Source organism: Oceaniradius stylonematis (genome assembly GCF_965223445.1).
GTDB classification, from domain to species: domain Bacteria; phylum Pseudomonadota; class Alphaproteobacteria; order Rhizobiales; family Rhizobiaceae; genus Roseitalea; species Roseitalea stylonematis.
The window spans coordinates 2957655-3069442 of sequence record NZ_OZ244994.1 but is presented as its reverse complement, the minus strand read 5'-3'; the positions used below and the strand labels follow the sequence as shown (position 1 = coordinate 3069442).

At 64.4% G+C, this 111788-nt stretch carries 112 protein-coding genes and 2 tRNA genes (1 of these 114 only partly in view); 43 read left to right on the top strand and 71 right to left on the bottom strand.

All coding sequences use genetic code 11. The features are described 5' to 3' along the window. The 3 genes from ACOQOU_RS15130 to ACOQOU_RS15120 all read left to right on the top strand — a co-directional run. A protein-coding gene (locus ACOQOU_RS15130) for an ABC transporter substrate-binding protein (protein WP_109767250.1) crosses the window boundary here: on the top strand, positions 1 to 797 show its 3' portion. It extends 712 nt beyond the left edge of the window; 797 of the gene's 1509 nt are visible here — the last part of the coding sequence; the start codon falls outside the window, past its left edge; the stop codon is at positions 795 to 797. Positions 798 to 877: 80 nt separating this feature from the next. Then, positions 878 to 1831 carry an ABC transporter permease gene (locus tag ACOQOU_RS15125; RefSeq protein ID WP_245412872.1) on the top strand — a complete coding sequence of 318 codons (954 nt, stop codon included), beginning with the start codon at positions 878 to 880 and terminating at the stop codon, positions 1829 to 1831. Next, entirely contained in the window at positions 1828 to 2709 is an 882-nt protein-coding gene (locus ACOQOU_RS15120) for an ABC transporter permease (RefSeq protein ID WP_306024581.1), read from the top strand. The genes ACOQOU_RS15125 and ACOQOU_RS15120 overlap by 4 nt, the downstream gene beginning before the upstream one ends. A 52-nt stretch (positions 2710 to 2761) precedes the next feature. On the opposite strand, the gene ACOQOU_RS15115 is transcribed toward ACOQOU_RS15120, so the two are convergent. Then, positions 2762 to 3889 carry an anhydro-N-acetylmuramic acid kinase gene (locus ACOQOU_RS15115; RefSeq protein ID WP_306024580.1) on the bottom strand — a complete coding sequence of 376 codons (1128 nt, stop codon included), beginning with the start codon at positions 3887 to 3889 and terminating at the stop codon, positions 2762 to 2764. A 17-nt stretch (positions 3890 to 3906) separates the two neighbouring features. After that, positions 3907 to 4113, bottom strand: coding sequence for a hypothetical protein (locus ACOQOU_RS15110; RefSeq protein WP_109767253.1), 207 nt, complete (start codon positions 4111 to 4113; stop codon positions 3907 to 3909). A gap of 815 nt (positions 4114 to 4928) precedes the next feature. Between ACOQOU_RS15110 and ACOQOU_RS15105 the strand changes: the two genes are divergently transcribed. Continuing rightward, the gene (locus tag ACOQOU_RS15105; RefSeq protein WP_306024579.1) at positions 4929 to 7361 is read left to right on the top strand and encodes an SIR2 family NAD-dependent protein deacylase; all 2433 of its coding nucleotides are present in this window, start codon (positions 4929 to 4931) and stop codon (positions 7359 to 7361) included. Positions 7362 to 7548: 187 nt separating this feature from the next. Here the strand turns inward: ACOQOU_RS15105 and ACOQOU_RS15100 are convergent, their stop codons facing one another. The 3 genes from ACOQOU_RS15100 to ACOQOU_RS15090 all read right to left on the bottom strand — a co-directional run bounded on the left by ACOQOU_RS15100 (position 7549) and on the right by ACOQOU_RS15090 (position 11865). Further along, the gene (locus ACOQOU_RS15100) at positions 7549 to 9687 is read right to left on the bottom strand and encodes a DUF3363 domain-containing protein (protein ID WP_306024578.1); all 2139 of its coding nucleotides are present in this window, start codon (positions 9685 to 9687) and stop codon (positions 7549 to 7551) included. Positions 9688 to 10363: 676 nt separating this feature from the next. After that, complete coding sequence (locus tag ACOQOU_RS15095) at positions 10364 to 11632, bottom strand: DUF6538 domain-containing protein (protein WP_306024577.1); 1269 nt, start codon at positions 11630 to 11632, stop codon at positions 10364 to 10366. 142 nt (positions 11633 to 11774) lie between these two features. Then, positions 11775 to 11865, bottom strand: a tRNA-Ser gene (locus tag ACOQOU_RS15090). Between the two features lie 273 nt (positions 11866 to 12138). On the opposite strand from ACOQOU_RS15090, the gene ACOQOU_RS15085 reads away from it, so the two are divergent. Then, positions 12139 to 13251, top strand: coding sequence for a pyridoxal phosphate-dependent aminotransferase (locus ACOQOU_RS15085; RefSeq protein WP_306024576.1), 1113 nt, complete (start codon positions 12139 to 12141; stop codon positions 13249 to 13251). A 57-nt stretch (positions 13252 to 13308) separates the two neighbouring features. Next, positions 13309 to 13995, top strand: a complete 687-nt coding sequence (locus ACOQOU_RS15080; protein WP_306024575.1) for a YitT family protein — start codon at positions 13309 to 13311, stop codon at positions 13993 to 13995. A 165-nt stretch (positions 13996 to 14160) separates the two neighbouring features. On the opposite strand, the gene ACOQOU_RS15075 is transcribed toward ACOQOU_RS15080, so the two are convergent. After that, positions 14161 to 14427: a sel1 repeat family protein gene (locus ACOQOU_RS15075; protein WP_109767258.1), complete on the bottom strand. Its 267-nt coding sequence runs from the start codon at positions 14425 to 14427 to the stop codon at positions 14161 to 14163. Positions 14428 to 14841: 414 nt separating this feature from the next. Between ACOQOU_RS15075 and ACOQOU_RS15070 the strand changes: the two genes are divergently transcribed. Continuing rightward, positions 14842 to 15186: a DUF2147 domain-containing protein gene (locus tag ACOQOU_RS15070; RefSeq protein WP_306024574.1), complete on the top strand. Its 345-nt coding sequence runs from the start codon at positions 14842 to 14844 to the stop codon at positions 15184 to 15186. A gap of 45 nt (positions 15187 to 15231) precedes the next feature. On the opposite strand, the gene ACOQOU_RS15065 is transcribed toward ACOQOU_RS15070, so the two are convergent. Continuing rightward, a complete protein-coding gene (locus ACOQOU_RS15065) occupies positions 15232 to 15939 on the bottom strand; it encodes a glutathione S-transferase N-terminal domain-containing protein (protein ID WP_306024573.1) in 708 nt (235 codons plus the stop codon). Between the two features lie 150 nt (positions 15940 to 16089). Between ACOQOU_RS15065 and ACOQOU_RS15060 the strand changes: the two genes are divergently transcribed. From ACOQOU_RS15060 to ACOQOU_RS15050, 3 genes are all read left to right on the top strand, one after another. Next, positions 16090 to 16257, top strand: coding sequence for a hypothetical protein (locus ACOQOU_RS15060; protein ID WP_196780352.1), 168 nt, complete (start codon positions 16090 to 16092; stop codon positions 16255 to 16257). 17 nt (positions 16258 to 16274) lie between these two features. Next, on the top strand, positions 16275 to 16457 hold the full coding sequence (locus ACOQOU_RS15055; protein ID WP_109767261.1) for a hypothetical protein: 183 nt from the start codon (positions 16275 to 16277) through the stop codon (positions 16455 to 16457). Between the two features lie 98 nt (positions 16458 to 16555). Continuing rightward, on the top strand, positions 16556 to 18046 hold the full coding sequence (locus ACOQOU_RS15050) for an AMP nucleosidase (RefSeq protein ID WP_306024867.1): 1491 nt from the start codon (positions 16556 to 16558) through the stop codon (positions 18044 to 18046). Positions 18047 to 18121: 75 nt separating this feature from the next. On the opposite strand, the gene ACOQOU_RS15045 is transcribed toward ACOQOU_RS15050, so the two are convergent. Then, positions 18122 to 18691 (bottom strand): hypothetical protein, encoded by a 570-nt coding sequence (locus tag ACOQOU_RS15045; RefSeq protein WP_306024572.1) that lies wholly within the window; start codon positions 18689 to 18691, stop codon positions 18122 to 18124. 376 nt (positions 18692 to 19067) lie between these two features. Between ACOQOU_RS15045 and ACOQOU_RS15040 the strand changes: the two genes are divergently transcribed. Then, positions 19068 to 20321, top strand: coding sequence for an MFS transporter (locus ACOQOU_RS15040; RefSeq protein WP_109767264.1), 1254 nt, complete (start codon positions 19068 to 19070; stop codon positions 20319 to 20321). Here ACOQOU_RS15040 and ACOQOU_RS15035 read toward each other — a convergent pair. Next, complete coding sequence (locus tag ACOQOU_RS15035; RefSeq protein ID WP_306024571.1) at positions 20318 to 20911, bottom strand: LysE family translocator; 594 nt, start codon at positions 20909 to 20911, stop codon at positions 20318 to 20320. The two genes, ACOQOU_RS15040 and ACOQOU_RS15035, sit on opposite strands and share 4 nt — an antisense overlap. 73 nt (positions 20912 to 20984) lie before the next feature. On the opposite strand from ACOQOU_RS15035, the gene ACOQOU_RS15030 reads away from it, so the two are divergent. Continuing rightward, positions 20985 to 21437, top strand: coding sequence for an Lrp/AsnC family transcriptional regulator (locus ACOQOU_RS15030; protein ID WP_109767265.1), 453 nt, complete (start codon positions 20985 to 20987; stop codon positions 21435 to 21437). A gap of 540 nt (positions 21438 to 21977) precedes the next feature. Beyond that, the gene (locus ACOQOU_RS15025) at positions 21978 to 23702 is read left to right on the top strand and encodes an electron transfer flavoprotein-ubiquinone oxidoreductase (protein WP_306024570.1); all 1725 of its coding nucleotides are present in this window, start codon (positions 21978 to 21980) and stop codon (positions 23700 to 23702) included. Between the two features lie 12 nt (positions 23703 to 23714). Here ACOQOU_RS15025 and ACOQOU_RS15020 read toward each other — a convergent pair whose 3' ends face one another. Genes ACOQOU_RS15020 through ACOQOU_RS15010 form a run of 3 tightly spaced genes read right to left on the bottom strand, consistent with a single transcriptional unit; the run spans position 23715 to position 26731 of the window. Continuing rightward, positions 23715 to 24764: a zinc-dependent alcohol dehydrogenase family protein gene (locus tag ACOQOU_RS15020; RefSeq protein ID WP_306024569.1), complete on the bottom strand. Its 1050-nt coding sequence runs from the start codon at positions 24762 to 24764 to the stop codon at positions 23715 to 23717. A gap of 21 nt (positions 24765 to 24785) precedes the next feature. Then, positions 24786 to 25622 (bottom strand): S-formylglutathione hydrolase, encoded by an 837-nt coding sequence (fghA, locus tag ACOQOU_RS15015; protein ID WP_306024568.1) that lies wholly within the window; start codon positions 25620 to 25622, stop codon positions 24786 to 24788. Beyond that, positions 25622 to 26731, bottom strand: coding sequence for an S-(hydroxymethyl)glutathione dehydrogenase/class III alcohol dehydrogenase (locus tag ACOQOU_RS15010; RefSeq protein ID WP_306024567.1), 1110 nt, complete (start codon positions 26729 to 26731; stop codon positions 25622 to 25624). The genes fghA and ACOQOU_RS15010 overlap by 1 nt, the downstream gene beginning before the upstream one ends. A gap of 129 nt (positions 26732 to 26860) precedes the next feature. On the opposite strand from ACOQOU_RS15010, the gene ACOQOU_RS15005 reads away from it, so the two are divergent. From ACOQOU_RS15005 to ACOQOU_RS14995, 3 genes are all read left to right on the top strand, one after another. Further along, positions 26861 to 27466 carry a hypothetical protein gene (locus ACOQOU_RS15005; RefSeq protein ID WP_306024566.1) on the top strand — a complete coding sequence of 202 codons (606 nt, stop codon included), beginning with the start codon at positions 26861 to 26863 and terminating at the stop codon, positions 27464 to 27466. A 36-nt stretch (positions 27467 to 27502) separates the two neighbouring features. Further along, entirely contained in the window at positions 27503 to 28336 is an 834-nt protein-coding gene (locus ACOQOU_RS15000; RefSeq protein WP_306024565.1) for a uracil-DNA glycosylase, read from the top strand. Between the two features lie 102 nt (positions 28337 to 28438). Next, positions 28439 to 29680, top strand: a complete 1242-nt coding sequence (locus ACOQOU_RS14995) for an MFS transporter (protein ID WP_306024564.1) — start codon at positions 28439 to 28441, stop codon at positions 29678 to 29680. A gap of 52 nt (positions 29681 to 29732) precedes the next feature. Here ACOQOU_RS14995 and ACOQOU_RS14990 read toward each other — a convergent pair whose 3' ends face one another. Then, on the bottom strand, positions 29733 to 30683 hold the full coding sequence (locus tag ACOQOU_RS14990; protein ID WP_245412875.1) for a DMT family transporter: 951 nt from the start codon (positions 30681 to 30683) through the stop codon (positions 29733 to 29735). Positions 30684 to 30816: 133 nt separating this feature from the next. Here ACOQOU_RS14990 and pepN point away from each other — a divergent pair, with 133 nt between their 5' ends. Both pepN and ACOQOU_RS14980 read left to right on the top strand, forming a co-directional pair. Then, the gene (gene pepN, locus ACOQOU_RS14985; protein WP_306024563.1) at positions 30817 to 33477 is read left to right on the top strand and encodes an aminopeptidase N; all 2661 of its coding nucleotides are present in this window, start codon (positions 30817 to 30819) and stop codon (positions 33475 to 33477) included. A gap of 167 nt (positions 33478 to 33644) precedes the next feature. Continuing rightward, positions 33645 to 35960: a PAS domain-containing sensor histidine kinase gene (locus ACOQOU_RS14980; RefSeq protein WP_306024562.1), complete on the top strand. Its 2316-nt coding sequence runs from the start codon at positions 33645 to 33647 to the stop codon at positions 35958 to 35960. A gap of 8 nt (positions 35961 to 35968) precedes the next feature. Here the strand turns inward: ACOQOU_RS14980 and ACOQOU_RS14975 are convergent, their stop codons facing one another. From ACOQOU_RS14975 to ACOQOU_RS14815, 33 genes are all read right to left on the bottom strand, one after another. Next, positions 35969 to 36412: an EF-hand domain-containing protein gene (locus tag ACOQOU_RS14975; RefSeq protein WP_306024561.1), complete on the bottom strand. Its 444-nt coding sequence runs from the start codon at positions 36410 to 36412 to the stop codon at positions 35969 to 35971. 60 nt (positions 36413 to 36472) lie between these two features. After that, positions 36473 to 39445, bottom strand: coding sequence for a bifunctional [glutamine synthetase] adenylyltransferase/[glutamine synthetase]-adenylyl-L-tyrosine phosphorylase (locus ACOQOU_RS14970; RefSeq protein ID WP_306024560.1), 2973 nt, complete (start codon positions 39443 to 39445; stop codon positions 36473 to 36475). Positions 39446 to 39521: 76 nt separating this feature from the next. Continuing rightward, complete coding sequence (locus ACOQOU_RS14965) at positions 39522 to 40937, bottom strand: sensor histidine kinase (RefSeq protein ID WP_306024559.1); 1416 nt, start codon at positions 40935 to 40937, stop codon at positions 39522 to 39524. Next, the gene (locus ACOQOU_RS14960) at positions 40937 to 41608 is read right to left on the bottom strand and encodes a response regulator transcription factor (protein ID WP_109767277.1); all 672 of its coding nucleotides are present in this window, start codon (positions 41606 to 41608) and stop codon (positions 40937 to 40939) included. Before ACOQOU_RS14960 ends, ACOQOU_RS14965 begins: the two co-directional genes overlap by 1 nt. A 130-nt stretch (positions 41609 to 41738) precedes the next feature. Then, positions 41739 to 43277, bottom strand: coding sequence for a Do family serine endopeptidase (locus tag ACOQOU_RS14955; protein ID WP_306024558.1), 1539 nt, complete (start codon positions 43275 to 43277; stop codon positions 41739 to 41741). Between the two features lie 151 nt (positions 43278 to 43428). Then, positions 43429 to 44661, bottom strand: a complete 1233-nt coding sequence (locus ACOQOU_RS14950; protein WP_109767279.1) for a bifunctional alpha/beta hydrolase/OsmC family protein — start codon at positions 44659 to 44661, stop codon at positions 43429 to 43431. 29 nt (positions 44662 to 44690) lie between these two features. Beyond that, a complete protein-coding gene (locus ACOQOU_RS14945) occupies positions 44691 to 45167 on the bottom strand; it encodes a cytochrome c-type biogenesis protein (protein ID WP_306024557.1) in 477 nt (158 codons plus the stop codon). Next, positions 45164 to 47173 (bottom strand): heme lyase CcmF/NrfE family subunit, encoded by a 2010-nt coding sequence (locus ACOQOU_RS14940; RefSeq protein ID WP_306024556.1) that lies wholly within the window; start codon positions 47171 to 47173, stop codon positions 45164 to 45166. Before ACOQOU_RS14940 ends, ACOQOU_RS14945 begins: the two co-directional genes overlap by 4 nt. Positions 47174 to 47185: 12 nt before the next feature. After that, entirely contained in the window at positions 47186 to 47659 is a 474-nt protein-coding gene (gene ccmE, locus ACOQOU_RS14935) for a cytochrome c maturation protein CcmE (RefSeq protein WP_109767282.1), read from the bottom strand. Continuing rightward, positions 47656 to 48894, bottom strand: coding sequence for a c-type cytochrome biogenesis protein CcmI (gene ccmI, locus ACOQOU_RS14930; protein ID WP_158585247.1), 1239 nt, complete (start codon positions 48892 to 48894; stop codon positions 47656 to 47658). Before ccmI ends, ccmE begins: the two co-directional genes overlap by 4 nt. 39 nt (positions 48895 to 48933) lie before the next feature. Then, positions 48934 to 49392, bottom strand: a complete 459-nt coding sequence (locus ACOQOU_RS14925) for a hypothetical protein (RefSeq protein WP_109767284.1) — start codon at positions 49390 to 49392, stop codon at positions 48934 to 48936. A gap of 73 nt (positions 49393 to 49465) precedes the next feature. Continuing rightward, complete coding sequence (locus tag ACOQOU_RS14920) at positions 49466 to 50833, bottom strand: ATP-binding protein (protein WP_147393310.1); 1368 nt, start codon at positions 50831 to 50833, stop codon at positions 49466 to 49468. Between the two features lie 5 nt (positions 50834 to 50838). Beyond that, a complete protein-coding gene (locus ACOQOU_RS14915) occupies positions 50839 to 51531 on the bottom strand; it encodes a response regulator transcription factor (RefSeq protein ID WP_109767286.1) in 693 nt (230 codons plus the stop codon). 73 nt (positions 51532 to 51604) lie between these two features. Beyond that, positions 51605 to 51868 (bottom strand): hypothetical protein, encoded by a 264-nt coding sequence (locus ACOQOU_RS14910; protein WP_109767287.1) that lies wholly within the window; start codon positions 51866 to 51868, stop codon positions 51605 to 51607. 57 nt (positions 51869 to 51925) lie between these two features. After that, entirely contained in the window at positions 51926 to 52132 is a 207-nt protein-coding gene (locus ACOQOU_RS14905) for a hypothetical protein (protein ID WP_109767288.1), read from the bottom strand. Positions 52133 to 52156: 24 nt separating this feature from the next. Continuing rightward, positions 52157 to 56080, bottom strand: coding sequence for a baseplate multidomain protein megatron (locus tag ACOQOU_RS14900; protein WP_306024555.1), 3924 nt, complete (start codon positions 56078 to 56080; stop codon positions 52157 to 52159). Next, entirely contained in the window at positions 56080 to 56541 is a 462-nt protein-coding gene (locus ACOQOU_RS14895) for an NlpC/P60 family protein (protein ID WP_306024554.1), read from the bottom strand. Before ACOQOU_RS14895 ends, ACOQOU_RS14900 begins: the two co-directional genes overlap by 1 nt. Further along, a complete protein-coding gene (locus ACOQOU_RS14890) occupies positions 56531 to 57427 on the bottom strand; it encodes a DUF2163 domain-containing protein (RefSeq protein WP_158585246.1) in 897 nt (298 codons plus the stop codon). The genes ACOQOU_RS14895 and ACOQOU_RS14890 overlap by 11 nt, the downstream gene beginning before the upstream one ends. Continuing rightward, entirely contained in the window at positions 57424 to 58035 is a 612-nt protein-coding gene (locus tag ACOQOU_RS14885) for a TIGR02217 family protein (protein WP_109767292.1), read from the bottom strand. The genes ACOQOU_RS14890 and ACOQOU_RS14885 overlap by 4 nt, the downstream gene beginning before the upstream one ends. A gap of 10 nt (positions 58036 to 58045) precedes the next feature. Then, positions 58046 to 58627, bottom strand: coding sequence for a phage tail tape measure protein (locus ACOQOU_RS14880; protein ID WP_306024553.1), 582 nt, complete (start codon positions 58625 to 58627; stop codon positions 58046 to 58048). Continuing rightward, the gene (locus ACOQOU_RS14875; RefSeq protein WP_109767294.1) at positions 58620 to 58844 is read right to left on the bottom strand and encodes a rcc01693 family protein; all 225 of its coding nucleotides are present in this window, start codon (positions 58842 to 58844) and stop codon (positions 58620 to 58622) included. Before ACOQOU_RS14875 ends, ACOQOU_RS14880 begins: the two co-directional genes overlap by 8 nt. A gap of 3 nt (positions 58845 to 58847) precedes the next feature. After that, the gene (locus tag ACOQOU_RS14870) at positions 58848 to 59174 is read right to left on the bottom strand and encodes a gene transfer agent family protein (RefSeq protein WP_196780349.1); all 327 of its coding nucleotides are present in this window, start codon (positions 59172 to 59174) and stop codon (positions 58848 to 58850) included. Then, a complete protein-coding gene (locus tag ACOQOU_RS14865) occupies positions 59171 to 59584 on the bottom strand; it encodes a phage major tail protein, TP901-1 family (RefSeq protein WP_109767295.1) in 414 nt (137 codons plus the stop codon). The genes ACOQOU_RS14870 and ACOQOU_RS14865 overlap by 4 nt, the downstream gene beginning before the upstream one ends. A gap of 36 nt (positions 59585 to 59620) precedes the next feature. Next, positions 59621 to 60031 (bottom strand): DUF3168 domain-containing protein, encoded by a 411-nt coding sequence (locus ACOQOU_RS14860; protein ID WP_306024552.1) that lies wholly within the window; start codon positions 60029 to 60031, stop codon positions 59621 to 59623. Then, positions 60028 to 60180, bottom strand: coding sequence for a hypothetical protein (locus ACOQOU_RS14855; RefSeq protein WP_158585245.1), 153 nt, complete (start codon positions 60178 to 60180; stop codon positions 60028 to 60030). Before ACOQOU_RS14855 ends, ACOQOU_RS14860 begins: the two co-directional genes overlap by 4 nt. Further along, positions 60177 to 60515, bottom strand: a complete 339-nt coding sequence (locus ACOQOU_RS14850) for a head-tail adaptor protein (RefSeq protein WP_306024551.1) — start codon at positions 60513 to 60515, stop codon at positions 60177 to 60179. The genes ACOQOU_RS14855 and ACOQOU_RS14850 overlap by 4 nt, the downstream gene beginning before the upstream one ends. 2 nt (positions 60516 to 60517) lie before the next feature. Beyond that, positions 60518 to 61081, bottom strand: coding sequence for a head-tail connector protein (locus ACOQOU_RS14845; protein ID WP_306024550.1), 564 nt, complete (start codon positions 61079 to 61081; stop codon positions 60518 to 60520). A gap of 96 nt (positions 61082 to 61177) precedes the next feature. Beyond that, complete coding sequence (locus tag ACOQOU_RS14840) at positions 61178 to 62416, bottom strand: phage major capsid protein (RefSeq protein ID WP_245412874.1); 1239 nt, start codon at positions 62414 to 62416, stop codon at positions 61178 to 61180. 59 nt (positions 62417 to 62475) lie between these two features. Further along, positions 62476 to 63165 carry an HK97 family phage prohead protease gene (locus ACOQOU_RS14835; RefSeq protein WP_109767300.1) on the bottom strand — a complete coding sequence of 230 codons (690 nt, stop codon included), beginning with the start codon at positions 63163 to 63165 and terminating at the stop codon, positions 62476 to 62478. Further along, on the bottom strand, positions 63152 to 63502 hold the full coding sequence (locus tag ACOQOU_RS14830) for a DUF6107 family protein (RefSeq protein WP_109767301.1): 351 nt from the start codon (positions 63500 to 63502) through the stop codon (positions 63152 to 63154). The genes ACOQOU_RS14835 and ACOQOU_RS14830 overlap by 14 nt, the downstream gene beginning before the upstream one ends. 5 nt (positions 63503 to 63507) lie before the next feature. After that, entirely contained in the window at positions 63508 to 64710 is a 1203-nt protein-coding gene (locus ACOQOU_RS14825) for a phage portal protein (protein WP_306024866.1), read from the bottom strand. Positions 64711 to 64743: 33 nt separating this feature from the next. Next, positions 64744 to 65979, bottom strand: coding sequence for a DNA-packaging protein (locus tag ACOQOU_RS14820; protein ID WP_245412866.1), 1236 nt, complete (start codon positions 65977 to 65979; stop codon positions 64744 to 64746). Next, complete coding sequence (locus ACOQOU_RS14815) at positions 65924 to 66334, bottom strand: hypothetical protein (protein ID WP_109767303.1); 411 nt, start codon at positions 66332 to 66334, stop codon at positions 65924 to 65926. Before ACOQOU_RS14815 ends, ACOQOU_RS14820 begins: the two co-directional genes overlap by 56 nt. Before the next feature lie 167 nt (positions 66335 to 66501). On the opposite strand from ACOQOU_RS14815, the gene ACOQOU_RS14810 reads away from it, so the two are divergent. The 4 genes from ACOQOU_RS14810 to ACOQOU_RS14795 all read left to right on the top strand — a co-directional run bounded on the left by ACOQOU_RS14810 (position 66502) and on the right by ACOQOU_RS14795 (position 70485). Then, the gene (locus tag ACOQOU_RS14810; RefSeq protein ID WP_109767304.1) at positions 66502 to 66927 is read left to right on the top strand and encodes a DUF983 domain-containing protein; all 426 of its coding nucleotides are present in this window, start codon (positions 66502 to 66504) and stop codon (positions 66925 to 66927) included. A 142-nt stretch (positions 66928 to 67069) separates the two neighbouring features. Continuing rightward, the gene (locus ACOQOU_RS14805) at positions 67070 to 69232 is read left to right on the top strand and encodes a transglycosylase domain-containing protein (protein ID WP_109767382.1); all 2163 of its coding nucleotides are present in this window, start codon (positions 67070 to 67072) and stop codon (positions 69230 to 69232) included. A 114-nt stretch (positions 69233 to 69346) separates the two neighbouring features. Continuing rightward, positions 69347 to 69931, top strand: a complete 585-nt coding sequence (locus tag ACOQOU_RS14800; protein ID WP_109767305.1) for a DUF1214 domain-containing protein — start codon at positions 69347 to 69349, stop codon at positions 69929 to 69931. Next, on the top strand, positions 69928 to 70485 hold the full coding sequence (locus tag ACOQOU_RS14795) for a DUF1254 domain-containing protein (protein ID WP_306024549.1): 558 nt from the start codon (positions 69928 to 69930) through the stop codon (positions 70483 to 70485). Before ACOQOU_RS14800 ends, ACOQOU_RS14795 begins: the two co-directional genes overlap by 4 nt. A gap of 19 nt (positions 70486 to 70504) precedes the next feature. Here ACOQOU_RS14795 and ACOQOU_RS14790 read toward each other — a convergent pair whose 3' ends face one another. Next, on the bottom strand, positions 70505 to 70720 hold the full coding sequence (locus ACOQOU_RS14790; protein WP_109767307.1) for a hypothetical protein: 216 nt from the start codon (positions 70718 to 70720) through the stop codon (positions 70505 to 70507). Positions 70721 to 70896: 176 nt separating this feature from the next. On the opposite strand from ACOQOU_RS14790, the gene ACOQOU_RS14785 reads away from it, so the two are divergent. Then, positions 70897 to 71682 (top strand): hypothetical protein, encoded by a 786-nt coding sequence (locus ACOQOU_RS14785; protein WP_306024548.1) that lies wholly within the window; start codon positions 70897 to 70899, stop codon positions 71680 to 71682. 9 nt (positions 71683 to 71691) lie between these two features. Here ACOQOU_RS14785 and ACOQOU_RS14780 read toward each other — a convergent pair whose 3' ends face one another. From ACOQOU_RS14780 to ACOQOU_RS14770, 3 genes are read right to left on the bottom strand one after another with little or no spacing between them, the layout of a single operon-like run. Further along, positions 71692 to 72054, bottom strand: coding sequence for a DUF1491 family protein (locus ACOQOU_RS14780; RefSeq protein ID WP_109767309.1), 363 nt, complete (start codon positions 72052 to 72054; stop codon positions 71692 to 71694). Between the two features lie 10 nt (positions 72055 to 72064). Then, positions 72065 to 72985: a peptidoglycan-binding protein gene (locus tag ACOQOU_RS14775; RefSeq protein ID WP_306024547.1), complete on the bottom strand. Its 921-nt coding sequence runs from the start codon at positions 72983 to 72985 to the stop codon at positions 72065 to 72067. Then, positions 72963 to 74414, bottom strand: coding sequence for a sensor histidine kinase (locus tag ACOQOU_RS14770; protein WP_420578890.1), 1452 nt, complete (start codon positions 74412 to 74414; stop codon positions 72963 to 72965). Before ACOQOU_RS14770 ends, ACOQOU_RS14775 begins: the two co-directional genes overlap by 23 nt. 302 nt (positions 74415 to 74716) lie before the next feature. Between ACOQOU_RS14770 and ACOQOU_RS14765 the strand changes: the two genes are divergently transcribed. Both ACOQOU_RS14765 and ACOQOU_RS14760 read left to right on the top strand, forming a co-directional pair. Further along, a complete protein-coding gene (locus tag ACOQOU_RS14765; RefSeq protein WP_158585242.1) occupies positions 74717 to 75049 on the top strand; it encodes a DUF5330 domain-containing protein in 333 nt (110 codons plus the stop codon). Positions 75050 to 75140: 91 nt separating this feature from the next. Next, positions 75141 to 75557 carry a SufE family protein gene (locus tag ACOQOU_RS14760; protein ID WP_109767313.1) on the top strand — a complete coding sequence of 139 codons (417 nt, stop codon included), beginning with the start codon at positions 75141 to 75143 and terminating at the stop codon, positions 75555 to 75557. Between the two features lie 16 nt (positions 75558 to 75573). On the opposite strand, the gene ACOQOU_RS14755 is transcribed toward ACOQOU_RS14760, so the two are convergent. Both ACOQOU_RS14755 and ACOQOU_RS14750 read right to left on the bottom strand, forming a co-directional pair. Beyond that, positions 75574 to 76377, bottom strand: coding sequence for a DUF6456 domain-containing protein (locus ACOQOU_RS14755; RefSeq protein WP_109767314.1), 804 nt, complete (start codon positions 76375 to 76377; stop codon positions 75574 to 75576). Continuing rightward, positions 76367 to 76942: a helix-turn-helix domain-containing protein gene (locus tag ACOQOU_RS14750; RefSeq protein ID WP_306024544.1), complete on the bottom strand. Its 576-nt coding sequence runs from the start codon at positions 76940 to 76942 to the stop codon at positions 76367 to 76369. Before ACOQOU_RS14750 ends, ACOQOU_RS14755 begins: the two co-directional genes overlap by 11 nt. 85 nt (positions 76943 to 77027) lie before the next feature. On the opposite strand from ACOQOU_RS14750, the gene ACOQOU_RS14745 reads away from it, so the two are divergent. After that, a complete protein-coding gene (locus ACOQOU_RS14745; protein WP_109767316.1) occupies positions 77028 to 77315 on the top strand; it encodes a hypothetical protein in 288 nt (95 codons plus the stop codon). A 70-nt stretch (positions 77316 to 77385) separates the two neighbouring features. On the opposite strand, the gene ACOQOU_RS14740 is transcribed toward ACOQOU_RS14745, so the two are convergent. From ACOQOU_RS14740 to ACOQOU_RS14700, 9 genes are all read right to left on the bottom strand, one after another. Continuing rightward, positions 77386 to 77823 (bottom strand): MucR family transcriptional regulator, encoded by a 438-nt coding sequence (locus tag ACOQOU_RS14740; RefSeq protein ID WP_306024543.1) that lies wholly within the window; start codon positions 77821 to 77823, stop codon positions 77386 to 77388. A 207-nt stretch (positions 77824 to 78030) separates the two neighbouring features. Next, positions 78031 to 78363 (bottom strand): monovalent cation/H(+) antiporter subunit G, encoded by a 333-nt coding sequence (mnhG, locus tag ACOQOU_RS14735; protein WP_306024542.1) that lies wholly within the window; start codon positions 78361 to 78363, stop codon positions 78031 to 78033. Beyond that, positions 78360 to 78740: a cation:proton antiporter gene (locus ACOQOU_RS14730; protein ID WP_109767319.1), complete on the bottom strand. Its 381-nt coding sequence runs from the start codon at positions 78738 to 78740 to the stop codon at positions 78360 to 78362. Before ACOQOU_RS14730 ends, mnhG begins: the two co-directional genes overlap by 4 nt. Beyond that, on the bottom strand, positions 78740 to 79213 hold the full coding sequence (locus ACOQOU_RS14725) for a Na+/H+ antiporter subunit E (protein ID WP_109767320.1): 474 nt from the start codon (positions 79211 to 79213) through the stop codon (positions 78740 to 78742). The genes ACOQOU_RS14730 and ACOQOU_RS14725 overlap by 1 nt, the downstream gene beginning before the upstream one ends. Then, entirely contained in the window at positions 79210 to 80799 is a 1590-nt protein-coding gene (locus tag ACOQOU_RS14720; protein WP_306024541.1) for a Na+/H+ antiporter subunit D, read from the bottom strand. The genes ACOQOU_RS14725 and ACOQOU_RS14720 overlap by 4 nt, the downstream gene beginning before the upstream one ends. A gap of 20 nt (positions 80800 to 80819) precedes the next feature. After that, entirely contained in the window at positions 80820 to 81197 is a 378-nt protein-coding gene (locus tag ACOQOU_RS14715; RefSeq protein WP_109767322.1) for a Na+/H+ antiporter subunit C, read from the bottom strand. Then, positions 81197 to 81616, bottom strand: a complete 420-nt coding sequence (locus tag ACOQOU_RS14710) for a Na+/H+ antiporter subunit B (protein WP_109767323.1) — start codon at positions 81614 to 81616, stop codon at positions 81197 to 81199. The genes ACOQOU_RS14715 and ACOQOU_RS14710 overlap by 1 nt, the downstream gene beginning before the upstream one ends. Before the next feature lie 4 nt (positions 81617 to 81620). Continuing rightward, the gene (locus ACOQOU_RS14705) at positions 81621 to 83987 is read right to left on the bottom strand and encodes a putative monovalent cation/H+ antiporter subunit A (protein ID WP_306024540.1); all 2367 of its coding nucleotides are present in this window, start codon (positions 83985 to 83987) and stop codon (positions 81621 to 81623) included. Between the two features lie 245 nt (positions 83988 to 84232). Beyond that, positions 84233 to 84871: a glutathione S-transferase family protein gene (locus ACOQOU_RS14700; RefSeq protein WP_306024539.1), complete on the bottom strand. Its 639-nt coding sequence runs from the start codon at positions 84869 to 84871 to the stop codon at positions 84233 to 84235. 136 nt (positions 84872 to 85007) lie between these two features. Between ACOQOU_RS14700 and ACOQOU_RS14695 the strand changes: the two genes are divergently transcribed. Beyond that, entirely contained in the window at positions 85008 to 87089 is a 2082-nt protein-coding gene (locus ACOQOU_RS14695; RefSeq protein WP_306024538.1) for a S9 family peptidase, read from the top strand. Between the two features lie 9 nt (positions 87090 to 87098). On the opposite strand, the gene ACOQOU_RS14690 is transcribed toward ACOQOU_RS14695, so the two are convergent. The 5 genes from ACOQOU_RS14690 to ACOQOU_RS14670 all read right to left on the bottom strand — a co-directional run bounded on the left by ACOQOU_RS14690 (position 87099) and on the right by ACOQOU_RS14670 (position 90339). Beyond that, positions 87099 to 88007 carry a cytochrome c gene (locus ACOQOU_RS14690; RefSeq protein ID WP_306024537.1) on the bottom strand — a complete coding sequence of 303 codons (909 nt, stop codon included), beginning with the start codon at positions 88005 to 88007 and terminating at the stop codon, positions 87099 to 87101. Positions 88008 to 88104: 97 nt separating this feature from the next. After that, on the bottom strand, positions 88105 to 88551 hold the full coding sequence (locus tag ACOQOU_RS14685; protein WP_147393308.1) for a c-type cytochrome: 447 nt from the start codon (positions 88549 to 88551) through the stop codon (positions 88105 to 88107). A 171-nt stretch (positions 88552 to 88722) separates the two neighbouring features. Further along, entirely contained in the window at positions 88723 to 89325 is a 603-nt protein-coding gene (locus tag ACOQOU_RS14680) for a superoxide dismutase (protein ID WP_306024536.1), read from the bottom strand. Beyond that, positions 89315 to 89488, bottom strand: coding sequence for a hypothetical protein (locus tag ACOQOU_RS14675; protein WP_306024535.1), 174 nt, complete (start codon positions 89486 to 89488; stop codon positions 89315 to 89317). Before ACOQOU_RS14675 ends, ACOQOU_RS14680 begins: the two co-directional genes overlap by 11 nt. Then, positions 89473 to 90339, bottom strand: a complete 867-nt coding sequence (locus tag ACOQOU_RS14670) for a branched-chain amino acid aminotransferase (protein ID WP_109767328.1) — start codon at positions 90337 to 90339, stop codon at positions 89473 to 89475. Before ACOQOU_RS14670 ends, ACOQOU_RS14675 begins: the two co-directional genes overlap by 16 nt. 120 nt (positions 90340 to 90459) lie before the next feature. On the opposite strand from ACOQOU_RS14670, the gene ACOQOU_RS14665 reads away from it, so the two are divergent. Both ACOQOU_RS14665 and ACOQOU_RS14660 read left to right on the top strand, forming a co-directional pair. Beyond that, a complete protein-coding gene (locus ACOQOU_RS14665; protein WP_306024534.1) occupies positions 90460 to 91110 on the top strand; it encodes a haloacid dehalogenase type II in 651 nt (216 codons plus the stop codon). Between the two features lie 310 nt (positions 91111 to 91420). Further along, a complete protein-coding gene (locus tag ACOQOU_RS14660) occupies positions 91421 to 92020 on the top strand; it encodes a L,D-transpeptidase (protein WP_346433259.1) in 600 nt (199 codons plus the stop codon). An 80-nt stretch (positions 92021 to 92100) separates the two neighbouring features. Here the strand turns inward: ACOQOU_RS14660 and ACOQOU_RS14655 are convergent, their stop codons facing one another. Beyond that, positions 92101 to 93735, bottom strand: a complete 1635-nt coding sequence (locus tag ACOQOU_RS14655) for a helicase HerA-like C-terminal domain-containing protein (protein ID WP_306024532.1) — start codon at positions 93733 to 93735, stop codon at positions 92101 to 92103. A gap of 165 nt (positions 93736 to 93900) precedes the next feature. Here ACOQOU_RS14655 and ACOQOU_RS14650 point away from each other — a divergent pair, with 165 nt between their 5' ends. Beyond that, positions 93901 to 94272: a hypothetical protein gene (locus tag ACOQOU_RS14650; protein ID WP_109767330.1), complete on the top strand. Its 372-nt coding sequence runs from the start codon at positions 93901 to 93903 to the stop codon at positions 94270 to 94272. 92 nt (positions 94273 to 94364) lie between these two features. Further along, positions 94365 to 95738, top strand: coding sequence for a TIGR03808 family TAT-translocated repetitive protein (locus ACOQOU_RS14645; RefSeq protein WP_109767331.1), 1374 nt, complete (start codon positions 94365 to 94367; stop codon positions 95736 to 95738). Here the strand turns inward: ACOQOU_RS14645 and ACOQOU_RS14640 are convergent, their stop codons facing one another. Beyond that, complete coding sequence (locus tag ACOQOU_RS14640; protein ID WP_109767332.1) at positions 95739 to 96743, bottom strand: asparaginase; 1005 nt, start codon at positions 96741 to 96743, stop codon at positions 95739 to 95741. It lies immediately after the preceding gene. A gap of 88 nt (positions 96744 to 96831) precedes the next feature. Here ACOQOU_RS14640 and ACOQOU_RS14635 point away from each other — a divergent pair, with 88 nt between their 5' ends. Further along, positions 96832 to 97566: a DUF3750 domain-containing protein gene (locus ACOQOU_RS14635; RefSeq protein ID WP_109767333.1), complete on the top strand. Its 735-nt coding sequence runs from the start codon at positions 96832 to 96834 to the stop codon at positions 97564 to 97566. On the opposite strand, the gene ACOQOU_RS14630 is transcribed toward ACOQOU_RS14635, so the two are convergent. Next, positions 97567 to 99078, bottom strand: coding sequence for a phosphomannomutase/phosphoglucomutase (locus ACOQOU_RS14630; RefSeq protein ID WP_306024531.1), 1512 nt, complete (start codon positions 99076 to 99078; stop codon positions 97567 to 97569). It abuts the gene before it with no gap. A 131-nt stretch (positions 99079 to 99209) separates the two neighbouring features. Further along, positions 99210 to 99286 (bottom strand) — tRNA-Pro (locus ACOQOU_RS14625). A 254-nt stretch (positions 99287 to 99540) separates the two neighbouring features. On the opposite strand from ACOQOU_RS14625, the gene ACOQOU_RS14620 reads away from it, so the two are divergent. After that, the gene (locus tag ACOQOU_RS14620) at positions 99541 to 99765 is read left to right on the top strand and encodes a hypothetical protein (RefSeq protein WP_306024883.1); all 225 of its coding nucleotides are present in this window, start codon (positions 99541 to 99543) and stop codon (positions 99763 to 99765) included. A 56-nt stretch (positions 99766 to 99821) separates the two neighbouring features. Here the strand turns inward: ACOQOU_RS14620 and ACOQOU_RS14615 are convergent, their stop codons facing one another. Continuing rightward, positions 99822 to 101312 carry an aldehyde dehydrogenase family protein gene (locus tag ACOQOU_RS14615; RefSeq protein ID WP_306024530.1) on the bottom strand — a complete coding sequence of 497 codons (1491 nt, stop codon included), beginning with the start codon at positions 101310 to 101312 and terminating at the stop codon, positions 99822 to 99824. Between the two features lie 146 nt (positions 101313 to 101458). Here ACOQOU_RS14615 and ACOQOU_RS14610 point away from each other — a divergent pair, with 146 nt between their 5' ends. The 10 genes from ACOQOU_RS14610 to ACOQOU_RS14565 are packed head-to-tail and all read left to right on the top strand — an operon-like array spanning position 101459 to position 111785. Beyond that, the gene (locus tag ACOQOU_RS14610) at positions 101459 to 102535 is read left to right on the top strand and encodes a PEP/pyruvate-binding domain-containing protein (RefSeq protein ID WP_158585241.1); all 1077 of its coding nucleotides are present in this window, start codon (positions 101459 to 101461) and stop codon (positions 102533 to 102535) included. Continuing rightward, complete coding sequence (locus ACOQOU_RS14605) at positions 102532 to 104157, top strand: GMC family oxidoreductase (protein WP_306024529.1); 1626 nt, start codon at positions 102532 to 102534, stop codon at positions 104155 to 104157. The genes ACOQOU_RS14610 and ACOQOU_RS14605 overlap by 4 nt, the downstream gene beginning before the upstream one ends. Before the next feature lie 31 nt (positions 104158 to 104188). After that, a complete protein-coding gene (locus ACOQOU_RS14600; protein ID WP_306024528.1) occupies positions 104189 to 105412 on the top strand; it encodes an ABC transporter substrate-binding protein in 1224 nt (407 codons plus the stop codon). Between the two features lie 24 nt (positions 105413 to 105436). Further along, positions 105437 to 106306 (top strand): branched-chain amino acid ABC transporter permease, encoded by an 870-nt coding sequence (locus ACOQOU_RS14595; protein ID WP_109767337.1) that lies wholly within the window; start codon positions 105437 to 105439, stop codon positions 106304 to 106306. Then, positions 106306 to 107349: a branched-chain amino acid ABC transporter permease gene (locus ACOQOU_RS14590; RefSeq protein ID WP_306024527.1), complete on the top strand. Its 1044-nt coding sequence runs from the start codon at positions 106306 to 106308 to the stop codon at positions 107347 to 107349. The genes ACOQOU_RS14595 and ACOQOU_RS14590 overlap by 1 nt, the downstream gene beginning before the upstream one ends. Then, positions 107346 to 108080, top strand: coding sequence for an ABC transporter ATP-binding protein (locus tag ACOQOU_RS14585; protein WP_306024526.1), 735 nt, complete (start codon positions 107346 to 107348; stop codon positions 108078 to 108080). Before ACOQOU_RS14590 ends, ACOQOU_RS14585 begins: the two co-directional genes overlap by 4 nt. Further along, a complete protein-coding gene (locus ACOQOU_RS14580; protein ID WP_306024525.1) occupies positions 108077 to 108802 on the top strand; it encodes an ABC transporter ATP-binding protein in 726 nt (241 codons plus the stop codon). Before ACOQOU_RS14585 ends, ACOQOU_RS14580 begins: the two co-directional genes overlap by 4 nt. Positions 108803 to 108825: 23 nt before the next feature. Further along, positions 108826 to 110547 (top strand): PEP-utilizing enzyme, encoded by a 1722-nt coding sequence (locus ACOQOU_RS14575; RefSeq protein WP_306024524.1) that lies wholly within the window; start codon positions 108826 to 108828, stop codon positions 110545 to 110547. After that, complete coding sequence (locus ACOQOU_RS14570) at positions 110544 to 111281, top strand: HAD-IA family hydrolase (protein WP_245412861.1); 738 nt, start codon at positions 110544 to 110546, stop codon at positions 111279 to 111281. Before ACOQOU_RS14575 ends, ACOQOU_RS14570 begins: the two co-directional genes overlap by 4 nt. Positions 111282 to 111299: 18 nt before the next feature. Further along, complete coding sequence (locus ACOQOU_RS14565; protein ID WP_109767342.1) at positions 111300 to 111785, top strand: MarR family winged helix-turn-helix transcriptional regulator; 486 nt, start codon at positions 111300 to 111302, stop codon at positions 111783 to 111785. Positions 111786 to 111788 lie beyond the last annotated feature (3 nt).

The following is a 111788-nucleotide window of genomic DNA, read 5'->3' as shown; positions in this document are numbered from 1 at the left end:
CCAACATTGACGGCGTGATGGCCCAGCAGTTCCAGGGCGCCGGCGGCGTCCAGTTGGAGGAGACGCTGGAACTGGCCTATTCGCTGATCGGCATCAACGTCTCGCGTCCGCCCTTCGACAACGCCAAGGTCCGCGAAGCGATCAACTACGCGATCAACCGCGACGACATCGTCGCCGCCGCCCTGTTCGGGGCCGGCGTGCCAGGCGGCCCGCTGTCGCCGGCGCTGACCAACTACGCCCTGCCGCTCGAAGAGTTCGGCTGCTTCACCCCGTCCGCGGACAAGGCCAGAGCGCTGTTGGAGGAAGCCGGTATCGAAACGCCGATCGAGGCGACGCTGCTGGTGCTGCCGCGCGACAGCACCAAGGGTATCGCCCAGGTGGTCCAGCAGCAATTGGCGGCGATCGGCATCGATCTCGAGCTCGACATTCCCGAGATCGGTCAGTTCGTCCAGAACTGGCGGAATTCGGAGTTCGACATGTTCGTGTCCCTCAATTCGGGGACGATCGAGCCCGACGATTATTTCTACCGCACCTTCCGCACAGGCGGCTCGACCAACGTGTTCAAATATTCGAACGAAACCCTCGATGCCCTGCTCGATGCCGGACGCGAGGAGACCGATACCGCCAAACGGCAGGAGATCTATGCGGACGCGCAGCGGGAACTGGCCTGCCAGGGTCCGGCCGCTTTCCTGACCTACGGCCAGCTCTACACGGCGATGCGCGACAATGTGGACGGCTATTCGATCAGCCCCACCCGTTCGATGCGGTCGCTGGGCGGCACGTCGGTCACCGAATAACGAGTACGGACGGATTGGCGGAACGGTGCACACGTTCCGCCAAGGCCGCCCGCTCCGCCTTTGCGGTATGATGACAGTCCATGGTGTTGCTGAAACGACTGCGTGACCGGCTGATCGATCTGGCGATCGTCATTTTCGGCGTCTCCATTCTCGTCTTCGGCTTCATCCGCATGATCCCCGGAGACGCCGTCGCCATCATGCTCGGCGCCAATGCCGAGGTGACGCCGGAACGGATTGCTGCCATCCGCACCCGGCTGGGCCTCGACCTGCCGATCCACGAGCAATATTTCGTCTGGGTGTCGAATGTGCTGCGCGGCGATTTCGGCGTGTCGATCTGGACGGGCAGGCCGGTGATCGAGGAGATCGGCCACCATGTTTGGCCGACCCTGCAGCTCACCCTGCTGGCGCTTCTGACGGCGATCGTTCTCGCCATTCCCCTCGGCATCCTGATGGCCAACATAAGGGGCAGGCGCGGCGAAGCCTTTGTCCAGGCGGGCTCGGTCATCGGGCTGACGGTGCCGCCCTTCTGGCTGGGGATCATCATGATCCTGGTGCTGTCGACGGTGGCGCCGAGCCTCCAGATGCTGGGCTATGTGCCGTTCACGACCGATCCGATCGGCAACATACAACGCCTGATATTGCCCGCCTTCGCGCTGAGCCTGCCGATCATGGCAAACCTGGCGCGCCTTTTGCGCTCGACGCTGCTCGAAGCCATGCAACAGGACTATATCCGCACCGCCCGCGCCAAGGGCGTGCCGGCGCGCCGCATCCTCTATCGCCACGCGCTGCGCAACGCCATCATCCCGTTCGTGACCAGCGTCGGCATCATGGCGGGCTATCTTCTGAGCGGCGCGATCGTGATCGAACAGGTGTTCGCCATTCCCGGTCTCGGCCGCCTGATCCTCGGCGCCATCGCCGAGCGCAACTACCCGCTGCTGCAGGCAGCAATCCTGCTGGTGACGTGCAGCTTCGTGCTGATCAACTTCCTGGTCGACATCGTCTACACGCTGATCGACCCGAGGATCACGGAATGAGCGGCGGCACCATCGAACGTCCGGCCGAGCAGCCCGTGCCAACCCATCCGGCGCGGCGGTTCACCCTGCCCGAGCCGAGCCTTTACAATCTGTCGCTCGGCATGATCATTCTCATCACGATCGTGGCCGTGGCGGCGCCTTGGATCGCGCCCTACGATCCGCTCGAACAGGACATCATCCAGCGCCTGAAGGGCCCTTCGGCGGCGCACTGGCTGGGCACCGACCAGCTGGGCCGCGATCTGTTATCCCGGATCATGCACGGCCTGCGCGCATCTCTTGCCATCTCGGCGGGGGCTGTCGGTGTGGCCCTCGTCTTCGGCAGCATTCTGGGGCTGCTGGCGGCCTATTATCGCGGCTGGACGGAACGGGTCATCATGCGGCTGATGGACGTGCTGTTCGCGTTTCCGGTCATGCTGCTGGCGATCGGCGTGATCGCGCTGCTGGGACCGGGCAGTTTTCCGACGGCGGCGGCGATCGCCATCGTCTACACGCCCATATTCGCCCGTTTGCTGCGCGCGCCCGCACTGGTGGTCGCATCGAGCGACTATGTGCTCAGCGCGCGGTCGATCGGCGCGTCGGACCTGCGCATCATCGTCTTCCACATCCTGCCCAACCTTGCGAGCGTGATCCTCGTCCAGGTCAGCCTTCTGTTGTCCTCGGCGATCCTGGTCGAAGCGTCCCTGTCGTTTCTCGGGCTGGGGACACAGCCGCCGGTGCCATCGCTCGGCATGATGCTGTCGGAGGGCCGCAACTTCCTGTTTCTTGCGCCCTGGGCGGCGATTTTCTCCGGGCTCGCCATTCTGATCGTCGCCTTCGCGCTGAACCTGTTCGGCGACGCGCTGCGCGACAATCTCGATCCGCGGCTGCGCCAAAGCTGATCCGGCGCACGGGATCGTCGGACGGGGCAAATGCACCCGTCGGACGGCCGGTTCAGCCTGCCGCCACGTGGCTTGCCAGTTTTCCGCCCGTCTGCGGCGCCTTGACGCCCGTCGTCAGCGGGTAGCTGTAGGGCATCTGGCGCATCGAACGGATCGCCAGAAACGCAAAGCACTCGGCCTCGACGGCATCGCCGCGCAGGCCGACATCCTCGGCCAGGAGGATCTCGCATCCGGTGCGTTTGGCCATTTCGCGCATCATGGTGGGGTTTTTGCGCCCGCCGCCGCACACGATGATCCGCGTGGGCCGCTTGGGCAGCAGATCCAGCCCCTTGCCGACCGAACCGGCGGTGAAGGCGGTGAGCGTCGCCGCACCGTCCTCAAGGCCCAGCCCGTCGGCCATCGACGCCAGAAAATCGAACCGGTCCAGCGATTTGGGGAACGCCGCCGAAAGATAAGGGTGCTCCAACAGGCTCTTTAGCCGGTCCTCGTCGACCGAGCCGGCAGCGGCGATCCTGCCGTCGACATCCATGTCGGCGCCAGAATGGGCCGAGACCCAGTCATTGACCGGCGCATTGGCCGGCCCGGTGTCAAACGCCATCATCTCGTCGCCGTCGCACCAGGTGATGTTGGCGACACCGCCCAGATTGAGGATCGCCGTGTCGTTGCGCGCGTCGATCTTGCGCAGCATGGCCTTGTGATAGATGGCGGACAGGGGCGCGCCCTGGCCGCCGGCCTCCATGTCGGCCGAACGGAAGTCGTAGACGACGTCGGTACCGATGATCGAGGCCATCATCGCGCCGTCGCCAAGCTGCCGGGTGCGGCCGCGATGGCCGTTCTCGGGCGCCGCATGCAGAACGGTCTGGCCATGAAAGCCGACCGCCGCGATGTCCGCCGCCTGGTAGCCATGTTTGGCCAGGAAGCGATTGACCGCCTCCGACTGCGCCCGGGTCAGGGCGATCTCGGCCTCGCGGAAGATCTCCGGATCCGGGCCGGAAAACCGCCATTGCAGGGCCGCCTGGAAGGTCTCTCGCAGCAACGAGCGTATGTCGGTCGGATAGGGCGCCAGTTCCCATGGACCGAACGCATCGATCGTCTCGCCGTCGGTCTTGATCATTGCGATGTCGATGAACCCGTCGAGAACGGTGCCGGTCATCAGGCCGATTGCCCAGGCAGGCTGCATGTTGGACGTCTCCTTGGTCAGGCGGCAGCGCTTTGGGCCGGCGGCGCCAGGTGCTGCGGGAAGATGGAGCCCGCCGGCTGGCGGCGGAAACTGTGGAGGGCGGCTGTCGAGCCGGCATCGCCGGACAGGCTGCAGTGGAAGGAAAATGCGCCGCGGCGATGCCGGCGATCATCCCTGCCCGTCACATCGTCGCGGAACCCATCTTGAGGCATGTCTTCGGTCAATCGCCGCTCACTGGTATTTAAAAGGTATGATATGTCTTGGATCGAAATCTGGCAATCGGTTTCGCCATGCAAACATCGGCGTCACGCAACACAGACAACGCAGCCCCCGATCCGGGACGTTTGATGGAGATCGACGGACCCGGTTGCCGGCGCGAAGCGGAAGATCGCGACCGCGCCGCGGGACGCGCCTGCACTGTCGAGCGGATTGCGCGGCAGCCAAGCGCCGCGATCCACCGGTTCGCGCGATGCAGCGATGCCGCCTGCGGCTGAGGCGGAGAGTTCGGGAGAAACTTCGAACCCGGCCTCCGCAAGCGCACGACCGTGCGCCGGCCGGTCAGGCCGCCCCCGCGGAGCCAGCGAACGCAGTGAGCTTGGCGTGAGCGAAACAATGGCGGAGACGAAGTCCGAAAGTTGTTGTTTATCAGAAGCTTAAGTGATTGATTTTGCTGGACGGGGGATTTTCGAGTGTTGCGGATTGTGCAGCAAAGTGTGTAGCAGAAAATGGCAGTGCCCCTCGTAACTGCCGAACTAGAAAGACGCATAACCGTCCTATGGATTGTCGGATTGGGCAAGAGACGCTCTTCGAACGCAAGACAGTTCAGCAAGAGTCACAGTGGAGCTCTGCACCGCGCTTTTGACTTGGTACTCACCACGCACGTAAGACCCCGGAAGAGCAGTTGCCGGTACTTCCCGAAGGAGACCACCCGTCTTTATCGTCGCCGACTCGCGCTTAAGCTTCACTGACGCGTATCATGAAGCTAGCATAGCCGAATGCGGCAGTGATAGTTAGCACGAACACGCACGGGGAGAACAGTTTGCATACGGTACAGTCAATAGCTTCTGAGATTTCGAAATCTTCACTGCCGACCACGCTTTTCCTCGGTGCAGGGTCGAGCATACCATCTGGCGCTCCGTCTGGCGCGGCCTTAGCCGCCGAGCTTACGCAAAACTTCTTCAAAGGAGACAAGGAGCGTGACCTTGCGGACATTGCGGGTCGCGTCGAACTAAAGTTCGGCCGCAAGCCCTTGATAGATTTTCTCAGGTCAAAGATCGAACCCTTACATCCATCAAAAACAGTGGCGCAAGTACCAAACTTCAACTTTTCCCGAATTTTCACGACGAACTATGATCTTCTTGTTGAACGAGCGTACCATCAGGCTTCCATAGACTTGCCGGTTATCAGGTCCAACAAGGATTACGCTTTTGATGAGCGCCAGTACAATACTATGCTGTTTAAGTTGCACGGCTGCATTACCGAGGACCGTGCAGATGGCTTAAGCCATGGAATGATTTTGACTGATGAAGACTACTCCACTTATGGTCGCTATCGTCAGATTGGGTTTAAATTCTTTGAACAATCCCTGGCGACATCGAACTTTGTATTTGTCGGCTACTCAATGTCTGACTCAAATATCAAAGAATACGTTGAGCGAGCAATTGAACTCACGAGCCAGCAAAACTGTCCAGGTAAGCTCTATCTACTCCTGTATGAGGAAGATGAGATCGAGGCACTGAGGTGGCAGAATAGGGGTTTGAGTGTTGCATTTGGAGACCTAGACAGACTCCTATTGGCACTATCATCGGTCGATGAAGATCCAAATTCAGTAAGCATATTCAGTCCTGTAAGCAACGTTTCTAGACACCGTGTTTCTGCAGCGATTTCAGCAATCGATCCATTGGACGAGAGGGGCAGAAGGGGCGATCTAAGCAAGCTGGTTTCGGGTTCCGCTGTGACATATTCAGATATCCAAGAAGGACTCGCATTTGAACGCTCAGTAGCGAACGAGATTAAGCAGCAGATCTCAGAGAACAGCTCTGCTTCTGTTCATGTGATAGTTGGACCCAGCGGATCGGGTAAGACTAGCGCCGCCAGACTTGCTATGTCCGCGCTCTCGGATAAGGGACTTATTTGCTATGAGCATAAAGCTAGTGTCGGAGTAGATTTTCCAACCTGGCGCGACATCGAACGTGAGCACTTCCAGAATGGTGAGACTGCATGCGTCTTTTTTGACGAGCCAAATGCGAGCCAATTTGCTATCAATCAACTGGCAACCCACATCGGTGATGGTAAAGAGCGCTCCCTTTCTGTGGTGCTAACATATCACCCGTCAATTTGGACTTACCGGACAAAGTCTCCGGCCTTGGTTAAGAATGCAGTTCTACATGACCTTTCGCGCCTCACGCCAACCGATATCAATTCGATAGCGAGTCATGTTCGAAATTTACCAGAACTATCGAGACTACTGTCTCAAGATGTGCAGTCTATGAACCACTCGGATATAGCAAGAATGGTTTCTCGAAAGGCAAGATCAGATTTATTTGTCTCTCTCAAGTATCTTTTCGAAGTACGATCTCTCGACGAAATTGTTCTTAAGGAATTCGATCAATTAGGCCGAAATCAACCGAAGGCGATTAGGTCCGATATTCGCAGTATCTACGAGACAGTATCGTTTCTTGAGGCTGCTGGCCGACACGTTCATCGGCAAATGGTTCTGCGACTTTGCGATGTTCAAGCTGCTGAAATTAGTGACTTGTTAGATTATCTCGAGGGGGTCATATTTGAATCTGAACGGGACGATAGAATAGGGGGCATCTATCAGTGGTCGACTCGACATCCCCGGATATCAAGCATCATAGCCGGAAGTAAGTTCTCCTTTGCGAGAAGAAAGGCTTTTTTAAAGAGGATTATCGAATCGATCAATCCGGCCAGCGCAATCGAAAGGCAGTTTTGCGCACAACTGTGCAATTCGGATATAGGAATTGAATCCCTGCCGCCCAAAGATCAAACTGAGATGTATAGGTTGCTTACCGAAGTTGTGCCGGGCGAGCGAGTGCCGCGCCATCGACTTATCAGGAATTTGGTTCGCACGAAGGAGTTTGGACCTGCGGATTTGGCAATCGCTGAAGCGAGAGATATGCGGATAAATGACTCCGTCATTCATAGGTACGACGTTCTTTTGAACATTGAGAAGGCTGCCAACCAGAGCTTTCTGGAGGATGAGGACCGCCTTAACCTTCTGTCGACTGCTGCTTCTAAAGCCATGAAATCGCTCAGTAGGCGACCCGACGACAAGTATAATTACGAGAGTCTTTGCCGCGCTACTCTGGCTTTAGCGCAGGTAAGCGGTGACACCGATCAATTCGATGATGCTCTCACTCGTCTTAGGCAGTCATATCAGGACTTGGGAGACGACCAAATTCTTGGTTGGATCGGAAAATACGAGTCTGAACGCGTTCGGCTAGGATAGGTTCCCAGACTCATATTGCTACTTAGCAATACAGCGTACAACAAGGGTCATGCGAAAGAGTTGTCTGCTTTCAAGTGCTTACCTGCTCGACGCTGATGACCGCCTGCTGCAAGGAATTTGTATCCAGACTGGGTGCCCAGCTAGAGCGCGCCTCTACTGTTCCGTGCTCTCCCATGAAAGTGGATAATCATAACCCCAAGCCACGCTTCCGCCCAAACGTCCACTCCACACCACCACTCGGCAGCCCGACACCCCCGATCTGCTGGCCGATCCGTCGCCCGAGTGCGTCGTTCCAGGGGACGAGGCTGAAGCCCAAGCCGCTGTCGATCATGGCGAAGCGGCCGCTGGGGAGTTGTGTGCTGCCGACGAGTTCTCCGCCGAAGCGGCTGCCGGCTTTGACGGGGATCCAGTCGCGGCCACGCTCCGCTGCCATGGCGTGGCCGACCCGGTCGATCTCGCGTGCTTGCAGTCGTTGCACGAGGTCGCGCGGGGCGCGGATGCGGCCTTGGCCGAGGTCTTGCGCATCGCCGCGTTGGACGAGGACCTGCTTGCGGCGGTCCATGGCCCGCTTCGTCTCTAAGCCGAAGCCTGCCTCTCGCAGATTAAGGCTGCCCTGTCGCATCAGTTCCTTGTCGAGCCAGGTTGCGCCGTCATGGGTGACCTGCTTGTCCAGCCCGATTGGGGAGAGCAGCTCCAGACGCGCACCAGAGCCGTGCCCTTTTCGATCATAGGCCAGCCCATGCTCGGGCAGGTCCTGCGGCACCTTCCAATGATCCTCGCCCCAACGTTCCACGATCCCGGCGCGGCGCAGGGCCTCGAGGCGGCGGACGTGGGCGGCGACGAAGCGCTCCGGGTCGGGCGTGATCTTCTCTGCTCGGGCGATCTCGATGTGCCGCGACGGGTCGTAGGTTCCGTCAATGCCGGTGGCGGCGCGGATGTTACGATCGGCAGCGCGGGGTTCGGTCGGTGGTGGCACGGCAGCGACGATCATGCCGCGGGTGATGCCGTCGCAGCGCTCGGCGCGGAGCTCAACCTGGTGCACGCGCCCGTCCGTGCCGTCGATGACCAGCTGCACCCGGTCGCAATTTCCGTCGCCGGCGAGGTCGCGCGCCAGCACCCGGCCTGTGATCCGTTCGCGCAGCTTGTCGCGGTGAACGGCGAGTTGGGCGATGCCGCGCGCATCATCGAGGTCGTTGCCTTCGAGCGCCCGATGCATCGACTTGATGATGTCCTCGCGCTCGCTCAATGCGCGCAATGTGCCTTCGGCACGGTCGGAGATGTGCCATTCGCCGGGCCGTACTTCTGTTGCCAGACCCATCTTCTCGAGCCGCCGGGCACGGGCGATCAGCAACGCGCGGTTGCGCTTCATGGTCTCCAGCGTGTCGTGATCCGGGCGGAGATCAGCGAACTCGTTGGCGGACTCCTGTTCCGCGATCAGCATCCGGTCGAGACGGGTGAAGCGGTCCGCCTCCACCTCTCGGCGCAGCTGGTCGGTCACCTCCAGCTCGGTCTGCCGACCCAGTTCCAGCGTCACGATTTCGCTCGCCCGTTCGCGGATGCCATGCGCGATGTAGTCGCCCGCGATGTTCAGGATCTTCCCCTGGTCGGTCACGCCGCGGACCAGAATGTGCGTGTGCGGATGCCCGGTGTTGTAGTGATCGACAGCAATCCAATCGAGCCGCGTCTGCAGGTCGGCCTCCATCCGGGCCATCAGATCACGGGTTGTCTGGCGCAGGTCGGAGAGGTCGACGCCGTCCTCGGCGGAGACGATGAAGCGGAACTGGTGGCGATCCTCGCGACCTCGGTCGAGGAAGTCGCGGCCGTCGGCGGCATCCTCAGTGGCGGAATAGACCTGGCCCCGCTCGCCGTCCCGCGTGACACCATCACGTTCGAGGTAGCGCAGATGCGCGTCCACCGCTTTGGCGCCGACGAAGGTCCGCCCGCGCGCCGCGCCGCGCTGCGGGTTCAGCTTCACGATCCGCGCCTTCACCGTCACCCGCCGGGCGCGCGTCCGGGTCCCATCCGGGCCGCGCGACCACGGGTTCCTGGCTTTCAATTCGACCGCTACCTTCGCACCCCGACCGCGCGCGTTGAATCGTCCGCTCGCCTTTCCCTTTCCGGCCAGCCGGTTCGGATCGCCACCCGCGCGGCGCACGGCCTGGTGCACTTGGGCGAGAAACCCCTGCGGCTTGCGGCGCACACGCGGGGGCCCCGGCTGATGGTCCCGGGGCTTGCCGGGGCGGATGCGGAAGTCGGTCTCGTCACGGGTCATGGAGAGACGATTGGGGGTCGTATTGGGACGGATCAAGGGGCGTTCGAGGGTCATCGCAACGTGGCGTGCAAAGACAGGCTATGGCGTAGCTTGCTTCTGAGTTGCGGCGTGGCGTGGCAGGAAAGAGCGTTGAATTTATTGAAGGAAGTGTCGAAGCCTGCCGCACGATATCCGCGCAGCAACCGCGACAGAGCCCAAAAACCAATGTGCAGACAAAAACTTAGGGCCACCGGCCCGACCAGCGAGGAACTCGCTTTATCTTGCCATCTCTCATGTCGTCCTTCACGGCCCTCCCAAGCGGGCATTTGACGCTCTCCCTAAGGCCCAAACATGCAGACCGGGTGAGGCTGTCCGAAGTGATCCAGTTACGAGAGCCTAAGTCACGGTATCGATGGCCAGGATCGGCCCAAGGGCGAGCAAGCGCCCCGTCCGATTTGCACGCTGTAACAGGCCGCTTTGCGAGGCGCGGCCGCGCGCCCTGCACAAGCCGAATGCGCGGTCGCATGCTTCCAAGCATGACATCGTCTCGCCCTTCACCAAGACGCACTCGCCCGACTCAGTCGGTCGCGACCGCACGGATCGAGGCGGCGCTCTTGAAGGTCGCAGGTCTGGTCGCGGAGGACCCGGCCTTCGCGCCGGTCTTCGAGCGGTTGGAAGCGGAGTTGGCCGCAGCCGTGAAGGAGGAGAGCCGGATGTCAGAAGCGCAGCGCCGGGCGCGAGCGCTCTTGGCTCAGAAGGCGATGCGGGCGACAAGCTTGGCGACATGCTCCAGCGACGCGCCCTTGCCGTATCGCTCGCGGTCGAGCCGGTGACCGAAGAGGTCGCGGCGGATGCGTTCGTCGATCCCGGCGGCGAGCATCCGGTCTTCGAAAGAGTGTCGCAGGGAGTACATCGAGTGGCGCGGTGTCTCGAGCAGGCCATTGGCGCGGAGGAACTTGTTCACGACCGCGCTCAGCGTGGCCCGGTTGCGGTAGCGCGGAAAGCCCTGAGGATACAACTTGAAGGCCTCGAGCGAGACCCCGGTCAGTGGGATCACGCGGCGGGCATAGTGCGACTTCAATTGCCGTCCCTCGGGTTCAATGGATATGTGCGGCACGTGGCAATCCAGCCGGATGGTGTCGGCCGTCAGCGCCGCGCCTTCGGAGGGCCGGTAGCCCGTGTTGATCATCCCGAGCAGCAGCGCGCGGGCTTGACCGTTCAACCCGTCCAGTGCACCTGGGGCGAGCAGGCGCGCCCTGATCCAGTCTTCACTGAAAGGCGGGCGTGTCTGCTTCTCGCCCTCCTTGAAGGACAACTCGCCCAGCGGCAGCGACAGGCCAAGGCGCTTCATCGTGTTGACGGTCTTCAACACGTCGCCCAGGTGGATTAGGTCCTTGTTCGCCGAGTTCGCCGTTACTTGGCCGGCTTCGATCCGGTCGAGCCAGTGTTGCCGGAAGTCCAGCATGTCGTCACGGGTGATATTGGCGATCTCCTTGTCGCCGACGACCGCAACGAAGTTCTTCACCGCCTTCTTGCGCGGAGCCTCCCATCGCCGCAACTGGTCCTCGCTCTTTCCGAGTGTCTTCTCTTTGGCAAGCCCCCAATACAGTTCCAGAGCTTTGCTGACTGTAATGCGCGGCTCAGGGACAGTGCCGAGAAGAGCGGCGGCCTCGATGGCATCGGGTTGGTTCGCCGGGGCCGGGATCGCCTCGACGCGCTCGACAACTTCCTCGACCGGAAGCCTGGCGACGGCCCCCGCATCGAGGTACCGAAACCCGCGCGTCCGGGCCAGATTACGCGCGGCCTCGTAGCGGGCCTCCGCATCCGCGCTGTTCCCGGCCAGCCGCGCCTCCCAAGCCTCGATCATCTGGCTCCACGCCCGATCCGCCTTGCTCCGAGCGATGGTCTCCGAGTCGGTATGCAGGCTGATCCAGACGGTTTCGCGCGGCTCGATACCCCGATACCGGCGCGGCACGCGGCGGCGGAGGTGGTAGAGACGGCCTCGTTTCGCGATGCTCATGGCGGATAAGTCCTCCATCTGTGCAGCAAATTGTGTAGCAAAATGTGCAGCAAATCAAGCGGACCAAACACCGCCGTCAGCGCGAAAACGCCGAATTCCACCCTACTATCAGACAGTTGTGAGGCGACGATTCTGAGGAAAATGGCGGAGAGGAAGGGATTCGAACCCTCGAGACGGTTTTGCCGCCTACTCCCTTAGCAGGGGAGCGCCTTCGACCACTCGGCCACCTCTCCGTTCGGGCGTTTTCGAGGATTTCCGGCGATTTTGCAACCGCCACCGATGCAGTTTCGTGCGGCCTGCCACGGCGCGCGGCAGGATCAAACCGGCGGGTGCTGGCCAAATCCGACGCGGTCGGTCCTGTCGGGCGCCCTCGCCCCGCCTTTCGGGCTCAAAGGACAGGTGGTGACGGAGCGCCGACGGATGCGTTCCAAGCCGCGCAACGCCCGCTTACCGAAACGCAAAAATCTGCTATCAGCGGCGCCACCCGACCCCCAGGAGCGCCGTTCATGCCGCCACGCCCCAATCCGCTCGTCGATGCCCTGCCGGCGACGATCCCTTTCGTTGCGCCCGAGCGCACCGAGCGCGAGACCGGCATGGCATTTGAGGCGCGGCTGGGCGCCAATGAGGGCAATTTCGGCGCGGCGCCGGCGGCGACCGCGGCGATGGCCCGGGCGGCGCGCGAGGCGGTCCGGAACTATCCGGACCCCGAAAGCTGGGCGCTGCGCGAGGCGCTGGCAACCCGTCTCGGCGTCGCCATGGAGGAGATCGTCGTCGGGCCGGGCATTGACGGCCTTCTCGGGCTTATCGTGCGAATCTTCGCGCGCGAGGGCGATGCGGTCGTCACCTCGCTCGGCGCCTATCCGACCTTCAACTATCATGTGGCTGGCTATGGCCGTCGGCTGGCGACCGTGCCCTATCGCGACGACCGGGAAGACCTCGATGCGCTCGCCGCCACGGCGCGCGCCGAAAACGCGGCGATCGTCTATGTCTCCAACCCGGACAATCCGATGGGGACATGGTGGGACGCCGCCGCGATCGACGCGTTCTGCGATGCCGTGCCCGAACGAACGCTGATCGTTTTGGACGAAGCCTATGGCGAGACAGCGCCGGCGGGCACGCTGCCGCCCGTCGATACCGCACGGCCCAACCTGATCCGGCTGCGCACTTTTTCGAAAGCCTATGGGCTGGCGGGCCTGCGCTGCGGCTATGCGTTCGGCACCCAGGCGCTGATCGCCCCGTTCGACAAGGTGCGCGATCATTTCGGCGTCAACGTGATGGCGCAGGCCGCCGCCCTCGCCTCGCTGGGCGACCGCGACTGGCTGGCCGGCACGCTGGGCAAGATCGCGGCGGCCCGCGACGAGATCGCGCGGATCGGGGGCGACAACGGGCTCACCGCCCTGCCCTCGGCAACCAATTTCGTAACGCTCGATTGCGGCCGCGACGGCAACCATGCCATGGCGGTTCTGAAGGGGCTGATGGATGGCGGCGTTTTTGTCCGCAAACCGATGGCGCCGGTGCTCGACCGGTGTATCCGCGTCAGCGTCGGCCGGCCTGAAGAGCTGGCGCATTTCGCCACGACGCTGCCGATAGCGCTTGCCCAAGCGCGCGGCGATGCTTGATCGCAAACGGCAAATCGGCGAGGGCTTGGTTCAAGGCCGGCTTCGGCGAGCACGAGCATGGATGCTGACAGCGTGACCGATACACATCAGGAGCCGGACGGCGACGGCACGGATGAAGCCGACCGCCAGGCGATGATCATGATCCGGCCCAGCCGGCACACGCTGCCCGAGGACATCTTCGCCATTTCGATCGGCGTGGCGCTGGTCTCGTTCGGCGTCTTTCTGTTCCAGCAGGCCGAACTGGTCGTTTCCGGCGTTGCCGGCATCGCGCTGACCATCTCCTATGCGACCGGGCTCGATTTCTCCGCCCTGTTCTTTGCGCTCAACCTGCCGTTTTACGCGCTGGCCGTACGCGGCATGGGCTGGCGGTTCGTGATCAAGACGTTCTGCGCCATCGCGCTGATGAGCGTTCTGGTACGCTACTACCCGGTTCTGATCACCATCGAGACGCTGGAGCCGGGGTTTGCCGCGCTGATCGGCGGGATCATGATCGGGCTGGGGCTTCTGGCGCTGTTCCGCCACGGCGCGGGACTCGGCGGCATCAACATCCTGGTCTACTGGCTGCAATCGGCGCGCGGCATGCGCGCCGGCTATGTCCAGCTCGGCATTGACGCGCTGATCCTGGCCGGCGCCGCGCTCGTCATCGGATGGCAGGGCATCGTGTGGTCGGTGGCCGGCGCGGTAATGTTCAACCTGATCCTGGGTGTCAACCACAAGCCGGGCCGCTATGTCGGCGTGAACTGACGGCGCACACGGACACCGCCGAAACGAAAAAGGCCGCGCGCTCACACCCCAAGAGCGCGCGGCTTGTCAGCGGTACCCCGTTGCGACCGGTCGCTTGCCCCCCGCAAACCGGTGCCCCACCCGCCGATGTCTTTTCGAAGCCGGCCGTCGGGCCGGCACCACCGCTCAATGGCGGGTCATCCACTCACGCGCTTCGCGCAGCGCCTTGGCCAGTTCGGCCTTGTTCATGGTTTCGGCGATCTCGGCGCGCAGGGCGCCGGCTCGCGGCGAGCCCTTGATGGCCGCGATGTTGAACCATTTGTGCGCGGCAACCAGATCGGCGTCGCCATTGCGGCCCGTCGCGCAAGCCAGGCCCATCTCGAACAAGATGTCTGCATTGGCGCCGGCGCCCATCCCGGCAAAGTCGGCGTTTTCCATTTCAAGGCGTGCCATGTCGACCCCCTATTGCGTGTCCCTGTTTCGTCCCCGAGCGCTTTGTCGTCCCGGCGTTTTGATGGGTGGAGGATGCCGGCAAGGCTTCAACGGCTGGCAAACAAGTGTCCTTAATGGCGCGCAAACGAAACAAAAACAGGGGGTAAATTCAATTGCGCGTTAACATGTCAAGTAGCTGATTTTGCTTGGCAAACCGGGGATTTTCACACATCGTTCACAGTTGGCGCGGAAAGCAATCGCTAACCGTGGCAGCGGGTCGATGCGGGAGGGACGCGGTTTTTGCCGGTCCATGAAGCGACCGATCCGCCCGCCGGAACGCTACCGACTCCCGTCAAAACCCGTTTACTTTTACGTGTGCGTCAATAATAGTGCACGCGAACGGTCCTTGAACCGTGCATGATTGGGAGGAACCTCATGAAGACATCTCTGCTTGCGCTGGCGGTCGCCGTCACCATGACCGCAACGCCCGCTCTTGCCGACGCCATTGTCGGCACCTGGCTGCGCCCCAGCACCGGAACGCTCGTCAATTTCGCCCCGTGCGGATCGAGCTTCTGCGGCACGGTGCGCAACGGCGAATATGCCGGCCAGTCGATCGGCACGCTGTCGGGTTCGGGCAGCAGCTATAACGGCCAGATCACCGACCTCGCCGAAGGCAAGACCTATCGCGGCAAGGCACGTATCAGCGGCAACACGATGAAGCTGCAGGGCTGCATTCTGGGCGGCGCCATCTGCCGCGGCGAAGACTGGCAGCGCCAGTAAACCCGGCCACACGACCTCCCCGAACAGACAGGGGAGGTCTCCGGGTCAGCGCGCGCGCTGGCCGAACAGCACCTTCTGCGCCTCCTTGTCGTCGCGCAGATTGGTTTGCTCGCGCTTTTCGCGTCCGACCGCCAGGCCGCGCTCGACCGCCGGCCGCGCATTCATCGTGTCGAACCAGCGCTTGAGGTTGGGGAACTCGTCCAGATCCTGGCCCTGCCGTTCGTAGGGCAGGACCCAGCCGATGCACGCCATGTCGGCGATTGAATAGTCGCCGGCGAGGAACTCGCGGTCGGCAAGGCGCCTGTTCATCACACCGTAGAGCCTGTTGACCTCATTGGTATAGCGGTCGATCGCGTAGGGCACCTGTTCGGGCGCATATTGGCGGAAATGATGCGCCTGACCGGCCATCGGCCCCAGCCCGCCCATCTGCCAGAACAGCCACTCGTCGACGGCGGTCCGCGCGCGCGGATCGGCGGGATAGAACTGGTCGAACTTGCGGCCCAGATATTGCAGGATCGCGCCGGACTCGAACACCGAGATCGGCTCGCCGCCCGGACCTTCCGGGTCGATGATGGCCGGCATGCGGTTGTTGGGCGCGATTTTCAGAAAGTCCGGCGCGAACTGGTCGCCCTTGCCGATGTCGATGAAGCGCACCTGATAGGGCACGCCGAGCTCCTCAAGCATGATCGATATCTTCCAGCCATTGGGCGTCGGCCAATAGTAAAGCTCGATCGGTGCGGTCTGTTGCGGCATGGGCTCCTCCGGTGCTGTCGCTCTCGCACATAGGCGCGCGGGCGCCAAGCGCAAGCCGCGTTAACGACCCTGAACGCCATATGAATGGCGACCTCAGCGCCGGTTCAGTGCCCCCTGTCTAATGTGTGCGGCAGGAAAGGGACACAGCCGATGCTCGCACGACGCTTCATCATCATCTGCCTGATCGCCATGATCTTCGCGTTCGCGCTGATCAGCCTGATCGAGCAGAGCAGCGGGCCGGCCTATTCCTGGAAAATTCAATCGACCGTGCCGTGCGTCTTCGAGCGCCCGCGCGTGTGCGCCATCCCGCGCCAGTAACTCGTCAGGGGCCGATCATGACCATGCACACAACAAACCGCCGCCGTTTTCAGACTGTTCGCGCCTTCGGACGCGCCGCGCTTCTGGCCACCTTGTTCATCGGCCCGCTGGCCGGCTTCGCCGCCGCCCAGGCGGACGAAGGCGCCCGCAAGGGAAACGGCGTGGGTTTCGTCCTCTATGTCAGCCTGATGCGGCCGTGACGCGACCGGGCCAGAGATCGCCGCGTTGCGTCTTTTGCGCGCAATGATCTGGCCGTATATGATTGTGCATGGACAAGAGAACAGACGAATCACACCCCATGGCCGGCCAGGACAGTGCCGGGTTTCTGACCCCGCCGCCCGAGCGCCCCACCTTCTACACCGATCCCGCCGAGGCGGTTGCCGCCTTGCGCGCGCTTTACGAGCGCAACACGGCCTTTATCCGCGACGCGTTTTCCGAGATGACCGACAAGGGCGATCTGGAGGGGCGCGTGCGCGCCTATTATCCGCAGCTCTCGGTCAGGACGGCCAGCTACAATCAGGTGGATTCGCGGCTCGCCTACGGCCATCTGGCCCAGCCGGGCCATTACGCGACCACCGTGACCCGACCCGACCTGTTCGGCAGCTATCTGGAAACGCAGATCGGGCTCTTGCTGAAGAACCATAGTGTGGCGGTCGAGGTGTCGGAGTCGGGCACGCCGATCCCGCTGCACTTCGCGTTCCTGGAAGGCACCCATGTCGATGGCGCCAAGGCCGACCAGCTGGCGCGTCCGCTGCGCGACGTGTTCGACGTACCGGACCTGAACGTGACCAATGACGACATCGCCAACGGCGACTTCGAACCGGCGCCCGGCCAGCCCTCGCCGCTTGCCCCGTTCACCGCCCAGCGCGTCGATTATTCGCTGCACCGGTTGTCGCATTACACCGCGACAAGCCCGTGGCATTTCCAGAACTTCGTCCTTTTTACCAACTACCAGTTCTACATCGACGAGTTCTGCGCCTTTGCGCGCGAGCAGATCGCCGACACCAATTCCGGATATGAGAGTTTCGTCGAGCCGGGCAATGTGGTGACGCGCGCCGGCGCGGCCGAGCCGGAGAGCGGCGCACCGCCATCGCGCCTGCCGCAAATGCCGACCTATCATTTGACGCGGCCGGACCGCACCGGCATCACCATGGTCAATATCGGCGTCGGCCCGTCCAACGCCAAGACGATCACCGACCATATCGCGGTACTGCGCCCGCATGCCTGGCTGATGCTCGGCCATTGCGCGGGCCTGCGCAACACGCAGCAGCTGGGCGATTATGTGCTGGCGCATGCCTATGTGCGCGAGGATTCGGTGCTGGACGACGATCTGCCGCTGTCCGTGCCGGTGCCGCCGCTGGCCGAGGTTCAGGTCGCGCTGGAACAGGCGGTGGCGGAGGTGACAGGCCTTTCGGGCTACGATCTCAAACGCATCATGCGCACGGGCACGGTCGCCACGATCGACAACCGCAACTGGGAGCTGCGCGACCAGCGCGGGCCGGTCAAACGGCTGTCGCAGTCACGCTCGATTGCACTCGACATGGAATCGGCGACGATCGCCGCCAACGGCTTCCGCTTCCGCGTGCCCTACGGCACGCTTTTGTGCGTCTCCGACAAGCCGCTGCATGGCGAACTCAAGCTGCCGGGCATGGCGACCGAGTTCTACCGCACGCAGGTCAACCAGCATCTGATCATCGGCATCAAGGCGATGGAGAAGCTGGCGCAGATGCCGCCCGAACGGCTGCATTCGCGGAAACTGCGCAGCTTTTCGGAGACGGCGTTTCAGTAGGGGGTTTTGGTATCTGATCCGAAACGGCTTTTCACGGACCCGGGCTGGCGCCAGCGGCCGTTTGAAGCAAGCACCTCACTGTTCGTCGGTCAGCATCGGCCAAGGGATTTCCCCTCCGGCGGTGATCGATACATCACAGTTCTTGGCCACGAACGCATCGCAGTCGGCTTTCGATGCCGGCCCGTATGCCCGATAGTAGATGGCGGATACAACCATGTCGGCCGGAACCACGATGCACCCATGGTGGCCTGAAGCCCCCTTCGGCACTCTGGCATGGACCACGAACTGGTCCTTCTCCAACGCGGATTGCAGATTGGTCGTCTGCTCCCGGTCGGACTCGTGGCGGATCTTCACTTCGTTCTCGCCCGTTGCATCAAAAACCCTCAGTGAAGAGGCACCACCGACATTGGACATCACCACGCTTACCTCGAAGGGACGAAGGGCCGTCATGCAAACATCCGGCGTATAGAAGACCATGTTCCAGTTGGGCGGTGAGACGCGTTCGGGGCGCTGCTCCAATTGTGCGGTGTAGTTGAAGCAGGGCAGCAAACCGCGCGCTGTCAGCCGAACCAATAATGACTTGCCTATCCAGTAGGCGTCATAATCCGCTACACCGAGCACTCTCTTGATACTCTCTTCAGACATCGGCACCCTCCCGGATAGAAATAAACGAAATTAATATGATATACAAAATTGATCGATTGGCAAATTGATCGATGATTATCCCTAAAATCAAGCAGATATGACAACCAAAAATTCCACCAAAACTTGTCCGTTGATTCGTTTTTATTGTCATCGAGTTCCGACTGCCAATCGACTGTCGGGCGAGCCCCGTTCGGCCTTGGGAGTTCGGCCGACAGGTGGCGCGAGCAGTCAAAACAAGCGGTAGATCTGGCAAATCTCTTGGTTATGGTGTCTGTCGTGCCGGCCAATGCAGCGCCACCGCACCATAGCCCGTCATCGACGGGATCTTGGTTTTTCGTCCACCCTGTTCTGGCAAGACGATGGCAAAAGGAAATTGATGCCACTCCTGCCCAAATCCACCGCTCCGCTCCTGATCGGCGCATCGGCGCTGATGTTCGCCGGCGGCGTCAACGGGCTGATCCTGCCGGTGCGCGGCGCTCAGGAAGGGTTCTCGGCGTTTTCGCTCGGGCTTCTGGGCACGGGATGGGCGGTCGGCTTCGTGCTCGGCTGCCTGATCGTGCCGCGCACGGTCAAGCGCGTCGGCCATATCCGCTCGTTCGGCGCGATGACGGCGCTGGCAAGCGTGGCGATCCTGCTTTCCCTGTTGCTGATGCATCCGGCCGCATGGATTCCTCTCAGGGCGCTGTCGGGCTTCTGCTTTGCCGGCGCCCAGCAGATCATGGAGAGCTGGCTGAACGAGCGTTCCGGCCCCGACAGCCGCGGCCGCGTTTTCGGCATCTATGCGATGGTCAACCTGACCGCGACCACCATCGGCCAGATGGTGCTGCCGCTCGGCGACACCGGTGCGGAGACATTCTTCGTGCTCGGCGCCGTCTTCTATGCGCTCGCGATGATCCCAACGGCGCTTTACGCCTCGCAGCAGCCAAAGCCGCTGACCGAAGTGTCACTCGATATTCCCAAATTGTGGCGCAATTCGCCGGTCGCCGTCGTCGGCATCGTGCTCGTCGGCATGGCCAACTCGGCGTTCGGCACGCTGGCCGCCGTCTATGGCAACGCGATCGGCATGAGCGTGACCGCCATCGCCATCTTCCTGTCGGCGACCCTGATTGCTGGCGCGGTGGCGCAGGTGCCGGTCGGCTATGCGTCCGACAAGACCGACCGCCGCCATGTGCTCATCGCCGTGGGCGTTCTGGCCGTTGCGACCTCTGTCTATTTCATCGTCGCGGCGCCCCGGGACGCCATGCCGATCCTGATCGGAGCCGGCCTGTTCGGTGCGTTCATCCACACCATGTATCCGCTGCTGGTCAGCCACGCCAACGACCATGCGGCGGCGGACGACTTCCTGCGCACGTCGGGCGGGCTGCTGCTGCTGTTCGGCATCGGTTCGATCGCGGGGCCGCTGATCGCGGGCGGCGTGATGGGCTTTGCCGGACCCGAGGGTCTTTTCATGACGATCGCGGCGGCCCACACGATGCTTATCGGCTTTACGATCTGGCGCATCCGTCAGCGCGCGGCCGCCGCCATCCGCAGAGCCTATGTGCGCATGCCGACCGCGCGCTTCTCGACGCCCGAAACGCTCGCGATGAACCCGCGCGCCGACGAAGACGATCAGGCGGACGACGACCGCTAACCGGCAAGCACCGGCCAGAGCGAAGCCACCAGCAGTGCCGCCATGGTCCAGTTGAAGGCGCGCAGGCGCCGCGCATCGGTCAGGAAGCGCTGCATCTGCTGGCCGATCAGCGTCCAGGTGCTGACGGTCGGCAGGTTGATCACGCCGAAGACCAGCGCGACCAGCACGATCGCCGACAGGCTGCGGTCCGGCGCGTAGATCGTGATCGCCGTCAGCGCCATCGTCCAGGCCTTGGGATTGACCCACTGGAAAGCGGCAGCCTGCAGGAACGTCATCGGTGTGCCCTGCGTCTCGCCCCCTTGCGGCGCACCGGCATTGGCGATCTTGAAGGCCAGCCAGAGCAGATAGGCGACCGAGACGATCTTGAGGATCGTGTAGCTGGCCGGCACGGCATCGAAGACCTGCATCAGCCCGACGCCGACCAGAACGATCATCACGGTGAAGCCGATGCCGATGCCCAGCATGTGCGGGATGGTCCGCACCAGCCCGAAATTGGCGCCCGACGCCAGAAGCATCAGATTGTTGGGCCCCGGCGTGACCGACGAGACGAAGGCGAAGGTGGCAAAGGCGGCGAGCAGTTCGGCGTTCATCGCACAATCATGCGCCCAGTTGGCGCGCAATGTGCTTTCTTTATTGAGCCATTTCCGGCTATATGCGCAATCGATGAAGGCAGTCGACGCAAAAAGCGAAGAAATATTGCGCGTTCTTTCGGCGGACGGGCGGATCAGCAACATCGATCTGGCTGCGCGGGTGAATCTGTCGCCCTCGGCCTGCCTGCGCCGCGTCCAGGAGCTCGAAAGGTCCGGCGTGATCGGCGGATACCGGGCGGTGATCGACCGGTCGAAGCTGGGCCAGGCGTTCACCGCCTATGTCGGCATCGGGCTGGCCGACCATTCCAAGGCCGCCCAGGACGCGTTCGAGCGCGCGGTGGCGCATGTGCCCGAGGTGCGCGAATGCCACAATGTGACGGGGCTGATCGAATATCTGCTGCGCGTCGAGGTGGCCGACATCGCCGCCTACAAGCGGTTCCACGCCGATGTGCTCGGCGCAATTCCGCAGGTCCGCTCGATCACGACCTATGTGGTGATGGGCTCGCCCAAGGACGAGCGGGCGTGAGCGTCTGCTGGCCGCTCGGTTTTGCCGCTGGTCTTGTGGCCATTATGCACGACGCATAGGCTGTTTCGGAAAGAGATCGCATCGGGACGACGCGCCATGGCCTATGTCCACGGATTTGTCGCCGCCGTGCCCAATGACAAACGCGGGCCTTTGTCGACCACGCCAAGGCAACCGGCCGCGTCTTCAAGAACCATGGCGCATGGGCTTGCCCCTTTCGAGGCTCGCCGCCAGTTCCCATCATCCTGAGGTGCGATGCCGAGCTTGCCGAAACGGTGCCTGGAAGGGTCATGGGATTGGCGCCCGCATCTCGGCATGCGGCGCCTTGAGGCTTCCGCTGCGACCGACAAGGCACGGTTGTCGAATGCCGAATTATTGACGTTTACGTCAAAGTAAATTACGGGAAAGGCACTGCGCCGAAGCGTTGCGGCGTCGACGCATCTTGATAGGTCGGGCGCGCGCGGGCTAACTGCCGGCGGACTGACAACAACAGGACGCGGCCCGCAGCCGATGCGGGACGGCACGCGTCACCGGAGGACAATGATGAGCGAAGCCAACGGGGCGGACGATCCCAGGAACGAACCGCGGGAGTCGATGGAGTTCGATGTCGTCATCGTCGGCGCGGGGCCCGCGGGGCTTGCGGCCGCGATCCGGCTCAAGCAGATCGACGAGAACATTTCCGTCGTCGTCCTCGAAAAGGGCGCCGAAGTGGGCGCGCACATATTGTCGGGCGCGGTGATCGATCCGGTCGGCCTCGACACGCTGATCCCCGACTGGCGCGACGATCCGGACCAGCCGCTCAAGACGCCGGTCACCGACGACCATTTCCTCTATCTGGGGCCGGCGGGCGGCATGCGCCTGCCCAACTTCATGATGCCGCCGCTGATGAACAACCATGGCAACTACATCGCTTCTCTGGGCAATGTGTGCCGCTGGCTGGCCGGCCGCGCCGAGGCGCTCGGCGTTGAAATCTATCCAGGCTTTGCCGCCGCCGAGCTGATCTTCGACGACAATGGCGCGGTCAAGGGCGTCGCCACCGGCGACATGGGCATCGGCCGCGACGGCGAGCCGACGGCGATGTTCGCGCGCGGCATGGAACTGCACGGCAAATATGTCCTGATCGGCGAAGGCGTGCGCGGTTCGCTCGCCAAGCAGCTGATCGCGAAGTTCTCGCTTGATGAGGGCAAGCAGCCCGGCAAGTACGGCATCGGCCTGAAAGAGCTCTGGCAGGTCGATCCGGCCAAGCACTGGCCCGGCCTCGTCCAGCATTCGTTCGGCTGGCCGCTCGGCAACCGGACGGGGGGCGGCTCGTTCCTTTATCACCTCGAGGACAATCTGGTGGCCGTCGGCTTCGTCGTCCACCTGAACTACAAGAACCCCTATCTCAAGCCGTTCGAGGAGTTCCAGCGCTTCAAGACGCACCCGATGATCCGCGAGACGTTCGAGGGCGCCAAGCGCATCTCCTACGGGGCGCGCGCCATCACCGAGGGCGGCTGGCAATCGGTGCCCAAGGTCTCGTTCCCGGGCGGCGCGCTGATCGGCTGCTCCGCCGGCTTCGTCAACGTGCCGCGTATCAAGGGCAGCCACAATGCGATGCTGTCGGGCATGCTGGCGGCCGACAAAACCGCCGAGGCGCTGTCCAAAGGCCGCGCCAACGACGATGCGCTCGATGCCTATGAGGCCGACTGGCGCGGCAGCCCGATCGGCGATGACCTCAAAAAGGTGCGCAACGTCAAGCCGCTCTGGTCGCGCTTCGGCACCATGGTCGGCGTCGGCATTGGCGGCATCGACATGTGGATCAACCAGCTGACCGGCGGCTGGTCGCCGCTTGGAACGCTTGGTCACGGCAAGGCCGACCATGAGGCGCTCGAGCCGGCTTCCAGGCACAAGCCGATCGCCTATCCCAAGCCCGACGGCGAGATCACGTTCGACCGCCTGTCATCGGTGTTCCTGTCCAACACCAATCACGAGGAAGACCAGCCGATCCATCTCAAGGTCGCCGATGACGGGCTGCAGAAGCGCTCCGAATATGCCGATTATGCCGGCCCGTCCTGGCGTTATTGCCCGGCCGGCGTCTATGAGTGGCTCAATGCCGATGGCGACACGATCGGCGATGGTGCCGAGCGCCAACCGGACGATGCGGTGCGGTTCCAGATCAACGCGCAGAACTGCGTGCACTGCAAGACCTGCGACATCAAGGACCCCAACCAGAACATCAACTGGACGGTGCCGCAGGGCGGCGAAGGCCCGGTCTACCCGAACATGTGAGGGGTCAAGCGCTCAGCCGAGCGCCAGATCGATCACCGTGACCCCGGCCGGCTGGCCGCCATCCATCTCGGCGAGCGCGGCGCCGGCCGTCGACAATGGGATCGTGCGGGTTACGAGCGGCGCGGGGTCGAGGCGGCCACCGGCAATCATGTCCATCAGCGGCGCGAACTGGCGCGCGCCGAGACCGCGCGTGCCATGCAGCGTCAATTGCCGCGCATAGACCAGTTCGAGCAGCGGAAGCGGCACGGTCGCATGACTGCCGACCGGCATGCCCACCTGAACGTGCCGGCCTAGCTTGCGCAGCGACCTGAGGGAGTTTGTGAAGGTGAGGCCGCTGCCGAGCGCATCGATCGACACATGCGCGCCGCCACCGGTCAGATCGCGCACCGCTTCGCCCACATCGTCGATACCTGACACGTTCAGGACCGCATTGGCGCCCAGCTCGGTGGCCTTGGTGAGGGCATCGTCGCTGATATCGACGGCGAGGACCCGCGCGCCGAGCGCGCCGGCGATGATAGTGGCCGACAGGCCGACGCCGCCCGCGCCATGCACGACCAGCCACTCGCCGGGCGCCAGTTGCGCCCGGTCGGTGAGGGCGCGCCACGCTGTCGTGACGCGGCAGCCCATGCCGGCAGCGGGCACGAAATCTATCGCGTCGGGCAGATGCACAAGGTTGAAATCGGCAGCACTGATCGCGATGCGCTCGGCGAACGCGCCCCAGACCGTGAAACCGATGCCCTCCTGATCAGCGCAGACCGTTGGCCGGCCGGCCTGACAATCTGTGCAATGACCGCAGCTCAATATGAACGGCGCGGTGACCCGGTCGCCGACCCGGAAATGGCGGCATTGCGGGCCGACCTCGACGATCTGGCCGGCAAATTCATGGCCCATCACATGCGGCAGGGCGACGTCCGGATCGAGCCCTTTCCAGGCGTGATGATCGGATCGGCAGACGCCGCAGGCACGCACGGCGACGATCGTGCCATCGGCCGGGCACACCGGATCGGGCACGGACGTCACAGTCAACGGGCCGTCGAACCGTTCCAGAAGCGCCGCTTTCATCGGTTTTCCCCGGCCTCGACGTCAGCGCTTCAGCACGGACGCATGATGGGCGAAATGGTCGGCCATGAACGTGCCAACGAAATAGTAGGAATGGTCGTAGCCGTCGCGCATGTTGAGCGTCAGTTGCTGGCCGGCATGGCGGCAGGCTTCTGCGAAGAGTTCGGGCCGCAACTGCTCGGCCAGGAACTGGTCGGCGGCGCCCTGGTCGATCAGGATGTGCGCCTTTGACCGTTGTCGGGCGACCAGTTCGGTGGCGTCATAAGCCTGCCATGCCGACCGGTCGGCGCCCAGATAGGTCGCAAACGCCTTTTGCCCCCATGGCACCTTGCTCGGCGCCACGATCGGCGCGAAGGCGGACACGGACCGATAGCGTTCGGGATGCTTCAGATGCAGCGTCAGCGCGCCGTGCCCGCCCATGGAATGGCCGAAAATGCCCTGCCGGTTCATGTCGGCTGCCGGAAAACGATCGGCAACAAGCGCCGGCAGTTCCTCGGCGATGTAGCGGTCCATGCGGAAATGCCGCGCCCAAGGGTCCTCGGTCGCGGTCAGATAGAAGCCGGCGCCCTGCCCCAGATCGTAGGCTTCGTCGTCGGCCACTCCCTCGCCGCGCGGCGAGGTGTCCGGAAACGCCACCATCATGCCGTGTTCGGCCGCATGGCGCTGGATGCCGGACTTTTCGTTGACGTTCTGCCAGGTGCAGGTCAGCCCCGACAGATACCACAAGACCGGCACCGGGCCGTCGGCGGCCTGCGGCGGCGTATAGACCGCAAAACGCATGGTGCAGTTGGTGACCGCGCTGTCGTGATCGTGGACCGTCAGCCAGCCGCCGAACGATTTGTGGCGCAGCGCCTCCTGCATCAATACAGCACCACCGAGCGGATGCTCTCGCCCGCATGCATCAGGTCGAAGCCCTTGTTGATGTCTTCGAGCGGCATGGTGTGGGTGATCAGCGAGTCGATATCGATGCGGCCCTCCATGTACATATCGACGATGCGCGGCACGTCGGTGCGGCCCCTCGCGCCGCCGAAGGCCGAGCCGCGCCAGTTGCGGCCGGTCACGAGCTGGAACGGCCGGGTCGAAATCTCGGCGCCCGCCGGCGCGACGCCGATGATCACCGAGGTGCCCCAGCCCTTGTGGCAGCATTCCAGCGCCGTTCGCATCACGTCGACATTGCCGATGCATTCGAACGAATAGTCCGCGCCGCCGCCGGTCAGTTCGACCAGATAGCCGGTCAGATCACCGGAAACATCCTTGGGGTTGACGAAGTCGGTCATGCCGAACTGGCGCGCGATCGCCTCCTTGGCAGGGTTCATGTCGACGCCGACGATCTGGCGTGCGCCGACGAGCTTGAGGCCCTGGATGACGTTCAGCCCGATGCCGCCCAGGCCGAACACGACGGCGGTCGAATTGGGTTCCACCTTTGCGGTGAACATGACCGCGCCGATGCCGGTGGTCACGCCACAGCCGATGTAGCAGATCTTGTCGAAGGGCGCGTCCTTGCGCACCTTGGCCAGCGCGATCTCGGGCAGGACCGTGTAGTTCGAAAAGGTCGAGCAGCCCATATAGTGCAACAGTTTCTCGCCCTTGTAGGAAAAGCGCGAAGTGCCGTCCGGCATCACGCCCTGCCCCTGGGTCGAGCGGATCTTCTGGCACAGATTGGTCTTGGGGTTCAGGCAGTACTCGCACTCGCGGCATTCGGGCGTATAGAGCGGGATGACATGGTCGCCGACCTCGACCGATGTGACGCCCGGGCCGGTCTCGACGACGATGCCCGCGCCCTCATGGCCGAGAATTGCGGGGAATGCGCCTTCCGGATCGGCGCCAGACAGGGTGAATTCGTCGGTGTGGCAGATGCCGGTCGCCTTGACCTCCACCAGCACCTCGCCTTCGCGGGGACCCTCCAGATCGACTTCAACGATTTCAAGGGGTTTTGCCGCCTCGAATGCGACCGCCGCACGCGTCTTCATGGCCCGATCCTCCCGCCGTTTTTGTCCGATTAGGCATGGATAGGCTCGCCGGCGCAAGTTCAAATCGGGCTTCGCCGTTGCGGGCCCGGCCAACCGCGCTATCTTGTCCGCATGGCGGCAAGCGGATCGATGATTGCAAAGGCGGGAATGGCGGCGGCGCTGTTCATCGCGACGGGCGGCGCCGCATCCGGACAGAATATCGCTGTCCGTGCCGAACCGCCGGAGCTGACGGCAGGCTACGATTTTTCCGATACGCTGGGCGGCTTTCGCATCATCGCCCTGTCCGGGCTCGGCACCCGGACCGATCCGATCCGCATCGACCAGCAGGTCTTCGCCGCAACGGCTTCGACGCTCGTCATCCGCGCCACCAAGCCGATCAACCCGTTCGCCCATCCCAAAACCCACGCGACCGGAACGCTGCATTTCGACATCACGGCACAGAACATTTCGGGCCTGCCGTGGATCGGCGCGGAGTTCGAGCTGCAGGAGATGCTGGGCCAGGCCAGCGTCTATGGCGACGGGCTGTCGTTCGACCAGCGCCGCACCGGCAATTACAGCGTCGTTTCGGACCGCTTCGCCGACAGCCGTCTGGATTTCGAGCCGTTTGACCGGATCCTGTTCCAGGACGGATTCGTCGATCCGGGCGAAACGGTGCGGTTCCGCTTCCTGATCACCGATCTGACGCCGGCGCGGCTGTTCTACATCCGGTTCGACCCGCGCATCCCCGCATCGTGACGTTGCGCCGCGCCGCGCCGTCTGCGACACAGGGCCATGACCGCGACCGCCGAACCGACCCGCGACGAACTTGAGCAACTGCTGCGCTTTTATGCCGAAAGCGGGCTCGACTTCGCGCTCGACGCCGAGCCATCGGACCGGTTCGCCGCGCCGGAGCAGCAACCGCGCACAGCGCCGACGACGCCGGCGCCCAATCCGCCGGCGGCAGCGGAAGGCGTAACGGCCCCGGCGCCAGCGGCCCGCATACCCGACGGTGAGGCGGTCGGCCTTGCGCAGCAAACGGCCGCCGGCGCAGCCGATCTGGACGCGCTGCGGGCCGCGGTCGAGGCCTTCGAAGGCTGCAATCTCAAGCGCAGCGCGCGCAGCACCATCTTTGAGGGCGGCACACGCGGCGCTCACGTGATGCTGGTCGGCGCGGCGCCGTCTCGCGACGACGACAAGAACGCCGAGGCCTTTTCCGGGATCGACGGCATCCTTCTGGGCAAGATGCTGGCGGCGATCGGGCTCGACAGCAAGGCCGACATCTATGCCGGCTTTTGCGTGCCCTGGACCGTGCCGGGCGGCGAGCGGCCGACGCCGCTGCACATGAAGATCTGCGCGCCGCTCTTGCATCGGCAGATCGCCCTCGCGAGGCCGCGCCTGATCGTCGCGCTCGGCAACGCGGCCAGCCAGCAACTGCACGGCTCGAAAAAGACGATCATGCAGTTGCGCGGCACGTGGGCCGAGACCGATTTCGGTGCCGGCGCTGTTCCGGTGACGGCGCTGTTCGACCCCGCCTTCCTGCGCGAGCAACCGCGCTTCAAGCGCATGGCATGGCTCGATCTCCTGGCGCTGAAAAAGCGTTTGACAGGAGACGGCAACACGGCCTAACGGCGCCCCTTCGCAAAACCGTGTCGCCGGCGGACGCGCCTTCGGCATCGCGCTCGATTACCTTGAATATGTCAGTCCGGCCGGAAGCCCTGGGAGCCATCCATGCTGCGTAACATCGTTCCGGTCACGGGGCTGATGCTCTCGACATTCTTCCTGCTCGCCGGCAGCGGGCTGACCGGCATCACGCTGCCGCTGCGCGCGGGGCTGGAGGGCTGGAGCCCGGTCATCATCGGCTGGATCGGCTTTGGCTATGCGCTGTGCTTTACCGCCGGCTGCGTGATCGTGCCGCGCATGGTGCGCCGGGTCGGCCATGTGCGCGTCTATGCGGTGCTGGCGACGCTGCTCGCCATGTCGCTCCTGTTCCATGCGCTGATCGTTCATCCGCTGGCGTGGATCGCGTTTCGCGGCGTGGCGGGCTTTGCGCTCGCCGGAGCCTACATGGTGGTGGAAAGCTGGCTGAACGAAAAAGCCACCAACGAGTCGCGCGGCCAAATCTTCTCATTCTACATGATCATGAACATGGTCGGCATGATGGCCGGCCAGTTCATGGTGTTGCTCGGCGATCCGGCGACGACGACGCTGTTCATCATCGCCGCCCTTCTTTACGCCATGGCGGTGATCCCCACCGGACTTTCCAACGCCGTTTCGCCGCAGCCGCTGACGCAGGTGACGCTGGATCTGCGCAAGCTCTACCGCAATTCGCCCGCCGCGATGGTCGGCATGCTGATGACCGGCATCATCGCCGGCATATGGAACTTCCAGGCGCCGGTGTTCGCCGAACAGACCGGCCTGTCGGGCAACCAGATCCCGCTGATGCTTGCGCTGGCGATGATTTCCGGCGCGGTCTTCCAGTTGCCGCTGGGCCGCGCGTCGGACCGCATGGACCGGCGCTATGTGATGATCTTCGCCGGCATTGTCGGTGTCGGCTGCGCCATCGCCTACCAGATCGTACCGGGCGCCGCGTCGGCACCGGGCATTTTCATCACCGTGTTCATCCTCGGAGCGGTTCTGTTTCCGATCTATTCGCTGGTCGTCGCCCATGCCAACGATTATGCCGAACCCAGCGAGTTCGTTGAAATCTCGTCGGGGCTTCTGGTGGTCAACGGGGCCGGCGCGATGATCGGGCCGGTCCTGTCGGGCTTTCTGATCGTCAGCCTCGGGCCGGGCGGCTTTTTTCTCTCGCTGGCGGTCGCATTCGCCATCTTCGGCGGATACGCGGCCTGGCGCATCACCCAGCGCGAAGCGGTGCCGGCCGACGAGATGACCGACTACACCTATGTGCCGGTGACCCGCAGCCAGACGCCCGAGATGTTCACGCTCGATCCGCGCTCGGACGAGGAGTGAACAACACGGCCACGTCCTTCGACGCTGACATCCCAGGAGGAGGTTTTTCTGCTCAGCCGTGCGGCGGGGTTACCGGCCGCGCCTTGCCGCGTTCGAGGCCCAGCCGGTGCTCGCGATAGATGATGAAAATGCCCGAGGCGACGACGATGGCCGAGCCGACCAGTGTGGCGGCCGTCGGATATTCGGCGAACAGCGCGATTCCGATGACGATCGACAGCACGACCGACGTGTATTCGAAGGGCGCGATCGTCGATGTTTCCGCGTAGCGATAGCTCTGAGTGAGGAGGATCTGCCCCAGACCCCCACAGAAGCCGGCGGCGACCAGAGCCGACGTCTGGACTGCGGTGAGCGCGCTCCAGCCGAACGGGATCGAGAACAGCGCGAGTACGCTGGCCGTGATCGAGAAGTACAGCACGATCGTCGCGGTCTTCTCGGTATCGACCAGCCGGCGCACGAGTACGAAAGCGAAGGCGGCAAGGCAGGCCGACAGGAAAGTGGCAAGCGCCCCGGCGGCCTGGCCGGCATCGCCGCCGCCGCGCAGCAGTTGCAGATTGGGCCAGGAGATGATCATGACGCCGACCAGCCCGATGATGACGGCGCTCCAGCGATAGCGGCGGACGACCTCGCCGAGAATCAGGGCGCCGAGCACGACCGTGAGCAGCGGCCGCGCATAGCCGATCGCGATGGCATCTGGCAGCGGCAGGCGGGTCAGGCCAAAAAATCCAAGGCCCATCGCGCTCACCCCGACCAGACCGCGCAGCACATGGCTCAACGGGCGGTCCGTGTACCAGGCATCCGTGAACTGCCGCGTGACCAGCAGATAGGCGACGATCGGCAGGATGGCGAAGAAGGATCGGAAGAAGACGATCTGGCCGGGCGGCAACTGCCCGGCAATCTTGATGGCGGTCGCCATCGCCATGAAGGCGCAGACCGAGGCCACCTTCAGGGCGATGCCGAGGAGCGGGTTCTGTTCGGGTGCGGGAGATGCTGCCGGGCCGGTCACATGGGCTTCAATGAACCCGCCGGCAGACGAATGCAAGGCCACCGCACCCGCGCGCAATTGCCCATGACGGCCCGGATGCGATCGTGTAAACGGGCGCTTTGGCGGTCGGGATGGTAACGAAGGGCAAGAGGCGATGCGAACCGAAACCGGACAGGTCATCAGGCTGGGCGATTATCGGCCAAGCGACTATCTGATCGACAAGACCGACCTGGTGTTCCGCCTCGACCCGACCCGGACGCGCGTCACGGCGAAGCTGCAGATGCGGCGGCGGGCCGGCGTCGCGCCCGGCACGCCGCTGACACTGGACGGCGACGGGCTGACATTCGTCGGCGCGCGGATCGACGGCGCAGACGCGGGCGACAACGCCGTCAGCGCAACCGCCGACGCGCTCGTCGTCAACGCGCCCCCGGCGTCCGAGACGTTCACGCTGGAGATCGAGACGGTCGTCGATCCGACCGCGAACACCCAGTTGATGGGGCTCTACCGCACCGGCGGCAATTACTGCACGCAATGCGAGGCCGAAGGTTTCCGCCGCATCACCTATTTCCTCGACCGGCCGGACGTCCTGTCGGTCTACGCGGTGCGGATCGAAGCGGACCGCAAGGACGTGCCATTGCTCCTGTCGAACGGCAATCCCGTCGAGAACGGCGATCTGGGCGATGGCCGCCACTATGCGGTCTGGCACGACCCGCACCCCAAGCCGTCCTACCTGTTCGCGCTTTTTGCCGGCAATCTTGGCGTGGTGGAGGACGAATTCACGACGGCATCGGGACGTCTGGTCACGCTGAAGATCTATGTCGAACACGGCAAGGAGCCGCGCGCCGCTTATGCGATGGATGCGCTCAAGCGGTCGATGCGCTGGGACGAAGAGCGTTTCGGTCTCGAATATGATCTCGACATCTTCCAGATCGTCGCCGTGTCCGATTTCAACATGGGCGCGATGGAGAACAAGGGCCTCAACATCTTCAACGACAAATATGTGCTGGCCGATCCGCGTACCGCGACCGACCAGGACTATGCGTCGATCGAGGCGATCATCGCGCATGAGTATTTCCACAACTGGACGGGCAACCGCATCACCTGCCGCGACTGGTTCCAGCTTTGCCTGAAGGAAGGACTGACGGTCTATCGCGACCAGGAGTTCTCCGCCGACATGCGTTCGCGTCCGGTCAAGCGGATCGGCGATGTGCGGCTCTTGCGGGCGCATCAGTTTCCCGAGGATTCGGGCCCGCTTGCGCATCCCGTGCGGCCGCGCACCTATCGCGAGATCAACAATTTCTACACGGCAACCGTCTACGAGAAGGGCGCCGAGATCGTGCGAATGCTGCGCACGCTGCTGGGCGCCAAGGGCTTTGCCGCCGGCATGGATCTCTATTTCCAGCGCCATGACGGAGAGGCGGCGACCATCGAACAGTTCCTGGCCTGCTTTGCCGAAGCGGCGCAGACGGACCTGACGCAGTTCGCGCTCTGGTACGATCAGCCCGGCACGCCCAATCTGGCGATCACGACGCGCTACGACCGGACGGCGCGGACATTCGCGGTAACCGTCAACCAGAGCCTGAAGCCGCCGGTTGCCGGCACGCCGAACGCACCGATGGTCATCCCGATCGCCTTCGCGCTCGCAGGCAAGAACGGCTCGACACTCGACCATGACGCGGTGAGCGGCGCCCGGACGATGCAGCAAGAGGGCGAGGACGGAGTTCTGGTGATCACCGAACCGAAGCACGAAATCGTCTTTACCGGCGTCGCCGAGGAACCGGTCCTGTCGGTGCTGCGCGGATTTTCCGCGCCGGTGACGCGGGTGCCGCAGGCGCCCACGCGCGACCGGTTTTTTCTCGCACGCCATGACAGCGATCCGTTCTCACGCTGGGAAGCGCTCAACAGCCTGGCGATGGAAGACCTGATCAAGGCGACGCGGGCCGTCTCGGCGGGGGATCCGGCCGCGGCGAGCGATGCGCTTGTCGATATCTTTTCGGCCGTTGCCGGCGATGGGACGTTCGACAATGCCTACCGCGCTCTTTGCCTGACGCTGCCGGCCGAAACCGACATTGCCCGCGAGATCGGCCGCGACATCGATCCGGATGCGATCAACAAGGCGCGGCGCGGCGTCACCGAGCACCTGGCAAAGGCCTGCGAGCGCGTGTTTGCCCGCATCTATCACGAACTGCAGCCGCGCAACGCCTATGACCCGGGCGCCGAGGGGGCCGGCCGCCGCGCATTGCGCAATGTGGCCCTGACCATGCTGTGCCATGCCGCGCGCAGCACCGATCTGGCCGAACAGGCTCTCGCCGAAGCCGACAACATGACCGATCGCGCCCATGCGTTGATGGTGCTGACCCATCTTGCACCCGAAAGCGAAGCCGCCGCGCAGGCGCTCGAAGCGTTTCGGACCGCGTTCCGCGCCGAGCCGATCGTGCTCGACAAATGGTTCACCATCCAGGCGACGGTTCCGCGCGCCGAGACGGTGGAAACCGTGCAGGCGCTGACCAAAGCGCCCGGCTTTTCCTGGGACAATCCCAACCGGCTGCGCTCGCTGATCGGCGCGTTCGCCACCGGCAATCCGGTCGCCTTCAACCGCGCCGACGGCAAGGGCTACGAGCTCTTGTGCGCGGCGATCGGGCGGATCGATGCGAAGAACCCGCAGGTTGCCGCGCGCCTGATGACGGCGATGCGGGCCTGGCGAAACCTCGAGCCGGGCCGGCGCCAGCGCGCAAAAACGGCCATCGAGTCGCTGCGACGAGGCGACCGCGTCTCACGCGATCTGGCCGACATTATCGACCGCACGCTGGCCTGACCCCCGAAATGGCGGGGTAAAAAAATCGTTAACGGCTGTGGACAGGCCGAATCGGTTTTGATTCATTGTCTGCGATTCGGCAGTTCGAGTGGGCGTGTCGCGTTTCAGGAACAATCGGCAAGAATCCGTCGGGGGCCGGCAGTGTCGAACTGTCGGAGGGAGAGCACGTGGCAGTCAGCGAGACCAGCAAGGCAGAACCGGGGGGCATGACCGGCCTCGCGCGCTTTCTCGCTGAACCGGCCTTTCAGCGCCTCCTCGCGCTCGAACCATGGCTGAAGCGCTCGATCCCGGTCCTGATCCTCGTCTTCCTTGCGATTGTCTTCAGCGCCCGCGCGATGGCTCTGATGAACGACCGCGAACAGGCAGGCCAGTCGGCCCGGATCATGCTGTCGCTGCTGGCCGACACCGGCGCCGCTGCGGTGCGCGAAGCCGAGCGTAACGGGTTTGCGCCACATGGCGCGGCCGATTTCGACCGCATCCTGTCGCGCGCCTTGCCGGCCGAGGCACTCTCCACCGGCCGCATGTTCATCGTCGCGGACGCCGGCGGCACGGTGATCAGCCAGCGCGGCGGAACGACCGACATGATCGGCGACCGTCTTGCGAGTCGGCTCGACGGGGTGCAGCCGCTGACGATGTTCGGTCAGGATGCAGGCGTGCAGACCGTCATGCTCGGCGACAAGCCTTGCCTCGCCGCCGCGTCGAAAGTCTCGGACGCCGACGGTTTCGTCATCCTCGCCCTGCAGCCGACCGGCGCGATCTACACGCCGTGGCGGCAGCGCGCTTCGATGAACGTGGCGCTTTTCGTCGCCATGTCGTCGATCCTTCTCATCCTGCTCTATGCCTATTTCGGGCAGGTGGCGCGTGCACACGAGGCCGACCAGGTCTATTGCGAAACCCACAAGCGCATGGATCTGGCGCTGTCGCGCGGCCATTGCGGCCTGTGGGATTGGGATCTGGCGCGCGGCCGCATCTACTGGTCGCGATCCATGTTCGATCTTCTGGGCTATGCGCCCGTCAACGACGTCCTGTCGTTTGGCGAGGTGTCCAAGCTCGTGCACCCCGAGGATGCGGACCTGTTCGATCTCGCCGAACGGGCCGCGGCGATGGAGATCAAGGGCGTCGATCGCATCCTGCGCATGCGGCACGCCGAAGGCCATTATGTACGCCTGCGCATCCGCACCGAACTGGCCGAACATCCCGGCCATGGCAATCATCTGATCGGCATCGCCGTCGACATGACCGAGCAGCACCGCCTGACGGAACTGTCGCAGATCGCCAGCCAGAACCTGAAGGCCGCCATCGAGAGCACATCGGAGAGCTTCGCGCTGTGGGACAAGCAGGACAGGCTCGTCCTTTGCAACCGAAAGTTCATGGAAATCAACGGACTGGGCGAGGGCTCGATCCGCACCGGCATGAAGCGGGCGGAAATCCGGGCGCTGATGCGCGAGCCGGTGACCGAGCGGCGCATTCCGCAGGCGGGCGACGGCGCCGTGACGCTCGAACGCCAGATCGAGGACGGACGCTGGCTGCAGATCAACGAGCGGCCGACCCCGGCCGGTGGAACAATTTCAGTCGGTGCGGACATCACCCAGCTCAAGCTGCAGGAAGAACGACTGACCGATTCCGAGCGACGGCTGATGGCAACCATCCAGGACCTGTCGATCGCCCGCCAGGCCGAGCAGGAAAAGGCGCACGCGCTCGAGGAGATCAACCACAAGTTCCTCGACGCCAAGGACCGGGCGGAAGCGGCCAATCAGGCCAAGACCGAGTTCCTGGCCAATGTCAGCCACGAATTGCGCACGCCGCTCAACGCGATCATCGGCTTTTCGGAGATGATGCAGCAACGCATGTTCGGTCCGCTGGGTTCGGAACGGTATGACGAATACATCGCCGACATCCACGACAGCGGCGCGTTCCTGCTCAACGTCATCGACGACATTCTGGAAATGTCGAAGATTGAGGCGGGCCGTGTCATTCTCGACCGGCAGGACACCGATCTGGCGCCGCTGATCGGCGAGGTCGTGCAGATGGTGTCACTGCAGGCCAAGGCGAAGTCGATCACGATCGAGGAAGGCGTGGCGCCGGCAATGCACATCCATGCCGACCGGCGGGCAATGAAGCAGATTCTGATCAATCTTCTGACCAATGCGGTCAAGTTCACCGATCAGGACGGCAGCATCCGCATTCGGGCGAAAGTCGACGGCGCAAGGGCACGGATTCTCATTGCCGACGATGGCTGCGGCATTCCGCCCGATGCGCTCAAGCGGCTGGGGCGGCCGTTCGAGCAGGTCGCCAACCAGTTCTCCAAGAACCATGGCGGGTCAGGCCTTGGCCTGGCGATCTCCAAGTCGCTGGTCGAGCTGCATGGCGGCACGGTGACCATCCGGTCGCGGCCGGGTCACGGGACGATCGTTGTGGTCCGTCTGCCGGTCGATGAAGACGGGCAACCGGACGCGGACGATGCCGCGCCCGGTCAGGCCTGATCGGCCGATCAGTCGCCGCGGCGCTTGCCGCCGGCAAAGCGGCGCGGCAGTTCGTCTTCGGTAATGACGCCCGAATCGTCGCGATCCATCAGCGCGAACATCTTTTCCTGGCGGTTGACGATCTCGTCGGCCGAGACGCGCTCGTCGCCGTCAATGTCGAACCGTTCGATCATGTGGCTGGCGCGACGCTCGGCGCGGCGGCTTTCAAGCGCCTCTTCCAGTTCGGTGGCACTGATCGTCCCGTCGCCGTCGGCATCGGCTTCGTTGAAGCGCTCCATCATCGGGCGGGAGAACTCCGCAAACGTGACCGAACCGTCGCTGTCGGCGTCGAGCCGCTCGAAGCGCATTTCACCGCGTTTGCCGCCGCGATCGTCAGCAAGGGCTATACCTGCCCCGGTTACGGTCACCACGGCTGCGAGAAGGGCAATGTTGATTTTTCTGAAGAGAGTCATTGACGTATACCTTTGCATCGTTCGTCATCCCGCGATGCAAGGCCGCCGGCATGCTTCCCGTCACGCCTCCGGCACCGGTTCACCGATCACGTCGTGGAAAATGGCTTCCACCCGCTCGCGATGGCTTTTCAGACGCGCCTCGACATGGCCGATCGCCGGCACATGGAACTTCGAGCACAGGGCCTCCACGAGACCACGGGGTGCCTGTTCGGGGTCGAAGGCCTCGGACGTGCACAGCCGCAGCATGTGGCCGACCGTTGCGTAATCATGGGCGGCGGACACCAGATCCTCTCTTTGCCGCCCGCCGATCACCGCATCGTCAAGCACACTGAAAATAGCGGTCGCGCGGGCGCCGTTCAAATTAAGCTTTGGTAAGGCCGTCAGCCGCCAGTACTGGGCGAGAAAATCGATGTCGGTGATGCCGCCGGAGACGCGTTTGAGGTCCCATTCGCCGCGCGGCGGCTTGTCCCGCAAAAGCCTTGCGCGCATGGCAAGAACGTCCGCGCGAACCGCGTCGGCATCGCTCGGAAGGGCCAGGATGGCGTGCAACTCCTCTTGGACCCGCGCACTCAACCCCTCGTCTCCCGTCACGACGCGGGCGCGCGTCAGTGCCATATGCTCCCACGTCCAGGCCTCGGATCGCTGATAGTGCGAGAACGCACGCAGCGAGGTGGCCAGAGGTCCCTTGTTGCCCGACGGCCGCAGCCGGAAGTCGACCTCATAGAGGACGCCTTCGCTGGTCGGGGCGGAAAGGGCCGCAATCAGGCGCTGGGTGAGCCGGGCGTAGTACTGCGTCGGCGCGAGTTCCTTGTCGCCGTCGCTGGCGTCGATCCCTTCGGGATGGTCGTAGAGCAGGATGAGATCGACATCGCTGCCGGCCGTCATCTCGTGGGACCCCAGCCGGCCGAGCGCCAGAACGCAGCACTCGCCGCCCGGTACATGACCGTGCCGCCGCGCCACTTCGCGGCGTGCCGCATCCAACGCTTCGGCGATGGCGAGATCGGCGATGTTGGTCAGCGCCTCGCCCATCTGCTCGGCCTTGGCCGCACCGGTCAAAAATCGTACGCCGACAAGGAAGCGTTGCTCGGCGGCGAAGATGCGCAGCCGGTCGAGGCGGTCCTCATAGTGCCGGGCGTCGCCGAGGAAGTCGCCGAGGCTCGAAGCCAGCTCCTCGCGGTCGGGCAAGCCCTCGTAAAAGGCGGGGTCCAGCATGCCGTCGAACACCAGCGGGCGCTTCGTGATGATTTCCGACAGCCGCGGGGCCGCCGACAGGATGGTCAACAGCAGCGACAGAAGGTGGCGGTTGGAATGCAGCATCGAGAAGAGTTGAATGCCCGTGGGAAGCCCCTTGAGAAACGCGTCGAAACGCAACAGCGCGTCATCCGGCTGGCCGGTGGCGGCGAAGGCCTCCAGCAGGGCGGGCGTGATCCCGGTCAGCCGCTCGCGCGCCTTTTGCGACTGGACCGCGCCATAGCGGCCGAAATGCCAGCTTCTGATCACCGACCACATGTCCGCCGGGCGGGTGAAGCCGAGCTGCGACAGGGTCGTGAGCGTGTCCGGATCGGGGTCTTCGCCGGTGAAGGAAAGATTGCCCGCCGCCGCAGCCAGCGTTTCGCCTTCCTGGAATAGATCGCCGAAATGGCGCTCGACGGTCACCAGACGCTCGCGCAGCGCAAGACGGAATGCGTCGGTCTCCTCAAAGCCCATCAGGGCGGCGACCGCAGCCATGCCCTCATGGATGACGGGCAGCGTGTGGGTCTGCTCGTCGCCGATCATCTGGACGACATGCTCGACGCGGCGCAGGAAGCGATAGGCATCGGTCAGCTCATCGCGCGCGTCGGCGGTGATCCAGCCATCATCGGCAAAGCGCCGCAGCATTTCGAGCGTGCGCCGGTCGCGCAGGTGCGGCGCGCGGCCGCCGGCGATCAGTTGCTGGGTCTGGACGAAGAACTCGATCTCGCGGATGCCGCCGCGTCCGAGCTTGACGTTATGGCCCTCGATGGCGATGGCGCCGTGGCCCTTGTGAGCATGGATCTGGCGCTTGATCGACTGGACATCGGCGATAGCCGCATAATCGAGATATTTGCGCCAGATGAAGGGAGTGAGCTGGGCAAGGAACGCCTCGCCCGCAGCCCTGTCGCCGGCGACGGGCCGCGCCTTGATCAGCGCCGCGCGCTCCCAGTTCTGGCCCCTGCCCTCATAATAGGTGAGCGCGGCATCGACGGAGATGGCCAGCGGCATCGCGCCGGGATCGGGCCGCAGACGCAAGTCCGTCCGGAAGACGTAGCCGTCGCCGGTGCGCTCCTGCATGATGCGGATCAGCCGCCGCAGCATCTTGGAGAGATTGGCTCCGGCCTCATAGGGATCGACCCAGGTCAGACCCTCGGGCTCATGCTCGAAGAAGACGATCAGATCGATGTCGGAGGAATAGTTGAGTTCGCCGGCGCCCAACTTGCCCATGCCGAGCACGATCACGCCCGAGCCCCTGCCCGGATCGCCTGGGTCGGCCAGTTCCAGCTTGTTCTGGCGGGCCAGATCGCGAAGCAGCCAATTGAGCGCCGCGTTCAGCGCCGCCTCGGCCAGAGCGGACAGATGGCCGGTCGTCTGCTCGACCGTATGCACACCGCAAAGGTCGCCGAGCGCGATCAGAAGGTGTGCCCGGCTCTTCAGATCACGCAACCGGCGCGAGAGCTCCTGTTCGGACAGGTCCGGCGGCGATGCCGACCGGGCGAGTTCATCGAGCGCGGCGACCGTTTCGCCGATCGCCTTGTCGAGCCGGTACGGATCGAGCGCGTCCAGCGTCGCGGCGTTCCGCGCCATGGCGGCGGCGAGAAACGGCGCATGGGTCGCAACGGCGACCAGAAAGCCGCCCCACGGGTCGCTGGATCCGAGCGCCTCGCGAAGGCGGTCCGCGCCTGCGCGTTCGGCGGCTTCGATCAGCGTGGCGCGGCAGGTCTCGGCCGCCCCCCCATCGACGACCGCAATGGAGCGCCAATCGCGTTTACCGGTCTGGTCTTCCCTTGCCGTGGACACGCGCTTCTCCCCTCGATGACGGCACACACCTAACCCGTAAGGCCGACAAGGCAAAGCGGTCGTCAGATGGCGTGTGTCAGCCCGAAGCGGGAAAGGACAGGACGGCACAGAGGCCAGGACCATTGTCCTCGAGCCGCAAGGCGCCGCCATGCTGGCGCATGATCGCGTCGACCAGCGACAGACCGAGCCCCGAGCCGGGTTCGGTGCGGCTCTCGTCGAGCCGCTCGAAACGGCGCACGGCGCGTTCGCGGTCGTCCGGCGCAATTCCCTTGCCGCCGTCACAGACCAGCAGTTCGACCCGGCCGGCGGCCTTTTCCGCCCGCCCCTTCAGGACGACGGTTCCACCCGCCTCGGTCAGCCCGTACTTGATCGCGTTGTCGAGAAGGTTGGTCACCGCCTGACCGACAAGTTCGCGGCTGCCGGCGGCGACGAGCGGCCCCGCCACCGTGTTTTCCAGATGGCCGCCCGCATCCTCGACGAGCGGCGCGTAGAGTTCGGCCAGTTCGTCGGCGACGGCGGCCAGATCGACCGGCTCGGGCGTGAATTTGGTGTAGCCGGCCTCGACGCGCGAAATCTGCAGCATGGCGTTGAACACGCGGATCAGCTGATCGGCCTCGGCGATCATGTCTTCGAGAGCGTCGCGGTAGCCGGCTTCGGTCGGCTTTTTGCGCAGCGCGTCCTCGGCCCGGTTGCGCAGGCGGGTCAGCGGCGTTTTCAGATCGTGGGCGATCGAGTCGGAGACTTCGCGCAGTCCGTCATTGAGCGTCTCGATCCGTCCCAGCATCGCGTTGAGGCTGCCAGCGAGGCGGTCGAACTCGTCATTTGCGCGCGAGACCGGCAGCCTTCGGCTGAGATCGCCGGCCACGATGCCGGCACTGGCTGCCGACACGGCATCGATGCGCTTGAGCGCCCGGCGTCCGATGAAGAACCAGATGAGAAACCCGCCGAGTGCCATCAGGCCCAGGGCAAACATCAAGGAGCGCTGGACGATGACGCGAAACCGCTCCGGTTCGCCAAGATCGCGGCCGACCAGCACGCTCATCCCGTTATCGAAGCGGAAGATGTTGGCGATCGCGTGCGGGCTGCGGTCCCCGACCGCGCGCGGGCGGAATTTTTCGTAGGCAAAAGGCCGCGGCGTCCAGCCCTGCTTGTCGAGCACGCCCGGCTCGAGCGACCGGACATTGCCGGCGAGGATACGGCCGGTCTGATCGGCCACCAGATAGACGAAGGCGCCCGGCGCGCGCGAGCGCCGGTCGATCGCGACGACGAGCCCGCGCATGCCGCCGCGCTGGTAGACCCGGTCGAGACTGCGGACCTCCTGCTCGATCGCCTGCCGCGTCTCGCTCATGAAGAAGCCTGCGGCGAGCGACGTCATGTAGAAGATCAGGACAATCGCGCAGACACTGAACAGCAGCAGATAGAGCGCCGAAAGGCGCACCGCCGTGGTCTGGAAAACGGCGCCAAAGCGCCGGCGGGTGCGCACCTGGGACATCAGTCGCGCATGACGTAGCCCGCACCGCGCACCGTGTGCAGCAGCGGCTTGTCAAAACCCTTCTCGATCTTGCTGCGCAGCCGCGAGACGTGCACGTCGATCACATTGGTCTGGGGGTCGAAATGATAGTCCCAGACATGTTCGAGCAGCATCGTGCGGGTTACCACGCGACCGGCATTGCGCATGAGATATTCGAGCAGGCGGAATTCGCGCGGTTGCAGGGTGATTTCCTGACCGGCACGCGACACGCGGCGCGACAAGCGGTCGAGTTCGAGATCGGCCACCTTGTAGCCGGTGTCGCCGTCGCCATTCTGCGAGCGTCTCTGCAACACTTCAAGACGGGCCAGCAGCTCGGAGAAGGCGTAGGGCTTGGTCAGATAATCATCACCGCCGGCGCGCAGACCCGTGACCCGGTCGTCGACCTCGCCCAAGGCGGACAGGATCAGCGCGGGCGTGCGGTCTTCTTCGGTGCGCAATTGCGAGACGATCGACAAGCCGTCGCGTTTCGGCAGCATCCGGTCGACGATCAGCGCATCATAGGCACCGCCATTGGCCATGGCGTATCCATCGTCGCCGTCATGGGCGACATCGGCGGTATGGCCGGCCTCGGTCAGCGCTTTCTTCAGATAGGATGCGGCCTGCCGGTCGTCCTCGATGATCAGCACTTTCATGGGCTGGGTCTTAGCAGGCACGGCGTAATCCTAAAAGGGCGGCGGCGGGCGCGAGGGGGGAAGGCCCGCCGCCGTTTGACCCGTCCGGAGGGGATGACATGGAGGGCCCGGACAGGAACTGGTTGACCGGTCAGCCGCGGGGCAGCGGCACGGCGACGAACCGGCTGGCGTCTTCGCCTTCAAGGCGCAGAAGCGCGGCCGCGCGGCCGCGTTCGGCGATTTCAGCGACGCGCTGCTCGATGTCGGCAGCCGATGCCACTGGCTGGTTGTTGACCTCACGGATGATGTCACCGGGGCGGATGCCGGACTGGAAGGCCGGGCTGTCGGGCTCGACGGAGGTGATCAGCACGCCTTCGCCGTCATCGGCCGGCACCACCGTCAGGCCGAGATCGTCCATCGAGGACGGCTCGACCTCGTCGGGCGTTGTGTCTGAGCGGGCGGCGGCGAAGGTCTGGAGCGAAGGCAGTTCGCCCAGTTCGACCGCCAGGTCGCGGCTGTCGCCGTTGCGCTGGACGGTGATCGTCACCTCGGTGCCCGGATCGAAGCCGGCAATGGCGCGCGACAGATCGCGCGGCCCGTCGATGGCATCGCCATTGACCGCGGTGATTACGTCACCGGCACGGATACCGGCGCGATCAGCCGGCGCGCCTTCTTCGGGGTCGGCGACGATGGCGCCCGACGCGTCGGCCAGACCGAGCGACTCGGCGATCTCGTCGGTCACCGGCTGAATGCGCACACCGAGCCAGCCGCGCTCGACATCGCCATCCTCCATCAGTTCGGCAACCACGTCGCTTGCGACCGAGGCAGGCACGGCAAACGCTATGCCGACATTGCCGCCCGACGGCGAAAAGATCGCCGTGTTAACGCCGACCACTTCGCCGGCAAGATTGAAGGTCGGCCCGCCGGAATTGCCGCGGTTGACGGCCGCATCGATCTGCAGGAAGTCGTCATAGGGGCCGGCGCCGATGTCGCGGCCGCGAGCGGAGACAATTCCCGCGGTGACCGTGCCGCCAAGGCCGAACGGATTGCCGACCGCGACCACCCAGTCGCCAACGCGCGTCGCATTGTCGTCGCCAAAGGTGACATAGGTGAAGTCGCGGTCGTCATCAACCTTCAGGACGGCCAGATCCGTGCGCGGATCGGCGCCGATCAGTTCGGCGTCCAGCTCGGTGCCGTCATTCATGATGACGGTGAACTCTTCGCCGTTTTCAATGACGTGATTGTTGGTGACGATGAAACCGTCGCCGGAGATGAAGAAACCCGAACCCTGGCTGACAGGACGGGCGCGGCGCGGGCGTTCGGGCTGGCGCTCGCCGAACCGGCGGTTCTCGAAATCGCGGCCACCGAATTCGCGGCCACCGAATTCGCGGTCGAAGAACCGGCGGAAGGGATGGCTTTCGGGCAGGTCCTCGAAGGGGCTGCCGCGATAGTCGAAACCGCGCGGCGAACGGTCGGACACATTGTCGATGCGGCTGCGCACGCGCACCGAGACGACGGCCGGCGAGACGGCATCGACCACATCTGCAAAACCGGGCGCGGCGACGGGTGCCTCCAGCCGAACGGCCTCGGCATAAGCGGGGTTTGCGAATTGGGCGGTGCCGTATCCGGCAAAGCCGGCGCCAACGACGGCAGCAGCGACGATGACGGTGGCAAAACGGGACTTCTTCATCGGTTTTCCATCCTCTTGAATTCCAAGCATGGCGCGACGGCGCCTTGGGACCCAATCTAGGAAGCCGAAGATTGCGCAAACATGTCCGTCAGATGAAAAATCGGTAAGGTTGGGTCACGGGCGTGTGAGCACCGTGTCGGCGGACGGGATGTCAGCCCCGCCCCGCCTCCACCCTGGTCACGACCGTCGCGTTGCCTTCCAGCGTCTTGTGCACCGGGCATTTGTTGGCGATTTCCTCAAGCTTACCGGCCAGTTCTTCCGGGACGTTGCCATCGACCGTGATCACCCGCTCGAACCGGTCGATCTTGCCGCCATTGGCGCGCGATTCCTCGGTGCAATCGGCGCAATCGTCGGCATGCACCTTGGCGTGGCTGACATCGACGGTCACGGTGCCCAGATCGAGCTTCTTGAAGCTGGCATACATGCGCAGCGTCATCGACGTGCAGGCGCCGAGTGCGGCCGACAGGAAATCGTAAGGGGTTGGCCCGGTGTCGGTACCGCCCACGGATGGCGGCTCGTCGGCGAAGAAGCGGTGCGTGCCGGCCTGGACAATGTTCTGGAATTTGCTGGCGCGGGTTTCGGTGACGCGGACATGCTCGATCGCCTCGATGCCCTGAGGCTCGTCCCTGGGAAGAAGGCGCGACGCCCAACCGGCAATGACTTCGGCGGCGAACTCCGCGTCGTCCGCGCCCGACAGCAGATGGTCGGCCTTGTCCAGAGACACGAAACTTTTTGGGTGTTTGGCCGCCGTGAAGATGCGCGTGGCATTGTCGATGCCGACCGTCTCGTCGATCGGCGAATGCATGACAAGCAGCGACGCGCGCAGCGTGGCGATCCGGTCGGTCAGGGCGGTTTCGCGCGCGGCATCGACAAACCCCTTGCCGATGCGGAACTTGCGCCCGGCCAGCGTGACCTCGGCGGACCCTTCGCGCTCGATTTCCTCGATGCTGGCTTCGAAATTGTGAAGGACATGTTCGGCATCGGCCGGGGCGCCGATGGTCACCACGCCCTTGACCTCGGGAATGTCGCCCGCCGCGGCCAGAACGGCCGCGCCGCCAAGCGAATGGCCGATCAACAGCATGGGCGCTTCGCCGCTTTCGCGCAGATGATCGGCGGCGGCGATGAGGTCGTCCACGTTGGAAACAAAGGAGGTGTTGGCGAACTCGCCTTCGGAGGAGCCGAGGCCGGTGAAGTCGAAGCGCAACACCGCCACCCCGAGCCGCGCCAGGTTGGCCGCGATGCGGCGGGCGGCGACGATGTCCTTGGTGCAGGTGAAGCAGTGGGCGAACAGAGCGTTGCCGCGCACCGGCCCCTCGGGTCTGTCGAACCGCGCGGCAAGCATGTGCCCGTCACGGGACCTAAAGGTGCGTTTTTCGACAGGCATGGCGACTTCCCCTCATGGTTGGGGACTACCTAGCCGTCGTTGCGCTCACCTTCATCTAAAATCTTTGCGACACGGGCTTGTTCCTCGGCGGTCAGCGCCTCACCGGCGCGTGACCGGCTGTGCCGGCGCCCGAACAGGAAGGCGGCGGTGCCGCCCAGCAGCAACATGATGATCGGCGTGCCCCAAAGGAGCGCGTTGCGGGCCGAAAAGGTCGGCCGGAGCAGAACGAACTCGCCATAGCGATCGACCACATAGGCGACCACCTCGTCGTTGGTGTCGCCGGCGACGAGACGGTCGCGGACCAGGACGCGCAGATCGCGCGCCAACTCGGCGTCGGAATCATCGATCGACTGGTTCTGACAGACCATGCAGCGCAGGCCGGCCGAGATATCGCGTGCGCGGTCCTCAAGCGCCGGATCGTCGAGGATCTCGTCGGGATTGACGGCATGGGCCGGCGCCGCGCCCAAGGCCGCGATCAGCGCGAGCGTTGCAACAAGACGCCTCATTCGGCCGGCTCCGCCCTTGCGGCGGCCAACGCCTCTTGACGCCTGCGGCGTGCGGCAACCGGTGCACCGATCCGAAGGCGCCGGTCGGAAAGAGAGATAAGGCCCGCAGCGACCATGACGACCGTGCCGTACCAGATCAGCGTCACCCACGGTTTCCACCAGATGCGCACCACGATGTCCTCGGACCCTTCGACGGCATCGCCCAGCGCCAGATAATACTGGCTGAACAGGCCGACAGTCTGAATGCCCGCTTCGGTCGTCGGCATCCGGCTTGCGACATAGACACGCTTTTCCGGCTCGACCGTTCCGATCACCCGGCCGTCGCGGCTGATCGTGAAGACGCCCTTGTCATAGGTGAAATTGGGACCCTTGCCCGGCGTCAGCGAATTGAACTCGACATCATACCCGGCAAAGCTCGTCGTCTCGCCCGGCGTCATGCGCAGCACGGTCTCGTCCTCGAGCGTGGTCACGCCGACAATGCCGAGCGTCGTGATACCGAGCCCGGCATGTGCGAGCGCGGTTCCCCAACTGGCGCGCGGCAGGCCCTTGAGGCGTGCCCAGCCGGTCGACCAGCCATTCTTGACGAACCCGGCCTTCTGCCAGACATCGGCGAACGAGCCGACAATCAGCCAGAAGGCGAGCGCGTAGGCAAAGGCGGACAGGACCGGCGCGTCATAGATCAGCCATGCGATGGCGAGCGCGGCCACCAGGGATATGGCGGCGGTCAGCCAGAGCCGTTCGGCGGCGGCGGCCAGATTGCCGCGCTTCCATGCCAGAAGCGGTCCGAACGGCACGGCCATCAGGAGCGGGATCATCAAGGGGATAAAGGTGTAGTTGAAATAGGGCGCGCCGACCGAGATCTTCTCGCCGGAGACCGCTTCCACCAGAAGCGGATAGAGCGTGCCGACAAGCACGGTCGCGGTCGCCGTCGTCAGGAAGAGGTTGTTGAGAACCAGCGCCCCTTCGCGGCTGACGGGATGGAACATGCCGCCATTGCGCAGGGTTCCGGCGCGCAGCGCGAACAGGATCAGCGATCCTCCGATGAAGAAGACCAGAATCATCAGGATGAACAGGCCGCGCTGAGGATCGGTGGCGAACGAATGCACCGAGGTCAGAACGCCCGAGCGGACGAGGAACGTGCCGAGAAGGGAGAAGGAAAAGGCGAGGATGGCGAGCAGGATGGTCCAGACCTTCATCGCCTCGCGCTTTTCCATCACCAGCGCGGAATGGAGCAGCGCGGTGCCGATCAGCCACGGCATGAAGGAGGCGTTTTCGACCGGATCCCAGAACCACCAGCCGCCCCAGCCCAGTTCGTAATAGGCCCAGTAGGAGCCCATCGAAATGCCTGCGGTCAGGAACACCCAGGACACAAGCGTCCACGGCCGCACCCAGCGCGCCCAGGCCGCGTCGATGCGGCCTTCGATCAACGCCGCAACGGCAAAGGAGAAGCAGATGGAAAAGCCGACATATCCGAGATAAAGGAGCGGCGGATGGATCGCCAGGCCAATGTCCTGAAGGATCGGGTTGAGATCGCGCCCTTCGAGCGGCGGCGGCGACAGACGCTCGAACGGGTTGGACGTCAACAGGATGAACAGCGCGAAAGCGACCGTCACCGAGCCCTGCACGGAGAGCACCGCCGCCTTGAGGCGCGAGGGAAGATTGCCGCCGAAGAAGGCGACCAGCGCGCCGAACAGCGCCAGCGTCAGTATCCACAGGAGCATCGAGCCTTCGTGATTGCCCCAGACGCCGGTTATCTTGAAAAGCAACGGTTTGTCGGAGAACGAGTTGGCCCAGACGTTGCGAACCGAGAAGTCGGACGTAACATAGGCCCAGGTCAGCGCTGCAAACGAGACCGCGACGACGAGGAAGGTGGCCACCGTCAGCGACGGCGCGACGGCAAGCATGCGCGCATTGTTGGTGCGCAGGCCGATCATCGGCACGATCATCTGAGCCAGCGACAGCGCCAGTCCCAGAACGAGCGCGTAATGGCCCAGTTCGACGATCATGTCCGTCACTCCCTAATAATCGCTGCTTGCCGGGGTTTCACCGGACGCTTCGCCCTTCCAGACGCCCTGTTCCTTGAGCGCGTCGGCGACTTCGCGCGGCATGTAGGTTTCGTCATGTTTGGCAAGCACCGTGTCGGCCCGGAACGTGCCGTCCGGTTGAAGCGTGCCTTCGGCGACGATTCCCTGTCCTTCCCGGAACAGGTCCGGCAGAATGCCGGCATAACGCACCGTTACCGCGTGATTTGCGTCTTCGATGGCGAAGCGAACCGCGGCATCGTCGAGCGTCTCCACCGAGCCCATCACGACGAGCCCGCCGAGCCGCAGCCGGCCCTCGTTTTCGGATGCGCTCGCCGTCGAGACGATGTCCGTCGGCGTGCGGAAAAAGGTGACCTGCTCGCTGAGCCCGGTCAGGACCAAGGCCACCGCACCGCCCAGAACGGCGAGCGCGGAGAAGATGACGGCAAAGCGCTTCTGCTTGCGGGTCACGGCCAGTATTCCTCCAAGTCCACCCCAAGGCCCTGGGCGAAAGCGCGCAGGCTCTCGAGCTCCTCGGGCCGGCCATCATAAGCGCTGCGGGCACGTTCTAGCGCGTCACGCAGGCCATCGTCTTGATCAAGGACAATCCGGGCGCGAATGAGGCGCTTCCAACCCTCCAGATCGTCGGGCTGGGCACGCAGCCGCTCGTCGAGCGAGGCCACCATGGCTTCGATCACCGAGCCGCGCTCATCGGCGCTCATATTCTGCATCTGCTCGATCGTCGCTTCGTCGAGCACCGGCGGACGGCCTGAAGTCTCCGCGACAGGCGCCGTCTCGTCGAGCCGCCCAAGGCTCTGTTGCGCGACGGCTCGCCAGGCCATGTCGGCGCCCTCATCGGCGGCCAGCGACGTCCATGCCGCGCGAGCGTCCTCATATTGGCCGATCTGCACGTCGGCCAATCCGACGAAGAATCGGGCGCGGGCGTCAGCGGGATTGGTGTCCAGTGCCCGCTCGAAAAGCGCCGACGCGTCGGCGGTGACGATGCCGCCAGCGGCAGTGACCATCGTTTCTCCAAGGCCCGAAAGCCGCTGTGGCGTTTCACCCAGAAGGCGGATCGCGTTGCGATAGGCGGTTTCGGATTTTCCCACCTCGCCGAGGCGGAAATAGACCGGCGCCAGCACGTCCCATCCGCGGCCGTCATCGGGATTGTCGCGCAGATGATCCTCGGCGCGCACGACAAGGTCCCGCAACTGGTCTTGGGTCTGGCTGCGCATGGCCGCAACATCGCGCATCGCTTCGAGCCGCATCGCCAAGGGTTGCGACTCATACCCCGGCGAACCGATGCCGGTATAGATGATCAGCGTCAGGCCGGGGACAAAGACCAGCGCGAACAGACCCAGCATCGCCAGGCCAGAGCGCGGCGCGCGCGCCGGTTTGCCCGCCGTTCCGACCGGTGACATCCGGTCCTCGACGGCGAGGATGCGCCGCGATATCTCGTTGCGCGCCTGCGCCGCCTCGACCGGCGAGATCGAACCGCGCGCTTCCTCGCCGGCCAGTTCTTCGAGTTGGTGGCGGTAGACGGCAATGTCGTGCTCATGGTCCTCGGCGCGATTGAGGTCGGCCGATCCACTGCCGCGCAGCATCGGCCGGAAGCCGATCACGATTGCCGCGGCGGTGAGCGCCAGCACTGTCAGCCAGAAAACCATGGTGACCAGATATCGCCAGAGCGCGGTGTTTCCAAGCAAAACCGGCTGCGACAAAGGTGCACCGGCACATCGGTTGCGTCAGGAAAGAAGGGTCCAGCTGCCGTCGGGGTTGCGACAGGCGGTGCCGCGGACGACCGAGGGGGTCACCGCTCCGGTAGTGACGGTATGGGTGTATTGCCGGCAATCCTGCGAGCCGACGCGGTAGGGCTGGGAGGCGACAACCTGCCCCGCAAGGCCGCCGGAGCGCCCCTGCCAGGTCACCAGATCGCCGGGCGCGGTGTATTCAAGCGCGCGATATTCGCTTTGAAGCGCGGCGATGCGGTCGGCGCGGGACAGGCGCGGAGCCTCGATACGACCGACAAGGCCACCGGCCAGCGGTTCGAGGAGGCTGGCAGCCGGAACTGCCGCACCGCCGCCGCCCGAGCCGGGCGTCAAGGGAAGAGCCGGACTTCCGCCCAGGCTGACACATCCGCCGAGGCCCAGCGACAATCCGCCCACAAGGACAAGTCTCGTCAGGGTGCGCGCCACGCCGGCCATCGTTCTGTCCGCCTTCGGTTGGTTCCGGTCGCCCGCATTTACGGGGCATTGATCGCCGCGGCAACAGGCAGATTCATGGCGCTGTACGTGCCCGAGGCAGGATCAGCGTGACGCGCAGGCCGCCCATCTCGCTTTCACCGAGGCTCACATGGCCCTTGTAGGCCTCCACCGTTTCGACGACGATGGAAAGACCGAGACCGGTACCCGGCTTGGTTTCGTCGAGACGTTGACCGCGCCTGAGCGCCTGAGTGCGCTGCCCGGCGGCAATGCCCGGCCCGTCATCATCGACGGAGATTGTGAACGACCGGTCATCTCCCGGCGTATTGGTGAGGCCGACCCGAATGCGTTCATCCGCCCATTTGCAGGCATTTTCGAGAAGGTTCCCGCATATCTCCTCGAAGTCCTCCTTCTCGCCGGCGAATGCTGGCGGGGCGGCCGGCAGCTCGAGGGCGATCGACTTGTCGGGATTGAGCTTGCGCATGACCTTGACCAACCGCCCCAGCGTCTCGGCGATATCGGTCCGGAAGGCGGTGCCTCCGGTCTGGGCGGCAATGCGCGCGCGATGAAGATAGTGCTCCACCTGAGCCTTCATGGCGTCGGCCTGGTCGGCAACCAGACGCGGATCGACGGGCTCGCCCCGATCCGCCTCGTTTTTCAGAACCGAAACCGGCGTCTTCAGCGAATGGGCCAGATTGCCGACCTGCGTCCGCGCGCGCTCGACGACCCTGCGATTGTTGTCGATGAGCATGTTCATCTCATCCACCATCGGCTGGATCTCGTCGGGATAGCGACCCGCCAGCGCGTGTTCCTCGCCCGCGTGGATGGCGCGCAATGCCTCCCGCACGCGGTTGAGCGGCCGCATGCCAAACACGATGATCGCACCATTGATCGCCACGAGCCCGGCTCCGAACAGCGTCAGCAGGAGCGCAATGTTCTGCCCCAGTGCGGCGATGGCCGCATCGAACTCGCTCTGGTTGCCGGCAAGCTGGAAGAAGGCGATCTCTCCGGCGGGGCCGATCTGGACTTCGGCCTCCAACACGCGCAGCCGATTGCCCGCCGGACCTTCGGTTTCGAACGTCCGGGTGAATTGTTCGTCATAGGGAACTTCGGCCAGCGAAGGGCCGGTGAGGAACTGTCCTCCAAGCGAAACCGACTGCCGTGCCGGCGCGTCCGAGCCGACCACGGCCACCTGCCAGTACCACCCAGACGCCGCTTCGCGAAAGCTCCGGTCGCCCAGATTGGGCGTGCCGGTCAGCGTACCGTCATCGGCGATGCGGAACGCGGCGATCAGGCTGAACAACTGCGCCTGTTGCAGGTCGGCAAAGCCGCGTTCGGCATTGAGCCGATACTGCGTGACCAGCAGCCAGCCCAGCAACGCGACGGCGAGCACCGTCCATACAGTGGACAGCGCGATCACCCGGTTGCGCAACGATCCTTTCACGGCGCTCAGCCGGCTGCAGGCGTTCCGGCCTGTTCGTCGTCAGGATCGCGCAAGCGGTATCCGAGCCCGCGCACGGTCTCGATGAGGTCGCATCCCAGTTTGCGGCGCAGGCGGCCGACAAAGACCTCGACCGTGTTGGAATCGCGATCGAAATCCTGATCGTAGAGATGCTCGGTGAGTTCAGTGCGGGAGACGACCGCAGACTTGTGGTGGATAAGGTAGGACAAAAGCCGGAACTCGTGCGAGGTGAGCTTGAGCATCTTGCCGTCGACCATCGCCTTGGATGTCTTGGTGTCGAGGACCAGCGGCCCGCACACCAGTTCGGACGTCGCATGTCCGGACGCGCGGCGGATCAGCGCCCGAACGCGGGCCAGCACTTCCTCGATGTGGAACGGCTTGGTGACGTAGTCGTCGGCGCCCGCATCGATGCCGGCAACCTTGTCGTTCCAGCGATCGCGGGCCGTCAGGATCAGGACCGGCATCGCCCGACCATCATCACGCCAGCGCTGGAGCACCGAAATGCCGTCCATCAGCGGCAGCCCGATGTCGAGAACGACGCAGTCATAGGGTTCGGTGTCGCCCAGGAAATGGCCTTCCTCGCCGTCGGCCGCGCTATCGACCACATAGCCGGCGTCTTCCAGCGAATCCTTGATCTGGCGATTGAGATCGGCGTCGTCCTCGACAACCAAGATGCGCATCGGACCGGCTCCCGTTGATTGCCGCCCACTCTAAGTCAGGCACGGCGCGGTGCTGTGCCTTTTATCACGACACTCACTGCGCAACAAAAATCTCCTCACGGCGCGGGCGCTCTCCGCCTTGGCCCTGATAGAGCAGCACCACCCGACACCCGTTCTGGCCGTTCTGCTGCGCCGCCTCGGCGCCCACCAGCGTCGCGCCCTGCCGGGCCGCCAGATTCTGGCCGAGGGCAAAACAGCTTTCGCTTGCCACTTCGACCGTGTCGCTGGCATGAGCCGGGCCGGCAAGTGCCAGTCCAACCATCAGCGCGCCGAATGTGAGTGCATTCCTGAACATCATGGCCCCTCTATAAGGGGTGTCAGATGAATGCAAACTGAATGGAACCGGCCAGTTTCGCTAACGGATTTGCGTGGTCGCGCCGATCCGCCCGAAGATCGCGACGGCGCCGGCGGCAGCCGAGACTAATTGCAGCACCGCGTCGGTCAGGCCCTCGCGCGCGGCCGCCTCGACCGGCAGGCCGAGAGCCGCGCCGCCGCTGGCGGCAATGGAGACGATCGCCGCCCAGATCGTGCGAGAAAGATACCAGGGTTTGCTTCCGGTCATGTCGGATCCTTTCAGGTGGGATGATCAATTGGGGGTCAAATGCAGGATCGTGCGCATCGCCAGGCCGTCGCCGACACGGGCGCTGACTTGCCTGATCTCGGCGTCGATCGCGTCCGGTACGGAACCGAAGATCGAGACGATGCCGGCTGGCGAAAGCGTCAGTGAAGACGCGTCGGGCTCAGCGGTATGGATTGGCGCCCCGCTGCCATCGAACAGCGTGACGCGATAAAGCTCGCGCTCCTCGCCGAGCGGAGTTGAGCCGCCGATCGCCACATCGCCGCCGATCCGGCTCCTGCGGATCCACGACAATTGGACCGCGCCGTCCGGCATAAGATGAGCGCGGGGATGAACCGGCGAGAGCGGCAGCAAGGCCCGCGTTCCGGCGATTGCCGTCAAGACTGTGAAGTAACGCGAGGAAAACGTCCTGCCGGCGGGGCCGATCCGCCAGTTGAGCGTTCGGCCGGCCTCTGCGGCGGTGAGCCCCGAAGGCGGGACGCGACGGTCCAGAAAGACGATCCGGCCGCCCGCCGGCGCGCCGGCAGCCGCGGCATCGTCGGTTCCGGCCTGACCGCGCAGAAGCTCCCAAAGACGCCACTCGCCGGGCGCCACTTCTTCCGCGAAGCGGAACTGGAGCACCTCGAACAGACCGCCTGTGATCTCGACCGCCAGTGCGTTGCGCCCGGCCAGCAAAAGTTCCCGGGTTACGGACGAAAACTCGCCACCGAACAGGCGGGCATGAACCGTGCTGGCACGGTCATACCGGCCCGGCGGGCCGGGCGACAACGGTGTCAGCAGCGTGCCCATGATCGCGTTGCCGGCAACCGTCTGGCGCAGTTCGAACCCGTCGGCGCCCGGCGATGACAGCACCGCGTGCGGACGATCAGGCACGGCGTGTACAGCGATCCGGTGATTGTTCTCGACGGTCGTTTGATCGAGCATGGGTAAGTCGAGCAGAACCGTTTCCGGCGGCCCGCCAAACCTGCCCGATGCTTCAGGTGACGCGGAGTGGACGGAAAACGCCGGCGGCATTGCCGGTGACAGCGACCGGACGATGGAGCGTGCCGTGATCTCAAGACGGTCCGTCAGATCGATCGCAGTGATGCGCCAATGGCCGCGCGGATTGTCGTCAAAGGCGACGACATCGCCCGGTTCAAGGCCCGCAAAGCGCAGCGGCAGATGGAATTTCAGCGTGTCGCGGCCAAACCAGAGACGATCCAGCATCGCGTTCGCGACGGCGAGCGCGCCTTCGGGATGCAGCGTACAAGGCAGATTGGCGTCAATCAGCATGGCGGACGGCCCATCCCGCCGGCGCGAACGTGCCGATTGGGTGCGGTAGTCGGTCAGCGCGTCGCGATAGCGGAGCACCACCTCGGAGGGCAATTCATCGGCTTGCCCCGATATCAGCGTGCGGTCGCCATGCTCCTTGCCCAGACAAAGCTGCGCGCGAGGAACCGCGACCGGTCGATAGTCGGGGTCGGCGATCCGGATCAGCGGTGCCTGGGCGTCGCCCGTGTCCGTTACAACCAGCCCGAACGCATCGACAAGCGGTTCGAGCGTCTGGCGGATGCTGCCGGGCGTCAGCACCGTCATGCCCTGCACAACGCCCCTGACGGCCTCGACATCGGGCGCCGGCAGGCCGTGATCTGCGAAGATGGCGCCGATCAGTCCCGCGAGCGGGGCGCAGCCGAGGCGCCCATTGATCCAGTGTCCGGTCAGCCAGTTCGGCCCGTCGCCCCAGATGGTGCCATTGCGCGGAAACTCGGGATAGGGCCGGGCGTCCCAAGCCCAAATGTACTGCCGTTCGGGATCGACCATCGGCACCGATGTGCCGGGGGCGACGGGGTTCGCTGGCGCGCCCACCTGGACCCAGTGCCTTTGATGCGCCGTCAGGAAGGCCCGCTGGACCCCGTCGCCGCGCGTGCCGGCCGAATGGTGCGGCCGTGCACTTTCGCTCGACTTGGGATCGGGGAAGACATTGGGTTGATTGGCGCCCGCATCGACGGCGGGGCATCCAGTCTCGGTCATCCAGATCGGCTTGCCATAGGGCACCCACGGCGATTGCGGCCCGGTCTCGGCGCCGCCACGCCGGTCGACGTGAACGTTCGACCACCAGGAGACCAGATCCTTGTAGCGATAGACCCATGGCTTGCCATGGGCTCCGTCGGTAATCGGCGAACGCATGCGGTCCGCACGGCCGGCATCGCTCGCATAGTACCAGTCGAAACCCTCGCCCGCCGCGATCACCGACTGCATCGCAGCCGCGTCATTGTCGGCGCGCATGCCATCGGGGTTGCCCTGGTCGGAAAACGCATCGGCCGCGCGCCAGTCGGACAGAGGCATGTAATTGTCAATGCCCACCGCATCGATCTCGGGCGCCGCCCAGAGCGGATCGAGATGATAGAAGACATCGCCCGAGCCGTCGGCCGGATGATAGCCGAAATATTCCGACCAGTCGGCGCCATAGCTCAGCTTGCAGCCCGGCCCGAGTATCGCACGAACGTCACTTGCCAGTTGGCGCAGCGCATCGACGAACGGAAACTGGTTGGACGCATTGCGCAGCCATGTCAGGCCGCGCAACTCGCTGCCGATCAGCATGGCATCGACGCCGCCAGCGATCTGTGCGAGGCGAGCCATGTGCAGGACGAGGCGCCGATAGCCCCAATCGGCGCCGGGGCCGGGAACCACCATCTCGCCGCTCACCGCCAGATCAGCGGGCTGCGTGGCGCCGACGAATGCTGCAACCTGGCTTTGCGCCGTCGCCGTCCCGTCCGCGCTGCCCGCCTGTGCGGGGCCGGGAAAACAGGTGATCCGGCCGCGCCAGGGATAGGGCGCCTGCACCGCACCGTCATAAGGGTCGGGCAGCGCGTTGTCCTGCGGAACATCCATCATGATGAAGGGATGCAGCATGACCGAAAGGCCGCGCGCCTTCAGATCGCGAATGGCTTCGATGACGGAGGCGTCAGTCGGCGTTCCGCCATAGGCGGGGCGGCCCTCGACCCGGCTGACCAGACGAGAATCGGCGCTCTGGCGGCTCAGACCGCTGACCTTCCAAAGCGGGCTTTCCTCGCCCATCTGGCGTTGTGTGACGCCGGGCCTGAGCGAACAGTCGCCAGCGCGCAGATCGTCACCGAACCATGTGACGATGAGCGAGACATGCTTCAGGTTCGGGCAGATCGCCTGCAATTCATCGATCGAGGCCGACCAGTCATTGCCCGCATAAAGGATGTGGCGATTGTGTTCGACCGTTTCGCCCGGACCAAGCTGGCTGATGGCGGAGCTTGGCGAAAGGCCGTGCTCGGTCGCGCCGGGAATGACCGAGACGGCGGTCAACCCCTTCTCGAGTTCGCCGACCGGCCGGATCACTTCGGCTTCGATCTGCGGAATGCGATTGCCGAAATCCTCGAGCGGAAAGCGCTCAAAGACCAGATAGGCGATATTCCTGTAGGCGGGGGTGTTGTCCGCGCCCTGCTTTACCTCAAGCAATGGGTCGGCCGTCTGTCCGGCTTCACCGGTGTGGACGCGTACGGTGATTTCAGTCAGGTCGATTTCGCGGCCGTCCGCCCAGACGCGCTTGACCATGGCAACCGGCCCTTCGCACAGGGCCACCGCGACATTGCCGAAATAGCTGTAGGTGGTGGTCGTGACCTTCGGACCGCCCTTGCCGCCCTGGCGTTCGGTCGTCGTCTCCTCCTCGAAACGCGTTGCCCAGATGACCGTGCCGGCGAGCCGCACATGGCCATAGGCGCGGGCTACCGGGACACCCTCCTCGGCCGTCATCGGCCGCTGTTCGGTCAGGCGCGGTCCCTCGGCATGCTGGCTGGCGCCGAACAGACGCTGGTCGATCCAGTAGCCAGCGAGGGCACCTGCAGCGGTGCCCACTGTGGCGCCGAACGTGCCGAATGCGCCGCCCAGCAACCCGCCGGCGGCCTGAAGCAGAAGCGTCGCCATCAGCGCGCTGCCGAAAAATCGCCGTGAAAGGGAAATGCGAACACCGCCGCCAGACGCCTTTGCCACCAGCCCGTCAGCGCGGTTTCGCAAACCGCGTGGCGCTCGCGCGCATGGATCATCATCGCCGGCCCCGCCATAATCGCCAGGTGCTTGGCGGCGACGTGGGGCGACCATCGGAAGACGAGAAGATCGCCAGCTTGTTCGTCCCCGACAAAGACAGCGCTGCAGCGGGCCTTGCAGGCGCCGAGCAGCGGTTCTCCGGCACCGGCGCTCTCAGCCCAATCGGCCGAATAGGAGCGGTCGTAGTCAGGCATCGCACCATAGACATCGGCCCAGACACCGGCGACGAGCCCAAGGCAATCGCAGCCGACGCCGCGCCGGGCCGCCTGGTGGCGATAAGGCGTGCCGATCCAGCGGCGCGCGGCCGCAACGATCGCCATGCGCAGCGGATCAGGGGACAAGGGGCCCGCCATCGAACACGGCGTCGGAATGAACATAGCTGAGCGCCCGGTCGTCGCCGGGCATGTGCGGGAACCCCTGAAAATTGAGCTGGTTGGAGAACTTGGCCTTGCACGTCGCGAACGTCTTGTCGCAGCCGGCGAACAGCGTCACCGGGTCGCCTGTCGCGGGCGACACGCCGACCGGTTCGCGCAGCAGAATGCGCATGATCGATGCATCGGACAGGCTGGCCGCTGAGACGGAAAGCATGTCGCCGGCGCGGACGCCGCCATCGAACCGCAACACGCCATGGTCGAACCAGCGGTCCGGGTGAACGCCGATCCCGGCCAGGTCGATCGAGCGGGCGCCGTCGCCGCCCGAAACGGTGCCCGAGGCGCTGTATCCCGGCGTGGCTGACAGTGCAAAACCGCAGCGTGCATCGCCGAGCCCGGCATCGCAATGGCGGGTGAAGAAGCGGCCGCGCGGCTGGTCGAGCGTCGCCGACAGACTGCGCAATTCGACCCGAAAGGCCCGGCCCTCGCGCGTGATCTCTCCGACATGGAAACGGCGCAGCAGGCTTGCCGTTTCCGGCGCTTCCCAGTTGACCAGATAGAGCGCGACATCGGCGCCGTCATATGCGCCGCGTTCGATGTCGGTTTCCGAGACTGCCGATGATGACAAGGCGCCCGAAACATCCGAGATGTCGCCACCCAGACCCATCGACGCCTCGGCCGCGCCGGCGGTGAACCCCGTCTGCGGCTCGCACAGCGTGCCGGCAATCATCAGCGGCCGGTCATGGTCGGTGAAGCCGAGCGAGGCGCCGTCGGTTCGCCGGACGATCCACGCCAGACAGACCGTGGTGGCATCGTTTTCCAGATGGGTCTGAAGATCGGGATGCAGGGTTCTCACGCGATCACCTCGGTCAGGACCAGGTCGTCGAGCGCGCCCGCGTCGGGGTCGGCGCGCGTGATCTGCAGCGATTGGTTCTCAAAACGCACCGGTACATCGAACAGGCAGCCGCCGGTGAGGGCGACGCCGGGGGCCGGAGCGGCCGAAAGAGTGACGATGCCCGTCGCCGCATCGACCGAAACCGAACCGGGATCGATGACGGATCCGTCGAGGGCCATGACCACGCTTGACGGCTCGGGCTTGCGGATGACGCGGCCGCTCGCGGTCGTGAGCTGAAATTGCGTTAGCGCGCCGTCGCCCGTGCCCAGATGTACGTCCGATGCATCGGGAACGCCGCCATCGGGTCCGGTCGAAGGTTCGACCGGATCGCGGAACCGGAAGGCATGCAACGGCCCGCCACGCGCCTCGAAGAACGTCAGGATGGCGCGGATTTCGGCCATCGGACGCGTGCCGACAGGGATCGTATATTGCCGCATCGTCTCGGCGGTCCGGCTGTTGCGGATCTCGTGACCCGAAGACAGGGCGACGACATCGATGTGCCGGCGGCTGGCGACATTGATGCCGAAAGGCAGGCGCGGAAGGAATGCGACATCGTGAAAATCGGCCATGGCCCGCTCCTCAGACGCTGCGCCGGCCGCGCATCACGGCGCGGGTGAGCGCCGCGCTGACCTGGGACCGGGAGCGCTCGAAGCCCCTTACGTCGGGTGTCGAAATGTTGACGACGACCTGCGCGGGGGCCTCGCTCGGTCCGCCCGCGGCGACACCCAGACGGCCGTCCGCACCGCGTCTGAGCGGCAGGATGGCCTCGGCACCGGCCTCTCCCGCAACACCAAATCCGTTGCCGTGCGGGAAATAGGCCGGTGCAGCCAGAACCCCGCCTCCGCCTGCAAAAAGACCGGTCGATGCGACCCCGCCCGCGGCAAACGGCTTTGCCGCGCCCAGTAACCCGCCGAGAACCGATCGGCCGAAACCGTCGAACATGGACTGCAGCGGCGCCAGGCCCCGGTTGAGTGCGTTGCGCGACATGCTCATGGCGATGCCGCGCAGAACGTCCTCCACCGACTTGCCCTTGATGACGATGTCGCTCAATGCGCCGGTCATCGTCTGGCCGAAGCTCTCGGCTTCGTTCTTGAGCGTCGCGAGCGCGGTTTCGAGCCCTGTCGTGTCGGCATCGACAGTGACGATCAGTTCTTCATCCATGGTGGTTCGGTCCCAGCTCGGAGGTGCCGCTATCGGGAAATGCCGACAGCAAATCCTCAAGTGTGCGGCGCGATGGCGCCAAGGTCCCGGCGCCGTGTGCAACCGACATGGCCGCCGCGAGTTCGCGTGGTGTCATCGCCCAGAACGCCTGCGGCGCAAGCCGCATGATGCCAAGCCCGAACACGATGGCGTCGTTCCAGGGAAAGGCGCGCCGCATCGATCAGTTTTCCTCGGCCGGGCCAAAGGTCGCAGCCAGCAATTCGCTGACGATCGCCGCATATCCGGCCAGCCCGCCTTCGGCCTGCATCTCGGCCACATCGTCGAGCGTGAATGTGTGGCCACCGCCTTCAAGGCCCGCATGGATGATGGTCAACAGGTCACGCGCCGACAGCCGGCCGGACGAAAAACGCTCGCCAAGAGCGCCCAGATCTCCGACGGCAAAGGCGCTTTCGAGTTTTGCCAACGCTCCGAGCGTCAGACACAGGCAACGGTCCTTGCCGCCCAGATTGGCGACAATCTCGCCGCGTCTGCGATTGACCAGCATCACAATGCTCCGAAGGTCAGTTCGCCGGCGGATTCAAGAGCCGTTTCGAACGTCACCTCACCATCATGGTTTCCGGCATAGTCGAGCGCGGTGATCGCGAACGCGCCCGAGATCGCTCCGAAATCGGGGATCACGATCTCCCACTGATCGATCGTGCCATCGAAGAAGGCTTGCCGGACAAGCGCATCGGACGCCGCATCCTTGAAGATGCCTGATCCGGAAATGGAGGCGCGCCGCACGCCCGCACCGCCCAGAAGCTCGCGCCACCGGCCGGCCGACTCCGTGTCGGTGATGTCGACGGTCTGCGCATTGAAAGCGATCCGCTTGGTGCGCAGTCCCGCCACGGAGACGAACGCCTGCTGACCGTCGTCGAAGAATTTCAAAAGGATGTCCTTGCCACGCTGGGCGGTCATGGGAGGTCTCCGTTTCGGATGTCGGGTTGTTCCGGATCACGCACCGGCCGCCGCGCACAGGAAACGCAACCGCAGCGTTGCGTGGAAGGCGGCCTGTCCGCGCTCATAGGCTGTCGATATGGCGACCGGCGTTGCCAGCACGATCCGTGTGGACTGGGCTGTCGCCGGGACCGCATCGGTCAGCGTGCTCTCGATGCCGGCAACGATCCGGTCGATATCGGTTCGGCCGGGACCGCGCGCATAGGCGTGAATGACGACGGACACCGCCTGCCCGCGCGCATCGTCGGTGCTCCAGTCCGCCACCTCGATCCGGCCGACATAGACGCTGGGCAAGGCGCGACGCGGCGGCGGCCTGTCGAAGACGCGCGGCGGATCGCCGAGATCGGCCACGAGCGCGGCATCGTTCGACAGCCGGTCGAGGAGCCAGGCGTGAAGATCGCCGGTCATGACCGCTTGTCCTCATTCTTAGCTGGAGCGCGGCCATTGGTTGACGCCTCGTCGGCAAGCCGCGTGGCGCGTTCGTCGGCGCGCGCCAGAACCGCCTTGCGCAGAGCGCCGACCAGATCGTCGACCGTGGTCCTGATGGCGGTCTTCACTGCGGCACCTCGCTGGTCGCGATGCAGCGCAGATGGCGCCCGCCCATGTCTTCGTCGTGCACCGTCTGGATGACGAAACGGTCGCTGCCCGCCACAAGACCCATGGCAGGCCGGACGCGGGGATCGGCGCGCAGCACGATGGTGCGCTCGGTCACCTGCTCTCCGGCGCCGGCGCGCAGCGGATCGGTGGCGCGTGACGAGGCGACCATGCCCCAGACGTGGGCGACATGGGTCCACATGTCGGTGAAGCCGCCCCGCCCGTCGGGCGCCGACGCCCATTCTTCGAGCGCAAAACGGACGCGCAGCCGGCCAGGATCGATTGATTGCGGCGCCATGGTCAGATGCCGATCCGGCGCCAGGCGCGCACCAGGCGCGAATAGGCCATCGGAACCGAAACGGGCTGCTCGCTCGGTCCGTAGCTGCCCCGGAATTCGTACCAATGGGCGACGAGGGTCAGGATCGCGCGGCGCAGCGTGTCGGGCACATCGGGTCCCGCGGGTCCGAAGCCGGCGCGGAAGTCGATCTCGACGCCGGTCATGGAGGCCGACAGGGATCCCGGCTCGAAGGTCAAGGTGGCCGGCCGCCGCATCGTGTCGAGCCGGTAGGCGCTGCCCTCCAGAACGTTCGGATCGCCGTCCGGGTCGTAGACTGTGACCGCAACGATCGCGGCAACGGGATGGCGCGGCAGCGAAACGGGCGCCGCCGGCGCCTCGGACAGCGAAAGACGCCAAGTCTGGTCGATCAGGGCGAGGCCCGTATCGTCGGCGATAAAACGCGCGGCGGCATCGACCAGTTCGGCGATCAGCGTGTCTTCTCCTTCATGGGTGACGCGCAGATGCGCCTTGGCGTCCGCAAGCGTCACCGGCGGAACGGCCGGCGTGCCGATGGGCATCAGAACCATTGTTTGTCCTTTGCGAAATGGATGCGAACGGCCCGGCAGGGAGGCGGACCGGGCCGTCCGCTGCGGCGTGAAGCGCGGGGGACGAGGCCGCGCCTATCAGCTCACGCCGAACCGGATCAGCTTGATGGCATCGAAGTCCTGGATGCCGCCTCCGACGCGCTTGGTGGTGTAGAAGAGCACGTAGGGTTTGGCCGAATAGGGATCGCGCAGCACCGAGACGCCGCGCCGGTCGACCACCAGATAGCCGCGCGCGAAATCGCCGAAGGCGATGGCAGGCGCGTCTGTGGCGATGGCCGGCATGTCTTCGGATTCGTGCACCGAAAAGCCCATCAGGGAAGGCTTCTGCTCCGCCGTTGCCGGAGGCTGCCAGACATAGTTTCCGTCCGCATCCTTGAGCTTGCGGATGGCGGCCTGGGTCTTGCGGCTCATCAGCCAGGATGCGTTCTGCCGATAGCCGGCCTTGAGCGTGAACACCGTGTCGAGCAGCACGCCGGTCGCGTCGTCGGCAGGCAGATCGCCGGCCGTGCCGGTTGGAACATAGCCGAGATTGCCCCAGCTCCACGCACTCTCGTCGACCATGGTGTAGTCGAGAAGGCCGCGCGGCTTGTTGACGCCGTCGCCATTGACGAAGGCCGTTCCTTCCTGCTCTGCGAATGCCGCCTCGACCTCGGCGGAAATCCACTGGTCGATGTCGACGGCGCTGTCCTCGAGCAGGGTCGCGGTCGCCGCCGGCATGGCGTAGAGTTCCATCGTTGGAAACTGCAGTTCGGCCAGCGTTCCCGCCGCCGTCTCGGGACGCGCATCGGTTTCGCCGACCCAGCCGACCGCAGGGCCGCTGACGGCGAACGGCTTTTTCAGCACCGCGCCGGTGACCTGGCGCACGGTCGCCAGCGCGCGAACAGGCGACAAATCGCGCAAGCGGGCTGCGATGGCCGTCTCGGTCTCGGGCGGCACGAGAAAACCGCCGTCGGGACCCGAACCATAGGACATGGCCTTGGCTTCGAGACGCCGCAGGCCGGTTTCGTCGCCGCCGCGCACATAGCGCTCGAAAGCGGCCTTGTGTTCGCTCGCGCCAGCAAAGGCGAAGCCGCCGCCGGCTGCCGGCCGCGCGGCCTTGGCGACCAGCCGTTCAAGCACTCGCTTTTGCTCGTCAACCGCCTGGTTGATGCGGTCCACCTTGTCGGCGGAGACCGGATCCTCGCCGAGCTGGCTCTCCAACTCGCGCAGACGTTCGTCATTGGCCTGCTTGAACGCGTCGAAGGCCCGCATGAAATCGTCGAACGCCTCGGCGACATCCTGTGCATGGGAGACGGGCATGGGTTTGGCCGCGGGCATGGCCGGCGCGGCCGAGGCGGCCTTTCGCGCCGGAGCCATGCGGCACGTTTGGAGGGTGCTCATGATCGCAGTTCCTTGGTCTTGAGTGTGAGATGATCGGCGGCACGGCGGATGGTGCTCGCAAGCACAAGGCCGTCCTGCGCACCGGTTCCGGACGCGGCTTCCCGCCCGCGATCCAATGCGGCAAACCCCTTGGTGATGACCGTGCGGGCCTGCCGTCTGGTCAGCCCGGCATCGCGCACGAGCCAACGTTCGAAGTCCCGAACCGTCGGCAGGGTCGGCGCGGCCTTGACGGCCGCCACCCGTGCCTCGGGCAACATCGGGAAGGTGACGACGGAAATCTCCCAGAGATCGGCTTCGAGAATGTGGCGTGCGCCGGTGGCTGCATCGGTCTTGGCACGCACCGTCTTGAAGCCGATCGACAGGCCGTCGAGACCGCCCGCCTGCATCAGCGCCAGCACCTCGCGGCCCCGCGCGACTTCGGTGCTGATCCGGCCACAAACCTTCAGGCCGTGCGCATCCTCCTCGACCGACAGCCAGTGGCCGATCGGCTCGTCGGGATTGTGCTGGAACAGCATGCGGATGCCGCCGGCGCCCCTTTCGGCCAGCGATTTCGTGAACGCGCCGGCGGCGACCACTTCCTGACCCAGATCGACCGCGCCGAACACGGACGCATAGCCGGTGAACGTGCCTGTCTCATCGACATCGCCCAGTTCGGTCGCGGCGAATTTGCGATCAAGAGGGATCATCGGGCTTCCTTGTGCCGTTTTTTCCTTTCGGGCTGCCGCCGCGGTCGGCAAAGCGGATCGCCAGACCCATCGCCCACCAGATACTGACCGAGGCAAGCGCGGCGCCCATCAGTACGGTTTCGAACTCGCTGAGCACGTCCGCGATCGCCAGGCGTTCGGCGACCGCGACGCCGGCCGTGGTGCCGAAGACGACACCGCCGGTCACGCCGGTCATAAACCGCAACGCGGCCTCGCGGCGCGAGCGCGGAAACAGATAGGCGAGCGAGATCGCCGAGCCGGCGATCGCGCCGGCCAGCTTGGCGAGCCACACCGTGCCCGCCGGGTTGATGTCGGTCATGATGGTCAGCCGTTCCGTGTCGGCGTCGGCGCATAGCCGACCGCTTCACGTTTTTCGGTGTCCGTCAGGAAGGAGGCCGCTTCGAGCCGCGCCCATAGCGCGTCGCGCTCGGCCGCCAGCCCTTCGACCCGGTCGAGATCAATGCCAATCCGCATGCGCCCCGGATAGAGAGGCGCCAGCCAGCCCGAGAGCGCTTCGACCGTCCGGCGGACCAGCGGCAGAACCGTCAGGCGGTAGAAGGCGCGCTGTGCCTCCTGATAGTTGGAATAGGTGTTGTCGCCGGGAATGCCCAGGAGCATCGGCGGCACGCCGAAGGCGAGCGCGATGTCGCGGCTGGCCGAGTTCTTGGCTTCGATGAAGTCCATGTCGCGCGGCGTCAGGCCCATCGCCTTCCAGTCAAGCCCGCCTTCGAGCAGCAGCGGGCGGCCCGCATTGAGCGCGCCCGAATAGCCGTCGGCAAGTTCGCGCTTGAGCTGGTCATATTGCTCGGCCGTCAGGGTCGAGCCGTCGCCCGGCGCGTAGATCAGAGCGCCCGATGGCCGCGCCGCATTGTCGAGCAGCGCCTTGTTCCATTGGGCGGCGGCATTGTGGACGTCGAGCGCCATCAGCGCGGCCTCGAGCGGAGCGAATCCATCGGTCTCGCTGAGCGGATTGTAGAGCGACAGATGCACGACAGCCGGCGCGCGGCCGTCATCGTCCATGCCGATCGTGCGCGCTCCGTCGGCACCTTCGATGATGCAGCGGGCCGGCCATCCGCGCTCGTCATGCTCGATCCGCACGCGGTCGGGCCGGATCGCATGCAGCCGCATCCGGCCGTCGGCCGCCTCGACGCGTTCCAGATAGGCATTGCCTGACAGAAGCAGGTTGCCGAACAGCGTCTCGGCCAATGCGGTTCGCGACTGGCCGAGATTGGGGCGTTCGAGCGTGTCCACAAGCGGATGTTCGGCAAGGTCGCGGTCGCCTTCCTGCACGCTCCAGGGGACGGCGGCAGCGGCCTCCGACACCATCCGCACACACCGGTGCACGATCGGATTGCGCATGAACCCTTCGCGTGCCAGGGCGGAGAAGGAGGCATGCGTCCAGCCGGCATCGAGCATGGTGTGCATGGCGACAAAGCCCTGCGCGATGGCCGACTTGTGTTCAGGCACAGTGTTGCCCGCCGGATGCGTGTCGGCGGCGTTTGCGCGTGCCCGCCATCGACCGAGCATGGTCTTGACCCTGTTCATCGGTTCTTCCGTTGTTCACACGATCGCGCGGACGCGCGGACGGCCGCGCGCACCGGAAACCAGTTCGCCGATCGCCCAGACCAGCGCGTCGAGCCGGTCGGGAGAGCGGCCCGAAGAAAGCCCGTCCAGCCCGAAATCGCACATCTCGTCTTCCAGTTCTGCCAACACGCCCACATGGCGCACACGGCCCTGTTCATAGAGCGCGGCCACCGGTTCGGCGCGCAGCCATTTGGCGCGCGTCGCCCGCACCGGACTGACATTGACGGTCGGATCGACCATGCCGATCACGCTCTTGACCATGTCGCCGCCCTGGTTGACTTCGGCGACCATGATGTCGGCGCCTGCGGCGTGGTAGGCCGCAACCGCCCGGCCAGCCCATTGGCGCGGCGTCGCCGCGCCAATGCTGTGATCGGCGATGACGTCGACCACGCCCTCATCGGTGAGGCCGGCAATGACGATGCCGCACGCATCCGAAGTCGCTTTCGCACTGGCCGGAGGATCGACGGCAACGACGATCCGCCGATGGTCGTCGCGGCCGGCTGACCTGCTCCGCTCGAGCAGGTCGCGTGTCCAGAGCGCACCATCGCGTTCGCCGAGGATTTCGGCATCGAGTTCCTGCCGTCCAAGCCGCGTGCCGCCATAGCGCGCCTGCATCGTGTTCAGGAAGCCACGCGCCAGATTGGCGGCATTGTCGGCGGTTCTCATCCGGACGGTGACGGTTGCGGCATCATCCATGATGCGCGCCAGAAGCTTGAGCGGCCTCGGCGTTGTCGTCACCGCCAGGCGCGGCCAGTCGCCCAGGCGCAGGCCGAATTGCAGCATGTCCCAGCACTCGCCGGGATAGGGCCATTTGACCAGCTCATCGCACCAGGCGGCCGCGAATTGCGGCCCGCGCAAACTGCCCGGATCATGCGCAGAAAAAACCTGCGCCACCGCGCCCGTGGGCCAGACCAGCCGGCGCCGCGTTGCCTCGTAGACCGGCCGGTTATAGAGCGCCGAACGCAAAATGCCGGCCGGCCCCTCGATCATCACATCGCGCACATCGGCGATCGTTTCGCCTATCAAGGCGATCGGCGCCGATATGCCGTCGCCGAACGGACGGGCAGCGCTGGCAAGACCATGCACCCATTCGGCGCCGGCGCGCGTCTTGCCCGATCCGCGCCCGCCCAGCAAAAGCCATGTCGACCAGTTGCGGTCACGGGGCGGGGTCTGCGCCTCCCGCAGGGCCAGAAGTCCGCATCTGAGCGCCACACGCCGGACATGTCGCGACGGTGTCGTCAGCCACCATCGCGGCGGCACGTTCATGGGCAAGCTCGTCGATCCGTTTGTCGATCGCCTCAAAAAAGGCGCGCAGTTCCGCCAGTTCGTCTTCAGGCGTCTCGCCATCCGCGTCACCGCATAAAGCCTTGAGGTCGCCAAACCTCTCGGCCGCCTTGGTCAAAGCCGGAACGGCATCCAGAAACGGCCTGTCGACGCCCACGCTCTGCTCACCCAGCGCGATCACGCGCTCGGCCTGCACCTCAAGCTGCGCCTCCAGCGCCTCAAACACACGGGACGGCAGGGCGATGTACGGCGCCGCGCCTTGGCGGCCCGATCCGGAAACCATCGCAAACCTCTCTTGAAAACCCACAATGGGCCAACGATCCAGCCCTCGTCATGCGACGAAGCGCCGTGTCGACCCAATTTTGTGATTATGCCACTACCCTACGCCGGCACCGTCACGGTGTCAAGAAAATATTCCTATCATCGAGCATTTTTTTGAACGGACCTTCCATGTCGACCTCTTCCGACGCGCGCACTGCCACCGATTACCCGCCGATCAAACCGCAGCACACCGGGCTCGTGGGCAAATGCCCGCGCTGCGGCCGGGGCCGATTGTTTTCGGGCTTCCTCGCGTTGGCCGATCATTGTGAGGTGTGCGGTCTCGACTACGACTTCGCCGATCCGGCGGACGGGCCCGCCTTCTTCGTCATCACGTTCGCCTGCATCCCGGTGGTCGCGTTCGCGATCTGGATGGAGGTCGCCGTCGGCGCGCCCTATTGGCTCAACGCGCTTTTGACGTTTCCCCTGCTGCTGGCGTTCTGCGTTCTACCGCTGCGCCCGCTCAAAGGCCTGATGGTTGCAACGCAATACTATCACGGTGCCCGCGAAGGCGCGCTGGACCCGGCCGGGAACGCCGGAACCGGCGCCGGTCGTTAACGCCAAACACGGGCGGGCCATTGCCGGACATGGCGAAATGCGGCAAGACAGGATCAGGAGCCTGTGGGGTGCGGGCTCTGCGAGTTGGCATGAATGGGGCCGGGCGCCGGCAAGGCCGGCAGCGCAGCGCGCATTTTGCGACATGGATGATCTGAACCTGCCAGACGACGGCCGAAACAAGAGGCCGCACAAGAAGTCGTCATTCCTTCTGGAAATTGACGCGTGGATCGATTCGGCCATCTACAATTCCGGTTTCAGGGCGGCCCAGACCTGGGAAGACATCACGATCTTCTTCCGCAGGTTCCGCCCGCGCGGGTTTCGCCGTGTGTTCTTCGAGGCGGCCGGAGATGCGATGACGCTGGGCATGCTCGGCCTGATCGCGCTTCTGGCTTTGGCCATCCCGTCCTCGCGCGAAGTGGCGCAGGACTGGCGCAACCAGGACCAGTTCGCCGTCACCTTCCTTGACCGGTACGGCCGCGAGATCGGCCAGCGCGGTATTCTGCACACCGATGCGGTGCCGGTGGAGGATCTGCCCGATCATCTGGTGAAGGCGGTTCTGGCCACGGAGGACCGGCGCTTCTTCGATCATTTCGGCATCGATGCGATGGGGCTTGTGCGCGCGATGACGGAAAACGTACGCGCCAACTCTGTCGTGCAGGGCGGTTCGACGATCACCCAGCAGCTCGCCAAAAACCTGTTCCTGAGCAATGAGCGGACGCTGGAACGCAAGATAAAGGAGGCATTCCTTGCGCTGTGGCTGGAGGCCAATCTGAGCAAGGAGGAGATCCTCAAGCTCTATCTCGACCGCGCCTATATGGGCGGCGGCACGTTTGGCGTGGGCGCTGCGGCGAAGTTCTACTTCGACAAGGATGTGCGTGACGTCAATCTGGCCGAGGCGGCGATGCTCGCGGGCCTGTTCAAGGCGCCGGCGCGCTTTGCACCGCACATCAACCTGCCGGCTGCACGCGGCCGGGCGAACGAGGTGCTGACCAACATCGTCCAGGCCGATTTCATGACCGAAGGCCAGGTCACCGGCGCACGGCGCGAGCCGGCCGACGTCGTGCTGCGCAACAATGCCGAAAGCCCGGATTACTTCCTCGATTGGGCATTCGAGGAGGTCAAGAACTTCATCATCGCCGAGAACCTGCCGTCCCGGTCCGTGGTGGTGCGGACGACGATCGATTCGGAGTTGCAGCGAGCTTCGGAAGAGTCCGTGCAATTCTTTCTGCGCAAGCATGGGCAGGATTACAATGTCGGCGAAGCCGCGGTGGTGCTGATCGAGGCCAATGGCGCGGTCCGCGCCCTTGTCGGCGGACGCGACTACGGGGTGAGCCAGTTCAACCGGGCGACTGCGGCGGAGCGTCAAGCCGGCTCGTCGTTCAAGACCTATGTCTACGCGGCGGCCATCGACGCGGGACTTACCGACGCCACCGTCATCGCCGACCAGCCGATAACCTGGCGCGGATGGTCGCCGCAGAACTACAACCGCTCCTTTGCCGGACGGGTCACACTGGCGACCGCCCTGGCCCGCTCGATCAACACGGTTCCGGTCCGTATCGCGCGCGACCATCTGGGCGGAACCAAACCGATCGTGGACATGGCGGCGAAGATGGGCGTCGAATCGAACATCATCAGCCATCACACAATGGTGCTGGGCACGGCGGGGATGACGGTCATGGACCAGGCGACGGGTTATCTGACGCTGGCCAGCGGCGGCATTGCCGGTACCCGCCACGCCTTCACCCAAATCAAGAGCGTGTCGGGCGAAATCATCTATGACCGCCGGCGCACAACCATCGAGGGAACGCGCGTCCTCGACGCCGACAAAGCCGAGATGCTGAACCGGATGCTGGTCAATGTGACCGAGTGGGGCACCGGACGACGTGCGGCGCTCGACGGGATCAAGGTCGCCGGCAAAACGGGAACGACGCAAGCCTACCGCGACGCCTGGTTTGTCGGCTACACCGGCAATTTCACCGCGGCGGTATGGTACGGCAATGACGATTATACGCCGACCAACCGGCTGACCGGCGGCCGTCTTCCCGCCATGACATGGCAGCGCATCATGTCCTATGCACACCGCGATGTGGACCTTGTGCCGCTTCCCGGCGTCGAGGACTCGATCCGTCCGGTGGCCGAGGAAGAACCGGCAATCGCAACCGAAGAGGGTGTTGAGTCTCTGCCATTGCGACGGCTGGCCTTGTCCGAAGAAGCCGTCCGGTTCCTGATCGCGCTGGAGGACAGGCTGGGCAGCGTGGCACCGCTGTCCTCTGATCCGCAGCAGCTTGCCGCGCGGTCGCGTTGACATGCAGCGACGGGCCGATGCACAGCGCGGGCGCGGCGCAACAACGCGCGCCAGGATGGGCTTTTTCGTTCCGACACAGCCCGCAGCTCCCGCCAGACTCCCGACGTCCGTCCAATGATGCGCACAATCCTGACCGTCGCCTATGTGCTGGGCCTTGCATTCGCCTTGGGCAGCTACAGCGCATGGGCGATCACCGATCGGTTCGCCGGTTTTTCCGCCCTGTCCATAGGCCAGTGGACGGGTTATCCGCGCGCCGGCTCGCAAGACGCCGATCCCTACGCGCGCGCTCATGCCGCCCGCAATGGGGGAATTGCGCTCGGTGCGGCCGAAGGTCTGGCGTTCAGCGCAGCCCGCGATTCAGAAGGTGCAATGATCGTGGGTACCTGCAGCTATGTCATAGAAGGCCGTCTGCCCGCCAGCCGGCTTTGGACGCTTCGGACCGTCGACCAGAACGGCCGGACACTGGAGGCCCCCGAAGGATTGTCGGCCCGAACCCACAACCGGGCAATCCTGCACGATCCCGATGGCAGCATCCGCATTTTGGTGTCCGACGAGGCGGAACCCGGCAACTGGTTACATCTGGATCACGAAGGACCGGTTCGGTTCGTCCTGGCGCTCTACGATACGGCCATCGCGACAAGCACGGGCCTGATCGATTTCTCGATGCCGGACGTGCGGCGTGTGAGGTGCCAGTCTTGACGCGGTTCCTTTATGCAACCCTGGTCGGTCTGGTCGGGGCGGCCGTTGTGCACCTGGTCATCGTTTTCCTGCTGCCGCTTGTGTCCGCAAACACGCCCTGGAACCAGATTGCCGGACAAACCGAGGAAAACCGTCCATATCGGTTGCCGACCAGAACGGCCGATGCCGCGTTCGGAAGCGGGGTGCACGGAACCGACCCCTTTTTTGAAACGATCGTTTGCCGGTACGATCTGGCCGATGGCGCCGCGCACCTGCGGTCAACCGGGCGTGTTCCGCTTTGGACGGTCAATCTCTACGACAGTTTGGGGACCGGCTTTTTTTCCGCCAACGACCGGCTGGCGGCCGGTCAGCGCCTGGATCTGGCGGTTCTGAACGCCTCGCAGTTGCGCTTTGTCCGACAGAGCACGCCCACCGAACTGGCCGGCGCGATCATAGCGCCCGCAGACGATCCGCGCGGATTTGCGGTGGTGCGGGTGTTTGTGCCGGACGAGACGTGGACCGGCATCAGCGCGCGCTTTGCCGATGCGTTGGAATGCCGATCGCTGGAGTTCTGACGCCGCTGGCCCGGCAATCTCAGTGATCGGTTGCGGGCGCCTTTGCGCGACGGCGGGCAGATCGGTCTTTGCCTTTGGCGCCGGACGAGGCCTTGCCGCCGATCGGCTCGCGACGAACGCCCGTGAACAGCAGCAGTGTTGCCGGGCCGGTTTTCGCCAGAAGATCGGACCGGCGCTTCGATTGCAGCCGTTCATACGCCGCCCGGTAGGAGGCCATTGCAACGATGTCGGCCATGGGAACCCCTTTTCGTGTCCGATGGCGAGTAACCCAAGGTTGCGTGCTTATGGTTAACGCATTGCTAACGCTTGCGCGCTAGCTTTGCTTGCATGCAGAACCAACGCCTAGCCAGGATGCTCATCGAGAACGCCGATCAGTTCGCGCGGCTGAGCAATCCTTCCACCGAAGATTGCATGCGCATCCAGAAGCACATTCTGGAGAACATCGATCTGGTCTCCGCGGACGACCGGCGCGCGATCGCCGCGATTTTCGCACCGTTGGCCACAACTCCGCTGGAGATCGTGCATTTCTTCTGCGACAGCGACGAAGCGATCGCGGCACCTTTCGTTGCCAGGACGCCGGCGGTCGACGATCGCATGTTGTTGACGATGATCGGCAGCTACCGTGCCGGTCCGCGCGTACGCGCCATCGCGCGCCGGCCAGACCTGTCGGGTCCCGTGCGCGCCGCGCTGCGCGGGCTTGACGATCCGGCCGTCGATCGCGCGCTTGAATTGCGCCAAACCCCGCAAACGGCTCAACGCTCCGCCAATGGGCATAAGCGCAGCGGTCCGACCCAGCGTCTGGACGCCGGCGCGCTCAGCCAGATCGCGGTTCTGGCCGGCGAACAATCGCGGTCGCTGTTCGAAACCGCTCTGGCGGACTGTACCGGGCTTTCCATGACCAGCGCGCGCATCCTGTGCGACGATCCGACGTCGCGCAATCTGCTTTTTGCCTTGCGTTTCATGGGCTTCGATGGCGAGCAGGCCATGTCCGTCTTTCAGGGTCTCGCACCGGATTTGGCCAACGATACCGGCGTACAACGCAGGTTCCGCTCCGCCTACGACGCAGTCGGCCTTCACGATGCGGCCGACCGTGTCCGGCGGTGGCAACTCGAAGAACTGGAATCGCTTGTGGCGGGGCAACAGGCGGCCAATTCGCAGATCGAACCGGCACCGGTTGCGGACAAGGGCGCCGCCTGACAGCGCAGGCTAGCCCTCAACCGCAAGCGCGATCAGGCCGTCCACCGGCCTGTTCCAGTTCTCGATCTCGACAAGCCAGAAATCGGGATCGAAGCGGGCTTCGCTTTCGGAGAACTGACGCAGGGCCTCGTCGCCTTCGAGCTTGCGGGACAGCACGAACCGGCGCCCTTCATCCGCCAAATCGGGCGTGTCCGGGCCGGGCGGCGCACTCTGGTAAACGTCATAGGAACCGCTTGCATGATCGGCCAGCACGATTACGACAGCGCCTGCCTGGGCGTTGCCGCGCCGTGCCACATAGCCGAACGCGCCACCGGCGCGGGCCGTGCGCAAAAGCGCACCGACGAAGATTTCCGATGTGACGCGCGGTGCCATCGACCGGCCTTTAATCGATCAGGCCGACCGCGACCATCTTGTCGAGCAGCGCGGTGTCGATTTCGCCCGTGACCGGCATCCGAAACAAAGCCTGGAACTCGCGAACCGCCATGCGGGTCTGCTCTCCGGCGACGCCATCGACGCGGATATCGTCGTTGCCGAATGCCTTCAGTCCCGCCTGGACCCGCAAAACGTCCGGATCGGCGACGGGCGCCAGCGCGGCGTCCTGCACCCTGTTGTGCTCCTGCGCCGCCGGCGCGCTCACCGGTGGGGTTCCGATCTGCGGAGCCGGCGCGGCCGGCCGCGGACGCGGGATCGCAGCGGTGACCATCATGTTGTTGCGCAGGCTGGTCAGCAATTCGTCGGCCGACAGGTCGATGCCGCGCAGGCCGACGCTCGTCTTGTAGGCCTCGATGGCGGCTTGCGTGCGTGGTCCGGCAATGCCATCGACGGCTGCGTCGTAAAAGCCAAGCTCTGCCAGCATCTGCTGGAGTTCGGCCGTCGGGTCCTGCTGTGTGGACGTGATTTGTGGTGCGGCCACGACCTGCTCGACAGTCGCGGAATCGGCCACCCGCTCGCTCGGCCGTGCCAGCGGAACGGCGCCGGGCACCGACGTGTCGGAGGGATCTTCATTGAAAACGATGCGGGTGACCGACGATGGCTCCGGCGATCCGCCGTCCGTGGTGCGTTCGTCACTGCGAAGCGCGTGGCGTCTGTCCGTCAGCGTATCGCGGGTCTCGAAAAAAGCCGAGGGATGCGCGCCGTCCTGCAGATAAAGCGCATTGATGCTGGCGTAGGAGACCACGCCGAAAACGCCGAGCCCGGCAAGAACAGGCCGACGATTCCGGACGGCAAGGCGCCACAGCCCGTGCGTCAGCTCGCCAAGCACACTGTCACGATCATCCATGTCAGCCAAATAGTCGCGGCGCATCGGCGATCTCCTTGTCATTGTCTTCGTTCGGATCCGGGCTTGACGGCCTTAGCGGGGTGATCCGGTCATCCGTGTTCCCGCTGGCCGCGGCTTCGGCGGTGACATGAGGCAGGATCACGGTCACGCACGTGCCGATCTCCGGAGCGCTCTCGATTTGCATCGTGCCGCCATGCAATGCTGCCAGGCCCTTGACGAGAGACAGTCCGAGCCCTGTTCCCTCGCATTGCCGTGTGTAGGAATTGTCGATCTGGGAAAACGGCCGGCCCAGCTGGTCGATGTCCTCGGGCGCGATGCCGATCCCGGTGTCCGAAACCCGCAGAACGAGCGCATCGGGCGACGTCTCGGCATCGATCGTCACGCAGCCATTTTCAGGCGTGAACTTGACCGCGTTGGTCAGCAGATTGGTGACGATCTGACGGACCGCGCGCCGGTCGGCATGGGCGGGAGCGCCCGTCTTCTCCATGTGGAGATTGACGTGGACGCCCCTGGCTTGGGCGCGCGGAGCGATCATTTTCGCCACGTCGCGAACGGTGCGCTCGAGATCGAAGGCTTCACGATTGATCGCGTATCGGCCCGCACCGATCTTCGAAACGTCGAGCATGGCGTTGACGACCGAAAGAAGGTGGGTGGCCGCATCATGGATCAGGTCGGCATAATCGCGCTGACGGTCGGGCGGCAGGGTACCCAGCGTATCGCCGCGAACCAGATCGGCAAATCCGATGATCGCGTTGAGCGGCGTGCGCAACTCGTGGCTGACCATGGCAAGGCGGCTGCCTTCGGGGTCGGCCGCGGTTTGCGTTTTCAATGCCGTCTGTTCGACATCGCAGGCGATCAGAAGCTGCACCCCGCCCGAAGCATCCGGCGACAGGATCACAGCGGCCGGCTCCAGCGACTGACGATCGCCGGCGCCGCTGCGGTCGAAGCGAAGGGTGAGGCCCACAGGGGCCGCATCGCGCACACAGGCGCGCGACACGGCGCGCAGGAAGGCGACACGATCACCGACATGGATGCGGTCAAGCATGCGGTCACCGGCGGCCAGTGGCCCGGCCATGCGGTCGGGAAAGTCAAAGCGCCTGCGAACGACCGTCTTTTCGTCGATGTGAACGGCCCGGGCCAAGGCCGGTTTCGACGCGACGCTATCGGGCGATGCCGGCTTGGCTTGCGGGCCGCCGCCTGGTTGCCTGACAGCGATCGCCGCCCGGGCAGCCCAAACGGCGCCCAAGGCAAAGAGCGACGACGACAGTATTGCCGCAACGGTCAGGGACAATGGCGCATCGCCATTGCCGAACGCCGCCGCCAGGACCAGCCCTCCAGCGGCGCCGGAAACGGCCGCAGCCAGCAGCGCAGCAATCAGCCGGCGGCCAAAGCGGCCACCCGATGCAGCCCAACCCCAGTCGTCGACGGGACTGTTTTCGAGAAAACGCAACACGATACTCAAACACCCAACCGCAAATCCCAACGGCAGACCGACACTCCCATGCCACCGTTTACGAATGGATAAACCGGAGCCCGCAAGAACGCCGGACAAAGTCGATTGAGGGTCGAGCCCCTGCCAATTGACGGATATGGTTAACGGATGGATATCGGCGTCAAACCTTTGACCCCACGCCACTTTTCGAGATGAATGGCATTTTATCGGAATTTGTCGAAATTCGAGCTGCGGTCCGGCACGAGCGTTTCACGGCTCTCGACGACAATGTCTGCGGGACAATCGCTTTCGGGGACGACGAGATGATCCGCTTTGCGTTCAAAATGACCGTGTGGGGCTTTCTGGGCCTGATGATCTTGCCGAGCCTTGTTCCGGCAGACGAAGCGGGCACGATTGCCGCAGCCGACGCCGGAACGAACGCCCAGACATCGATCCACGCGGCGCGCTTCGCCGGCGCGGTGGCCGAAGACATGGGTTCGCTGTGCACGCGGCAACCCGCGCTTTGCGAGAGCGGCCGGGCGCTCGCCGATGCTGCGCTGGCGCGTGCGCATCAGGGGCTTGTCATCGCGGCGGGCTTCATCGAGCGGGCGCAAGCGGGCGATGAAGCCGCGCAGTCGCCCCAGGAAGGCGCCTGACACCGGACAGCCTGGCGCGCCGAGCGGCCCCTTGAGGCTGGTCGGCAACGGCCATATGTAGGACGCAGCCAAGTCCGCATCCGGGTCCGCAATGACACGTGCCATCGATACGATCATCGACGATTTCGACCTCCTTGACGATTGGGAGGACAAGTACCGCTATGTCATCGAGCTCGGACGCGAACTGCCCGATATGGACGACAGCGAGAAAACCGCCGCAAACAAGGTCAATGGCTGCGTCAGCCAGGTTTGGGTCGTCGCCGAGCCCGGCGAGGGCGAAACGCTGCACTTTCGCGGCGACTCGGATGCCCACATCGTTCGCGGTCTCGTGGCGATCATGATCAGCGCGCTGTCCGGAAAGCCGTCGCACGACATCGTTGCGTTCGATGCCGAGGCCCTGTTCAAGCGCATCGGCCTGGACAGCCACCTGACGCCGCAGCGTGCGAACGGACTTCGGTCCATGGTCGAACGCATGAAGGCGGAGGCAGCCGGCATGGCCGCGGCCTGAGCGCGGGGCGCACCGGTCACATGGGCGGGCGGTAATCCGACCCGCCCCAGTGCCGCATGCGTCGCGGCGCATCCGGCGGTGGCGGATTGTAGTGCCTGTCCAGAGCCTCAAGCGCCGTTCTGAGCACGACCTTTGCCGAACGGCGCGGCCATTTGCGCTCCAGTTCCACCTGCTCAAGTCCCTTGAGAAAACAGCACACATCCGCCAGAAGCCCGGCCAGTTCGGGACCGACAGCGTCAAGCGCGCGATTGAACCGGGCGCGAGCATCAAGCGCACGGTCGGACAGATCCTGCCGCCCTTTTGCGCCGCCGCCATCGCGTACGGTGCGGGCCGGATCCCACGAAACGGAAACGGACGCTGCCAATTGACCGAACTCGAAGTCGGAGCGCAATCGTTCGCCCGCCAGCAGATGGCTCTGCTCAAGCCATGCTCCGCCCCGCGAACCGCCGGGCCGCGCCAATCGCGCAAGTGGTGATTCGGCGTTGTTGCGGATGAGGCCCGATTGGCCGTCGATTGCGGTGCTCGTGACCTGCCGGTGCTGGCCTGCGAAATCGCCGCCGGCCATCGTCCGCTTGCGCCAGGTAAGACCATCGTTACTGACCGACGCCAGCGTCCGCCCCGTGGAAGGACATGCGGAGAGATCGAGCCAACCCTTGCGAACCATCGCCTCAAACTGCGCGGCGGGACAGCGCACGGCGCGGATATCGGTCAGATGCAGCACACAGGTCCCGGCGCCGCCATCGGTAACCGGAACCGCCCCGTGCCGGTCAAGCGCGCCAAGCAGCCGCATGGCGCGCCTGGCAAGACTGTTACCGGCCATTGCCGACGTCCCGCGATGTCCCGAGATGGAAGGCGGCCCGAACGATCTGCTCGACGCGAGCGACGATCTGGTTGAACTCGAGATCGTCGCGCATGTCCTCAACCAGATGACAGGCGTACATGACCGTGCTCTTGTTGCGTCCAAAGCCGGTCGCCACGTCCACCATGCGCATTCCCAGCGTGGTGTGGGCGATGTACATGCCAATCTGGCGCACGCGGGCAATGGCGCGTCCGTGTCGTTTCGGCGACCGCAAATGACGTCCGCTGACCGAGAACAGAACCGCGATCAGATCGATCAGGCCATCGCAGACGGCAACGGCCTCCTCGCCAGCGGGCGAACCGGCCAGGGTGGAGCAGGCGTGTGTGACGTCATGGTCTTCCGGACACGGCCAGTCGACCTCGTCCGCCTCGGCGAATACCCGTCTGAACTGAATGGCCCCGGCATGCTCCAAGCCTTGCATCATCACCTCCATATTGAGGAATAAATTCTTATATTGATGCAGACAAGGTTTGATAGGAAATTTTACCTGGGCAATACAAATTGTTGATTGCGCTTTGTTTTCCAAATCGGCTCGGCACGTTCGGGGGCGACTTATCGAACGTCTCCGGCGCCCTCTTATCGTGACCCACTCTTTTGCCTCGGGTGGGATCATGACGGTGCAGAACAATGCCGGTTCGGGAAACACTTCGCCGGTGGCAGGCGAAGCGGACTGGATGATGTACCGGGTTATCGGTGTGCGGCACCGGGATCTGGATGATGCCAGTCCGGTTGAGCTGGGCGAGCATCTGCGCGCGCTCGACCGCCGCCTGATACGCGAGCGCAACAAGGGTCTTGGCCGGCATTGGTCATACGACCTGAACCGCCATATTGTCCTGAAAACGGTGCGCGACATGGTGGCGGCGTACATCGAAGCCCGCCGTCATGGGCACGGTACGTGATCAGCCTGCAACGCGCTGGCGGACAGTCATCCGAGCATTCGGACGACCACCCGACACATCGCCTGGCGCGCTACTTTTTCTTGACTTTGGCACCCGGCTTGCGGCCGAGACCCATTTCGCGCGCCAGCCGTGAACGCTGTTCGGCATAAGCCGGAGCAACCATCGGATAGTCGGGCGCAAGGCCCCACTTCTCGCGGTACTCTTCCGGCGTCAGGCCATAGTGGCTCATGAGATGACGCTTGAGCGACTTGAACTTCTTGCCGTCTTCCAGGCACACGATGTAGTCGCGCGTGACTGAGCGCTTGGGGTTCACCGCCGGCACGGGCTTTTCGGCCGGACCGCTTTCGGTGCCATCGCCCGTCTTGCCAAGCGCCGAATGCACCTGGGAGATCAACGAAGGAAGGTCGGATGCGGAAACCGGATTGTTGCCCACATAAGCCGAAACCACTTCGGCGGTCAGTTCGACCAGCAGGTTGTTGTCTGTGTGAGGTCTTTGATCGTTATCCAAGGGAGTCCTCGTTCTTGTTATTGATATAGTCTCACCCGTAAGATACGGCCTCTCATGATTTAAGCGAATATGCAAACGTTTCTTGGCGTCATCCAAACACATTTATGTATTTGCACCGTAAGAATTGACATATTGACTGGCACGACCTTTCACCAAAGGTTGTTCAATTGTATTGATTCGACCCTTGGTTGCAGAACCTTCCGGGCATCAATCGCGATTCGCCAGATCGTCGCGCACACTGTCCTTGGTCAGCGGATAGCCCACAGCGTATGCCGCGCGCGCCAGAAGGTGCGCGGCGATCGGCGCGGTCAACAGGAAGAAGACCACGCCTGCGAGTGCCCGGCTCGTCGTGCCCGCGTCGCCCGCATGAACGGCGAGCGCGATCAGCACCAGACCCGAGCCCAGCGTGCCGGTTTTCGAGGCCGCGTGGGACCGCGTGTAGATATCAGGCAGCCGCCAGAGACCGATCACCGCAACCAGCGCAAAGAACGATCCGACGAGAACAAGTAGACCGGCAATAATTGGAGCCAATTCAGTCATTTCTTCTTCGCCTCGCCAATTTCGGAAAATTGCGCGGCATCGGGCATGATCACCGCGTCCTGCGTCATGTCGTCGTCTTCGCTCGGCCCATCGTTCTCGCTGCGGCCACGGGTCAGAACGAACCGGGCAAACGCAACCGTCGCCAGAAAACCGACAAGGCCCAGCGTGATCGCGATATCGACGTAAAGCGTGAAACCCGTCTTGATGCCGATGGCCGCTATAAAGCCGATGGCGGTCGCCACCAGCATGTCGAGCGCAAGAATCCGGTCGGGCAGCGTCGGCCCGCGGATCACCTTGAACACGGTACCCAGGAACGCCAGGCTGAGAATCACCAAGGCGATCTGCACCGACCAGTCGAGAAACTCGGCGGCACCCATCAGCGGAAGGCCTCCAATATCTTGCGCTCGAAGCCGTCGGCGATGTCGGCGCGTATGCTGTCGGGGTCCGAACAATCCAGCGCATGGATGTAGAGCGTCTTGCGATCGGCGGAGACATCCACCGACAGCGTGCCCGGCGTCAGCGTGATCAGATTGGCCAGAACCGTGATTTCCAGATCGCGGTCGACCTTGAGCGGATAGGCCAGAATGCCCGGTTTCAGCTTCATGTTCGGCGACAGCACAAGAATGGCCACACGCGTGGCCGACAGGATCAGTTCGTAGACGAACAGCAGCAGCAGCGAGATGATGCGGTAAAGCCGCGACAGATAGCCGACCGAGCCGACCTGTTCCTGGATGATGGTCAACGCCAATGCGCCGAGCGCAAATCCGAACAGGATGTTGATCAGCGCGAAGCTGCCGGAGACGGCCGCCCAGGACAGGGCGAGAAGGATGTTGGCGAGAAACAGGTTCACTGCACGGCTCCTTCCGCTGCGGCCGGCATCGGCGCGTAGACCGCGTCAATATAGCCAGCCGGGTTCATCAATTCGAACGCGATCCGGTCGGACACCTGGATGAACGGTTCGGGGTAAAGGCCTGCGATGACGGTCAGGCCGCACAGGCCGGCCAGGACCGGCAGGCCCAGCCGCGCCACCGGCACTTCGGCAAGCGACAGCGACCGCATGTCGGGATGGGCGGGGCGCCAGAAGGCGAAAGCGAACAGCCGCACAATGGCGATCGTGGTCAGGAAGCCGGACAGAAGGATGGCGGCGGCCAGCCACCAGGCGCCGACGTCGATCGAAGCCTTGACCAGAAAAATCTTCGGCCAGAGGCCGGAAAAGGGCGGCAGGCCCGAGACGGAAAAGGCCAAGACCAGCGCGACGACCGCCAGCCAGGGTGCGGTTGCATAAAGACCGCCTGCGCGATGAAGATCGAACGTGCCGGCCGCCGCGCCGACAATGCCGACCAAGAGATAAAGCGCGGTCATGACGACCATCGAATGGGCGGTGTAGAATGCCGTCCCCGACAGGCCCGTTGCACTGCCGAGCGCCAGGCCGGCCAGCATGATGCCGATCCCGGAAATCACCAGATAACCCAGAACGCGGCGCATGTCGGTCTGGGCGAGCGCACCAATCGCGCCGAGCAGCATCGATGCGGCGGCAACGACGGCGATCGCCACGGCCAGATCGTCGCGGTCGGCCGGAAAGATCGTCAGAAGAATGCGCAGCAGCGCATAGACGCCAACCTTGGTCAGGAGACCGGCAAAGATCGCGCCGACCGCCAGCCGCGGCGTGTGATAGGAGGCCGGCAGCCAGAAGTTGAGCGGGAACGCGGCCGCCTTCATCGCAAAGGCAAAGAAGAACAGCGCGGCGATCGTCAGGCGCGGCCCGACCTCGTCCATCACGGCCGCCTTGCGCGCGATGTCGGCCATGTTGAGCGTTCCGAACAGGCCGTAGACATAGGCCACGGCGATCAGGAACAGCGTCGTCGCAACCAGGTTCAAAAACGCGTACTTGGTCGCGCCGTCGAGCTGGTCACGCCTCGAACCCAGGATCAGGAGGCCGAACGAGCCGAGCAGCAGCACTTCGAACCAGACATAGAGGTTGAAGATGTCGCCCGTCAGGAAGGCGCAGATCACGCCCGACAACATCATCAGAAGGAACGGGTAGAAGCCGTAGCGCCGTTCGGTGTTGTCGGCCTCGCGCAAGGCGTAGATGCCGGTCGCCAACCCGACAATGCCGCTGATCAGCGCAAGCGTCGCGCCCAGCATGTCGGCAACGAATGCGATGCCGAAGGGCGGCAGCCAGCGCCCCATGGCCATCACGACCGTGCCGTTGACGAGCACATGGACGAAAAGGCCGACGACACACAGCAGGATCAGGACAAGTCCGGTGATCGCAATCGCCGGCTGCCGTCTGGTGTCCTTGCGGGTCATCAGGCAAAGCGCGGCGAAGATGAAGCCGATGACGAGCGGCATCACGATCAGCCAGTCGGCAAGTGCGGGCGCCTCCATGACGAAGGCGTCGGCTGGGTCGATCGCAGGTCTTTCGGCGGCGGCCATCGGGTCGGGTGTCCTTGAATTCAGTAGCCGAGCGGCGGCAGCGGCTCGCCCTCGGGTTCAGCGTCGCGCATGGCGTACGTGTCGTCGGTGCCAAGCTCCTGATAGGAGCGCATGACGAGCACGAGCAGGAAGGCGAACAGGGAAAAGGCGATCACGATCGCGGTCAGGACAAGCGCCTGCGGCAGCGCGTTGGCGGCGCCCTCGGCCGGCAGATAAAGGCCGCTGGGGATGATCGGCGGCACTTCCCGTGTGATGCGTCCCATTGCGAAGATCGTCAGGTTCGCACCGGTCGACAGGGTTACGGTGCCCAGCAGGATGCGGATGATGTGCCGCGACAGCATCAGATAGATCGAGACCGCAAAATAAAGGCCGGTCAGGACCGCAACGGCGGTTTCCATCAGTCGCGCTCCTTTTCTTCCAACGCGAGCGCGATGGAGGTGATGGCACCGAGCACGACCAGATAGACGCCGATGTCGAAGATCAGCGTCGTGGAAAGCTTCAGTTCAACGCCGAAAACGGTCGGGTAGATCCAAAGACCTGTCATGTAGGGCACGCCGGCAAACAGCGAGAACATCCCGGCGATCGCACCAAGGAACAGGCCAAACCCGGAAATCGCCATCGGATGATAGCGGATCGCGCGCCGCACCGGCGAAACGCCGCAAGCGATGCCGTAGATGGCCAGCGCCGATGCGGCGATCAGTCCGCCGATAAAGCCGCCACCGGGTTCGTTGTGCCCGCGCAACAGGACGAAGATCGAATAGAGCAGCATCAGCGCGGTCAGGTACGGAGCGGTTGCCCGGAAGATCAAGGTGCGCATCGGCTCACTCCTTGCCCACGGCGACGGGTTCGGGCGCGGGCACGCGCGGCGCCGGCGCGCTGCCCAGCGACCGCTTGGGCACGATCCGCAGAAGGGCGAGAATCGCCAATCCGGCCACCATGACGACGCCGATCTCGCCGAACGTATCCACCCCGCGGAAGTCGACGAGGATCACGTTGACGATATTGCGGCCCTGGGCGAGCGAATAGGAGTAGAGATTGAAGAACTCGGTCAGCGTCCGGTCGAACGGCGTCTGCAGGATCTGCAGCAGGATGAAGGTCAGCGCAACGCCGCAGGCGATGGCGATGGTGCCGTCGAGCACCGTCTGGCCGGCGGAGCGATGATCCTGCGGCGACAGGCGCAGCCGCGTCATGGCAAGCGCCAGGATGACCACGGTCAGCGTCTCGACCATGAACTGGGTGAAGGACAGGTCCGGCGCGCCCATCAGCATGAACAGGATCGCGACGGCGAAACCCTGAATACCGAGCGAGACGATCGCCGTCAGGCGGTTCTTGGCACGCACGACCGCAATCAGGCCGATAGCGATGATGGAAACGGTGACCCACTCATAGATCGACAGGACCGGGAAGGCCGGAACCGCGGGCCACTCGTCGGCGACGAACATGGTCCGGAACAGCCACAGGGCCAGCAGCACGAAGGTCGCCGTCATGTAGAATTCCATGCGGCCGTTCTGCAGCGTGCGCGTCAGAACGACAGACAGGCGAACCAGCCCGCGCATGAACTGGTCGAACCCTTGGTCGGGACCCCAGCCGATCGCCTCGAGCGAGGCCGCCATTGCAGCGCGCAGACGGGCCAGTCCGAAATAGAGTATGGCGCCGATTGCAATGGTGACGATCGACAGCGTCAGCGCGATGCCGGGCTTGGGGATGATGGAGATGGTGATCTCAAGCGGCGCACCGGCGACAGCCGATGCCATCGGGCTTGAAATGAACTGGTGGAACAGACCCGACCAGAGGGCGGCAGCAAGGCTCAGCGCGGCCAGCAAAACCGGCCCGGCATACATCAAAAGCGGCGCCTCGTGCGCGGATTTGGGCGTTTCGACCTTGGGGCCGAGGAACGGTTTGACGGCGACGGCAAAGCCGATCACCAACATCAGCGCATTGCCGACGATCGCAACGGTGGTGATGAAGATCGACCAGGGATCGGACGCGGCGATGCCGTAATAAATCTCCTCCTTTGCGAGGAACCCGACGAAGGGCGGCAGGCCGGCCATCGAGAAGGCCGACAGGATCGCGGCGCCGAAGGTGATCGGCATGGCCGCCAAAAGTCCGCCGAGCCTGGTCACGTCGCGGGTGCCGGCCTCGTGGTCGACATTGCCGGCCACCATGAACAGCGCACCCTTGAACAGCGAATGCGCGACCAGATAGAGGACCGCGCCTTCGATCGCCTTTTCGGTGCCGAAGCCGGTGAGCATGACCAGAAGGCCGAGCGAGGCCACGGTCGTATAGGCGAGCATCAGCTTGAGGTCGGTCTGGCGCACGGCAAGGAAGGTGCCCACAAGCAGCGTCGCGCCGCCGAACAGCGGCAAAATGGTTTCCCAGGCAATCGTGTCGCCAAGCACCGGATTGAGCCGCATCAGAAGGTAGACGCCGGCTTTGACCATGGTCGCCGAGTGCAGATAGGCCGACACGGGCGTCGGCGCCTCCATCGCGTTGGGCAACCAGAAATGCAGCGGAAACTGCGCAGACTTGGTGAACGCGCCACCCAGAACAAGGATCAGGGCCGCCAGATAGAACGGGCTCTCGCGAACCAGATCGCCGGTGCCCAGGAGCAGCGAGAACTCGCTGACGCCTGTCATGTTCCACAGGAAGATGAGACCTGCCAGCAGGATCAGCCCGCCGCCGCCGGTGACAACCAGCGCCTGCATCGCAGCGCGGCGCGAGCGCTCGGCATTGTGGTTGAACCCGATCAGCAGGAACGAGGTGATCGAGGTCAGCTCCCAAAACACGAAGAACATGAAGAAGGAGTCCGACAGGACCAGCCCCTGCATCGCGCCCATGAACATCAGGATGAAGCAGAGGAACCGGCCCTGCTGCGGATGGCCCTTCATGTAGCCGCCCGCATAAAGAACGATCAGCGTGCCGATGCCCGAGATCAAAAGGGCAAAGGTCAGGGACAGGCCGTCGATCAGCCAGGAGAAATTGACGTTGAAGGACGGAATCCACTGAACGCCGCCCGTCACCCTGCCGCCCTCGGCCACTTGGGGCAGAAAGCCGGCAAAGTGGACGAAGATGAGCGCAGGAACCAGGGCCAGGACCCAGGCGGCATTGTGACCAAGAAGCCTGACCAGAACAGGTGCAAACGCGGCCGCGATGAAGGGCGCAAAAAAGGCGAGAAACGTCAGATCCATGAGGTCTTGGCGTAGGTTGTCTTTTCTGCGCGGGACAAAAAAGCGGCGTGATTGTTGTTATTTGCGCCGGATTTAGGCGGGAAGTGATGGCTAGGCAAGATCATGCCCGTCCGATTTTACCGATTTTCGCACACAACCGGGCCGTTTGCGCCCCCGCGCTGCGGCAAAACTGTTTGGCCGCGGCACGGCACATGGTGTCGCTGAAGCGCGGACAACGATCGGTCGATCTGGGTGCGACGCGCCGGTCAAGTGCTGGTCTCCGCCTGCATTGCCGCGATTACATCAGCGTCGATTTTCCTGGCGGCCTTGTAGGCGGAACGCTCCCGCAGCCGTGCGGCATAGGTTTCGAAAGCCGGCGTGGATGGCATCGTGCCGAATTGCAGACCCCAGTCTACCTGTGCGCCGACATAGAGATCGGCTGCCGTGAAGCGACCGCCGCACACATAGTCGCGGCCTTCCAGGAAAGCGGACAGCGTGTGGACAACGGCATCGTAGGTGCCGAAACCGAGCGTTGCCGATTTTTTGGCGTCCAGGCCCTCGTCCCATTTCATGGCGTGCGACGTAATGGCCTGTTCGACGGGACCGGCCGCAAAAAACATCCAGCGATAGCAGTCGGCCTTCTCGGTTCGCGTCTGTGGCGCAAGACCCGCCTCCGGGAAAGCCTCGGTCAGATAGAGACAGATAGCGGCCGCCTCGGTGACAATGGTGTCGTCATGAACAATGGCCGGGACCTTGCCCATCGGATTGACCGCCAGATAGTCGGCGCTCTTCATCTCGGCGCCGAAGCCCAGAATGCGCTCCTGGTAATCGGCACCGACCTCGTGAAGCGCCCAGCGGGCGATCTGGGCGCGGCTCATCGGGTTTGTGTAAAACGTCAAAGCCATCGGCTCACCTCCCGAACGAATTTCTTTCCGGCGCGATTGCAATCACCGCGCGGCAGCGTACCTAGAAGCGCGACAAAAGCACAGCGGACCCACCATGCCCAATCCCTTTCGGACCGATATGCCCTTTCAGACCGATATGACACCACCGGCAGCAGAAAAACGCCCCATCGCCGACACGCGGCACGGGATTACCCGCAATGACGATTATGCCTGGCTGCGTGCGGACAATTGGCAGGCTGTGTTCAAGGACCCCTCCGTGCTGGCCAGTGATATTCGCGATCATCTGGAGGCCGAGAACGCCTATCAGAAAGTGTTGATGGCCGACACGGAAGAGCTGCAGAAGACGCTGTTCGCCGAGATGAAGGGACGCATCAAGGAAGACGATGAAAGCGTGCCGGCGCCGGACGGGCCGTGGGCATACGGATCGTCATACAAGACCGGCGGGCAGCAGCCGCGCTTCTACCGCGTCCCGCGCAAGACCCCCGACGGCGAGCGCGCGATCCTGCTCGACGGCGACAAGGAGGCGGACGGCAAGGACTATTTCCGGCTCGGCGGCGCCGACCATTCGGCCGATCACGGCAAGCTCTTGTGGGCCTTTGACGACAAAGGTTCGGAATATTTCACCTGCCGCGTCCGCGATCTGGCAACGCTCGACGATCTTGACGACACCGTCGAAGACACGTCCGGCGGCGGCGTTTTCGATGCCGGGGCGGAAGGCTTCTTCTATACGCGGATGGACGAGAACCACCGCCCGTCCAAACTCTTCTATCACCGGCTTGGGACGACACAGGCCGAAGACCGGCTGATCTATGAAGAAACCGATCCGGGCTTCTTCATGGGCGTCGGCCAGAGCCGCCTCAACGATTTCGTCTTCATCAACATTCACGACCACGAAACCAGCGAGTTCCGACTGTTGAAAGCCGGCGATCCGGCCGCGGCGCCGGTCATGGTCGAGCCGCGCGTCCAGGGCATCGAATATGAGCTGGAGGAAGGCGGCGAAGTCTTCTTCATCCTGACCAATGCCGACGGCGCCAAGGACTTCAAGATCGCGACGGCACCGGTCGATGCGCCGCAAAAGGCGAACTGGTCCGAAATCGTGCCGCATCAGCCCGGGCGGCTGATCCTCAGCCATCAGGCCTACGCGCGTCATCTGGTCTGGCTGGAGCGCGAGGACGGCCTGCCGCGCATCGCGATCATGGACCGCCAGTCCGGCGAGGTGCATCACATCGCCTTTGACGAGGAGGCCTATGCGTTGGGGCTACAGGGCTCGTATGAATATGACACGGACGTCATCCGCTTCACCTATTCGTCGATGACGACGCCCAGCCAGGTTTTCGACTACAATATGACGACCGGTGAACGCACGCTTCTGAAGACACAGGAAGTGCCGAGCGGCCACGATCCGGACGCCTATGTGACACGGCGGCTTCAGGTGACATCGCATGACGGGGCACTGGTACCGGTGTCGCTGGTGATGAAGGCCGGGACGCCGCTCGACGGTTCCGCGCCTTGTCTGCTCTATGGCTACGGCTCCTACGGCATCACCATCCCCGCTTCCTTCAACACCAACTGCCTGTCGCTGGTGGACCGGGGGTTTGTCTATGCCATCGCCCACATTCGCGGCGGCAAGGACAAGGGCTTTGCCTGGTATGAAGACGGCAAGCGAGAGGCGAAGACCAATACGTTCAAGGATTTCGTTGCCGTCGCAAGGCATCTCGCCGATGAAGGCTATACCGCGCCCGACAGGATCGTCGCGCAGGGCGGTTCGGCGGGCGGCCTGCTGATGGGCGCCGTCATGAACATGGCGCCCGAGGCGTTCGGCGCCATCATCGCGGAAGTGCCGTTCGTCGATGTGCTGACGACGATGCTCGACGACACGCTGCCGCTGACGCCGCCCGAATGGCCCGAATGGGGCAATCCGATCGCATCGGAATCCGATTACCAGACCATCGCCGCCTATAGTCCCTATGACAATGTGGGCGCCCTGCCCTACCCGCCCGTGCTTGCCGTCGCCGGGCTCACCGACCCGCGCGTGACCTATTGGGAACCGGCCAAATGGGTGGCGAAGCTGCGCGACCATTCGACATCGGACGCGCCTGTCATGCTGAAGACCAATATGGGCGCTGGCCATGGCGGCGCGTCGGGACGCTTCTCGCGGCTCGAGGAGATCGCCGAGGTCTATGCGTTCGCGCTCAAGACCGTGGGCAAGGCGGGCTGATACGGCCCCTCACCCGTCAGGTATCTCGGGAATCGCCTTGAGGTAGGCCGCGATGGCCGCGCGGTCTTCGGCGGCCGCGTTGGCGAGGTTCTTGACGACTGAAGCCATCGAACCGCCCATCGAATCGAACGCCGGCGTGAAGCCCGATTCGAGGCCGTAGGCGATGTCGTCCGCGGTCCAGCCCGCCAAACCGTCGGCATGCCCGGTAATGTTGGGCACGCGCCCCTCGCCTTCGGGATTGGGCGCACCGGCGAGCCAGCGCGAACCGTCCATGGCCAACCCGATGTTTCGCGGCGTGTGGCACTCGCCGCAATGGCCCGGACCTTCGACCAGATAGCGGCCGCGCGTCAGAACGGGGTCATCGCCCAGCGCATCGTCGGCGACGACCGGAGCCTCTTCCAGATAGACGCGTTTCCAAAGGCCGATGCCGCGGCGCATATTGAAAGGAAAGGAAAGTTGCGTTTGGGGTATCTCGGCTGCGCTGTCGGGAACCGGCAGGGTCTTCAGATAGGCCCAGAGGTCGGCGAGGTCCGTCAGCGGCATCTTCGCATAGGACGCATAGGGGAAGGATGGATAATAGTGGCGCCCGTCCGGAGCCACGCCGCGCTTCATCGCATTGGCGAAATCGTAAAAGGACCAGCCGCCAATGCCGGTATCGGGATCGGGCGAAATGCCCGGAACGCCGAACACGCCATAAGGGCTTTCGAGAGCCAGACCACCGGACAGGATTGAACGGGCGTCGCCTTCGCCATCGGGCGCTGCATGACAGGATGCACAGCCGCCCGCCCAGAAGAGGTTCTCGCCGTTGGCGAGATCGGGTTCGTGCGCTTCGAAGACAGCCAGATCGGTTGCAGCAAGCCGAACGGGCGCGGACAGCAGCCAGAACGCAGCCACGCCCGCCGTGGCAATCAAGACCATCCAAATCGTCAGACGACGCACCGTGCCTCACAAAAAGCTGTTTGCCGGCGGGCTCCAGGCACCGCCGGCAAGATCGGAGCCAAGAGCCTTCGGACGATCAGTTCTCGGGAACCTGATAGTCTTCGTGGCAGTCGCCGCAATTCTGCGCAACGGCGCCGAACACCGGACGGAACGCGTCGAGGCTGCCGATGTCGGCCGAAACCGCCATGGCGAGGTCGTCCTTGAAGGCGGCCACGGCGGCATCGAAGCCCTCACGATCGGACCAGATCTCCGGTTTGGCGCGCGTGTCACCGCCCGTTTCCGAGCCTTCGGGAAACAGATCGCCATAATTTTGCGCCGCATCGTTCATCTGGACGAAAGCAGCGAGCGCCGCCTCCGCATCGTAATCCGCCTGACCGCGCGCCATCGGAACCAGCACGCGCATCGAACGGCCCATCGTCTTCATGGTCTCCTGGCGTTCGGCGATCGGATCGTCCTGCGCGATCGACACCGTCGCGCCAGTGGCCAACATGGTCGCGGCGATCGTCAAGGTTCTCAGCAACATCTGTTTTCCTCCGGATGCTTTTTGCGGCGAGCCGAAGCCCGCATCGCAAAGAAGAAGATGCAACCGGAGAGCGAAAATCAAGACGCGTTATTGTGAACAGTTCGTAACGAAAAACCCGGCACAGCGGCCGGGCTTCACATCATTCAGGCATTCAGGCCGGCTTTTGTCCGGTCAGCTCGTCGCAGCTTCATACATTTCAAGGACATGGTCCCAGTTGATGAGGTTGTCGATGAAGGCTTCGAGATATTTCGGCCGGGCGTTGCGGTAGTCGATATAGTAGGAATGCTCCCACACATCTACGCCGAGGATCGGCTGCGCGCCATGGACCAGCGGGTTCTCGCCGTTCGGCGTTTTCATGATTTCAAGTTTTCCGTCCTTGACGGCGATCCAGGCCCAGCCCGACCCGAACTGGCCAACGCCGGCGGCGACGAAATCGGCCTTGAACTTGTCATAGCCGCCCAGATCGCTGTCGATCGCGCTCTGCAGCTTGCCCGGCAGCGACGTGCCGCCACCGCCCTTCTTCATCCATTTCCAGAAGTGGATGTGATTGTAATGCTGGCCGGCATTGTTGAACAGGCCCGGGTTCTTGCCATGCGACTGCTTGACGATTTCCTCGAGAGAAAGCCCGTCCATGCCCGCTTCTGCAGCCAGTTCGTTGCCTTTGGTTACGTAGGCTTGGTGGTGCTTGTCGTGATGGAATTCGAGCGTTTCGCGCGACATGTAGGGCGCGAGCGCGTCGTAATCATAGGGAAGGTCGGGAAGTTCAAAAGCCATGGTCGGGGTCCTCTCCGTCGGATGATCGGACTTGCGCGGGACGGGTCCGGATGGCGCGCAAATCCTGACCGCTGATGTAGACTTCAAGACCGAATTCGGCAAGCGGACGACTGCCGATTTCGACCTCGGGAAGGGTGCGCCCGGCGATCAGCCGTGCGCCCATTCCCAGTAGAGTTCGCGTGCTTTCTTGCCCACCGGTCCGGGCTGCAACTCGCGATCCTCGATCTGCACAACGGGCACGACCTTGGAGTGGTTCCCGGTCGAAAAGATCTCGTCGGCATCCATGAAGTCCTCGACCGTCAACGCCCTTTCGGCGGTCTTGAAGCCATATTGCCACAGGAGATCGATGATGCGGTTGCGTGTGATTCCGGACAGGAAGGTACGGTTGGGCGCCGGCGTCATCACCTGCCCGTCCTTGACCAGGAAGACGTTGGAGGTCGCCGTTTCGCACACATTTCCGAGCATGTCCCGCACCAGGCAATTGTCGAAACCGCGCGCGCGCGCTTCCATGATCGCGCGGCCATTGTTGGGGTAGAGACAGCCGGCCTTGGCGTTGGTCGGCATGGTCTCGATCGTCGGACGCCGGAACGGCGAGACGGTGACCGAAAAGCCCTGGGGAGCGATCATCGGCGCCTCGAACAGGCAAAGGGCAAAGCGCGTCGATGCGGGATCGGCGGGCACCGACATGTAGCCGCCATGCTCGGCCCAATAGGTCGGGCGAATATAGACGGCGGTGTTGCCGTCGAACTTCCTGATGCCCTCCATGGTCAACGCCGCCATGGCGTCCGGCTCCATGGTCGGCTGAAGACCGAGCGCCAGCGCCGATGCGTTGACGCGCTGGCAATGCAGATCGAGGTCCGGCGCAACGCCCTCGAACCAGCGCGCGCCGTCGAACACGGACGACCCAAGCCATACCGCATGTGTTCGCGCACCCATGATCGGCACATTGCCCTCATGCCAGTCGCCATCGACATGGGTCCAGGTCTGGCTTTGCGCCGGTGGTATCGTCGCCATGGGTCGCTCCCTTCGTCTCGCTTACGCATTGACCGGTTTTGGCTATTGCGTCAACGCGGACGACTTGACGGGGCCGGCGATTGCACGATGATGCGTCCGCCTGCAACGCGACGGATCAAGATGACCCCCACCGGCTACGTGTTCGACGCCTATGGAACCCTGTTCGACGTCCATGCGGCGATGCGCGCCCATGCCAGGGCACTGGGCGATCGATGGGAGGCGGTGTCGGCGACCTGGCGGACCAAGCAGCTCGAATATTCCTGGGTGCGCGGGCTGATGGGCAGCTATTCGGACTTCTGGCGGCTGACCGAAGAAGCACTCGATTACGCGCTGGCGCTGCACGGTGTCGGCAACGATGCGCTGCGATCGGCCCTTCTCGATGCCTATTGGACACTCGATGCCTATGCAGACGTCAGCCCGACACTCGAGCGGCTGCGGCGCGACGGGGCGCGCACGGCGATCCTTTCCAACGGCTCGCCGGAGATGGTGACGGCGGCCATCCGCTCGGCAAAGCTCGACACATTGATAGACGACACATTCTCCGTCGATGCGGTCAAGGTGTTCAAGACCGCGCCTGAAACCTACCGGATGGTGACCGACGCCTGGGACGCCAAGCCGAAAAAGATCGTGTTCGTCTCATCCAACCGATGGGACATCGCAGGCGCCTGCAAGTTCGGTTTTCATCCGGTCTGGATCAATCGCAGCGGCGCGCCGGACGAATATGCGAAATATGCGCCCAAACGGGTCATCGGTTCGCTCGACGAATTGTAAGCGGCAATATGTTGCAGCTTTGCAACGCTGTGAGCCAAAGGCGGCAAAAGCGCTCACAGAGCCGTGAAGCAGAGGCGTTTCGGAGTGCCGGCAACTTCCCAACCGGCGAACGCTGCCGTAGCAGAGAGCGGGGTTTTTCATCATGGGGTCCGTCATGATTCGTACATCTCGCAGGCAATTTCTCGGTCTTTCGGCCCTGGCACCCTTGGCGGCGACCGCCGCATGCACCCAGACGCCGCCGCCGGAAAGCGCCGCGCCGCCAATTACGCTTGCACCACCGCGTAGCCAGTCGCCCCTGCGCACCGGCACGATGCCGTTCGGACCCGAACCGCGCTTTCCCCCGTTCGAGGAAATGTACGCCACCAAACGGGATGGCGGCTTCACCATTCCGGCCATCCCCTATGAGCGCGTGCCGGAACGTTATCTGCGGCAAGTTGTGCGGGACACGACACGCGAAGCGCCGGGAACCGTTGTCGTCGATACCCGGCAACATTTCCTTTTTCTGGCGCTCGGAAATGGCAATGCGATCCGTTACGGCGTCGGCTTGGGTCGCGCGGGATTTGAATGGTCGGGACGGGCGGAGGTCGGCGCGCGCCGGCGTTGGCCAAGATGGTTTCCCCCTGATGAGATGATCGATCGCGAACCTGAACTGGAGCGCTATCGCGCCAGCGACAAAGACGGCGACAATGTATGGGAAGGCGGGATGGATCCGGGCATCACCAATCCGCTCGGTGCCCGCGCGCTCTACATCTATCAGGACGGCAAGGACACGCTCTACCGGCTGCATGGCAACCCGCAATGGACATCGATCGGCCAATCAGTTTCATCGGGCTGCGTGCGGCTGATGAACCAGGACGTGATCGACCTTTACAGCCGTGTTCCGGAAGGTACGCCGATCGTCGTGCGCTGACCGCTCACGGCAAGGCCGACAAGAAGAAGGGGGCGCTGGCGGCGCTCCTTTTTTGTTGGCGAAAGATCAGCTCCAGCCAGTCAAAAGCCGCGCTTGATGCCGCCGAGGATGCCACGAGCGATCGCACGGCCAAGCTGCGTCGAGACGCTGCGCACGACAGATTTGACCGCCGCTTCGGTGACGGTCTGGCGCTTGTAGCTGCGGCGCCGGCCGGAACTTCGGCGGCTGCGCGATTTTGAACTGCGGCTCGACCGGCGGCGACCGGAATAGCCGTCATCATCGTCATAGTCCGGCAGGCGCCACTGCGACCGCGCGCTGCGTTCGCGCTCGCGTTCACGCCTCTCCTCCTCCTCTTCGCGGCGCTCTTCCTCTTCCTCGCGCCGGCGCGCTTCCTCTTCCGCGCGGGCTTCCTCCTGTGCGCGGCGCGCCAGCATCTCGAAGGCCGAATCCCGGTCCAGCGTTTCGTCGTACTGGCCCATGATCGGGCTCTGCCTGACGACATCCGCGCGCTCGCCATCCTCAAGCGGGCCCAGACGCGAGGACGGCGGACGGATCAGCGTGCGCTGAACGATACCCGGCACGCCCTTCTTCTCGAGCGTCGAGACCAGCGCCTCGCCGACGCCGAGTTGGGTAATCACCTTGAAACTGTCGAAGTCGGGATTGGGCCGGAAGGTGTCGGCCGCCGTCTTGACCGCGCGCTGCTCCCGCGGCGTGTAGGCGCGCAATGCATGCTGGATGCGGTTGCCCAGTTGCGACAGCACCGTTTCCGGCACGTCGAGCGGGTTCTGCGTGACGAAGAAGACGCCGACGCCCTTGGACCGTATCAGCCGGACCACCTGTTCCACTCTTTCGACCAGAATTTTCGGCGCCTCGTCGAACAGAAGATGTGCCTCATCGAAGAAGAAGACCAGGCGCGGCCGGTCGGAATCTCCGACTTCGGGCAGTTCCTCGAACAGTTCCGACAGGAGCCAGAGCAGGAACGTCGCATATAGGCGCGGATTCATCATCAGCTGGTCTGCGGCCAGCACATTGATGGCGCCGCGCCCGTCCGGGGTCGTGCGCATGATGTCGGCGATACGCAGCGCCGGCTCGCCGAAGAAAAGATCGGCGCGCTGCTGTTCGAGCACGAGGAGCTTGCGCTGGATCGCGCCGATCGACTGGCGGTTCACGCTGCCATATTTGTGCGACAGTTCCTTGGAACGCTCGGACATGTTGGACAAAAGCGCCCGGAAGTCCTTCAGGTCGAGCAGCAGCAGACCCTCCTCGTCGGCGATGCGGAAGGCGATGTTGATGACGCCCTCCTGGCTGTCCGAGCAGTCCATCAGCCGCGACAGGAGCAACGGTCCCATCTCCGAGATCGTCGTGCGGATGGGATGGCCCTTCTCGCCTAACAGGTCCCAGAAGATCGCCGGGAATTCCTGGAACTCGTACGGATCGAGCCCGATCGTCTCGGCGCGCTTGAGGAGAAAGTCCTTGGCTTCGCCCATCGCGGCGATGCCCGAGAGGTCGCCCTTCACGTCGGCGCAGAAGACCGGAACGCCGGCATTGGAAAAGCCCTCGGCCAGGATCTGCAACGTCACGGTCTTGCCCGTTCCGGTTGCGCCGGTGATCAGCCCGTGCCGGTTGGCGTATTTCAGCTTGAGGAACTGTTTGGCCTCGATGCTGTCGTCTGGCTTGCGGCTGGTGCCGACGAAAATCTCTTCCGGTGCGGTCATTTAAGGCGTCCCGTCTGCTGCATCCCCTGCCCTGCTATAGTTGGCGGCCCGCCGGCGGACAATGGCGTCAGGCGAATTTCGCGCGATGGCGTGTCTGCGCCCTTGAATTGCGCCGGCGGTTCTGCCTATGACGTAAACGTCAAAATTTTTCGGCCGGAGGCACTCATGGAAGACCTGATTTCCCGCATTACGGACAGCGTCGGCATCGACGCCGGCAAGGCGCAGAGCGCCGTCGGCATGATCCTCGGATTTCTGCAGAAGGAAGGCCCGCAGGACAAGATCGCCGAGATGCTGGCCGCAATGCCCGGCGCGCAGGATCTGATCGACAATGCCGGTGGCGGCGGCGGCGGAATGCTCGGCGGCATGATGGGCGGCGGCGTGATGGGTCTTGGCTCGTCGCTGATGGGGCTCGGGCTCGGCATGGGCGAAATCTCCGGCATTTCCAAGGAGACCATCTCGTTCGCCAGGGAAAAGGCCGGCGACGGCCCTGTCGATGAAGTCATCAGCGCGATTCCCGGGCTCAGCCAGTTCGTCTGACGCTTTGGAGCACGGCAGAAAGCGCCCCGGACAGGGATGCCGGGGCGTTTTGGCATCGTGCGTGCACCTGATCCTCGCAATGGAGGACAGACATGCACAGACGCCGGTTTCTGACCCATTTTGGAACAGGCTTGGCCGCGCTGGCCGTCAGCCGTTCCGCATCGGCACAATCGCGCCAACCGGCGGTGACGCTGGCCGAGTTGCGCGGTTCGGTCAGCGCGCTCGACTATGATGTCCGCCCCGGCGCGCTCGACAACCAGTCGGCCGCGTTCCAGCGCATGCTGGACGAAACCGCACGGCGCGGCATTCCGGTGTTCCTGCCGGCCGGCACCTATGTGATCTCCAACATCAAGCTTCCCGAAGGTGCGCTGATTTCCGGTGTGCCGGGACGCACCGAGTTGGTCTATGGCGGCGACGGACATTTCCTGTCCGGCCATGATCTGCGGCAGGTGCGCCTTTCAAACCTCGTCGTCGACGGCGTCAATCGCTGGACCGGTGCCGGCGTCGACGGGCTTATCGATCTGCGCGGCGTGCCCGATGTGACGCTGGACGATCTGACGGTGCGCGGCGCCGGGCGGGACGGCATCCATCTTGAACGCTGCGGCGGCCGGATTGCCGATTGCTCCATTTCGGGCGCGGCGCGCTTCGGCATCTATGCGGTCGAAAGCACGGGATTGACGGTGCGCGGCAACCGGGTCGATGCCTGTGCCGATGGCGGTGTCATCATCCATCGCTGGGCCGAAGGCGATGACGGCACGATGATCGTCGGCAACCGCATCACCAATATCGGCGCGGTCAGCGGCGGCACCGGCCAGTGGGGCAATGCGATCAACCTGTTCCGTGCCGACAATGTGCTGGTCAGCGGCAACCGGATCGAAGGCGCCGCCTTTTCGGCGGTGCGCGGCAATGCGGCGCGGAACCTGCAGATCGTCGACAACAATTGCCGCGCGATCGGTGAGACGGCGATCTACTCCGAGTTCGGGTTCGAGAATGCCATCGTGGCGCGCAACTTCATCGATGGTGCAGCCAACGGCATCTCGGTGACCAACTTCAACGACGGCGGACGCGCGGCGACCGTATCGGGCAACATCATCCGGAACATCGTCGCCACCGGGCCTTATGAGCCTGACGCGCCCGGTTTCGGCACCGGCATCGCTGTGGAAGCCGATACGACGGTCACAGGCAACATGATCGAGGGCGTCGCCCGGTTCGGCATCAATGCCGGCTGGGGACCCTATCTGCGCGATTGCGTTCTGTCGTCGAATGTCATTCGCGACGCACGGATCGGCATCGGCATCTCGGAAGCACCGGGCGCTGGCACGGTGCTCGTCAGCGCCAATGTGATTGGCGCGCGGCAAGGCGCCATCCGCGCCCATCGCTGGGCAGACCTGACGACCGGTGAGTTGCTGGGCGCGCGCCGTGGCGTGCCGGAAAACATCATCCTCGCCGACAACCGGCTGGCCTGATCAATCTGGCTCAACAGCGCGCAACTCTCCCACCTGAAGCCCGTTCCAGTCGCGCACCGGCCGAACAGCGAACGATGCAATCGACGCCGTCAGATCGTGGTCCGGCCCGAGCGCCCGCACAAGCGCCGCCGCCATGGCCACCTCAGCGGCCCGTGTCGCGCCATCGTCGCATTTGAGTGCCAGCGCGATGCCTTCTTCCGGCACCGTGCCCACATAGACGCCCTCCGCTCCGGTCTTCACGTAGACCCGGCCCTCACAGGCATCCATCAGGTCGGTGCAGAAACGCCCCGTGCCGGCCACCATCAGCGGTTCGGCCACGCACGCCGCCATCAGCCGCCGCGCCGCCTTGGCGCGTGCGGACTCCAGCCCGTTGCCCGTCGCCAGCCGCGCAAAGCCGCGCGCAAATGCGACAAGCGGCAGCGCATAAGTGGGCGCCGAGCAGCCGTCGAGGCCGCACCGGTCAAAGTCGAGCGTTGCGCCGGTCAACTGTTCGATCGTCGCGCGCACCTGGCGCTGCACGCCGTTGGCGTCCGCAAGATAGTCGCCCGTATCAAACCCCTGGTGAACGCAGGTGCACAGAAAGCCGGCATGTTTGCCCGAGCAATTGTTGTGCGCGCGCGTCGGCTCTTCGCCGGACCGCGCCAATGCCACCATCTCGCCGGATCCGAACAGCGGCCAGTGGGCGCCGCATTGCAAATCGTCCTGCGTCAGGCCCGCTTTGGACAGCATCGCGCGGGCCATATCGACATGGGCCGGTTCGGACGAATGGGACGCGCAGGCCAGCGCCAGTTCCCGGTCGCCGAAGCCGAACGCGTCGGCCGCACCGCTTTCAACAAGCGGCAACGCCTGCATCAGCTTGAGGGCTGAACGCGGGTAGACCGGCGTGTCGACATCGCCGATAGCGAACAACACGCCTTCATCGGCATCGACGGCGACGATGCGTCCGCGATGAACGCTCTCGACGCGGCTGCCGCGCGTGACTTCGGCGATTACCGGATTTGCCATAGTGCCTCCCGAACGCGCTCCCGGCGCCACCGCATTTTCACCCCATTGCCGCGCACTATGCCCTCAAACACGGACGCACAAGAGACCGATGCGAATATTCCTCGCCTGCCTGGCACTGCTCTTCTTTCTGCCGATCGGCACGGCCACCGCCTGGTGGATGACCGTGGACCGCCCCCAGAGCTGGCACGAAGCCGACTGGTCGGGCACGGACACCCTGCCCGATCCGGGACGCAACAGCGATGCAGCGGTCTATGTGATGGCGGCACGCACCGGCGGGCTCAAGGGCGCGGTTTCGGTGCACAGCTGGCTGGTCTACAAGCGCGCGGGCGCTGCGGCCTATACGCGCTATGACAAGGTGGGCTGGGGCATGCCCGTCCGCCGCAATGCCTATACCGCCGATGCACGCTGGTATTCCAACCGGCCCTTCATCATCCGTGCGATCCGAGGCCATGAAGCGGCCAGTCTGATCCCCGCGATCGAAAGCGCCATCGCGCGCTACCCGCACGCCGGACGCGGCGATTACCGCACATGGCCGGGGCCGAATTCGAACACGTTCGTCGCCCACGTCTTGCGCGCGGTGCCGGAGATCGGCGCCGTCCTGCCGCCACACGCGGTGGGGCGCGACTATCTGGGCGCCGGCCCCCGCGCCGCAGTCGATCGCGACGCGCGTGACCTGCATCTGTCCTTGCACGGCCTCGCCGGTCTGTCGGCCGGTCTGCGATCTGGGTTTGAGGTTCACCTGCTGGGTCAGGCGATCGGCATCGATGTCATGCGCCCGGCGCTGAAACTGCCGGGCATCGGCCGGGTCGGCCTGGCGCTCTGATCAGAGCGTCTGATTGTATTCGCCGACTTCGGGGTTCTCGCGCAGCACCGCATCGACCGCGTGGAACATGTCGATCTTGCGCTGCTCGGAGACCGGGCTTTCGACGACGACGACCAGTTCGGGCTTGTTGGACGAGGCCCTGACCAGCCCCCATGTGCCGTCGTCGGCAACGACCCGCACGCCATTGACGGTGACAAGGTCGGCGATCGGGTGCCCGGCGACCTTTCCGCCATCGGCCTGCATCTTTTCAAACCGCTTCACGACACGGTCGATCACCTCGTACTTCACCTCATCGTCGCAGTGGGGCGACATGGTGGGCGAGCCATAGGTGAGCGGCAGCGCGCGATAGAGATCGGCCATCGACTTTTCGGGGTTGCGGTCGAGCATCTCGCAAACGGCGATTGCGGTGACGATGCCGTCATCATAGCCCCGGCCGATCGGCGGGCCGAAGAAGAAGTGGCCGGATTTTTCAAACCCAGCAATGGCGCCAAGCTCCGTCACCCGGCGCTTGATGTAGGAGTGGCCGGTCTTCCAGTAGTCGGTCTTTGCGCCCTGCTCCTTCAGGACCGGATCGGTGGCGTAGAGCCCCGTCGATTTCACGTCCGCGACAAAGACGGAGTTGTCGTGCTGGGCGGAGATGTCGCGGGCGAGCATCACGCCCACCTTGTCGGCGAAGATCTCGTTGCCCTCATTGTCGACGACGCCGCAGCGGTCGCCGTCACCGTCAAAGCCGAGCCCGACATCTGCGCCATGCTCGAGCACGGCGTCACGGATCGCGTGCAGCATCTTCATGTCTTCGGGATTGGGATTGTAGCGCGGGAAGGTGTGGTCGAGTTCGGCGTCGAGCGGGATCACCTCGCAGCCGATCCGTTCGAGCGCTTCGGGCGCAAACGCCCCGGCCGTGCCATTGCCGCATGCGGCCACGACCTTGAGCTTGCGCGAGATCGTGTGGCCGTCGACGAGATCGTCGAGATAGGTCTCGCGAAACCCGTCGACAAACTCGTAGGCGCCGCCGGTCAGGTCGAAATCGCCGCCGAGCACGATATCGCGCAACTGGCCCATCTCGTCGGGGCCGAAAGTCAGCGGGCGGTCGCAGCCCATCTTCACGCCGGTCCAGCCGTTTTCATTGTGCGAGGCGGTGACCATTGCCACGGACGGCACGTCCAGCTCGAACTGGGCGAAATAGGCCATCGGCGACAGGGCCAGGCCGATATCCTTGATCTCGGCGCCGGCGGCCATGAGCCCTTGCGTCAATCCCAGCTTGATCGTCATGGAATAGCTGCGGAAATCGTGGCCGACGACAATCTTCGGACCGGCACCGCGGCGGCGGATCAGCGTGCCGAGCCCCATGCCGAGCGCCTGAATGCCCATCAGGTTGATTTCGGGTGCCTTGTCGGACGATGGATGGCCGAACCACCAGCGCGCATCGTATTCGCGGAAGCCGGTCGGCTTGACGAGCGGCGTCGTCTCGAAGGCGAACGTGTTGGGGGTCAGGTCCGCGACGGGTTTCATGGCAGCTCCGGAGGATGGATTGGCGTGATGCCGGGCCTCTCCGGGATAGACGCAAAAAGGGGGCGGCGGCAACCGGCAATCGCCGGCGTCCGCGCGGACGGTGTCACTTCCATCAAAGTCTGACCGAGAAATGGTCGGAGTGGCAGGATTTGAACCTGCGACCCCCTCGTCCCGAACGAGGTGCGCTACCAGGCTGCGCTACACTCCGGCCCTTGAAACACACGGGTTTCGGGCGCCTTCTAGCGGAGTCATTTCGAAACAGCAAGTGAACAAACGGCCCCAAGTGCCACGAAAATGCGCAAAGCTCCAAGCGGCGGTCTGGCAAGTGAAGACGGAGCATGCTTTTCGAGGCGAGTCCATGCGCCGGTCACGACGATATCAGACTTCAGCACCAATGAGACGGTCTCGGCCTAACGGACAACGGAGGATTTCTCGCTCGTCTTGGCCCGTCAAGGAGTGACGATGAGACAGAAACCAGAAACGCACAAAGAGCCGACGGAGAACATCAACAAAGACACCTGCCCGACCGCGAGCAGACAATGTATGGCGGAAGAGAAGATCCGGATCGTGCCGGTTCACCTGCGCGGCGAGGAAAGACAGGCAGCGCTTTGCCGGCGCGCCGCCGTTGCGCGAAAGCGTGACCGCCACTTGATGGGTCAAACATGCACAAGATTCGTATCGAAATGAACCGTTGAACGGGCAACCGTTTACGCTGAGCCCTTGGTCCGGCTCGAGGCAATGGATCAATCGATGGCGATCCAGGCGGTTTTAAGGTTCTGGAATTTGTCGAGCGCGTGCAGCGAGCGGTCATAGCCGTTGCCGGATTGCTTCTGCCCGCCCATAGGCACCGTGATGTCCGTGCCGCCATAGGTGTTGACGTGAACGACGCCCGCCTTGATCGCCATGACCATGCGGTGCGCGCGCGCAAGATCGGCGGTCCACACGCCCGACGCCAGACCGTACGGACCCGCATTCGCCAGGGCCACCGCCTCCGCCTCGCCATCGAACGTCGTGACTGCTAGGACCGGCCCGAACACCTCACGCTGAAACAGCCGGTGGGCCAGAGCAACGTCAGCAATGATCGTCGGCTGCATGTAGTAGCCGCCGCTGGATTCGAGCAGCCGTTGTCCGCCGCCAATGACGCGGGCGCCGTCTTCCTGTGCCTGCGCCACGGCTTTTAGATTGGCGTGAAGCTGGGACTGGCTGTTGACTGCGCCGATCTGTGTCACGGGATCGAGCGGATCGCCGACGCGCATACGGTCGGCTCGTGAACGCAGCCTCTCGATGAATTCCTCGTGGATCGAACGCTCGACCAGCAACCGCGAACCGGCGACACAGACCTGGCCGCTGTTGCGGAAGACCGCATTGACGGCAGCCTCGGCTGCCGTCTCGAGGTCCGGCGCATCGGCAAAGACGATGTTGGGCGATTTGCCGCCGAGTTCCAGATAGACCCGCTTGAGATTGGACTCGGCCGACGCTTGAAGCAGTTTCCGGCCGGTGGCGCCCGAACCGGTGAAGACGAGCACGTCCACATCGCTTGACGCGGCGAGCGCCGCGCCGGCTTCGCCGCCCAACCCGGTCACGACATTGAGCACGCCATCGGGCAGTCCCGCCTCGTGCGCGAGCTCAGCCAGACGCAGTAGGGCGAGCGAGGCCGTTTCGGCGGGCTTGAGCACGACCGAATTGCCCGCCGCGATGGCCGGCGCCAGTTTCCACGCCCCGATCATGAGCGGAAAGTTCCACGGCACGATCGCGCCAACAACGCCGACGGGTTCGCGATGCACCAGGCCCAACCGGTTGTCGGGCGTCGGCGCGATCTCGCCGCTCATCTTGTCGATTGCCTCGCCATAATAGCGGATGGTGGCCGCCGCCGAGGCGGCCTCGGCCTTGATCGCCATGGCGATCTCGGTACCGTTGTCGCGCACGCCCAGCACCGTCAATTCCAGCAGTTCCGCCTCGATCAGGTCGGCCCACCGCGCCATGATCGCCTTGCGCCGCGCCGCCGGCAGGCCGCGCCACCGCCGGTCGGCAAAGGCGCGCCTGGCCGCGCTAACGGCCGCCTCGACATCGGTCGCGTCGCCGCGTGCCATCGTGGTCAGGACCGACCCGTCGATCGGCGTTTCCACGTCGAGGCGCTGACCGGACGTCGGGGAAAAGGACCGTCCATCGACCAGATGATCCCGATCGGCAACCGGGGCGGCGCGCAACGCCTCAATCTGTGCCATGTCCAGCATCATTCCTCCCCACCTTTCCGACAGTCGCTCCCTGCTTACCTTGCATAACAGGCAGGAAGCCGCACGCAACTCGATTTCGCATCAAATGAAATATTTTTGTTGCAAATGGAATGAAATTGAGTAGGTTCGACTTTGGGAGGATATCGATGCACGTCAAGGCCAGGTCAAACCGGCAAGCGAAACCGTTTGTCGCCGACATCCGGCAGCCGTCCGAGGAGTCCGACGTCGGCGGCAAGGGGCGGCGGCTGTACGAGTTGACGGCCATGGGCGCTTCGGTGCCGAACGGCTTCACGGTCACGGCCGCAGCCTTCTCCGACTTCCTGCAGGCGACGCAACTCCATGACGCCATCGGTGACAGACTGGCGCGCGTTGACGTAAGCGACGAAGCGGCCATCCGCGCCGGTTCGGCCGACATTGTCGCGATGATCGCCGATGCCAGTCTGCCCGGCCATCTGGCGCAGCTCATCTGCGATGCCTATGACGCTCTATGTTTTCAGTCGGGCACGCTTCGCCTCAAGGTCGCCGTGCGATCGTCCGCCATTGGCGAAGATGCCAAGGATGCCAGCTTTGCCGGCCAGTTCGAGACCTATTTGGGCGTCGCAGGCCACGAGGCCCTGCTAAACCACGTAAAGAAGGTCTGGGCCAGCCTGTTCAACGAACGCGCGATCCTTTACCGGCTGAAGAAGGGCCTTCGCCATGACGCGCCGATGGCGGTTGTGGTGCTGGAACTGGCGGATGCGCGCTCTGCGGGCGTCGCCTTTTCGGTCGATCCGCTGACCGGCAAACGCGACCGCATCACGATCGAGGGCAATTGGGGCTTTGGCGAATCGGTCGTCCAGGGCGTGGTCACGCCGGACCGTGCGGCTGTCGACAAGGCGGACTTGCGCATCCTCGACTATGTGACCGCCGACAAGACGATTGTCTCGGTCTTTGATCCGCAGACCCGGCTGGTTGTCGAAGAGCCGGCACCCGCCCGATTCCGAAAAGCCCGCGTGCTCGGCGACCATGAGGTCGACACCATCGCCCGCGCGGTGCGTGACGTCGAAAAGCAAATGGGCGAGCCGGTGGATGTCGAATGGGTCATCCCCCGCCACTGGCGTCCCGGCGAACCGCCGGTCCTCGTCCAGGTCAGGCCGGTGACCACGCTTGAGGCCGAGGCGCCCGCCCCGGCCTGGAACAATCTGGATTATGCGACGAAATACGGTTTCGGGGTGGCACGGTGACGGCTTCCGGCGACCGGTTCGACTATGTGATCGTAGGCGCCGGCTCTGCGGGCGCGGTTCTGGCGTCCCGCTTGTCGGAAGACCCCCGCTCGACTGTCTGTCTCATCGAAGCCGGGCCGAAGGACACCCATCCGTTCATCGCCATGCCGCTCGGCCTGATATGGCTGGCCAAGAATACCCGCCACAACTGGCTCTACGCATCGGCGCCCCAGCACGGATTAGGCGGTCGTTCGGTGTCGATCCCACGCGGCCGGGTTCTGGGCGGTTCGTCGGCCATCAACGGCATGATCTACATTCGCGGCCAGCGCGAGGATTATGACCGTTGGGCCGAGGCCGGCTGTACCGGTTGGGACTATGAGTCGGTTCTGCCCTATTTCATCAAGTCGGAGAACAATCGGGCGCCGGATCTCAACGGCGTCCATCACGGCAAGTCCGGCCCCCTGTCGGTCACCGATCTCGCTGATCCAAACCCGATGGACACGGTGTTCATCGAGGCTGCGGGCCAGTTGCAGTTCCGCCCAAATCGCGACTTCAACGGCGCCGGCCAGGAAGGCGTCGGCATCTATCAGGTGACGCAAGAAGGCGGACGGCGCCATTCGACAGCGCACGCGTTTCTCGAGCCGGCGCGCGGCCGCGCCAATCTGCGCGTCGTCACCAGCAGCCAGGTGGCCGCGCTCGAATGGTCCAACGATCGGGTCGCGGGCGTGCGCGTGCGCGACGGCGATGGCAATGAGCGTGCGATTGGGGCAGATCGTGAAGTGATCCTTTCGGCCGGGGCCATCGGCTCGCCGGAAATCCTCATGCGTTCGGGCATCGGCCCCGGCGCCGACCTGACGGCCGCAGGCATCGCGGTCAAGCATGACCTGCCCGGCGTCGGCGCCAATCTGCACGACCATGTCGATTGCTTGGTCATCTGCAAGAGCCGGAGCCGAACGCCCTATGGCCTGTCTGCCGGCGCGGCGCCCAAGCTCTTCTATGAAGGGTTGCGCTATCTCGTCGCGCGGCGCGGCATGCTGGCCTCCAACATGGTCGAAGCCGGCGGCTTCGTCCGGTCGCAGCCGGACGTCGAGCGTCCCGACATCCAGTTCCATTTCATTCCAGGCCGCAAGAGCCATCGCGGACGGATGCTGGAGTACGGCCATGGCGTGTCGCTGCACACCGGCGTTCTGCGTCCCAAGAGCCGTGGCGCCGTGACGCTGAACGCAGCGGACCCTTCGGCGCGGCCGGTCATCGACTTGGGGCTGCTGCGCGAGGAAGACGACATGCAACTGCTGATGCGCGGCGTCAAGATCGCCCGCGACATCCTCAGGCAGCAGCCGTTCGCGCCGCACGGGCTCAGCGAAATCCTGCCCGGAGATGGCGTGACCAACGATGCAGAGCTGACCGCCTTCATCCGGGAGCATGCGCGTTCGGTCTATCACCCGGTCGGCACCTGCGCGATGGGCACCGGCCCGCGTGCGGTGGTCGACCCGCGATTGAAGGTGCGCGGCGTCGAGGGCCTCCGCATCGTCGACGCCTCGATCATGCCCGAGATCGTTTCGGGCAACACCAACGCACCCACCATCATGATCGCCGAAAAGGCAGCCGACATGATCCGGCAGGACGCCGCGACACGACACTGAAAACAAACGGACCGTTGGGAGGACCGAAACCATGAAACATGCTTTGCCCTTGACGCTGGCCGCGCTCGCCTGCGGCTTCTCTCTGGCGATGACCCCGCCCGCCGCGGCCAACGAGGCTTGCGGCAGCGGCGAACCCGCCACAGGCGAACCGATCAAGATCGGCGCGATCGTCGGCCAGACCGGACCCGCCGACTTTTCCTCAGCGTCCAAATCGGCCGCCGCCTTCTTCGACTGCGTCAACGCCAATGGCGGCATCAACGGGCGACCGGTTGAATATCTCGTCGAGGACGATGCCTGGAACCCCGAAAACGCCGCCAACGCCGCCGCCAAGCTGGTCAATGACGAGGGCGTCGTCGCCATGGCCGGTTCGACCTCCTTCATCGAATGCGGCACCAACGCCAGATTCTATGCCGACAATGGCATCGGCGTGATCGCGGGTGTCGGCGTGCCGCGCGAATGCTTCTTCTCTTCCAACATCGCGCCGATGAACATGGGCCCACGCCTATCGACCCTCGGTGCGGCGATCGATGCCTATGAAAACCAGGGTGCCCGTTCGTTCGTCTGCATGGCACCGAACATTCCCAATGTCGGCGGTTGGTTCTGCGAAGGGCTGGCGGCCTGGGGCGCCGACAAGGGCGTTGAGACGCACAATGTGCTGCACGATCCGGCGACACTCGATCCGACCTCGCTGGTCCTGCAGGCCATGGCGATGGGCGCCGACGCGATCATCGTCGCCGAACCGGCGCCGGCCGCCATCCCGATCTTCAACGCTGCCGAGGATCAGGACCTGCGCGAGGAAGCGATCTGGCTCGGGCCGACCTCGATCTATGACACCGCGTTCCCGGCAGCTGTCGGCGACTACTGGGCCGGCGCGATCAAGGCGCATATCGAGTTCAACACGCTCGACAGCGACGGCGTCGATAATACGGCGTGGCTGTCGATCATGGACGAATATGGCAACGCCTCCGATCCGCGCGACAGCTTCAGCCAGGGCGGCTATCTGGCCGCCAAGATCATAACGGGGGTGCTGCGCGGCATCGACGGCGACATCACCCGTCAAAGCGTGCTGGAAGCCCTTCAGACCATGGAGGCGGTGGACTCTGATCTTCTGTGTGGTGCGTGGTCGTTCGGACCCGGCGACCGGCACAATGCCAACCAGGCCGGCCGCATGGTGACCATGACCGCCGATGGCTGGGAAACCTCGCGCGATTGTTTCGTCTCCGACGATCCCGAACTCGCCGACATCCGCAGCTGACGGCCCAGAGCAACGACCGGACCCATGCCTGACCTGACACCCTTTCTTGTCACCGGACTTGCGCTCGGCAGCGTCTATGCGCTGGCGGGCATGGGGCTGGTCGTCCTGTTCCGCGCCACGGGCGAACTCAATTTCGCCCTTGGCGCCATCGGCGCCGCTTCGGCCATGACGGCCTGGCAGGCCCACGCATGGGGCACGCCGATTGCGTTGGCCGCGCTGTGCGGTGTCGCCGCCGCCACCGCGATTTCAGCCGGCTATGGGGCGTTCGTGTCGGCGCGCGTCGCCCGGCGTTCGAACGTGATCAAGGCGGTGGCAACGCTCGGGCTTGCGCTCGCTCTGCTCGGGCTGATGTACTTCATTTGGGGCGATACGCCACGCCGGCTCCGCCTGCCGTTGAGCGCGCTCAACACCGAACTGTTCGGCGTCCGCGTTACCGGCGTCCGTGTCGTTGCGCTGGCGCTGTGTGTAATGACCGCGATCGGCATATCGCTGCTGCTCGCCAGGACACGTCTGGGTCTGCAGATGCGGGCTCTTGCCGATGGCCGGGACCTGAGCGCGCTGATCGGCATCGACGTTGAGCGGGTGACCCTGATCGCCTGGACCGCCACCGGCGTTCTGGCCGGCACGATCGGTATCCTTCTGGGCAGCCTCGTGCGGCTGGAACCGGGCGTGTTGACCTTCATGGTCGTGCCCTCCATCGCAGCCGCGATCCTCGGTCAATTGCGCTCGCTGTGGCTGACGCTGGCCGGTGGCCTCGCAATCGGCGTACTCGAGGCGATCGCCACACCGTTTCAGGATGTTGCGCCCTACCGGTCGCTCGTTCCCTTCATTGTCGCCATCGCGGTTCTGGTTCTGCTGCCGGCGCGCACCTTTCAGACAACGAGGGGAAGCTGATGGCGATGTCCGAGACGAGCCGCACGCCCCTGCCTCATGCGGCGCCGCGCGGATTTCTCGCCGCAGCCGCCAGTCAACATGGCGGGCTGATCACCGCGTTCTTTCTCATGGCGCTGATCGTGCCGTTCCTCGGCTCGTACTGGATCAAGAACTTCACCTCGATGATTGCGGTGGCGATCGCCGCGCAGGGCGTGGCGCTGCTGCATGCGCGGCTTGGTTTCGTCTCGCTGGCAGGCATCGCGATGATGGGTGTCGGCGGCTGGTTCGGCTTGCGCCTGGCCCATGCCACGGGCCTGCCGTTTGAGATCGTGCTGGTGCTCGCGGCGCTTTGTACCGGCGCTGCGGGCGTGTTGCTCGGCCTGCCCGCGCTCAAGCATCGCGGTCTGATCTACGCGCTCATCACCTTGATGTTCGCAGCCGGCTTCCATGTCGTTGTCTCCTCGATCGGGTTTCCGGACGGCGGTAGCGGCTTTTGGGGCCGCATCGACGGCTCCGCCGAACGCCCACTGATGGCGCGCCCGGCCATCGCCGCAAGCGATCTGGCCTACTTCCTCTATGCGCTCGCCATTGCAGCGGCCGCGTTCACCGCCACGCACATCGTCACCAAGTCCGCGGTGGGCCGCGCTTGGGCGATGATCCGGGCGGGCGACGCGGTCGCCCATGCCGCGGGCGTCAGGATCGGCGTCGCCCGGGCCAAGGCGTTTGGCCTGGCCGGTGCACTGGCCGGTGTCGGTGGCTGTTTGCTGGCCGGTTCCATCGGACAGCTGGACGGCCGGTCCTTCGATCCAGTCCAGTCGCTTCTACTCTACGGCCTTGTCATCATCGCGGGTCCCTGGTCGCTCGCCGCAGCGCTGATCGCAGGTTTTCTGTATCGGGTGTTCCCGGCGATCCTCGACAGCTGGGGCGTCGATGGCGACATCGCGATCACGATTTTCGGCCTGGCCCTGATCCACGCCATCGTCAGCGCACCGCGCGGCATTGCGGGCCAACTGCACGATCTGACATCGGCCATTCAGAACCGCTTTTCAGGAGTCGACCGATGATCGACATCGATGCGCTCACCGTGACATTTGGAGGCGTCAAGCCGATCGACCGGCTGTCGCTGACCCTTGACGGTCAGATCGTCGGGCTGATCGGCCCCAACGGGGCCGGCAAGACGACGCTGCTCAATGTGCTCTCCGGCCTTGTCCGACCTTCCGCCGGCACGGTGCGCCTGTTCGGCAAAGATATTGGCGCGCTTGCTGCGGGACAGCGTCTTGGGTGGGGCGTGACCCGCGCATTCCAAACCCCGCAAGTGGCCGACGATCTGACCGCGTCCGAGAACATCCAGGTGGCGCTCGACAGTCTGCAGGTCCCGCGCGCCGAAGCGGCAACGCGCCTCGCCGAAACGCTGGAGCGGGTGGGCTTGGCCGGACACGCCCGCCGCCTTGGCGCGCATCTTGACGGGTTCGACCTACGGATGACGGAGATCGGGCGGTGCCTGGTCACCGGCCCCAAACTGATCATGCTGGACGAGCCGGCAGCCGGTCTGGCGGCTGCCGAACGCACGCGCCTGATCGACCTTTTGCGGGGGCTATCGCGCGCCGGCACCCGCATATTGATCATCGACCATGATATCGATCTGATCGCCGGCCTGTGCGATCAAGTCGCCGTGCTCGATTTCGGCCATCTGGTCGCAAGCGGCGACACCGACACCGTGCTCGCAGACCCGAAGGTCCGCGCTGCCTATCTCGGCGAGTTCGAAGATGATGACGCGGAGGCGCGGGCGGCATGAACGAGACCGCGCTCTTCGTCGAGAAGCTGACCGTGCGCCGCGGCGCGCAGGAGGTGCTGCGCGGCATCGACCTGACTGTTGAGCCTGCCAGCATCATGGCCCTGCTTGGTCCCAACGGCGCCGGCAAATCGACACTTGTTTCAACGATCGCCGGCGAACTCACGCCATCCAAAGGAACCATCCGGCTTGGCACTGAGCCACTGGTGGGCAAACGGCCGCAGGCGATCCGCAAGCTCGGCGTTGCCGCGGTTCCCGAGGGCCACCGCGTGCTCAGGGGTCTTTCGGTCGCCGATAACTTGCACGCTGCAGCGACCTTTCTGCCCGCCAGCGAGGGGCGCCGCGCCTTCGAGGAGGCGTTGGCAATCTTTCCGGAGTTGAAGGAGAAACTCGCGCTGCATGCCGGCAATCTGTCTGGCGGCCAGCAGCAAATGCTGTCGCTTGCGCAAGCGCTGATGGGCCGGCCGCAGTTCATCTTGGCCGACGAGATGTCGTTCGGCCTGGCGCCTGTCATCGTTAAGCGCCTGATCCCGCTGATGACCCGGATCGCGCAATCAGGGATCGGCGTCTTGCTGATCGAGCAATACACCCACATGGCGCTCGAGATCGCCGACGAGGTGGCCGTGCTGTCGCGCGGTGCGATCATCGCGCGCGATCACGCCAGCGCCTTCCGCGACCGGCCCGATGCTATCCGCGATCTGTATCTGTCCGTCGAAGCGGCCTGAGAAGCTGCGCAAGGGAGAAGACCATGTCCACCGTCATACCGATCGATGAGTTCGTCAACGACCCCGGCTATCCGGGCTTCGAACCGCGCTTCTTCGACAGCCCCTGGATCGCCGAACCCGTGTCGAAGTTTCGCGCCGAGGATGTAGAGCGATTCTGGTTTCTCGATTTTCACTGGCCGAACGGCACCACTCCACTCGGCATGTGCTTCTTTGAGGATGGCTATGCCTATGGCACCCAGCTCTCCGCGACCACGCTGCCCCTTCCCCCGTCGAACGGCTTGGCCGTCCGCTTCGGCGGCACGCATGTGTTCGGTGGTGAATCGCCGTTGAAAAGCGCATGGGAACCGGGGTTCCGGGGCTTGCGTATCGGCAACGAGCTGGGCGGCATCCTTGGCGACTTCAATACGATCTGGGCCCGGCGCGAGGCCGAACTCACCGCCGGCTTCGAGCACTTCAAGACCTTTGATACGAGCGCGGCGAGCCTGCCGGAACTGGCCCGGTTTGCGGCCGACGCCCGGGCGTTCCAGAAGTTTGCATGGTGCGTGCATTTCGGCCTGATGTACCCGCTTCTCGCCAACTATGCGGGCTTTTACGGCCTGTGTTCGGAACTGAAGATCGCTCCCGGCGAGATCGCGAAGTTCCTGCAGGGCGAAAAGACGAAGATCGTCGAAACCGACATTGCCTTGTGGGAACTCGCCCATGCGGCACGCGAACTGGGCGTTCAGGCGCATGTCGCCGGCTCGCCCGCGCAGATGCGGGCCGCGATGGAATCCGCTGGCCCCAATGGCGGCGCCTGGCTCGCCAAATATCGCGCGTTCCTCGACCGGTGGGGCTGGCGGACGGCCGGCATCGCCGATCCGCGCGAAAAGCCGTGGATCGAGGACGAACAACCCGTTGTCGGCCTTCTGGAAACCTTCCTGCAGAAGGACGATGCCCACGATTTCGATGGCGGGCTCTCGGCGGCGGCGGCCGAACGCGACGAAGCGGTGGCGAATGCATGCGCCAAACTGTCGACCGCCGAGCGCGAGGCATTCGGCCAAGCGCTCGCAAGCTGCCGACAGGCCAATTTCTCCTGGTGGAACGAAGACCACAATGTGGTGATCGACATGCAGGCGACCATCCCGCTGCGTCTGGCGGCGCTGGCCATCGCCGAAAAAGCCGGTGCGGACGATCGCGAGGATGGCTGCTTCCTGTTCCACACCGAACTGGTCGAACTGGCGCGCGGCGACACGAGCTGGGCCGCGCTCAAGCCAGTCGTCAAGGATCGCCGGGCCTATTACGAGCATTGGTACGATCGCCGCAAGGCGATGCCCAAGGTCGTCGGCACGGTGCCTGACGCGGTCAGTGATCCGATCCTGATCGAGATTGTGGGCCTGCACAAACACTTCCTGGACGCCCAGAAGCATGGCGGCGCGGCCGAGGAGTTACGCGGCATACCGGCGTCCAAGGGTGAGGTGACCGGTTCGGCGCGGGTCATGCACAACGCCGATGAGCTGCATCTGCTCAAGCCCGGCGAGATCCTGGTCTGCGAGGGCACCGCACCCAGCTGGACACCAGCCTTTACCAAGATCGGCGGCTGTGTGTGCGACAATGGCGGCACGCTGACCCATGCCTCCATCGTCAGCCGCGAATATGGCCTCCCCTGTGTTGTCGGCACTGGCATCGCAACCAGTGCCATCAGCACGGGCGATCAGGTGACCGTCAACGGCACCGAGGGCGTGGTGCGCATCCGAAAGGCCGCATGATGACACCGATGGAGCCAGGGCCGCCCAAGACCGGTTTGCCGCACATCTTGCTGCTCGACTTTGGCGCGGTGATCTCGCGCACGCTCTTTGAGACCCACGCGCACACCGAGAATGTGCTTGGCCTGCCACCGGGTACCCTCACCTGGCGCGGACCTCTGGCGCCCGAGACCGACCCGCTTTGGCGGGCCATGCAGCGCGACGAGATCACCGAGCGCAATTACTGGGAAAGGCGCGCCCGCGAGGTTGGGGCCTTGGCTGGTGAAGCCGGCTGGAAGCCGATGACGCTGATGCAGAAGGCGCGACAGGGCATGTCGGCCACGCAGGTCGTCCGGCCCGAAGCCGCTGCATTGGTTCGACAGGTCGCCGCCGCCGGATTGAAGGCCGGCATACTCAGCAACGAGCTGGCGCTGTTCTTCGGTCCCACATGGCGGAGTGAACTGCCGATCATGGATCAGATGACGCACATCATCGATGCATCTGACGGTGGCCCGCTCAAACCCGATCCGGCCGCGTTCGAGCGGGCGATGCACGCGTTTGGTGAACCTGCCCGTGCCTTTGTCTTCGTCGATGACCAGGCCCGCAATGTGGAGGGTGCGCGCGCATTCGGCATGACCGCCATTCACTTCGACGTCTGCGATCCTTCCGGGTCGTTTGCCGCAGCCGCAAGGGCCATGGGGCTTGCCGAAGCGCCCGGGCCGCGACAGATTGCCGGCAAAGCCCGATCCCACGCCTGATCAAGAACTGAGCAAAACATGCCGATGGACGCGCCCAACGAGACGCTTGCCGAACCGGAGCCTGACAACGAAGACATCCGGCTTGACGCGTTCATGCCGTTTCAACTGGCGGTCGTCGCCAACCGCGTCAGCCAGGCGATCGCGCGCCTTATCGAAACGGGCTTCAATTTGCACATTCCTGAATGGCGCATCCTGGCAACGCTGAACTATCATGCGCCGGTCTCATCGCAGTTCCTGGTGCAGCACACGGCGATGGATCCCGCACGCGTCAGCCGGGCACAGACGCGCCTATCTGACCTGGGGCTGATCTCGGTGACGCAGGACCCCGCCGACAAGCGCAAGGTTATCATCACCCTGACGGAGAAAGGGACACAGATCACCCAAGCCATCGCGCCGGAAGCCCGTCTTGTCGAAGAGCGCATGATGGCGCACATCTCGCCACAGGAACGCGTCGTGTTCGAGCAAGTCCTGTCAAAGCTGTTTCAGGCGACGACTTCTGAGTGATAA

What these genes read in the sequence shown, in the direction of transcription:
- ACOQOU_RS15125 (WP_245412872.1), top strand. Translation starts at nt 878, where the DNA reads ATGGTGTTGCTGAAACGACTGCGTGACCGGCTGATCGATCTGGCGATC.
- ACOQOU_RS15120 (WP_306024581.1), top strand. Translation starts at nt 1,828, where the DNA reads ATGAGCGGCGGCACCATCGAACGTCCGGCCGAGCAGCCCGTGCCAACC.
- ACOQOU_RS15115 (WP_306024580.1), bottom strand. Translation starts at nt 3,889, where the DNA reads ATGCAGCCTGCCTGGGCAATCGGCCTGATGACCGGCACCGTTCTCGAC.
- ACOQOU_RS15100 (WP_306024578.1), bottom strand. Translation starts at nt 9,687, where the DNA reads ATGACCCTCGAACGCCCCTTGATCCGTCCCAATACGACCCCCAATCGT.
- ACOQOU_RS15095 (WP_306024577.1), bottom strand. Translation starts at nt 11,632, where the DNA reads ATGAGCATCGCGAAACGAGGCCGTCTCTACCACCTCCGCCGCCGCGTG.
- ACOQOU_RS15085 (WP_306024576.1), top strand. Translation starts at nt 12,139, where the DNA reads ATGCCGCCACGCCCCAATCCGCTCGTCGATGCCCTGCCGGCGACGATC.
- ACOQOU_RS15080 (WP_306024575.1), top strand. Translation starts at nt 13,309, where the DNA reads ATGGATGCTGACAGCGTGACCGATACACATCAGGAGCCGGACGGCGAC.
- ACOQOU_RS15075 (WP_109767258.1), bottom strand. Translation starts at nt 14,427, where the DNA reads ATGGCACGCCTTGAAATGGAAAACGCCGACTTTGCCGGGATGGGCGCC.
- ACOQOU_RS15070 (WP_306024574.1), top strand. Translation starts at nt 14,842, where the DNA reads ATGAAGACATCTCTGCTTGCGCTGGCGGTCGCCGTCACCATGACCGCA.
- ACOQOU_RS15065 (WP_306024573.1), bottom strand. Translation starts at nt 15,939, where the DNA reads ATGCCGCAACAGACCGCACCGATCGAGCTTTACTATTGGCCGACGCCC.
- ACOQOU_RS15060 (WP_196780352.1), top strand. Translation starts at nt 16,090, where the DNA reads ATGCTCGCACGACGCTTCATCATCATCTGCCTGATCGCCATGATCTTC.
- ACOQOU_RS15055 (WP_109767261.1), top strand. Translation starts at nt 16,275, where the DNA reads ATGACCATGCACACAACAAACCGCCGCCGTTTTCAGACTGTTCGCGCC.
- ACOQOU_RS15050 (WP_306024867.1), top strand. Translation starts at nt 16,556, where the DNA reads ATGGCCGGCCAGGACAGTGCCGGGTTTCTGACCCCGCCGCCCGAGCGC.
- ACOQOU_RS15045 (WP_306024572.1), bottom strand. Translation starts at nt 18,691, where the DNA reads ATGTCTGAAGAGAGTATCAAGAGAGTGCTCGGTGTAGCGGATTATGAC.
- ACOQOU_RS15040 (WP_109767264.1), top strand. Translation starts at nt 19,068, where the DNA reads ATGCCACTCCTGCCCAAATCCACCGCTCCGCTCCTGATCGGCGCATCG.
- ACOQOU_RS15035 (WP_306024571.1), bottom strand. Translation starts at nt 20,911, where the DNA reads ATGAACGCCGAACTGCTCGCCGCCTTTGCCACCTTCGCCTTCGTCTCG.
- ACOQOU_RS15030 (WP_109767265.1), top strand. Translation starts at nt 20,985, where the DNA reads ATGAAGGCAGTCGACGCAAAAAGCGAAGAAATATTGCGCGTTCTTTCG.
- ACOQOU_RS15025 (WP_306024570.1), top strand. Translation starts at nt 21,978, where the DNA reads ATGAGCGAAGCCAACGGGGCGGACGATCCCAGGAACGAACCGCGGGAG.
- ACOQOU_RS15020 (WP_306024569.1), bottom strand. Translation starts at nt 24,764, where the DNA reads ATGAAAGCGGCGCTTCTGGAACGGTTCGACGGCCCGTTGACTGTGACG.
- fghA (WP_306024568.1), bottom strand. Translation starts at nt 25,622, where the DNA reads ATGCAGGAGGCGCTGCGCCACAAATCGTTCGGCGGCTGGCTGACGGTC.
- ACOQOU_RS15010 (WP_306024567.1), bottom strand. Translation starts at nt 26,731, where the DNA reads ATGAAGACGCGTGCGGCGGTCGCATTCGAGGCGGCAAAACCCCTTGAA.
- ACOQOU_RS15005 (WP_306024566.1), top strand. Translation starts at nt 26,861, where the DNA reads ATGATTGCAAAGGCGGGAATGGCGGCGGCGCTGTTCATCGCGACGGGC.
- ACOQOU_RS15000 (WP_306024565.1), top strand. Translation starts at nt 27,503, where the DNA reads ATGACCGCGACCGCCGAACCGACCCGCGACGAACTTGAGCAACTGCTG.
- ACOQOU_RS14995 (WP_306024564.1), top strand. Translation starts at nt 28,439, where the DNA reads ATGCTGCGTAACATCGTTCCGGTCACGGGGCTGATGCTCTCGACATTC.
- pepN (WP_306024563.1), top strand. Translation starts at nt 30,817, where the DNA reads ATGCGAACCGAAACCGGACAGGTCATCAGGCTGGGCGATTATCGGCCA.
- ACOQOU_RS14975 (WP_306024561.1), bottom strand. Translation starts at nt 36,412, where the DNA reads ATGACTCTCTTCAGAAAAATCAACATTGCCCTTCTCGCAGCCGTGGTG.
- ACOQOU_RS14965 (WP_306024559.1), bottom strand. Translation starts at nt 40,937, where the DNA reads ATGTCCCAGGTGCGCACCCGCCGGCGCTTTGGCGCCGTTTTCCAGACC.
- ACOQOU_RS14960 (WP_109767277.1), bottom strand. Translation starts at nt 41,608, where the DNA reads ATGAAAGTGCTGATCATCGAGGACGACCGGCAGGCCGCATCCTATCTG.
- ACOQOU_RS14955 (WP_306024558.1), bottom strand. Translation starts at nt 43,277, where the DNA reads ATGAAGAAGTCCCGTTTTGCCACCGTCATCGTCGCTGCTGCCGTCGTT.
- ACOQOU_RS14950 (WP_109767279.1), bottom strand. Translation starts at nt 44,661, where the DNA reads ATGCCTGTCGAAAAACGCACCTTTAGGTCCCGTGACGGGCACATGCTT.
- ACOQOU_RS14945 (WP_306024557.1), bottom strand. Translation starts at nt 45,167, where the DNA reads ATGAGGCGTCTTGTTGCAACGCTCGCGCTGATCGCGGCCTTGGGCGCG.
- ACOQOU_RS14940 (WP_306024556.1), bottom strand. Translation starts at nt 47,173, where the DNA reads ATGATCGTCGAACTGGGCCATTACGCGCTCGTTCTGGGACTGGCGCTG.
- ACOQOU_RS14925 (WP_109767284.1), bottom strand. Translation starts at nt 49,392, where the DNA reads ATGGCCGGCGTGGCGCGCACCCTGACGAGACTTGTCCTTGTGGGCGGA.
- ACOQOU_RS14915 (WP_109767286.1), bottom strand. Translation starts at nt 51,531, where the DNA reads ATGCGCATCTTGGTTGTCGAGGACGACGCCGATCTCAATCGCCAGATC.
- ACOQOU_RS14910 (WP_109767287.1), bottom strand. Translation starts at nt 51,868, where the DNA reads ATGATGTTCAGGAATGCACTCACATTCGGCGCGCTGATGGTTGGACTG.
- ACOQOU_RS14905 (WP_109767288.1), bottom strand. Translation starts at nt 52,132, where the DNA reads ATGACCGGAAGCAAACCCTGGTATCTTTCTCGCACGATCTGGGCGGCG.
- ACOQOU_RS14900 (WP_306024555.1), bottom strand. Translation starts at nt 56,080, where the DNA reads ATGGCGACGCTTCTGCTTCAGGCCGCCGGCGGGTTGCTGGGCGGCGCA.
- ACOQOU_RS14885 (WP_109767292.1), bottom strand. Translation starts at nt 58,035, where the DNA reads ATGGCCGATTTTCACGATGTCGCATTCCTTCCGCGCCTGCCTTTCGGC.
- ACOQOU_RS14880 (WP_306024553.1), bottom strand. Translation starts at nt 58,627, where the DNA reads ATGGATGAAGAACTGATCGTCACTGTCGATGCCGACACGACAGGGCTC.
- ACOQOU_RS14875 (WP_109767294.1), bottom strand. Translation starts at nt 58,844, where the DNA reads ATGCGGCGCGCCTTTCCCTGGAACGACGCCATCGTGTTCGGGCTTGGC.
- ACOQOU_RS14865 (WP_109767295.1), bottom strand. Translation starts at nt 59,584, where the DNA reads ATGACCGCCCAGCGTGGCAAGGACATCCTTTTGAAATTCTTCGACGAC.
- ACOQOU_RS14860 (WP_306024552.1), bottom strand. Translation starts at nt 60,031, where the DNA reads ATGACCGGCGATCTTCACGCCTGGCTCCTCGACCGGCTGTCGAACGAT.
- ACOQOU_RS14850 (WP_306024551.1), bottom strand. Translation starts at nt 60,515, where the DNA reads ATGGCGCCGCAATCAATCGATCCTGGCCGGCTGCGCGTCCGTTTTGCG.
- ACOQOU_RS14845 (WP_306024550.1), bottom strand. Translation starts at nt 61,081, where the DNA reads ATGGTTCTGATGCCCATCGGCACGCCGGCCGTTCCGCCGGTGACGCTT.
- ACOQOU_RS14840 (WP_245412874.1), bottom strand. Translation starts at nt 62,416, where the DNA reads ATGCCCGCGGCCAAACCCATGCCCGTCTCCCATGCACAGGATGTCGCC.
- ACOQOU_RS14835 (WP_109767300.1), bottom strand. Translation starts at nt 63,165, where the DNA reads ATGATCCCTCTTGATCGCAAATTCGCCGCGACCGAACTGGGCGATGTC.
- ACOQOU_RS14830 (WP_109767301.1), bottom strand. Translation starts at nt 63,502, where the DNA reads ATGACCGACATCAACCCGGCGGGCACGGTGTGGCTCGCCAAGCTGGCC.
- ACOQOU_RS14825 (WP_306024866.1), bottom strand. Translation starts at nt 64,710, where the DNA reads ATGCTCGGTCGATGGCGGGCACGCGCAAACGCCGCCGACACGCATCCG.
- ACOQOU_RS14815 (WP_109767303.1), bottom strand. Translation starts at nt 66,334, where the DNA reads ATGGTTTCCGGATCGGGCCGCCAAGGCGCGGCGCCGTACATCGCCCTG.
- ACOQOU_RS14810 (WP_109767304.1), top strand. Translation starts at nt 66,502, where the DNA reads ATGTCGACCTCTTCCGACGCGCGCACTGCCACCGATTACCCGCCGATC.
- ACOQOU_RS14805 (WP_109767382.1), top strand. Translation starts at nt 67,070, where the DNA reads ATGGATGATCTGAACCTGCCAGACGACGGCCGAAACAAGAGGCCGCAC.
- ACOQOU_RS14800 (WP_109767305.1), top strand. Translation starts at nt 69,347, where the DNA reads ATGATGCGCACAATCCTGACCGTCGCCTATGTGCTGGGCCTTGCATTC.
- ACOQOU_RS14790 (WP_109767307.1), bottom strand. Translation starts at nt 70,720, where the DNA reads ATGGCCGACATCGTTGCAATGGCCTCCTACCGGGCGGCGTATGAACGG.
- ACOQOU_RS14785 (WP_306024548.1), top strand. Translation starts at nt 70,897, where the DNA reads ATGCGCATCCAGAAGCACATTCTGGAGAACATCGATCTGGTCTCCGCG.
- ACOQOU_RS14780 (WP_109767309.1), bottom strand. Translation starts at nt 72,054, where the DNA reads ATGGCACCGCGCGTCACATCGGAAATCTTCGTCGGTGCGCTTTTGCGC.
- ACOQOU_RS14775 (WP_306024547.1), bottom strand. Translation starts at nt 72,985, where the DNA reads ATGCGCCGCGACTATTTGGCTGACATGGATGATCGTGACAGTGTGCTT.
- ACOQOU_RS14765 (WP_158585242.1), top strand. Translation starts at nt 74,717, where the DNA reads ATGATCCGCTTTGCGTTCAAAATGACCGTGTGGGGCTTTCTGGGCCTG.
- ACOQOU_RS14760 (WP_109767313.1), top strand. Translation starts at nt 75,141, where the DNA reads ATGACACGTGCCATCGATACGATCATCGACGATTTCGACCTCCTTGAC.
- ACOQOU_RS14755 (WP_109767314.1), bottom strand. Translation starts at nt 76,377, where the DNA reads ATGGCCGGTAACAGTCTTGCCAGGCGCGCCATGCGGCTGCTTGGCGCG.
- ACOQOU_RS14745 (WP_109767316.1), top strand. Translation starts at nt 77,028, where the DNA reads ATGACGGTGCAGAACAATGCCGGTTCGGGAAACACTTCGCCGGTGGCA.
- mnhG (WP_306024542.1), bottom strand. Translation starts at nt 78,363, where the DNA reads ATGACTGAATTGGCTCCAATTATTGCCGGTCTACTTGTTCTCGTCGGA.
- ACOQOU_RS14730 (WP_109767319.1), bottom strand. Translation starts at nt 78,740, where the DNA reads ATGGGTGCCGCCGAGTTTCTCGACTGGTCGGTGCAGATCGCCTTGGTG.
- ACOQOU_RS14720 (WP_306024541.1), bottom strand. Translation starts at nt 80,799, where the DNA reads ATGGCCGCCGCCGAAAGACCTGCGATCGACCCAGCCGACGCCTTCGTC.
- ACOQOU_RS14715 (WP_109767322.1), bottom strand. Translation starts at nt 81,197, where the DNA reads ATGGAAACCGCCGTTGCGGTCCTGACCGGCCTTTATTTTGCGGTCTCG.
- ACOQOU_RS14710 (WP_109767323.1), bottom strand. Translation starts at nt 81,616, where the DNA reads ATGCGCACCTTGATCTTCCGGGCAACCGCTCCGTACCTGACCGCGCTG.
- ACOQOU_RS14705 (WP_306024540.1), bottom strand. Translation starts at nt 83,987, where the DNA reads ATGGATCTGACGTTTCTCGCCTTTTTTGCGCCCTTCATCGCGGCCGCG.
- ACOQOU_RS14700 (WP_306024539.1), bottom strand. Translation starts at nt 84,871, where the DNA reads ATGGCTTTGACGTTTTACACAAACCCGATGAGCCGCGCCCAGATCGCC.
- ACOQOU_RS14695 (WP_306024538.1), top strand. Translation starts at nt 85,008, where the DNA reads ATGACACCACCGGCAGCAGAAAAACGCCCCATCGCCGACACGCGGCAC.
- ACOQOU_RS14690 (WP_306024537.1), bottom strand. Translation starts at nt 88,007, where the DNA reads ATGGTCTTGATTGCCACGGCGGGCGTGGCTGCGTTCTGGCTGCTGTCC.
- ACOQOU_RS14685 (WP_147393308.1), bottom strand. Translation starts at nt 88,551, where the DNA reads ATGTTGCTGAGAACCTTGACGATCGCCGCGACCATGTTGGCCACTGGC.
- ACOQOU_RS14680 (WP_306024536.1), bottom strand. Translation starts at nt 89,325, where the DNA reads ATGGCTTTTGAACTTCCCGACCTTCCCTATGATTACGACGCGCTCGCG.
- ACOQOU_RS14675 (WP_306024535.1), bottom strand. Translation starts at nt 89,488, where the DNA reads ATGGGCGCACGGCTGATCGCCGGGCGCACCCTTCCCGAGGTCGAAATC.
- ACOQOU_RS14670 (WP_109767328.1), bottom strand. Translation starts at nt 90,339, where the DNA reads ATGGCGACGATACCACCGGCGCAAAGCCAGACCTGGACCCATGTCGAT.
- ACOQOU_RS14665 (WP_306024534.1), top strand. Translation starts at nt 90,460, where the DNA reads ATGACCCCCACCGGCTACGTGTTCGACGCCTATGGAACCCTGTTCGAC.
- ACOQOU_RS14660 (WP_346433259.1), top strand. Translation starts at nt 91,421, where the DNA reads ATGCCGTTCGGACCCGAACCGCGCTTTCCCCCGTTCGAGGAAATGTAC.
- ACOQOU_RS14655 (WP_306024532.1), bottom strand. Translation starts at nt 93,735, where the DNA reads ATGACCGCACCGGAAGAGATTTTCGTCGGCACCAGCCGCAAGCCAGAC.
- ACOQOU_RS14650 (WP_109767330.1), top strand. Translation starts at nt 93,901, where the DNA reads ATGGAAGACCTGATTTCCCGCATTACGGACAGCGTCGGCATCGACGCC.
- ACOQOU_RS14645 (WP_109767331.1), top strand. Translation starts at nt 94,365, where the DNA reads ATGCACAGACGCCGGTTTCTGACCCATTTTGGAACAGGCTTGGCCGCG.
- ACOQOU_RS14640 (WP_109767332.1), bottom strand. Translation starts at nt 96,743, where the DNA reads ATGGCAAATCCGGTAATCGCCGAAGTCACGCGCGGCAGCCGCGTCGAG.
- ACOQOU_RS14635 (WP_109767333.1), top strand. Translation starts at nt 96,832, where the DNA reads ATGCGAATATTCCTCGCCTGCCTGGCACTGCTCTTCTTTCTGCCGATC.
- ACOQOU_RS14630 (WP_306024531.1), bottom strand. Translation starts at nt 99,078, where the DNA reads ATGAAACCCGTCGCGGACCTGACCCCCAACACGTTCGCCTTCGAGACG.
- ACOQOU_RS14620 (WP_306024883.1), top strand. Translation starts at nt 99,541, where the DNA reads ATGAGACAGAAACCAGAAACGCACAAAGAGCCGACGGAGAACATCAAC.
- ACOQOU_RS14615 (WP_306024530.1), bottom strand. Translation starts at nt 101,312, where the DNA reads ATGCTGGACATGGCACAGATTGAGGCGTTGCGCGCCGCCCCGGTTGCC.
- ACOQOU_RS14610 (WP_158585241.1), top strand. Translation starts at nt 101,459, where the DNA reads ATGCACGTCAAGGCCAGGTCAAACCGGCAAGCGAAACCGTTTGTCGCC.
- ACOQOU_RS14600 (WP_306024528.1), top strand. Translation starts at nt 104,189, where the DNA reads ATGAAACATGCTTTGCCCTTGACGCTGGCCGCGCTCGCCTGCGGCTTC.
- ACOQOU_RS14595 (WP_109767337.1), top strand. Translation starts at nt 105,437, where the DNA reads ATGCCTGACCTGACACCCTTTCTTGTCACCGGACTTGCGCTCGGCAGC.
- ACOQOU_RS14590 (WP_306024527.1), top strand. Translation starts at nt 106,306, where the DNA reads ATGGCGATGTCCGAGACGAGCCGCACGCCCCTGCCTCATGCGGCGCCG.
- ACOQOU_RS14585 (WP_306024526.1), top strand. Translation starts at nt 107,346, where the DNA reads ATGATCGACATCGATGCGCTCACCGTGACATTTGGAGGCGTCAAGCCG.
- ACOQOU_RS14580 (WP_306024525.1), top strand. Translation starts at nt 108,077, where the DNA reads ATGAACGAGACCGCGCTCTTCGTCGAGAAGCTGACCGTGCGCCGCGGC.
- ACOQOU_RS14575 (WP_306024524.1), top strand. Translation starts at nt 108,826, where the DNA reads ATGTCCACCGTCATACCGATCGATGAGTTCGTCAACGACCCCGGCTAT.
- ACOQOU_RS14570 (WP_245412861.1), top strand. Translation starts at nt 110,544, where the DNA reads ATGATGACACCGATGGAGCCAGGGCCGCCCAAGACCGGTTTGCCGCAC.
- ACOQOU_RS14565 (WP_109767342.1), top strand. Translation starts at nt 111,300, where the DNA reads ATGCCGATGGACGCGCCCAACGAGACGCTTGCCGAACCGGAGCCTGAC.